This window comes from Burkholderia arboris (genome assembly GCF_038723655.1).
GTDB lineage: Bacteria > Pseudomonadota > Gammaproteobacteria > Burkholderiales > Burkholderiaceae > Burkholderia > Burkholderia arboris.
Genome location: NZ_CP109822.1, coordinates 2,562,787 through 2,675,201, shown reverse-complemented (window position 1 = coordinate 2,675,201; position 112,415 = coordinate 2,562,787). Strand labels below are relative to the sequence as shown.

Below are 112,415 nucleotides of genomic sequence, written 5' to 3'. Positions count from 1 at the left end.
ACGGATCCGTCGCATCCGCTGTATGACCGTCGCGTTCACCAGGCTCCGGACGAAAAAACGATTCGCAACTATCGAACACACGGGGTCTTCACTCCGGTCGTCTTCTTCAAAGACCCAGAAACCGGTCAGCTTCTGATCGTCGAAGGTCGCCGCCGGATCATCAACGCGCGCGAGCTCAATCGCCGCCTCAGGCACGAAGGCTACGAACCGATCACGATCCCCGCTATTCCGAAACGCGTTCTTGGCGACGGCATGAAACCATTCGTCGGCGTGATGATCAGCGCGAACGAGATTCGTCAAGGTGACTCGCTGGTGAACCGAGCCGAGAAAATGGCGCGCGCTCTCGACGTCGGCCATGCACTCGATTCGGTGGCAACCATGTTCGGGGTGAACGAGGCGACCGTGACCTCGGCCCTGAAGCTTCTCGAGTGCTGCATGGCCGTCCGTGATGCGGTTGAGGCCGGCACGATTACGCAGGTCGTGGCAATGAAGCTTTCGAAGCTGCCGCCGGACGAGCAGCGTGCAAAGCTGGCCGCCATCGAGGCCGCCATCGAAGGGAAGAAGGGCCACGAGCGGTCGCGCGCAATGCTCGCTGCGCTCGACGCTGTGCCCGTGAAGCGTGCGAAGCCGACGCGCAAAGACATTGCCGAGGCGCTCAAGACGGCCACGGGCGAGCGCGCCGATGCACTCCGCTGGGTTCTGGGCCTAGCAGACGGCGAGCAGGCGCCGGAGGTCGATTCGCGGCAGGCGACGATCGACGACGTTATCGCTGCCACGCAACCGGAACAGGCTGCATGAGCGTCAAGGTCATGACGGCAGTGTTCGAGCGCTATCCGGAGGGCGGTGGCGAGATGATTCTCGCGCTCGCTTTGGCGGATCACTCGCACGACGACGGAACGCACATCTATCCGAGCGTCGAGACGCTGGCCAGCAAGACGCGCCAATCGCCGCGTGCTGTTCAGTATCAGCTGCGCCGAATGCAGCAGTCAGGCTGGTTGATTCTGGTCAGCGAAGCCAAGGGCGGCCGTGGAAAGTGTCGCGAGTATCGCATCAACCCCGCATGGATAAACGGTGCAGAAATTGCGCCCAATTCCGCTGGCTCAAAGGGTGCAAAAAATGCACCTAATGAAAAGGGTGCAAACGGCGACGCAAAGGGTGCAACTGGCGACGTAAAGGGTGCAAAACAGAGCACTAAAGGGTGCAAAGCTTTTGCACCCGAATCATCAGGAACCACCAAAGAACCGTCAGAGAACCGTCAACCCGCGCGGCGAGCGCCGCGAGTTGCGTTGCATGGCGAACTGCGAGCGACTGAACTTCCCGACTGGCTGCTGCGTGATGCGTGGCTCGACTGGTGCGAACACCGTGAAGCGAAGGACGCCGACAAGCTCGCACCGTGGACGGCGGGTGCGGCGAAGGCTTCGATCAACTGCCTGACCCGTCTACGCGGCTTCGGCCACGAGCCCGCGATCGTCATCGAGGCATCGGTGCTGCGTGGCTGGACCGGTCTGTTCCCCGTGAAGTCCGAGGCCGCTGCGACAGCCGGCGGCGGCACGTCAATCTCGCCGGACTGGTGGAAATCGGCGCCTGGTATCCGGGAGCGTGGCAAACAGCTCAACGTCGCCGAGCGGCCCGATCAGGTGTTCGAGCAGTACAAGGCGCGCGTGTTCAAGGCAGCTGGCCCAGGTGAATGGATGGAGGACATGCTGAGCACCGTCAATCGTGAGAGCCCGGAACGGTATGCCGCGCTCTTCGCCTACTTCAACGACATTCCGCGCGAGCAAGTCGCGCAGGCGGAAGCGGCGTGACGAAGCGCACCACATGGCCCATGCGCGTCGATGTCGCCGCGACGCATGTCGGAACGGCGCGCATACGGGACGACGCTCGCCCGAAGATGACCGCCGCACAGAAAGCGATCTACGAGAAGACCGGAAGCCGTCCGCAGGTCGATGCAGGTTTCGACGAGATCGCTGACGGTGTCGATGTCGGCCGCCCGGCACCACTTACGGCTCAATCCACGGTGAAGCCGTCGAAGTACCGAAATCAGCGCTGTATGCACGACGGCATCACCTTCGACAGCCGGCGCGAGCGTGACCGCTGGATCACGCTCGCGCGCCAGCTGGCCGCCGGCGAGATTTCCGAACTCGAACGCCAAGTCGCTTATGTGCTCGCGGAACCCGTCGTGATCAATGGCCGCAAGAAGCCCGCGCTTCGCTACGTTGCCGACTTCGTCTACGAGCGCGACGGCAAGACGGTGATTGAGGACGTGAAGGGCGTCATCACCCCTGAATACCGCATCAAGCGTCATCTGATGGCCGTGCGCGGCCTGCAGATCGTCGAAATCAAGTGAGGTTCGAATGGCACACGGGAAGGTTGGTCCGGTCTCGATGAAGATCATCGAGTTTGTGAAGGCAAACCCGGGGATACACGCGGGCGAGATCGCACGCCGGCTCGGCAAGGGTCGCGGAGGTAGCACGCGCGAAACGATCCGGCATCTGATCGCTGACGGCTACCTCGTCAAAGGGGAAACGATTCTTGCGCCCAGCGCGAAGGGGCACGCCGTTCATCCTTTGAAGTACACCGGGAAGGAATACGAAAGCGGCTATGACACCGTCGGTTCGAAGCGGATGGCGCGAATTCAACAGCGCATCGTCGAGGAGCACGAGCAAGAGATGCTCTTGAACGAATCGATCTTGTGGGCGGGGAACGCGATCCGCGCGATGGTCGCCGCAGCCCAGGTAGCTGCATGAAGCGTTCTGGTTTCGGCCCGCGGAAAACGCCGATGGCGCGCGGATCGTGGTCCCGCAAAAGCTCACCATTACCGGAGCAGGCGCCGCGAAAGACCGCGATGAAGCGAGGCCAAAAGCGGCCGACAGTTGCCGAAGGCTCGAAGTATTTGGCGGCATGTCGCGGTGAGTCCTGTTACCTGCGCGTGCCGGGCGTCTGCCGCCTCAATCCGATGGACGACACCGTCGTGCCGTGCCATTCGAACCAGGAGCGTCACGGGAAGGCAGGCAGCATGAAGGCCAAAAACGAATTCACGGTGCCGGGCTGCATGTGGTGCCACGCGTGGATCGATCAGAACCGTGTCGGCACGCCGAGGCAGGTCAAGTTCGATGCATGGGACCGAGGATACGCAGAGTGGGAGCCGATACGGGCTCGAAAGATGGGAATCGCTGGGATTATTACGGAGGACGCATGAAGGATCTGATCTTGACGCTTGTGGTGGATATGTTGGTTATTGCCAGCTATTTCGCATGGAAAGTTCTCGGCCTCGACGCGGCCGGCACTTTTTTCGTGGTGCTCATGTGGGTCTTCACCGTGATGATGGCGCTCGCAATCTTTGGGGCAGATCCGAAGCCGAAACGAAAAGGCTTCCTCTCATGGGTGCGCTGGCTTAAGGGCTGCATCGTCGCTGCGATCATCGTTTGCGCATGCATCTACGCCGGTCTCGTGTCGCTTGCGGTTTGCTACACGCTTGCATGGATGCTGCTTCAGGCGAAATACAGCACTCCGGGAGCGGCATGAGGCTCGTCGTCAAGATGGCTCTCCCTGCCGTTCGCCACTGGCGCTATCTGCGCGAGAACTACGCGACGTTCGAATGCCGTGCTGTCCGTCTGCGCGGCCCGATGCGCCGCGGCACGCCGTCGAAACCGGAAGCGGCGTGGATCTATGCGGACGTGATCGTGCCGGAGCAATACCGCGACAAGGCAGCGCCGCACGCATGGAACCCTGACGGAACATATCCCGTGGAAGTGCCGGTGAACTGGAACGCGAAGACGCTGGCGCCATTTCTGGCGAGTGGCGAACTCGAATGGAACGTCGGAGGTATCGAGTGAGCGAAGTCGCATGCATCGAATTGTCGTCAGTGCCCGAGCCGTTGCGAGCTATCGCGGCGAGCCGGGTAGACGGCGCATCGGGCGATCGTCTGGTCGCATTCACCGGCTGCCCGGTGGTCGGGCGTGAGGTCGATAACGGGGAAATCGAATTTTCGTTTCCGCGCGGCGTTGATCTTCGCGAATCGCTGATCGACTGGATGCTGTACTGGGGCATTCCCTTCCGGGTGATGGTCTGATGGATGCGACCCAACGACCAAAGGGCGGCCCGCTGGCGAAACTCGCAGGCCTATGGGCGAATGAGCCGGAATTCCTGAATTGGATGCATGCGATCGGCCAGCCAGCCGCAGCCGGCCGACGCAGCAGAGTTCATCCGCGCACGCTGCGGCATCGAGAGCCGCGCATTTCTCGATCACGACGCACGCGCGAAGGCCCGTTTCGATCAGTACGTTCGCGGCCCATACGCGAAGTTTCGCGCCGCGGCCGGGATGCAATAAAAATCAAATTCGCACACAGGACAACCATGACGCCCGATCAGAGCCAACAAATCGAAGAACTCTTGCTGACCTGGTACCGCTGGCAAATCCGCCAGTCGCACGCGGTGCAGCTGGCGCATTTCTACCGGCCCGAGGATCGAACCTGTCGCGGTTACGATACGCCGATGAATGACGAGGAACTCGACGAACGGGCCGACGAATGGATCGAGAACCAGATGTCCGAACAAGTTCAGCTCTGCGTCGACCGCCTCACGATCGAGCAGCGTGCCGCAGTCTCGGTCAGCATGCGTAACAAGGAATGCGGCGCGAACGTCTGGAGCAATGGCCGCGCCGGCGCCCAGCATGCGACATATCAGGCAGCGAAGGTGGCACTCCTGCCGATGTTCATCTCGAAATTTCTGATCAAGATCGGAGAGGTGGCATGAATTGCAAACGGGGTGATCTCGCGGTGACGACTGGAATGGTCGATCCGTCGAACAACGATGTAATCGTGGAGGTCGTGAGCTTCGCGTTTTCCGACAGCGATGGCGTTATCTGGTACGTGAAGCATCTGCAACCGATGTTCGACGAGTTTGGCGAAGCATATTGCGAGGGGATCATTTACGACTGCAACTTGCGGCCGATCAGCGGCGTGCCCCTGACTGACGACGTCGAGGACGAGGTGACGGCATGAAATACATGCTCCTCGCATGCGTTTCGTTGTTTCTGGCCGGTTGCGATCCGCTCGCCAACAATATCACCGGCAACGTGAAGGTAAGTTCGATCATCGCAGATGACGGCGTGCCATGTGTGCTCGCAGTCGGCGGTGGTCAGGGTGGCCTCGCGATTTCCTGCGACTGGTCCGCGCCACGTCCCGGGAGGGCCCCGACTGCCTTTGCAGGAAGGTAAGCAAAAATGTTTAAGAAAGTGCTTGCGAGAGTAAGCAAAAATGTTTAAAGTGTCTCCATGGTCACAACACGGAGGGACGGTGAAACAGAGTGAGTTCAAGAAGTGGTTGGCCGACCGAGGGGCGATCTTCAAAGAAGGAGCGAAGCACACGAAGGTCTACCTCAACGGCGAGCAAACCGCACTTCCCAGACACCCGGGGCACGAAATCGGGGAAGGTCTCAGGAAGAAGATTCTGAAGCAGCTCAAACTGAAATGAGAGGGAAGCCCCGAAAGGGGCTTTCCGCACACCGTCCGCCAAGCACAATGGAGAATCACTATGTTGCGTTATCCGGCTCTGATCGAGCCTGACGAAGACGGGTTTATGGTGTCGTTCCGCGACATCCCCGAGGCGCTCACGGGCGGCAAGACCGTCGAGGAGGCGCGCGAAATGGCTGCCGACGCGCTGTTGACGTCGATGGACTTCTATTTCGAGGACAAGCGCCCTGTGCCGTCGCCGTCGAAGGCGAAGAAGGGCGAGGAGTTGGTCGCACTGCCGGCGAGCGTCTCGGCTAAGGTGTTGCTGTTGAACGAGATGCTCGCGCAGGGCGTCACACCGTCCGAGCTCGCACGCCGCATGGGCACCAGGCCGCAGGACGTGAACCGAATCATGGATCTTGGGCACACGACGAAGATCGACACGATTGCGGATGCGTTCGAGGCGATCGGGCGCCATCTTGAGCTATCCGTAATCGCGTGAGGCGAGGATATGAGTCAGTCAAAACCGGTATCTAAATCATCCCCGGCCAAATTGGCTCGGCCGGTGCTCCTCCAAAACGGCCAGGTTGACTACGTCATGCTGCCAGTGTGCGAATGTCGAGAAGGGAATCGGCGTGGGCCGCCGGGTGGCGTCTGCGCATGTGGCGGGGCGATCTCCGATGATGTTCCTTCGGTCGACCGTGACACGAGATCCACATGAAGGTCGCTGATCTCGCGTGCGATGCGCTCGATTATTGGGTGGCGAAGGCCGACGGTCTTGTCGAACGAGGAACGCTTGTCACTGAACGATTCGGAAGGAGCGGCAACTGGATTTGCGGTTTTGTTCCGTATCGACCATCTTCCGACTGGCTGCAAGGTGGGCCCATCATTGACCGAGTGCCATTCGGAATTTTCGAGAGATTCGAGGGCAAGTGGGCGGCGGGCATTTATCGGCCGCAGGACGGACCGAGGGATCTTTGCATCGCATATCAAACCGGAGATACGCTGCTGATCGCGGCTATGCGCGCGTATGTTGCGAGCAAGTTTGGCGAGGAGGTTCCCGATGAAGGTTGCTGACTTGACCGGCGCCCAGCTCGACTACTGGGTCGCGCGCGGAAGGCTATCCGCTGTCGTGCGACTGGGACCAAGGTGATTACATCCTGATCGGCACAGGTGCCGGCGATCTAGAACACTTCGCGCCATCGACGGACTGGCTGCATGGCGGTCCGATAATCGCTCGTGAGCGGATTGCATACGCTCAAATCTCCCCTTACTTTCGCGCCTCGCTCGGCGCGTGGGAGGCATGGACTGACGGCATGGTCGCGCAAGGCGAGTTCAGCGGGGAAGCCGTTGGATACGGAGATACCCAGCTGATCGCCGCCATGCGTGCCTATGTCGCCTCGAAATTCGGTGAAGAAGTGCCGAGCGAAAATATCTGAATGGTGGGGTTGCAATTTCCAAATCCATCATACAGAATAGGTCCCGGGAAGATGCGTCCTGAGAAAGCCCGCTGATCGAGAGGTCAGCGGGCTTTTTGCATTGGCGTTTCATCCGCGTTGATTCTCCTCGTGTCGAGCGATCGACTTTCCGCCCGGTTCGCCGGGCGTTTTTATTTCCGGTGCTGAAATGGCGCGTTCCCCGAAGAAGGCAGAGATCGTCATCGACGAGCTGCTCGCGGAGGCTGCGCTTGTTCGGTCGCCGCTTTGGCTCAACGGCAAGCGTAAGGTGGCCGCAATCGTCACGGACGCGACGATCGACCCCGCTCTCCTGCCGGAGAATGCGCTCGCGCTCGTGAGTTTGACGGCTTTCGCGCCCGGCTCGCCGTCGCGGATGATGGTCGATGTCCCGCTGTATGCGACCGACCCCGGCGTTGACATGCTGCCGGCCGCCTGGCTGAAGAATCCGAAAACCTGATGCTCAAGCTCGACGTTCGTGCCGACGTAAAAGGCGTTACGGCGGCCCTGACGCGCTATGTCGGCGAGCAGCAGAAAGCTGTGGTGCGTGCGCTGAACAAGACCGCGACGCAGGCTCGAACGGCCGCTGCAGTTGAGGTTCGATCAGCTGGATACAACATCAAGTCGAGCGCGATCAAAAATTCATTCGTAATTCAGCGCGCGACGCGCGGCAATCTGGTCGTTGTGCTGAAGTCAACGGGCCGCCCCGTCGCGCTGATCAATTACGGAGCACGTCAGGGAAAGAACGGTGTGAGCGTCCAGGTGAAGACTGGGCGATCCGTATTGAGGCATGCGTTTATTGCGACCATGCCAAACGGTCACCGAGGCGTGTTCGAGCGTACGGGCAAGACACACAAGAAGGTGGTTCGAAACGGCAAGGTCCGGCGAACTGGCTTGCCGATCAAAGAGCTATTCGGGCCGTCGATTCCACAGTCGCTTGCGAATGAGAGTGTCCAGAAGGCGCTGATGAAGAAGATCCGCGACAAGTTCCCGCAGATCCTGCGCCACGAGCTCGCCTTCGTCGCGTCGAAGCGATAGCCAGCAGCGTGGCCGCGGCGAGAGGGCGCGAGGGCCGGACGCACCGAGGTGGTGCGGCGGGTCCTTCCCGGAGGTTCGTGTAGGGCGGGAGCGAAGACTCGCGGATTTCGACCAGCTACGAGTTTTGAAATTTGGGTAACAGGTAACAGATCGTGCGATGAATCAGAGCGAGTTCGCGGCACTCCACCGTGTCAGTCGGAAGACCGTCACAAAGTGGAAGGAGCGCGGCTGGCTTGTGTTTGACGGCGATGACGTCAATGTCGACGCATCCAACAAACTTCTCAAACGGTACCGCCGCGACGGCGTGCCGGATGTTACCCAAAGTGTTACCCAACCCCCGAAAGGTAACAAACGCAAATCTGTTACCCAGGCGGCGAAAGAGGTAACACTCGAGGCCGGCGAGAGCGCTGGCGACGCGGCAAATCGGATTCTGTCGAGCGGCGTCGAGCTGTTGGATTTCGACGAGGCTCGCTGCCTGAAAGAGAACTATCTCGGGCTGATGGCTCAGCTCGAATACGAACGTAAGTCCGGATCGCTCGTCGAGCTGGACACCGCAACATCAGTCCTCTTCGAGGAGTCACGAGCGCAGCGCGATGCCTGGCTTAACTGGCCTACGAGGATCGGGCCGCTTCTTGCTGCCGAACTTGGCGTCGAGGCCGACCGGGTAACAGAGGCCCTTACTGCGCATGTCCACAAGCAAATCGCCCAGCTTGGCGAGCCGGAAGCCAATTTCTCCGGTCGAGAAGGCTGAGTGGTTGCGTGCGTCGTGGCGTAAGGGATGGACGCCGCCGCCCCGCATCAGCGTGCCGGCATGGGCGGATGAATTCAGGAAGCTCGCAAAAGAATCGGGTAGTACGTCCGGAGATTGGGAGACGTCGACCGTTGAGATCGCTCGCGGTCCTATGCTTGCAGTCACCGAGCCAGGCGTGCATGTCATTACGACGATGGTGAGCACGCAGTTGCTCAAGACAGCTCTTCTCGAGAACGTCTTTGGATACTTCGCGCATCTTGACCCTTGCCCGATACTGCTTTTGCAGCCGAAAGAGGACGCAGCTGAGCAGTTTAGTAAAGAGCGAATCAGCCCGCTGATTCGCGTGACGCCTGTTCTGCGCGAACTCGTCGGCACAAGCAAGACGCGTAACGCGGATGAGACGCTGCTGTTCAAGGCGTTCCCGGGTGGCTTTCTGGCGCTGGCCGGCGCGGGCAGTCCTGACAACCTCGCGCGGCGACCTGTTCGGGTCATTCTTGCCGATGAGGTAGACAAATATCCAGTGACGCGCGAGGGCGAGCCTATAGCGCTTGCCGAAGAGCGGACGGCGACATTCGGCCTCAACTGGTTGTCGATCCGCGCTTGCTCGCCGACAGTCGAGGACGAGAGCCGCATCGAGGCAAGTTACAAGAAATCGGATCAGCGTCGCGCTTCGATCGAATGCCCGCATTGCGGACATCGGATGTTCCCGGACTTCTTCAAGCACGTTGAATGGGAGAAACGACGCGACATTCGCGGTGAGATTGTCGAGCACTTCCCGAAGACGGCCCGCATCTCATGCGAGTCATGTGGGCAGATCTGGTCTGAGGGTGACAGGCTTCGCGCGCTTCAAACAGCGAGGTGGCATCAGACGCGCCCGTTCGAATGTTGCGGTTCCAGACATGTTCCACTAGACGACTACGAACGCGCGTGGCGCGGGCCCGACGACTCGCGAGAGGCCACGGTTTCCACGGCGATCGATTCTGTGTGGGATTGGTGGGAGAGCGATCGTTATGCCGTCTATCGGGCGAAATGCCCGGAGTGCGGTGAATGGAAAGTCGACAACGAGCACGCTGGTTTCCAAGCGAGCAAGATGTATAGCCCGTGGCAGAAGGACAAGCCGTCCGACATCGCTGCCAAGTGGCTGGAGGCCGAAGGCGACGAAGAGAAAAAGCAGACCTGGTGGAACACGCAGGCCGGCATGCCCTATCGCCCGAACTCAGGCAAGGCGCTTCGGCTCGAGGCGCTCGTCGCGCGCGGTGAGCGCTGGGCGGCGGAAGTGCCTGACGGCGTTGCCGTCATTACGATCGGCGTCGATACGCAGGACTATCGCTTTGAGGTCGAGGTCGTTGGCTGGGGACGCAATGAAGAAAGCTGGTCGATCGCCTACGAGGTGATCGAGGGCGACATGGAAACGCCGGATCCGTGGGAACGGCTCGATGCGTTGCTGAACCGCATCTGGCATCGCGCGGACGGCCGGCCGTTCGAGGCGATGGCAGTTTGCATCGACTCCGGCGGCCACCACACGCAAAAGGTCTACGATTTCTCGAAAGCACGTCTCGGGCGCAAGGTCTGGGCGATCAAGGGCGAGTCAGCGGTCAGCGGAAAGAGAAATCCGATTTGGCCGGTGAAGCGGCCGACGCGCAAGACCAAAGCGTCGTTCCGCCCCGTGATCATCGGCGTGAATGCGGCGAAGGACACGATTCGGAACCGTCTGCACGTCGAGGAGGCGGGCGCGGGCTTTATGCACTTTCCGAACGATCGGGACATCGGCTACTTCGAGCAGCTCACGTCGGAGCGATCCGTCGTGAAGGTCTCGGGCGGCCAGAAATACCGCGTGTGGGAATTGCCGTCAGGCCGAGCGAATGAGGCACTCGACTGCCGCGTATATGCATACGCAGCCTTGTGCGGGCTGACCCATCTGGGGCTGAAGCTGAATCGGCGAGCCGATCAGGTTGCGCAGCCACTTGATTACGACGTGTCGCAGCAAGCATGGGCGTCGCAACCGGCGCCTCAAGAATCGGCCGTGTCGGTCGAAGTGCCGGCCGCCGGGCCGGTAGATGGGAAACTCGTCAGGAAACGGCTGACGAACCGCCTCGCATAGGAAAGCAATGGCAATCACGGATGGAATGAGCACTGCGGATATGCAATCGAGGTTGGCCGCGCTTCAGGCGGCCTATTTCGACCTTGCATCCGGGGCCAAGATCGTGACGGCCACATACAACCAGGGTGATGGAACGAAGTCTGTCACCTACAAGCCAAGTGATCTCGCTCAGATCATGAAAGCGATCGAGATGCTGCAAATGGCTCTCGGTCTCATTCCTCGCTACCACCGCGCACGCAGGGTGCTGTTTTAATGCCATCTCTCATCGTCGACAGTTCGGGCCGGCCCTTCGGGGATGTTCCGGCCGGCGGTCGCGCGCGCGCGGATTCTGGCGGGTGGGGTGGTCCAGGCATCACGCAACCGCCGTATTCGAGCCTCTTCCCCTACGAGGCGTCGAACGTCCAGACGGCCGAGATGGGCCAGTGGTTTCCGTATATCCGTTCGCCGGATTCGGAAATCAACCAATTTCGAGATCGCATGGTCGCGCGTCAGCGCGATCTTGTGCGGAACGATGGTTGGGCGAGTGGCGGCATTACGCGAATCCTCGACAACACGGTCGGGGCGCATCTTCGATTGTCGGCGAATCCCGACTGGCGCGCGCTTTCGCGATTCAGCAAGAAGTTCGATGCATTGTGGGCGGACGAAATTCGGCAGGCTATCGAATCGCTATGGCGCGGATTCTCCGAGGATCTAGGGCGCTATAACGACGTCTCGCGACAACTGACGGTCTCGCAACAGATGCGCCTCTCGTTGCGGCACAAGCTAGTCGATGGCGATTCGCTGTTTGTGAATTACTGGAAGCCCGAGCGCGTCAGCCGCGGCGCTGCACAATATGCGACAGCGTTCATGGTGGTAGATCCGGATCGTCTGTCGAATCCATACCAGATGGTCGACCAGAAGCATTTGCGCGGAGGCGTCGAAATCGATGACGACGGCGTGCCGATGGCCTATCACATTCGAAAGGCTCACCAGAACGATTGGTACAACGCAGTCGAGTCGATGGAGTGGGAGCGCGTCGAGCGCGAGGATGAAGACGGCTGGCGCCGCGTGATTCACGATTTCGAGCGCGACCGTGCCGGCCAGAACAGAGGCATCGGCGTATTCACGCCGGTACTCGCGCACGCGAAAATGCTGGCGCGCTATTACGGTGTCGAACTCCAGGCTGCAACGGTCGCAACGATCTTCGGTACGTATGTCACGAGCCCATATGATCCGGCGATGATCGAATCTGCAATGGACAGCGACGGTGGGGATCTGGGCTTTTACCAGGACCTCCGGGCCGATTGGTCGAAAGAGCGTCCCGCGATGCTCAATAACGTCCGCGTCCCGACGCTGGCACCCGGCGAAGAGATCAAGCAGGTAGCCGCCGCCCATCCGCACAGCGGATTCGAAGACTTCGCGCACGAGATGCTTCGATCGATCGCCGCAGCGCTTGGCGTATCAGCGGAGCAGATCACGCAGGACTGGAGCAAGACCAACTACTCGAGCGCACGGGCCGCACTGCTCGAAAGCTGGAAGACGCTTAGCCGACGCAATGCCGAGTACAAGATCGGCACCGCGACGCCGCTGTATGCGACATGGCTGCAGGAAGTCATCGAGCGCGGTGACCTTGATGACGTGCTCCCGAGTGATGCGCCCGAATTTATCGAGGCGGCGACTGCGTACTCGCGGTGCGATTGGCTTGGTGTGGCGCGCGGCTGGGTGGATCCAGTGAAGGAAAAGCAGGGCGCGGTGCTTGGCATGGACGCTGGGCTTTCCACGCTCAAGCGGGAATGTGCCGAACAAGGTCTGGATTGGGAGGAAGTTCTCGCTCAACGGGCCGTTGAGGTCGCCACATTCAAGAGGCTCGGGCTGAATCTGCCTGATTGGGCTGGCGACGTTGCTGCGGCCGAGGCGTCGAAACCTGAAGAAGAACCGCAACCCCAATGAAAAATTATCCCTTCGCAGCAGCGCGCGTGTTCGACGTGCCATTGGCTATCCATCCCAGCAAGGGGCAAGTGATTGCCAAGGCACTCGCGAGCAGATTCGGAATTTCCGATGTCGAGTTCGCTGGCGCCGCACCGCTCATCGTCAAGCCGATGGCTTATGACGATTGGGACGATGGGCCGAGCGGGCAGCGTGCTGAAACGCCCTATGACCTGGAGCAAGGGGTCGCGGTTATCGACGTCTCTGGTACGTTGGTCCAGCGAAGCAGCAATCTAAGACCGTATTCGGGAATGCTCGGATACAACGCGATCCGCCACAATTTCATCGAGGCGCTCAATGACAAAGACGTCAAGGCGATCGCGCTGTCGATCGATTCGCCTGGCGGAGAAGTCGCTGGCTGCTTCGACCTGGCGGATCTGATTTACGAGTCGCGGAGCATTAAGCCGACGCTGGCAATCCTGAATGAATGTGCATACAGCGCCGCCTATGCGCTCGCGAGTGCATGCGAGCAAATCACGGTGCCCCGTACCGGTGGAACCGGCAGCGTCGGCGTGATTTGCATGCATCTGGACCAGAGCAAGGCGATCGACAAAGCGGGGCTCACTGTCACGATCATCAAGTATGGCGATCGCAAGGCGGACGGCAACCAGTTCAGCCCGCTGTCGAAGGAAGCTCTCGAACGCTTCCAAGCTGACGTCGACGAAATGGGCGAGCTGTTCGTCACAACGGTCGCACGAAATCGCAATCTCTCTGCCGATGTCGTCCGAAAGACGCAGGCAACAACGTTTCTCGGCGCCGCCGGCGTCGAGATCGGCTTCGCCGATGCCGTAATGGCGCCGGATGAAGCGTTTCGATCCCTGCTCGCCGAGCTGGGCTGACATTTCCCAAACCCCAAGAGGTTTCAAATATGGGTATTCGCACCCTCATGGCGAGCGGGCTCTCGTTCGCTCATCTCTCGCCGAAAGGCAAGCGCGCTTCGGCCGCGGAAGACGACCGGGAGGACGACGAACGCGACGACGAGCGCGCGGAAGGCGACGAGCCGGAAGATCGCGATCGCGACGACGGCGACAGCCGTGGCTCGAAAGGCAAGAAGGGCAAGCGCGCCGAAGACGACCGGAAGGACGACGAACGCGACGACGAGAACGCCGAAGACGACGAACTCGAGGAAGACGATTCGGGCAAGGGCAAGAAGGGCAAGCGCGCTGCTGACGACGAAGACGACGAGCGTGCCGAGGACGATGACGACGAAGAAGAAATGCGCGGCAAGAGCGCTGTTGCTCGCGCACGTCGTCGCGAGCGCGCGCGTTGCGCAGCGATCATGAGCTCGAAATCTGCCGGCCGCAACATCGAACTGGCGGCCAATCTCGCGTTCAACACGAGCATGACGCGTCAAGAAGCGCTCGCGATCCTTCGCGCGTCGCCGGCGGCAGACTCGAGCGGGCATTCCGCGCGATCGGCAGCTCGCACGTCTCGAAACCCTCAACTCGGTGCGGGCGGCGAAGTGCATCGCAACCCGCAGCGCGAATCGGCATCCGGCTGGGAGCGGGCGTTTTCCAAGGTCACCGGAAAGCGCGCGTAAGCGTAGTCGCCTCAACCCTTTCAAGGAATTCTCATGACATACGTTTCTCGCGCTCCGCTTTACGAAGCCTGGCATCCGGGCGGCTTTCTGGTATCGCAACCTCACGGCCATCGCCATATCGATCGTGGCCTCATTTCCGGCGGTGTGAAGGTGCTTCCCGGCACGGTGATGGGGCAGCAGACGACTGGTGCAAGTGCAATTGCCGCCGCGCTCGGCAGCAATACCGGCAACGGCACGGTCGGCGCCATCACGACGACGGCAGTTCCGACGCAGATCGGCGTGTACTCGCTGGCTTTCACGTCGGCTACTGCTTTCACGGTCACCGCGCCGAGCGGCGCGACCGCGCAAGGCGTTGTCGGAACTGCGTTCTCGGCGCTCGGAATCGGGTTCACGATCACGGCCGGCAGCACGGCATTCGTCGCAGGCGACACGTTCTCGATCGCTACCACCGCGGCAGTCGGCAAGCCGACGGCGACGGCCACGGCTGGCGGGTCGAACACCGGCAACGGCACGAGTAGCGCTGTCACGACGACGGGCTATGCGCCGACGGTCGGCGTCTACACCGTCGAGTTCGACGATGCGACGCACTTCGTCGTATCGGCGCCGAACGGCCAGGAGATCGGCCACGGTGTCGCTGGGACGGCATTCTCGGCTGGCGGCCTCAACTTCACGATCACTGCAGGCGGCACAGCGTTCGTGCCGGGAGACAGCTTCGCGATCACGGTCGCGGCCGGCGCAAACAAGTGGGTGCCGTGCACCGCAACGGCTGTCGATGGTTCGCAGAATGCGGCAGGTATCTGCTTCGGCCTGTCGGATGCGTCGCTGAACGACGTAAACGGCGCGATCGTCACGCGGTCGTGCGAGGTGAACAAGTCCGAACTCGTGTGGGACCCGTCGATGAATGCGACTGCGCAGGCTGCCGCTCTGGTACTGCTGCAGGCGCTGGGGATCATCCCCCGCTAAGCCGTCCCGATCACCGATTTCAAGCCGCCTACGGGCGGCTTTTTCATTTCTGAAGGAGCCGTTCAATGGCATCTCTCGATATTTTCAATCAGGACCCGTTCTCGACCGTTTCGCTGACCGCGGCGGTGGACAAGTATCCGTACCAGCCGCAGGCATTGGGCGAGCTGAACATCTTCGAAGACGACCCGATCCGCACCACGGCTCTCGTCGTCGAACAGCGCCAGGGGCAACTTGTCGTTATCCCGCTGAGCGAGCGCGGCGAGGAAGGCACACAGCGTACGACCGAGAAGCGCCAGGCACGGTACTTCGACGTTCCGCGGCTGCGGCACGCGGACACGATCTACGCGAACGAGCTGCAGAACATCCGCGCGTTCGGCACCGAATCCGAGCTGATGCAGGTGCAGGACGAAGTCGCACGCCGGCTGGCGGGCCCGACGGGCCTGCTGAAGAACATCGAGTACACCTGGGAGTTCCAGCGTCTCGCGGCCGTGCAGGGCCTGTTCACGGATTCCGACGGAACCGTTCGCTATGACTGGTTTCAGGAATTCGGCATCACGAAACCGACGGAAGTCGGCTTCAATCTGGCGGCGGCCACGGCCAACTCGCTGCGCCCGATCTGCAATCAGATCACGCGTTCGATGGCACGCAAGGCGCAGGGATCGTTCACACCGTCGACGAAGGTTTTCGCTCTGGCTGGCGACGCGTTCTATGACGCGTTCGTCAACCATCCGGACGTCATCCGGACGTTCGTGAACTGGAGCGATGCGCGAGACATTCGTGGCGGGGGCGCCGGCGGGGCGTTCAAGGCATTCGAGTTCGGCGACATCACGTGGCTGAACTACCGCGGTTCGGACGACAACACGACCATCAAGATCCCGGACGACAAGGTGAAGTTCTTCCCGGTCGGCGCGCCGGGCATCTTCCGCCGCGCTCTGGCGCCGGGCGAATCGTTCCAATGGGTCAACACGCCGGGCAAGCCGGTCTACGTCGTCCCGATCATGGATCGCGATCGCAACGAGTGGTGGAAGATGGAAGTGTCGAGCTATCCGCTCCACATCTGCACGCGTCCGGAAGTGCTGTTCAGCGGCCGATCGGAGGCGTAAATGTCCGTCGACTGGAACAGCGTAGTCATCGGGCCGCTGCACGGTGTCTTCGCTGAGCCGGTTACATACAAGCCCTTCGCGGGCGGGTCGTTTGCGATTACCGGTGTGTTCGACAACGCGTATCTCAAGGAAGTGATGTTCGAGGACGCGTCGTCGGGCGTGACGGAGGTTTCCGCTGTGCTGGGAGTGCAGCTCTCGCAGTTTCCTGCGCCTCCGGTGCAGAACGACCAGCTTTCCATTCCCAGCGTCAATACCACCTACGTGGTCCGGCAGGTTCGCCCTGATTCGCGTGGTGCCGCAAAGCTTCTGCTTAACAAGGTGAGCTCGCCGTGACGACGTCCGCAGATATTCGCGCGCTGTTCGTATCGGCGCTCAAGGGCGCGACGGATGCCGGGCAAGCTGTTTTCTCGCCATTCGACTGGCCGATCGCGCCCGATGCGTATCCGTCGATCCTCGTGCATGCACGAAAGGAGCGTAAGGAATCGCTCGGCCGCAACGTTCCGCAGTTCAACGTCACGGCGACGCTCGAGGTCATCGCGCGCACGAAGTCGGCGGCGTTGGTCGGTGATGCGGGCTCTGCGGCCGCTCTCGCGGAAGCGGAAAAGCTCAAGGCGCAGATCGAATCGGCGCTGATCAACAACCCCGCGATCTGGGCGGATCCGTCCGGCGGCCAGCGCATACAGCAATTCTCATCAGTCGATTCGGAGCTCACGACGAGCTCGGAAGGGGAAATGCCGATCGCGGAGTTGCTGATGACGATCGACGTCGAGTTCTTCCAAACGGCGGATGACTTTTTCCCGATTCCGCTCACGCCGCTGCAGGGCGTCGACCTGACGATTCAGGAGCCTGACGGCACGACGCAGCCTGGTTTGACCATCAACTTCTGAAGGAGCGACGCATGGTCGTTCAACCTGTTCCGGGTGGGCCGAACGTGCTCGATCCGGTTACGAAGCAGTTCATCCCGCCCGAGGGCATTGCGGTGGACGACTTCGATCTGTACTGGCATCGGCGTATCGCCGACGGCGATGCGCGAATTGTCGAGCCCCAAGCGCCCGCGACGGCGAAGGTGGCGAAAATCGAAAAGGGTGATCAATGACCATCTCGTTCCCGAACATCCCGCAGAATCTGCGGGTTCCGCTGTTCTACGCGGACATCGATCCCCGCAATGCGAATACCGGTCAGCCGACGCTGCGTGCACTGATCATCGGCCAGGTGACAAGCTCGGGGTCGGCAACGCCGAATGTCCCGCAAATCTGCCAAGGCGTGGCCGATGCGAAGACTGTCGGCGGCCAGGGTTCCATGCTGGCACTGATGACTGCAACGTATCGAGCGCGAGACCAGTTCAGCGAAATCTGGTATCTGCCGCTCGCGGATGACCCGGCTGCCATGGCGGCTACTGGGTCGCTCAACTTCACCGCTGCGGCGACGGCAGCTGGCGTTCTCTCCCTGTACATCGCGGGCACGCGCGTCTCGCTGAACGTGTCGTCGTCTCAAACGCCGGCGCAGCTTGCGACGGCGTTGGCAGCCGCCATCAATGCGGTGGGCGACCTGCCGGTGACGGCCGCCGTCGACGGTACGACGACGAGCAAGGTGAACATCACCGCCAAGAACAGGGGCGCAGGCGGCAACGACATCGATCTCCGGCTGAATTATCTCGGCACGGCCGGTGGTGAGGCCACGCCGACGGGAATGACGGTCGCAATCGTCGCGATGGCCAGTGGCGCGACGAATCCGTCGCTTACGGCCGCGCTCGCCAACCTCGGCGACAAGACGTTCGACTTCATCGCACTTCCGTACAACGACACCACGTCGCTGAACTCGGTCAAGTCGTTCCTGAGCACGCAGACGGGGCGATGGAGCTGGGCACAACAGCTGTATGGCGGCGCGTATGGCGCGTACCGCGGCACGCTTGCCGCGTGTCAGACCTTCGGCGCTACGCGGAACGATGAGCATGTGTCGATCATGGGTTTCAACGACTCGCCGTCACCGAACTGGATCTGGGCGGCCGACATCACGGCTGCTGTCGCAGTATCGGCCCAAGCGGATCCGGCGCAGCCGCTGCAAACGGTCACGCTCGGCACTGTGCTTGCGCCTCCGGTGCAGTCTCGCTTCCAGCTGACGGACCGCAATACGCTGCTTTACACCGGGATCAGCACGTTCACGGTGGCCGACGATGGCACCGTCGCAATCGAAAACCTGATCACGACGTACCAGCTCAACAGCTTCGGGCAGCCCGACAACAGCTATCTCGAAGTCGAAACGATGAACACGCTGGCGTATGTCCTGCGTCGGCTGAAGTCGGTCGTCACGACGAAGTACGCGCGGGTGAAGCTGGCGGCGAACGGAACGCGCCTCACGGCGGGGAACAACGTCGTCACGCCGAACATGATCCGCGCCGATCTGATCGCCGACTATCAGGCGATGGAGGAAAGCGGGTACGTGCAGGGCAGTGCGCAGTTCGCGCAGGGGCTCGTCGTGCAGCAGAACACCAGCAACCCGAACCGCGTCGACGTGCTCTATCCGGCGGTGCTGATCGACCAGCTCCGGATCTTCGCCCTGCTGATGCAGTTCAGCAACCAGGTCGCTGCGGCGGCCTAACCACGGCAACGATGTCCATGAAGGCGCCTCCGGGCGCCTTTTTTCATTTCAGGAGGGCATTCGATGCCTAGCAACCTGCTCGCCGGCACGGCGTCCGTGTCCGTCGACGGCCAGACCTACATGGTGTCGGCGAACTTCAAATACAGCCCCGGCAAAAAGACGCGCGAGTCGCTCACCGGCATGGACGGTGTCCACGGCTACAAGGAAAAGTGGCGCGCGCCGTCGATCGCCATGCAACTGCGCGACTGGGGCGGCTTGACGGTCGAGAACGTGAACGGCATGACGAACGTCACGGTCGTCGCCGAGCTCGCGAACGGCAAGACGATCATCGGCCGAAACATGTGGTCGGTCGAGGATCAAGAGGTGGACTCCGAAGACGCCGTGTTCGACGTCAAATTCGAGGGTCCGGAAGTCACCGAAACGACGACGAACTGAACATGAACGAACAAGCAAAGGAAAAGGTGGGCGGGGAAGATGCTCCTGCTCCGCATCCCGAAACCCTGACGATCACGCTGCGGAAGCCGATCCAGATTAAGGGCGACACGGTTTCGTACACCTCGCTCGAGCTTCGTGAGCCGATCGTCGATGAGCTCGATCGCTCGCTGCAGGCGGGCAGCTCGAACTATGCGTCGAACTGCGCGCTGATCGCATTTATCACTGGGATTCCCGTGCAAGCGGTCCGGATGATCGGCAAGCGTGACTATTCGGAGGCGGTCGCGTATCTCCAGGGTTTTTGACGGCGTGGCCCGTCGACTGGAGGGGCTTGGTCGCCGAGGTCACGAAGTATTACCACTGGGGTCCGGAAGATGCATGGCGCCTGAAGTTGAGCCGCTTTCTCTACTGGTATGAACAGGCGAAGCGGTTGAAAGAGATGGGAGTTCAGTGATGGCGGCGCCGGTCTTTCAGATCACCATCAACGCAGTGGACAAGGCGACAGCTGTTGCCAGGCGTGTCAACGATTCCATCGCAAAGATCACGAAGCCGATCGCCGACGTTAAATCGTCGGTGGCCTCCTTCAACAAGGAAACAGGACTCGACCAGCTCGGAAAGAAATTTGAATCGGTCGGGAAATCAGCGCAGACCGTCGCACGTAGCGTCGCATCGATTGCGCCGCCTCTCGCGGCGATCGTCGGTGTCGGAAGTGTGGCGGGGATCGCGGCGTTTGCGACGAGCTGGGGTCGTGCTGCTGCGGAGATCGCCAATACGTCGAGCGTGATCGGCGTCACTACGACGGACCTGCAGCGCTACCGCGGCGCCGCCCGCGTTGCCGGGCTATCTGCCGACGCGATGACGGGCAGCATGCAGTCGCTCGGCGATGCGTTCGAGGATGCATCGGCGGGTCGCAACAACTTCGTCGCTGGCGTCCTATCCGACAAGGGGATCGGTATTCACCGTCTGAAGGACGGCACGATCGACGTCGTGCGTGGGCTTCATGATGTGGCGTCCGCGGCGTCGAAGATCACGAATGCCCAGGCGCAACGAAAGTTCCTCGACATTTTCGGGCTCGGCGGCATCCAGGCCATGATTCGCCGGGGCACGATCGACCAATTTGTTTCGAAGTTCGACGAGCTGAACGCGACGATGTCGCCGGAGCAAATCGCGCAGGGCGAGAAATTCAATCAGTCCATGATCGCGCTCGATGCGTCGGTCGACAAACTGAAGAACTCGGTCGGTTCCGCGCTCGCGCCGGCTCTCGGCCGGGCAGTCGACGAGTTCGCGCGCCTTGCTGATGACTACGGGCCGAAGATCGCGCACTGGATCGACAACGTCGATTGGGACAAGACTGCGAAGTCCATCGCGAGTGTTGGCGAGGCCCTGGGCGGCGTCAAGGGCATTGCACTCGCTGTCGCCGCGGTCACGTTTGCTGGGCCGATCGCTGGACTGGCGTCGATGCTCGTGAAGGCGACGGCACTCTCCGGTGTCTTGATGCCGTTGGCTGCGAATCCCATCGTCGCCGGCGCGCTTGGGCTGCTTTACAGCCAGGGTTTGAACAAGGGTGAAGGGGATACGCGCCTGACGCAGCCCGGCGATGTATGGGATGGTGACCCGATCGGCACCAGACGCCGCGGGGGTGCCGCTGCGGACTCACAGACGGCAAACGTCGTCAACTCCCTGATGTTGAAGGGATGGACGAGGCAGCAGGCATCCGGCATCGCCGCGAATCTTTGGTCCGAGAGCATGTACAACCCGAGCGCCGTCGGCGACAACGGGCATGCATATGGGATCGCGCAATGGCACGAGGACCGCCAAGCAGCGTTCAAGAAGCTGTTCGGCATCGACATCCGGAAATCAACGCTGGATCAGCAGCTTCAATTCGTTGACTACGAGCTCCGGAACGGAAGCGATAAGGGCGCGCGACAGGCGGGTAATGCGCTGATGGGCTCAGACAACGCGGCTCAGGCCGGCGCGATCGTCTCGCGACTGTATGAGCGGCCGGCAGATGCTGATGGCGAGGCGGCCAAGCGTGCACAGGCTGCTGATTCGATCGATTCAGCATCACGGAAGAATTACGGAACGCAGAGGCTCGAGGTCACGATCCATATGCCGGGTGCGCCGCATGGCACACGCGCGAGCGTGCATTCGAACGGCGAAGTCATGGCGACCGGCCAGATCGGTCATTCTTTATTGATGGGGCCGTAACGTATGAGCGTGACGACAGGAGTGGTTATTGCCGGCAGCATCGGCGGCGTTGCCTCGTCAGCCTCTGATCTAGTGAGCGGGGTTTCGAGCGTCGTCAACGGCGTCTCGAATCTGCTGTCGGGGAACTGGCAAAACCTGATGCGTGGCGCCTCGTATGGGGGCGTTCCGTTCGCGGTGGAGGCCGCGCGGACGGCCGGGGGCCGGCGCAATGCGGTTCACGAATATCCGTATCGCGACGAGGTTTGGGCCGAGGATCTCGGCAAACTGCCGAGGCAGTTCAATCTGGTTGGATTCCTCGTCGAAGACAGCCTCATCTACGGCGGTGGTTCGGTCATCGGTCAGCGGGATCGCATGTTCAACGTGTGCGAGTCCGCCGGCCCGCAAACGCTGGTCCATCCGACGTTCGGCACCGTCGAGAACGTGAATTGCCTGAATGTCGAGTTTATGGAGCGGAAGGACCTCGGCCGTGTCGTGGAGGTGATGTTCACCTTCATTCGGAGCGGCCTGAGAATCTATCCGAAGGTGGTGGACTCGACGCAGGACGTCGTATCGACTGCCGCTGACGCGCTGAATGCGTCATCGCTGCTCGATTTCGTCAGAAACACGGCATCGGCGATCCAGGCTGGAGCGGCCGTCGTGCAGACGGCGGTTTCTGCGGCGGTCGGCATCTACCAGCTCGGCATTACCGCTGTGAACGATGTGAAACGGTTCCTGGGCGCCGTTTCGACGCTGTCGGGCAACTTCGGACGCTTGTTCGGTGGTGGCAATTCGGGCTATCTCGGATCGAATCAGAAGGCGCCGGTCGGCACGACGGTTTCGATGCTGATTCAGAACGATACGGTATTGCGCGCGGCAGTCAATTCGAGCGGCGTTGCTTTGCAGGCCGCCGCTGCGGCTGTCGGCGACACGGCATCGTTCTCTGCGGCTGCTGTGACCTTCGTGCGGTCCGTCGCGGCATCGGCCGCCGATCCTGCCGACGCCATTCGCATGCTCTCGAGCATGGCGACCTACGCGCCGGCAGGCATCACGTCGTCTTCGGCGATCGGAAGTGCGATGGCGGCGATGCAAACGGCGTGCGGTGCGCTTTTCCGTCGCGCAGTCTTGGCGCAGCTTGCGACCACGGTATCGGCATACCAGCCCGCATCGCAGCAGGATTCCCAGGCGCTCATGGCGAGCGTTACGGCGATGGTGGATGCCGAGATCGAGATTGCTGGCGATGCTGGCGACGATTCGAGCTATACGGCTCTGCGAGCGCTTCGGCAGGCGGTCGTGGCCGACCTCCAGGCTCGAAGTGCAGGCATTGCGCCGGCCGCCGCGTTCAATTTCAGCGCGCCGCTGCCGGCCTTGGTGCTCGCGAATCGGATTTACAGAGACCCGACGCGTTCCGACGGTCTCGTGCAGCAATCGGATGCAGTACACCCCGCGTTTTTACCGACTTCGTTTCAAGCTCTCGCGACGTAATCCATGGATGACGAACTCTCCCTGAGCATCGGCGGCCAGTCGATCTCGGGATGGACAGACGTCCGCGTCACTCGTGGGATCGAGCGCTTGCCGAGCGATTTCGAACTTGGGCTGACCGAGCTCTATCCCGGCCAGCTCGATCGGGTCGTGGTGCAGCCGGGCGACGAATGCATCGTGAAGATCGGAGCGGACGTCGTGCTGACGGGGTATGTCGATCGATACGTGCCCTCCATGGATGCGCACAGCCATACGATCCGCGTCGCGGGTCGAGGGAAGTGTCAGGACCTGGTCGATTGTGCGGCTTTCTGGCCGAACGGCCAGATAAGCGGCACGTCGGCGCTCGACGTTGCGTCGAAAATCGCGGCGCACTATGGAATCACGGTCTCGTGCGATGTGCAGAATCTGCGTGCAATTCCGCAGTTCAACCTGTTTCTCGGGGAGTCGTGCTACGAAATCATCGAGCGCATCAGCCGATACAGCTCGCTCCTCGTGTATGACGCACCCGACGGGAACCTGGTGCTCGCGCAAGCCGGCACGGACCATGCCGCAAGCGGGTTTCAGCAGGGCATCAACGTGCAAGCCGCGACAGTGCAGTATTCGGCTGACCAGCGATTCCAGACATACACCGCGTTCACGCAATCCGTGCAGATGTATTCGGACATCGGCGTCGCAGGGAACGTCATCGCTACGGCTACGGACGCCGGAGTCAAGCGTCCGCGTGAGCGCGTGATTATTGCGGAGGCGGTTCAGGGGTTTCAGGATCTTGCGAAGCAGCGCGCGATCTGGGAAATGAATCGCCGTATTGGCCGCGCCGCAGTCGTGACGCTCACGACCGATACGTGGCGCGATTCCGCCGGCGCCCTGTGGACGCCGAACACGCTCGTGCCGATTCTGCTGCCGCAGTTGAAGCTGGCGGATCAGTATGGGACCGGCCCGGTGACTTGGCTGATCGGCGAAGTGACGTATCAACGGAGTATCCAGACCGGTACCACGGCGACAATCACTGCGATGCGCCCCGAGGCGTACCTACCAGAGCCGACGGCTCTGCAACCGATGTTTGTCGACGGCAGCAACCTACCCCAATGAACGAGCATTTGAATGGTGTGACGGCGCGTCTGGCGCGCTTCGTCACGGTCGTTACGGGGTGGGCGCGCGTGACGCAGCAGAACGATGCCGGCGGCGCTCAGCTGCTGCAGGTTCAAGTGAATGCCCGTGAGGCGATCGACGGGTTACCGCGGATCGCCGAGTTCGGTTTGACGAGCGTCCCGCCGGACGGATCGGACGTCGTGATGCTGAACCTCGGTGGCGGACGCAACAACGGAGTAATCGTCGGGACGAACCATCAGCAGTCGCGCCCACGGAACCTGAAGCCCGGCGAAACGATGCTCTACAGCCAGGACGGGAAGTACGTCTATCTGACAGCGTCGGGTGGGATCTCTGTTTTCGCGAACGGTCAGCCGGTGAGCATCACAGGCGCGACAACGGTCACGATCAATGCAGCTACGAAGGTGCGCATGGAGACGCCGCGTCTCGAATGCACTGGCGACATCGTTGATAACTGCGACACGACCGGCAGAAGCATGGCCGCTGATCGAGTGATCTTCGATGGACACGATCACAACGTGCGGAACGTCCAGGGCGGCACAAGCACAGTCGTTTCCGATCCTCCGAACCAGACCGAATGAACCCGACAGATATTCAGATTTTCTGGGACGCGGCGAACAATCGCGGCGACTGGGCGACGCTCGGGCCGGTTCTCATAACCGGAAACGACCTCGAGACTGCGATCCTCGTGAGCCTCTTTACCGATCGCATGGCTGCGCCGGACGACGTGATTCCTGACGGATCTGGCGACCCACGGGGCTGGTGGGGCGACGATGCAGCGAGCCCGATCGGATCTCGGCTTTGGCTGCTTCGAAGAGCGAAGCAGACGACGGAGACATTGCAGCGTGCGTACGACTACATAGCCGAGTCCCTACAGTGGCTTATCGATGACGGCGTCGTGGCGAAGTTCGACATCACCGTCGAATGGACGCGAACCAGTTTTCTCGGCGCGAAGGTCGTCGCCTATCAGAAGGACGGGACGAAAGTCTCGCTCGCCTACTCGTGGGCTTGGAACGGAAATTCATAAATGCCATTCTCGCGACCGACACTCTCGGATCTGAAAGCGCAGGTTGCAGCGGACGTGCAGGCAAACCTGCAAGGCGTCAGCGCGCTGCTTCGAAACAGCGTCCTCCGCGTCATCACGGTAGTGCAGGCCGGTTTGGCGTACCTGCATTACGGTTATCTCGATTGGATTGCCAAGCAGGCAGTCCCGTGGACGGCTACAGATGAATACATCGTTGGCTGGGGCGCGCTCAAGAACGTCTACCAGAAGAGTGCGACGGCAGCATCTGGGACCGCGACGTTCCAGGGTACTGCCGGCAAGATCGTTCCATCCGGGACGACGATCGTTCGTGGTGATGGTCGAACATACGTTACCCAGGCATCTGCGACCGTGAGTAGCGGCGGGACCGTGACGGTTTCTGTGACGGATTCTCAGCCGGGGGCATCGGGTAATTGCGATGCAGGTACCGTGCTATCTCTCGGGACGGCGATTCCGGGTATCCAGTCGTCAGGCGTGGCTGCAGTTGCCTTCACCGGTGGTGCAGACGTAGAAGATGCCGATGCGTTCCGTGCGCGCGTTATTTCTGCATTCCAAGCAATTCCGCAAGGCGGCGATCAGAACGACTACGTTCTGTGGGCGACGGCGGTTCCCGGGGTCTCACGCGCTTGGTGCTTGCCAAATGGGTTCGGCGCTGGAACCGTCGTTCTGTATTTCATGATGGATCAGGCCGAGTCGGCGCATTCCGGCTTCCCGCAAGGCACAAACGGCGTCGCGACGAGCGAGACGCGCACGGCCGGAAAGGCTACCGGAGATCAGTTGACCGTGGCGAATGCCATCTATGAGGTTCAGCCTGTGACGGCCCTCGTATATGCCTGCGCGCCGAACAACAACCCCGTGAATTTTTCGATTTCGGGACTTTCGACTGCATCGAGCGGCACCCGCGCTGCGGTTTCTGCGGCGATCTCCGATGTGTTTCTTCGAAAAGGGGCACCTGGTGGGACTGTCGATATTTCCGACATCAACTCGGGAATCGCGGCGGTGCCGGGCACTTCCGGATTTGTAATCACGTCGCCGGTTGGGAACATCGTAAGCGTTACCGGCTATCTGCCGACGCTCGGCACCGTAACTTTTAGCTAAGGGGAGGGCTGAATGGGCGCCCCTTCTCTGCTTGCGTCGAATTTTCTCAGCGCAATTCAATCATTGCTTCCGCGCGGTCAGGTCTGGCCGCGTGATCAGGATGCAGTGCAAACCAAGGCGTTAGCAGGGCTCGCGCCGTCGTATGAGAGGAGCACCACTCGAGCAAATTACCTGCTGATCGACGCGTTTCCAGGGTCGAGTTACGAGCTTCTCCCGGAATGGGAGGAGACCGTTGGTCTCCCTGATCCTTGTGCCGGGCCGGCCCCTACGGTTGGCCAACGTCGCGCGCAGGTCGTAGCGCGTCTAACCGGAGTTGGCGGACCGTCGATTCGAAGTTTGACGGCTTTCGCAGCAAACCTCGGCTACAGCGTCACGATCACACAGTACTCGCAGGCGCGAGCGGGGATCCTGCGAGCTGGGCAGCCTGTTTGTGGGTACGCATGGAATTTCGCATGGAAGATCACTGCACCTCTCGCCTCGTTGAAGGTTGCAGTTGCCGGCGGCATGGCTGCCGGTGATCCGCTCGTTTCGTGGGGAAATGAAGTCCTCGAATGCGAATTCAGGTCCGTGATGCCCGCACATACCGTGCCGATATTTGCGTACGGACAGCCGGGCGAGCTCGATAGCACATTTATTGTTGGTGGGTCGCAGCTGTTGTAAGCGCCCCAGAGGCTTCGAATAAGCCGCCATTAGCGGACTATTTTTGAGAAAACACGATGACGGCGAACTTCGTCCCCGGTCGCATCCTTACCGCAGCGCAACTGAACGGCGCGTTCGACGCGAAGGCGAACACAACGGATCTTCCTATTGCGCCGGAGATATTCGGCGCGGCCGGAGATGGCAGCACCGACGATACTACCGCGATCTCAGAGGCGATCAGTGCGGCGGTCGGCGATCAAGGCGTGGTGAATACCCAGGGCAAATCGTACTTGGTCACCGCTGCAAGCAATGCGCTAGGTAAGCGGTTCACTGGTGGTGGGAAGCTGCTTGCGAACGACCCGCATGGCGGCCTCGTACAGCTCAACAGTTATGGCGATGATGGGAAGATTTTCTTCGGGAAAGAATATCTTTACCGGTTGTTCCTGCGGCTGAAGTCCGGCGGCAACCTTACGATGTTTCTGTATGGCGACTCGACGGTTGCGACTGCTGCGGAGGGAGGTGGTTACGCGGGGCCGAACTTCGAGCCTCAGGTGCTGCTGCCGGACTACCTGATTCGCGTTAAGGGCGTCCGCAACAACATCGCATGCATCAATCGCGGAGTCGCTGGCACGCGAGTTGTGCAGATGAATGCGATTCCCGACATCGATGTCATCGGTGGGACGACGGACGTTTTCATCATCAAATACGGCATCAACGACGCGCAGGATGGCGTGCAGGGGTTTGCGACGAATCTGCGTGCGCAGCTCGCGGCGATTCGTGCAAACTCGCATGGCACTGTTGATCAGCTCGCAATCGTCCTGGTCGGCCCGAGCGCGACCTACGACCCGCAGCATGGTCGCGCATCACCGTGGTACGAAAGCATTCGCGGGATCTACGTGCAGGCCGCACGCGACTTCCAGTGCGCGTATTTCGACACGTATGCATACCTGAGGGACATCAACTGGGCCGCGGGCAAGATGATGTCCGACGATTTCGGCAATGGCCAGGGGGTACATCCGACCGAGATCATGCAGACGATGATCTGGGGCGGCCTCACTGACTGTTTGCTGGGCGACTGCGATATGCATCCGTATGCGAGCGATGCATGGCAGGCGGTTCCCTTGACCGACGGGTGGGCAAACTACGGAAGCGGGTATTCGAATGCATACGCCAGCATGTCGCGCGATGGGTGGGTTTCGTTGCGCGGCATGATCATGAGCGGAACTATCGGCGCAAATCGCCAGATTGGTTCGCTCCCGCTTACCGTCATGATTCCAAGCGTCGCTGAGCATTTCCCATGCTCGACGGCTTCTGGCTTTTGCTCGATTCGAATCAATACCAACGGGCACATCGAGCAAGCAGACGGCAACGCCAGCGCTACCTACACGTCACTCAGCGGAATCCGTTTCAAGCCGCGTGGCTGACCACAGCTGCGCATCACACATTCGCAATATCTAGCCGCCTTCGGGCGGCTTTTTCATTTCTAGGCGTCGCTTCGACGCAAAAGAGGCCCCATGTATCGTATCGACGACGCGACCGCGGCGAGCTCGCTCCCCACGCCTGAAACGGCGGGTGCGGAAGGCTACTTTACCGAAGGGGATCCTGTTGCCGGGCTGCCTGCAACGAATGTGCGCGGGTCGTGGCTCAACATGATCCAAGAGGAACTGTGTTCGATCCTCGCTGCCGCTGGCATCGCTCGGTCGAAGACCTCCTACAGCCAGGTCAACGCGTCCCTGCAGAAGATGTATTCGCCCATCGTCGGTGCGGCGCGCAATTTGGCGATGAGCGTGTCGGCTGCGGCAGCAACGGCGACCTTGATGGCGGATCAGATCATCGTCGCGTCGGCCTTGGGGGGGCAAACTTTCGTCCTTTCGAACTTCAATAAGACGATCAATCTCGGGACGACTGGTGCCGGCGGCATCGATGCCGGGGTTGTTCCCGCTTCGGGATACGTGGCGCTTTACGCGATCTACAACCCGACCACGAACACATCAGCCCTTCTCGCGACGAACGCGACCGGGGCGGTTCAGCCGAATGTATATGGTGGCGCGTACATGCCGGCTGGCTACACTGCGAGCGCGCTCGTCAGCGTCTGGCCGACGAATGGAAGCAGTCAGCTTGTGGCCGGCTTCCAAACGGATCGCAAGATCTGCATCGCCAACATCAACGTCCTGAGCACGACGACCGTTCAGGCTTCAGTCGTGCCGTTGTCGATCGCGAGTGCTGTTCCGCCGAACGCGAGAACTGCACGTGGTTTTTCGAGCATCGGAACTTCCGCGAGCAACGCATATGCAACATTCAATGCGGCAAGCTCTGCGGCGCCTCTCGGGATGCAGCAATTCCAAGGGCAACTGACGAACAGCTTTACCATGAACGTCACGTTTGATGATGTTCAACTGATCACTCAACAAACCATGTATTACGCCGCAATCGTGAACACCGGGACGATGTCGGCAAATATCTATATTTCCGGATACACCATCTAGCAGGAGGCGGTCGTGAGCAATATCTTCGTGCAGTTCTCCGACGCGTCGGAGGCGACGGTCACTTCCGTGTTTGGCTGTCAGCAGGAAGCGGGCGCGTATCCGCATCAGGGAGAGGTAGCCGCGTCGGATGCCCGATATTTGGCGTATCTCGATTCGCTTCCGGAAGCTCAAAGACAGGGGCTGCCCACGCAGTAATCGGCTCAGTGAAAGCGATGGTTACCAGAGCGTGGCTTCGCAATGCTCAGCATCTCGATAGCCGAGCAGCCAGTGCGTCGATGATTCCGTCCCGTCTTTATATGGATTGTGGCTGTCCCCATTTTCCCATGCTTTGAAGCCAGCTTGATAGGCATACGTCGACGCAATCTCGGGCGTTGAAATCGGGCGATTCAGAAAATTTCGGATCCAGCGAAAAATCATCGCTATTTACTCCAGTAGCAGATTCTTTTTGATGATCTGCGAATGATACGTGAACCGCGTATCGGGCTCGACAAGTCTCATCAGAATCAAATTCTGGAGCCAATCGAGCTTCATGGCCGCCTTCGGGCGGCTTTTTCATTTCCGGGGGATGAATGACCGACAACGAATCGGCGCCGGTGCGGGTTGAGGAACGTCTGCGCGCGGGAGAACGACGCTTTTCGAAGCTTGAGTGGCGCTTGGACGCGTCAGCCGCGGACACGAAGCAGCACCTGCAACGCCAGGACGAAAAGATCGATGCGATCGTGGCCTCCGTCTCCTTGATCCAGACGAACACACAGTCGATGGTCGACACGTGGGAGGGCGGCGCACGCGCAGTGCGCGCGTTGTGCCGTCTCGCAGATGCGTGGCGGTTTCTCATCCGGCACGTTGCCGGCCCAACGATCGCATTCGGCGCCGTCGGCGTGATCGTCTTTCGTTACATGCGGCATGAGCCCATTCCCGATTGGGCGAGCGCGGTCGTGAAGCTGCTTTTGGGATGACCATGACACCACAAACCCTTTCCGCCGCGTTGCGGATCCCGCTCGCGCGCGCGACGGCATGGGCCGACCCGCTGTCGGCCGCAATGGCGCTGTATGCGATCGATTCACCGGCGCGTCAGGCTGCATTTCTCGCTCAATGCGGGCATGAGACGGGTGGTTTCCAATGGCTCCGCGAAATCTGGGGGCCAACGCCAGCGCAGCGCGCGTATGAGCCGCCGGTGTCGAAGGCAGTCGAGCTGGGCAACACGCAGCCCGGTGATGGCTTCCGGTACCGCGGCGGTGGTCTGTTGCAGATCACCGGCCGCTATAACTTCCGTGTGATGGGGCAGAAGATCGGCATCGATCTTGAGGGGAACCCCGACCAGATCGCGCAACCGGCCGTCGCGGCTGAAGCGTCCGCGCAGTTCTGGGTGGATCACACATTGAGTGCGTTCGCCGACGTCGGCGATTTCCTGTCGATCAGCCGTGCGATCAACCTCGGCAATCCTCGATCGACTGCCACGCCGAACGGTATGCCCGATCGCCTCGCGCTCTGGGGTTCCTGTAAGAAGGCGCTCGGCGTCGTCTGACGCACCAGTTTTCGATTTTCGAAATTTCGCAATCCAGCCCGGCCGCGCGCCGGGCTTTTTTTCGGACCAGACATGACCCGATGCAGCCATGACGTCGCGCTCGAGCAGCGCTGCGAGAAGTGCACGGCCGAGGGCCTCGCGAAAGTCACGCGCGCCCACACCGAGAAGGAAACGCTCTCGGTGGCCGTGAACATTCCGGAGCATGCCGAGCGCAAGACGACGGCCCTGTTCGAGCGCACGCGGAAGGATCTGATCGAGCGCGAGGGCGGCCACTGCTTCATCTGCAACGCGACGGCCGAGGAATCCGGCCATCCGCTCGAGGCCCATCACCATCCAATCGAGCGCTCGCTCGCCGAGCTGATCGACTGGGAGCGCTTCAAATTCGACGCGCAGGCCGGATTCTGGGGCGAGCACATCAAGGCATTCGACTGGGCCGGCTTCAGCGATTGGACCCAGTTCGTCGACGACATGACCGTGAACGGCATGTTGCTCTGCAAGGCGCACCACATCGGGAAGGACGAAGGGCTGCATGCGATGCCGTTCCCGCTCTGGATCGCCCAGAAGTACGCGAAGGAGGGCTACCAGTTCTCCGACGTCGAGGTCATCCACCACAACCAGGAGTAAGCCGTGCCGAAATCCATCCTTCAAACCGGCGCTGTCACGTTCACAGCGTCGTCGTTCGTCCCGCTCATCGATTGGGCTGCATCGGCGATGGGCGTGAAAATTCCACTTGACGCACAGCTGCAACTCGCGGCTGGGCTGATCACGCTCGGTCATGCCCTCGTCAATCGCTTCTTCCCGCAAGCGACCACCCAGCAGTAACCGCCCGCCGCGCGCCGCGGCACCACCCCCGAAGGAACCCCATGAAGAAGCTCATGCTGCTCGCGGCAGGCATTGTCGCGTCCGTCGCATTCGTCGCCGGCTGCAAATCGTTGCCGACTCTGCAGGAACAGTTCACGCAGGCCTGTCCGATCGTCAATGCCGATCTGAAGATCATCGCCGCATCGCCGCTGCTCACGCCGGCGCAGCAGCAACTGCTGAGCGGCGTCCCGGGCGATGCCACGAAGCCGGGCATCATCGCCTCAAACGAAGCCATCTGCGCAGCCGGCGCGCAGCTCAACGTCACGGACCTACGCACGATCCATGACAGCCTGCTGCCGATGGCGACCACGATCGTGCAGGCCGTCCCGGCGCTCCCGCAGCAGCAGGTCGTGCTGCTCGCTCTCCAGACGTTCGGGCCGCTCGTGCAGGGGATGATCGATCAGCTCATCACGGCCACAACCGCGCCGGCTGCCGCCTCGACGCCGCTCGCGGGCGCGCCGCTGAAATGACCCCGCGCGATTACGCGCTGCTTGCGCAGGAGGCGTATTCCGCGAAGCCGGACATCGGCAAAGCGGACAGCGCCTCGCGCGCGATCGTGCGGCAGACGGCCGGCGGCCTGGTCGTCGCCTTCCCAGGCACCGACAACCTGGATTGCGTGGCGGCTGATCTGGACGCGCATCCGATCGACGTGATCGGCGTCGGCCAGGTGCACCACGGGTTCTGGAAGGCGTGGGGAGCGATCGCCGTCGATGTACTCGCGGCGATCGACGGACGGCCCGTGACGCTCGTCGGGCATTCGCTCGGCGCGGCGATCGCGATCATGGCCGCGTCGGCGATGGTGGTTGCCGGCAGCGCGCCGGCGGCCGTCTACGGCTTCGAGCCGCCGCGCGTGAGCACGAACGGGAGTGTTGCCGCGCTGCTCGCGAATGTCCCGCTCAGCCTGTACAAGAACGGTAACGACATCGTTCCCGAGTTGCCGCTCGATTGGCGTCACGCCGGCCAGATTCAGCAGATAGGGCGGCCAATGTTTCCCTTTCCGAACGTGACGGATCACGCGATCGCACGGGTGGTCGCGGCGCTCACAGTGCCTGCGAGCACATCAGCTCATAAATAGCGCAGCGCCAGCGCGTCGCAGGTCTCGTCGTCCAGCTCGTCGAGGCCTGTCGCGCGCACCCAGCAACTGCACCCGTGGTAGGGCTGAACGCGCATCGGCGAGCACCTCGGATTTGTACAATGGGCGATGCCCGCGCCCGGTTCAGCCGTGCCAGCCCAATGCTCGCAAGTCCAGCATGTGCGCGTCACCGTACGAACGTGCAGCCCGATATACGAGGGGAGCTTAGGGAGCATGATGCACAATAACACTGTATAAATATACAGTGTATCGCGGAGTAAGATGGTCCCGTCAGAATGAAAATAGGGGACGGTCGATGTGCACGAACTACCGCGCGCCACACGAGGACTACGAGCTCCGCGAACTGCGGATCGAGCCGTTCAGCGACCTGTACCGACGCTTCCCGTGGAAGCCAGAGATTTACCCGGACTACCTGGCACCCATTGTGCGGGCGTCCGGAGACGGCGCCGAGGCGGTGATCGCGAACTTTGGAGTGATGCCGAAGGCGTTCCAGCCGGCCGGAAAGCACTTCATGACCGTCAACGCGCGATCCGAAACCGTCGCCGAGAAGCCGGCCTATCGGGCGGCGTGGCGAGCAGGGCAGCGCTGCCTGATCCCTGCCGCGTGGATCTACGAACCGAACTGGGAGACCGGTAAGCACGTGCGCTACCGGATCGGCGTCGGCGATTGGCAGCCGTACTGCGTGGCCGGGATCTGGCGCGCATGGCGGGGCCAGGACGGAGTGGAAACGCTCGCGATGGCGATGCTGACCGTGAACGCCGCTGAGCATCCGGTCATGAAGCACATGCACAAGCCGGGCGACGAAAAGCGCTCAGTCGTGATCCTGCGACCGGCCGACTATGACGAATGGCTGCACACGACGAACGTAGACGCGGCGCGCGCGATGCTGCAACTCTATCCTGCATCGGATATGTGTTTCGAGGCTGTGCAGACCGATCGATCTGCACAGTGATGGCGAAACACTAGTCAAGTGTCACTGCACTTTGACGGAGATGTGGCTCTCGAGGACCTTATAGATGGCCAGGCCGCCACTGAACAGAGCCGCTATGACGACAACAACGGCGGTTGCCATGCGCACGGTAGACTCGAGCTTCGACACTTTGCCTTCCAGCTTTTCCGTGGCTGCTTTGGTCGCGTCGATTCTCAATCCAATAGCTCGTTCTGCGCCGTCAAGCTTCAAATCGATGGCTCGTTCGAGAGCATCAAGTCTGGCGAGAAGCGCTTGCTGAGAGGTGTCTACGCGAGCGTCGATTCGCCCATGCTTCTCAGACAAATCGGCCAAGCGACCGTCGACGGCGTTCAGCTTGTCCCATACAAAATGGGCGAAATCTGATTCGGTGGCGCCGCCGGAATCTGCGGTCGATACGGATCCTGCGGCAGACACCGCATCGGAGGATCCACTTTCGAAACGCCGTTGTTGTCTTGGCGACATAATTATTCTGTGCGAGCTTTGATCCATTCCCACAGCGCACTAGGTGCTCGACCAGCGTAGCTTCCCAATGCGAGAACTAATCCGTTCCCAACGAACGGATCTCCCCGAATACCAAATTGATCTGCAAGCTTGCCTGCTGGGCCCTCGGCGTAGACCATCCATCTATCAGGGGTAAGCTGGAAACGCAGTTCCGCCTCTGGGATGGCCGCTTCGAGCTTCGCCTTCACGTCCTCAGCCTTTGTGAGTGCCGTTACGAAAAAGATCTGCTTTGCCATGTCATTGAAGAGGAAACCAAATGTGGCCGAGACTATAACAGACTGCCCGTGGCCAAGATGAAATTGCTCAAAGTATCCCACAGTCGAGAGACTTTCATGTCTTACCGAATTATGGGGCCTGTGGCTCGAATTTCAACCGTTCGAAATTCTCGTTCCCTTGATGCTACGATGCGTGTTGGTGTCCGACGGCGTGCGGTCATCGAGATCATCCCCTCGTAGCGAAGCGTGACTTTTGGCGTAGCTTTGAGGTTTGCACCTTGTCAAGAAAGGGCTGTTCATTACTTCGAGGAAAACGAGTAACGGGAGCGGGCGCACTCGCGCCCATTTCCCATCCTCTGTTCGTCCGATCGTCGCGGGTAGAAGCGACGATCGCGATTTCCCCTTCGCTCGTACCAGTTCCGGGTTCGTGACGTCATCTGCGATTCATTCGCCGCGAGTCCGTTCCACATTCCCATGACGACCACGCCATCGAAGATCGAAACCGAGCGCCTGACGCTGCGTCGCTGGCGACCGGCGGACGCGCAAGCGCTGTCGGCAATGCATGCGGATCCGGACGTGACTGCGTGGCTTGCGCGCGGCCCGATGCCGGCCGACGAGGCGCGTGACGTGCTCGCGCGCTTCGACGCGCATTTCGACGCACACGGTTTCGGTGTTTGGGCGGTCGAGCGCCGCGCCGACGCAACGCTGATCGGCCTGTGCGGCCTGTCGCGCGAAGCACGCGCAACGCATCCGATGGCGCCGTGCGTCGAAATCATGTGGCGGCAGGCACGCCACGCGTGGGGGCATGGCTACGTTGCCGAGGCGGCGGCCGCCGCAATGGCCGACGGGTTCGGCCGGATCGGGCTCGGCGAGATCTTCGCGTGGACGGCCGACACCAACCTGCGATCGCAACGAGTGATGCAGCGGCTCGGCATGCTGCGCCAGCCGGCACGCGATTTCGACCATCCCGCGTTACCGGACGGGCATGCGCTGCGACGGCACGTCGTCTATGTCGCACGCCCCGGCGGGAACGCCGGCGCGTAGCGGTTCACGCGCATCCGCCCGTCAACGCCACGTACCGTTCTGCAACACGATCCGGTAGCCGTCGGCATCCTCGAAGGTCTGGCCGGAGATTTCCCAAAACGGATTGAACGACGTCACGGGCATGAAGCCGTGCGCGGTGGCGCGCTCGCATGCGGCTTCCCATTCCGGGCGATCGGGCAGATAGAAGACGATCAGGTCCTCGGGCGTCGGCGACGGCGCGATCGGATGGTCGGGGCAGTGCGTGAACTCGAAGTGATAGTCGAGGCCTTCGCGTCCGAGCATCACGCCGGAAAAGCCGTCGTGGTCTTCGAAGCGCGCCAGGACCGACAGGTCGAGGGCGTCGCGATACATGCGTTCGGTGCGGGCGAGGTTGCCGACCGGGCGGGCAATGCGCAGATGGGCGTGCAAGATGGCCTCGGGGGAGCGTGGCAGACCCGCCGATGATATCCGGTCGGTCCGGATGATGGCGTGTCGGAATGCAAGCTCGCCGGGTAGCGAAGGCGAAGAGTGATGTGTCCCCGCAATCCGCGCAGGCAATAAAAAAGCCCGCTGCTTGAGCGGGCTGAATCCATGTTTGGAGACATGGAGGAGACAGACGTAAATTTAAGGGAAAACCCGGACGTTTGCAAGCCCTCGTTGTATTCATGCAACTGGCGGTCGTTGCCTCATTCACATACCGCCGGGCCGCGCGTGCGCGGCAAACGCGCCGAACCGTTCCTGCGCGACGGGCAGCGCGTACTTGCTGCGCATCTCCGTCTCGATCCATGCACAGGCCTCGCGCGCGCAGTCGGTCAGCGCGTGGCGCGTCGCGTGTCCGTCGATGTCGTAGACGAAGCGCACACCGACCTCGTCGTCGTCAACCTGTCGTTCGAGCTGATTGAGCTGCAGTTGCGGCCCGTGCTGTTGCGACAGCGCGCGCAGCTCGTCGAAGTGATATTCGAGCCAGTCCGCGAAGAACAGCGCGTCGCTATGGCAGGGCAGGCGGAAAGCCGCGCTGCGCGACGGGCGCGATCCGGCGTCGCCAACCGCCGCATGCGGTTCGCCGTCGGCGGCGGCGGGCAGGTCGACCGGGGCGAGCGGATGCTGAATGTGCCGGTACGGCTCGCGATCGCGCAATGCATGCCACAGCAATTCGTCGCCGGCGGCGCCGGACGGCTGCATCGTCAGGTCGTGCCGGCCGTCGCCGGCCGGGGCGACGCCGCGGATCACGAGGCGCAGCGAGCAGAGCGGCTCGTCCGCGACCAGCAGCGTTGCCGGGCGCGGCAGCCCGCAGACGAGCGGCGCGGCGCCGGCGGCACGAAACACGAGCCCGCGGCGGTCGAGCCGGACGAGCGGCAGCGGCCTGGGAAACGACGGATAGGCGACCGCGATGCGGGCGCCGCTGGCGCTCGTCAACCCGGGCATCATCGCGCGAAAGACCTGAGACTGGTCCACGTTGGTTCTCCTTCGTTACGATGCCGCCCGGACCGAAACGCGCGTTCCGGCTCAGGCGGCGATAGCTTGCCGGGCGGCCTGCCCCGGCTCGATTCCTAGCGCAGCAAACGTTTGCGGATCGATGTCGATCCAACACGCGACCACCAGACGACCGTCCACCTGTTTCGGCGGGCCTGCGCGGTGCGCGTGAATACCGATCCGGCGGAACAGCCGCTCCATGCTCGCGAACGTCACGCCGATCAGCTGCCGCGCGCCGAGCTGCGCCGCGCATTCGACGACGGCCGCGAGCATCGGGCGCACGGCCCACTCGGCGTTGCCCGGCCCGCCTTCGTCGTCGGTCGCCGCGAACCGGGACAACTCCCAGACGGCGGCCGATTGCGGCAGCGGCATGTCTGCGGCGATCAGGTCGGCGAACAGCGACTTCAGCAGATACGGGCGCGTCGTCGGCAGCAGGCGCGCACATCCGCACATGTCGCCGACCGCGTTCCTCGCGAACACGTAGACGGTATCGTCGCGATCGAACTGGTCGCGCTCGAAACTTTCGTTCGCCGACGGGAGCGCCCAGCCGAGCTGTTCGATGAACACACGGCGCCGATAGCGCCCTAGATCCGCAGCAAGTTCGTGTGGCAACCGCCCTTCCTCGTGAACGAAGGTCCGCATGGTGTCCTCGGATCTGTACTTTTGTATGCGTGCATTACATCGCGCAGGACGAGGGGGCTGTAACTAGTAACTCTTACAGGTTCGGGCGGACAAACACGCCATTTGCGGCGTGGTAACGGTTTCTTGACCGGCGGGATTGAAAACCAGGCTGCTTTTGCTTATAAAGAGCGCCAGTCTTGCGAAATGATCGGAAGATTGCGCGGCCGGTTGTCACTGGAGCGTCGGACCGGCATGATAGGTGTCGTTGCGACCGAGCAGGGCAGACGCGACCGCGGCGGGCCAGTCGATGCCGGTTAGCCGTGCCGCGAGCGCGGCGGCCGTGCGGAACATGCCGATGTCGGCACCCTTGGCGTCGACGGCCATCACGTTGCTGCGGACGTCGCCGCCTGCAATCACGAACGTGCCCGTCGCGCGTTCGAGGTACCAGTCCCAGCCGACCGTCACGTAAGCGACGCCGGCACTGGCCGTGCGATGCCATTCGGTATAGCCGGCGAGGCGTGCGTCGATCGCGTTGTCGCGCAGTTCGGCAAGCAGCGATGCATCGAGGCCGCTTGCGACATGGTCAAGCACAAGCACGGCCAGTGCGCCTTCTGACAAGCGCACGTAGCCGTCCGGAGACGGGCCGGGGACTGGGTGCAGCAAAGGTGAAGTCATGCGCGGAATGTATCAGCCTCGATAGGGTGCTGGAACCTGACAAGTATGACAGCGTGACGTTGTCGGAGAACGAATGGAACTGCGCTGGCAGGATGCCTACCAACAATTCAGCGCCGCTGAAGACGAGCAGCAACTCTTCCAGCGGATCGCCGCCTATTCCAAGCGGCTGGGATTCGAATACTGCTGTTACGGCATTCGCGTACCGCTGCCCGTTTCGAAGCCGGCGGTCGCCATCTTCAATACCTATCCGGATGGCTGGATGGCGCACTACCAGGCGCAGAACTACATCGAGATCGATTCGACGGTTCGCGACGGCGCACTCAGCACCAACATGATCGTCTGGCCGGACGTCGACCGGATCGACCCGTGCCCGCTGTGGCAGGACGCGCGCGATTTCGGACTGTCGGTGGGCGTCGCGCAGTCGAGCTGGGCGGCCCGCGGGGCGTTCGGTCTGCTGAGCATCGCACGCCATGCCGACCGGCTGACGCCGGCCGAGATCAACATGCTGACGCTGCAGACGAACTGGCTCGCGAACCTGTCGCATTCGCTGATGAGCCGCTTCATGGTGCCGAAGCTGTCGCCCGCGGCGGGCGTCACGCTGACCGCGCGCGAGCGCGAGGTGCTGTGCTGGACGGCCGAAGGCAAGACCGCGTGCGAAATCGGCCAGATCCTCAGCATCTCGGAACGGACGGTCAACTTCCACGTGAACAACATCCTCGAGAAGCTCGGCGCGACCAACAAGGTCCAGGCGGTCGTCAAGTCGATCTCTGCGGGGCTCATCGAAGCACCCTGACGCACGCGACGGCGGTGCCGGATGCGGTAGCCGCCCCGCCAGCTCATTCCATCATCGGCTCCGCTTCCTTCGCGGTCCAGCTCACGCTGGAAATGCTTTTCTCCATGCTCATCCGGCTCGCGATCTGCTCGAGCTTCTGCTGATCCTTCGGATGCAGTTTCAGCGTCGCGGTCACCTTCAGCCGGTCCGGCTGGTCGGGCACGTCCTCGCTCGTCAGGCTCTGGAACGACAGCGGCTTCGCATACATCGAGTTCGACAGCAGCGTGCGGATATGCACTTCGTCGGCGGCGAGGCAGATCACCGTGATCTGGTATTCGCGCACGAGATCGGCGTTCGATACGGGCGTCGCGTTGATCGTCTGGCTGACGCCGCGCAGCACGGTATTGGTGAGCAGCACGACGCCCGTGCCGGCGAGCGCAGGCACGTAATGGCCGGAGCCGGCCAGCACGCCGACGGCGGCCGAGCACCACAGCGTCGCGGCCGTGTTGATGCCCTGGATCGAGCCCTTGTCGCGCATGATCACGCCGCCGCCGAGAAAACCGACGCCCGACACGACGTACGCGGCGATCTGCGTGACACCCGCGACGCCGTTGCCGGTCAGCACGCCGAGCGTGACGAACAGGCATGCGCCGCTCGCCACGAGCGTGATGGTGCGCAGGCCGGCCGTGCGCTGGCGCATCTGGCGCTCGAGGCCGATGGCGACGCCGCAGGCGAACGCGGTGAAAAGACGAAGTGCGAAATCGAAAGTCATGGTTGTCCTGCCGTGCAAGAAGCGCATGCCGGCCTGCGTCGCCGCGGCGCAAGGCCGGGGGCGACGCGGCGATAGCCGTCATCGCGCGGTACTTTACCGCGCGAATGCGTCATTCAGTGTGAAACGGGTAGGCGTGCGGCTCGCGGAACGCGAGCCGGGGCAGGAGAACTGCGTCGGACAGGCGTTCAGGCGGCAAGCGGCGCACGCAACGGAGTGCTGCAACTGTCCACGATGGTTCCTGAAGGAAGAATGGGCGGCATTCTAGTGGGCGGCGCGCGCCTGCGTCAACCGCCTTGCGGCGGCTGCGCTATTGCGCCGGGCCGATCGTCCCCGTCGCAAGCGCGAGCGCGGCGGCGGCCGACAGCGCGCCGGCATAGCTGTCGACCTCCGCGTTCCGGGCGGCGAGCAACTGACTCTGCGCGATCGTCGCATCGGTGACCGAGCCCACGCCGTTCCGGTACGCGGTGAGCGCCGCGTCGTAGCTCGTCTGCGCGGCATCGACGAGGGCCCTCGCGGCATCGTGCGACGCGAGGCTCGTCTGTACCGCGTTCTGCGCGGCGACGACCTGGCGCACGGCTTCCTCCTTGGTTCGCGTGAGGCGCGCGGACGCGCTTTGCGCATCGTTGCGCGCCTGCATCAGCACGGCCGAGCGCAGACCGCCGTCGTACAGCGGAATCGTCACGCCGAGGAACACGCCACCGCCGTAGCGGCTGCCGTTCAGGTTGACGGTCGGCGCCTGGTCGCCGATCGCGGGCAGCGCGGAGATGGCCGTGCCGCCGCTTGCGTAGGAGGTCGACGCGGACAGGAAGATCTTCGGCATGAACGCGGCTTCCGCCGCCTTGATCTTCGCGCGATTGGCCTTCTCGAGCGCGAACGCGCCCTGCAGGTCGGGGCGGCGCGCGATCGCGTCCGACACGATCGCATCGACCGACGAACCGAGCGCGGGCGGCAGCGGCCGCTTCGGCAGCGCGGCGATCGTCGGCTTCGACAGCGGCGAGATGCCGAGCGCGGAGACGAGCGCGAGGTAGCTGTCGCTTTCCGCGCCGTTCGCCTGCACGAGCGCGAGGTTTGCCTGCGCGCGGTTCTGCGTCGCCTGCGCGAGCTCGACGACCGTGCCGACGCCGTGCTTGAGCCGCGCGCGGGAAGCCGCGAGGATCGCATCCGCGTTCGCGAGACCCTGCTGCGCGCTGACAGCGCGCGAGCGGGCGGCTTCGTAGCGGTAGTACGAAACCGTCACGTCGTGGATCACCTGCTGGTGCACCGCCGTGAATGCGACGTTCGATGCGATCGACGCCTGTTCGGCCGCTTCGACACGCGCCGCGCGGCCGCCGAAATCGAACAGCAGCCATTGCAGCGACAGCGCCGAGATCGTGCCGTGCACGGTGGTGTTGCTCGACGAATCGCCGAGGATCGTCGACGTCGAGCCGTGGCTCGTCTGGTACGCGCCCATCGCCGTTGCCGACAGGCGCGGCAGGTAGGCGGACTTGGCCAGGCCGACCGCGAGCGCCGCGTTGCGTGCATCGTTCCACGCGATGCGGGTCAGCGGGTTCGACGATTCGGCGAGGTCGATCAGCTCGGCCAGCGTGTACGGATGCGCGGCATCGAGCTCGGCCGGCGGCGCGACCGATGCGAGCGCCGGCGACGCGGGCAGCGTGTAGTCGTGCGCGCGTTGCGCGGACGCCCGCGGCGGGCCCGGCACGATGTCGCCCGCGGCCGACGTTTGCGGCTGCCACGGGCGATCGGATGCCTCCGGCGCCAGATCGATCGACGACGTCGCGCAACCGGCCAGCGCGACGGCGGTCGCGAGGGCGGCTACGGCGATCGAGGCGGCCGGCGGTTCAGGTCGACGCATGGGGGGCAGGCTCCTTCGGTGTGGCTTGACGGGCGGCGTCGGCGATATGCGCGAGCCGCGTGTCGATCAGGTTCAGCAGCGCGTCGCGTGCGGGGTCGGTGGGGGCGGCGGCCGGCGGCGGGGACGAGGGCGGCGGGGACGAGGGTGCCGGGTTCGGCGAGCGCGCGGCTTCGTCGTCGCGCGGCTCGGTCACGCGCGCGAGTTGCGCGCCGATCGCTGCGTCGCCGGGTTGGCGTTCGGCGAGCAGGAACAGCGGGCCTTCGATCGCGCCGAGTTCGGCGAGCGCGCGCCGCCGGGTGGCGAGCCACGTCGCGGCCGGCCGCACCCACGACGGTTCGTAGTGGACCAGGCCGAGTTCCTGCGCGATTGCGCCGTGGCGTGCGAACGCTTCGGCCGCGAGCGTGCGTCGCTCGGCCGGCTGCGCGATCTGCGCGATGCGCCGCCATTGATCGAGCAGCGCGGCAAACGCCACGTCGATCTGCTTGCCGATGCTGACGGGCCAGATGCGCGTGAACACGAGATACACGACGACGTTGCCGAGCAGGATGCCGATCGTGCGGTCGCGCGCGATCGTCAGGTCGAAGCCGGGGCCGGCGCCCTGGATCACGCACAGGAAAAACGCGAACGCGATCTGGAAGCCCGCATACGCGATGCGCGGCGAGCCGAATGCGATCCACGCGGACAGCCACGCGCCGACGAACACCAGCGCCATCAGGTGGCCGACCGACGACAGCGCCGGCACGACGAATACGAGCGCGGCGGTGCCGAGCAGCGCGCCGGCCATGCAGCCGAAGATCCGCAGCGTGAGCTTCTCGACCGTCTCGGCCGTCGAGCCGAGCGACACGATGTAGCAGGTGACGACGCAGGTATGGATGCCCGACCAGTCGAGCTGCGAGTACAGCAGGTAGCAGAAGATCGCTGCGGCGGTCGTTTTCAGCGCATAGCGGATATGGTCGGGATTGGTGCGCGCGTCCGGCAGGAAGAAGCCGCCTCGCGGTGCCGGTGCCGGCGGCGCGGCGGGTGCGGCGGGCGCGGCGGGCGCGGCCACAGGCGCGCCAGGCGCTGCATCGGCCGTCGCGTCCGGTTCCGCGAAACGGGTGATCGCGGCCTGGAGATCGGTTGCGGCGATGCGTGCGAGCGGCGGCAGCGCGTCGGCGGGCGGTAGCGCGAGCGTCACGTCGACTGGATAGCCGCCGCGTTCGAGAATGGCGGCCATGTCGTCGAGCGTCGCGGCGATCGGCGTGGCGAACGCATCGGGCAGCCGTGCGTCCGGTTCGCGATCGGCCAGCGCGACGCCGACCATCAGCGCGGTGCTCGAGGCGATGGCCTGCCGCAGCGCCACGACGTCGGCGGCGGCCGACGAGCCTTCGAGCTTCGACAGCTTGAGCCAGGTGAGCAACTGCTTGTCGCCCTCGCGCAGGCTCGCGTCGAACGCGGCACGCGCGTCGTCGTCGCCGCGCAGTCGTCGCGCGGCGAGCCGCAGCCGTTTCGCGAGCTGCGCGTGCGCGAGCTTGCGCGGCGACGGCGCGATCAGCAGGTTGACGACGATCGCCACGCCGACGGGGATCGCGATCGTCAGCCAGATATAGAGCAGCGCGCGGGTCGCGGCTTCGCCGAACGGTGCGAGGCCGAGCTGGTCGAGCCCGAAGCCGACGATCATCGCGAGGATCGCGCCCACGGGGCGCAGCTTGCTGGCGGACGTCAGGTACAGCAGGGCGACCGACAGCACCGCCATGCACGCGACCCGCAGGATCGAATAGTCGATGCTGAAGATCGCGATGCCGAGCACGAGCCCGATCACGATCGTGACGATCAGCAGCAGCGCGGCCGCGAGCACGACGCTCGTCACGCGGTCGGCACGGATCATGAAGAACACGACGTACGCGGACAGCGCGGCTTCGGGCGTGCCGTACGCGGCCGTCACGAGCGCGGTCAGCGCGCAGATCAGCGCGACGCGCACGGCGATCGCCATGCGCCCCGGAAACGGCGCGAGCAGCCGCAGGACTTCGCGCGGGCCCGGTGCGCGAACGTCAGCGGCAGGCAGTGCCATGCCGGACCTCGACGATCGCGCTGGCGCCGACACGCACGAGCTTCGCGTCGGGTTCGTCGAGCTTCACGCGCACCGGGAAGCGCTGCGCGACGTGCACCCAGTTCACCGAGTTCTGCACGATCGGCAGCGTGCGCGGCAGGTTGATGCGCGCGCTGTCCGCGATGCCCGCGCCGATGCCGACCACCTTGCCCGTCAGCGGGCGGCTGCGGTCGATCATCGAATAGACGGTCGCGCAATCGCCGACCGCGATGCGGCTCAGCGACGTCTCGCGGAAATTGCCGACGGCGAACCATTCGCGCGCGTCGATCAGCGTGAAGATCGACTGGTTCGGCGCAAGGGTTTCGCCGGGGAGCACGCTCAGCCCCGTCACGAGCCCGTCGTGCGGCGCGCGCACGACCGTGTCGTCGAGCGCATGCTGTGCGCGGGCGAGCGCGGCTTCGCGCGCATGCAGTGTCGCGATCGCATCGGCTTCGTCACCGATCGTCTGCGCGGACGCGCGCTGCTGCTCCTGCGCTTGCGCGAGCGAGACGGACGCGTCGCGCTGGCGGACCTTCGCCTGGTCGAACTGCTGCGCGCTGACGTAACCCTGCGCGGCGAGCGGCGCGAGCCGGTTCACGTCGCGTGTCGCGAGATCGGCGTTCTGCGTCGCGCGCTTGACCTGCTCGGCGGCGACCGCCGCGTTCGAACGTTCGCCGATCAGCGACCGGCGGCGCGTGTCGAGCGACGCGCGCGCGAGTTCGACGTCGGCCTGTGCCTGCGCGACCGTCAGCCGGTACGGCACGGGATCGATTTCGTACAGCAGGTCGCCTTTCGCGACGCGCTGGTTCTCGTGCACCGCGAGCTGCACGATGCGGCCTCCGACCGGCGAGGCGACATGCACGACGTCCGCGTCGATCGACGCGTCGTCGGTGGACGGATAGGCGGTCGTGCGGCAGTACGCGTACACGAGCGCGGCGATGCCGAGCGCGACGATTGCGAGCGCGATCGCGCGGCCTTTCGCGGAGGGGCGGGGGAGTCCGGCGGCCTTCATGCGAACGGCCCCGTGCCGGTGAGCCAGACGATCACGGCGACCACGAGCCCGATCGCGGTGCAGACGGCGAGCTGGTAAGGCACGGTGGAAGCCCAGCCGGTCGCGACGAACACGCGGTGCGCGACGATCGCGCCGATGACGCCGACGATCGCGCTGACGAGCCAGAGCGGGAAGTACGCGCCGAACAGCACGTACGACGGTGCGCCGCGCGATGCGCAGCCTGCGAGCGGCAGGGCGGGCGCCAGGACGGCGGCGACGCGCAGGGGCGCGCGCGGCGTTGTTTTTCTCATGGTGTGACGAGCTCGACGTTGGGGGTGGATGCCGGGCGCGGCGCAATGCGGATCGTCGCCGCGACGACGATTCCGGGATACGGAGCCGATAATAAATCAGCGCGATGCGGATCGCCAGCCATCCGGTGCGCAGGGGCGGCGCGGGCTGCGGCCGCCCGTGCGGCGCCGGCGATCATGCCGCTTCGTCCGTCCGCGAGTTCGGCAGATGCCGCCTGATCGCCGCGATTCTGCCAGCGCCCGCTCGCGTAGGGTTGCTAACGGACTGTAAAGGATCGTCAGATGAAAGAAGGGGGGCGGAATTTGCCGTTCCGGTGCGATGGAATCGGCGCGGAAGCCGCCGATTGCGCGTCGAACCTGGATGAATCCGTCAGTTCGACTGACCGTGCGCGTCCGCGACCAGCAGGTCGACCAGATCGCGTGCGAAGCGCGGCAGCGCATCGAGATCCGCGACGCAGATCTGCAGCTGGCGCTCGGCCCAGCCGTCCTCGAGCGCGACGACGCACAGCGCCATCGTCTTCGCATGGCGGCGCGCGGTGCCTTCGGGCAGCACGCCGACGCCGACGTTCGCCTCGATCATCCGGCAGGCCGTTTCGAAGTTGCTGACCTGGATGCGCCAGCGCAGCGTGCGCTGCACGTCGGCGGCCGCGCGCTTCAGGAAGGTGTGGAGCGCGCTGGCCTCGGGCAGGCCGATGAAGTCGTGGTCGAGCGCCGCGACGAACGGCGTCGACGCCAGACCGGCGAGCGGGTGCCCGGGCGCGGTCGCGAGCACGAGGCGGTCGCGCCGGTACGGCATCGCCTGCAGGCCGTCGGTGCGCACGTCGCCGGCGACGATGCCGATGTCGACCGCGCCTTCCTGCACCGCGCGCACGATGTCCGGGCTCAGCCGCTCCTGCATGTCGATCGTCACGTCGGGATGATCGACGAGATAGCGGCGCAGCACGCCCGGCAGGAACTCGCTCATCGCCGTGGTGTTCGCGTAGACGCGGACGTGACCTTTCACGCCCGACGCGTATTCCTGCAGGTCGCCGGTCAACTGTTCGAGCTGACGCAGCACGCGGCGTGCATGCGCGAGCAGCGTTTCGCCCGGCGCGGTCAGCGTGACGCCCTGGCTCGTGCGGCTCAACAGTTTCACGCCGACCTGTTCCTCGAGGTTCTTGATGCGCATGCTGGCGGCCGGCACCGACAGGTGCGCGCGTTCGGCGCCGCGCGTGAGGCTGCGCGCCTCCGCGATGTGCGTGAACAGTTTGAGGTCGACGAGATCGAAGCGCATGGGCGTGGCGGCGGGAGGATGGCGGATTATCGCGCGAAGCCGCGCGACGCTCCACCGGCGGGCGCGACCGGTCGTCGCGGCCGGGATCTGTGTACCATCGTGCGTATGGCGCGACGCGCGGCACGGGGCATCACGGCCCCGCGCGACGCGTGTCGCGGAAGCGGTATCGCAACGAAGGTGAGCGTTCCATGCGAAGTTTCTTTGTCCGGTTCATTGCAATCGGCGTGCTGTTCCATCTGTATGTCGGGATGCGGATCATTCCCGACGCGTTCGCGTCGCCGGTCGCGCGCACGATCGCGGCGCTCGTGCTGGCGAGTTTCGTCGTGCTGATTCCGGTCGGCATGTTTTCACGGCGCTTCGACGAAGGCTGGGCCGCGACGCTGGTCGGCTGGGCCGGGGCGCTCGTGATGGGGTTCTTTTCGTCGCTGCTGGTGCTGACGTTCCTGCGCGAATTCGTGCTGCTCGGCGTGGTCGCGTGGCGGCATCTCGGGCACGACGGCGCTTGGAGCGGCGCGGCGCCCGACACGGCGCTCGGCGTGCTGGCGGCCGCGGTGCTCGTCACCGCGATCGGGTTCGCCGGCGCGCGCCGCACGGCGGCGGTCAAGCGCGTGTCGATTCCGGTGGCGGGGCTGCCGGCCGCGCTCGACGGGCTGACGATCGTGCAACTGTCCGACATCCACGTCGGGCCGACGATCAAGCGGCCGTATATCGAACGGATCGTGCGCGCGGTCAATGCGCTCGACGCCGACCTGGTGGTCGTGACGGGCGACGTGGTGGACGGTTCGGTCAAGCGCCTGCGCGACCACACGGCGCCGCTTGGCCGGATGCGGTCGCGGCACGGCAGTTTCCTCGTGACGGGCAACCACGAGTACTACGCGGGCGCACATGCGTGGATCGACGAATTCCGCCGCATCGGGCTGACGGTGCTGCTGAACGAGCACGTGCTGATCGAGCATGACGGCGCCCGCGCGGTGCTCGCGGGCGTGACCGATTTCACGGCCGGCGGGTTCGATCCCGCGCATCGCAGCGACCCCGCGCAGGCGCTGGCGGGCGCGCCGCGCGACGTCGGCACGAAGATCCTGCTCGCGCACCAGCCGCGCAGCGCCGAGGCGGCGAACCGCGCGGGCTTTACCGTGCAGTTGTCGGGGCATACGCACGGCGGCCAGTTCCTGCCCTGGCCGCCGTTCGTGCGCTTGCAGCAGCCGGTGATCGGCGGGCTGAACCGCTTCGGCGACATGTGGCTCTATACGAGCCGCGGCACCGGCTACTGGGGGCCGCCGAACCGCTTTGGCGTGCCGTCCGAGATCACGCTGATCCGGCTGACGCGCGGCTAGCCCGCGGCCCGGAGGCCGCCGTTACTCGATGCGCGCGATATCGTCGAAATCGAAGCGCGGGCTGCGCGGGAACAGGCCGGCCGGATCGCCATAGCCGAGATTCACGAGGAAGTTGCTCTTGATCGCGGTGCCCGCGAAGAATTCGGCATCGACCTTCGCGCCGTCGAAGCCCGACATCGGGCCCGCGTCGAGGCCGAGCGCGCGCGCGGCCAGGATCAGGTACGCGCCTTGCAGCGACGCGTTGCGGAACGTGGTGGCCTGGATCAGCGCTTCGTTGCCGGCGAACCAGCTGCGTGCGTCAGCGTGCGGGAACAGGCGCGGCAGGTGTTCGTAGAACGCGTAATCCATCCCGACGATCACGGTGACGGGCGCGGCCATCGTCTTCGCGAGGTTGCCTTCGGACAGCGCGGGCTTCAGGCGCGCCTTCGCTTCGGGCGACTTGACGAACACGAAGCGCGCGGGGCTCGAGTTGGCCGACGTCGGGCCGAATTTCGTCAGGTCGATCAGCCGGTGCAGCAGCGCGTCGTCGACGGGCTTGTCCTGCCATGCGTTGTGCGTGCGCGCGGTGAGGAACAGTTGATCGAGGGCGGAATCGGAGAGCGTCGTCATGATGGGATCCGGGAAGAAAGCGGCCGGGTTGCGCCGGCCCGCGTGGCGGAAGAATGCGGCGCCCCTCGGCGGGGCATGCCGCGACACGCCGCGATGATAGCGTGATGCGCGCCTGCGCATCGCGGTGCGCGGCGGTTTCCTTTCATCGGCGAATGACAGCGCATGGCGGCGCGCGGCGCCGTTGGCTAGTATGCAGACATGCATCGTTCGCTCCGTTCATCGCCCGCTCCTTCCGACATGTCGACGCCCGATCTCTTCGCCGATACGCCTGCGCCCGACGTGGACTGGTACCCGGACTGGCTCGCGCCGCCCGACGCCGATCGCGCGCTCGCCGCGCTGATCGGCGAAGTCGCCTGGCGGCAGGACACGATCCGCACGCCGCGCGGGCGCATTCCGTTGCCGAGACTCACTGCGTGGCAGGGCGAGCCGGACGCGGTGTACGTGTATTCGGGGATCCGCAACGTGCCCGCGCCGTGGACGCCGGCCGTGCTCGACCTGAAGCGCGCGGTCGAGGCGACGTGCGGCGCGCGCTTCAACAGCGTGCTGCTCAATCGCTACCGCAACGGGCTGGACAGTCTGGGCTGGCACGCGGACAACGAGCCGGAACTCGGCGAGGCGCCGGTGATCGCGTCGGTGAGCCTCGGCGCGATGCGCGTGTTCGATCTGCGCCATCGCGCGACCGGCGTCACGCACGCGTACCGCCTCGTGCATGGCAGCCTGCTCGTGATGCGCGGCCGCACGCAGGCGGAATGGCAGCACCGCGTGCCGAAGGCGCCGGGCGTGCAGGGCGAGCGGGTCAACCTGACCTTCCGGCGCGTGATGGCGGCGGCCGGATAGATCGCTCCCTGTTTTCGTGATCCACGAAAGGTCGATGCAAGCAATCGCCCGTGTGTGCGGCACGTTGCCGCACGAATGCGATTCCGTGCCGCCCGGCATGGCCCGGAGGCCCGTCCCGTATGGGTTTCAGGTAAATTTCATCGACCGCCCGGTTCCGATAGATGAGTGAAACCTCTGATGGTGCGTCGCAACAATAATTGACTAGACTGTCGAATGGCAGAAACGCGTCGGCACACCGGCGCGATCCTTTCGACATGCCCTGAGCGTTGCCGATGCGGCACGCAAGGGGGCAGGAGCAAAACGCGTGACCGTACTCGACCCTTCCTTCGAACCCTCGCTGCACGTCTTCGAGCAAGACGGCGGATGGCAATGGGCGCTGACGGTGAAGCGGGCGACCGGCGTCGGCGTGAAAGTCGTGGCGTTCAGCCGCGAAGGCTTTCGCGGCGAAGCCGAGGCATACGCCGCCGGGCAGCTCGCCCGCGCCGAATATGACGCCGCCGTGACGGCCTGACGCCGTCGCGGCGATCCCGCCCGAGGATCGTCTTCACCCCTGCCGTCCGGTGCCGGACGGTGCCTTCCCGATCGTTTTCCGTTTTCGTGTCATCCGCCCGTCGCGATGCGCGCCGCCGCGTGCGGTGCGCCGGCGCGCCCGTGCGCCGGCGCGCCCGTGCGCCGGCGCTTGCCGTGCCAAATGGTCCGTACCATTCGACACGTGCGTGCCATACGTCGCGCTTAACGTCCGTGCACGGCGTCCGTCGCGCCGGCGACGTGGCCTGCGCCGCGGTTCGAGCGCCGGACGCCGACCCATCGACAAGAATGATGCAGGTCATGTGCGACGACAGAACCGACTACCGCCGCCATGCGCGCGGCGGATTGCGACCGGTGCGGGTGCCGGAACGGGGATTCACGCTGATCGAGGTGCTGATCGCGCTGGCCATCGTGGCCGTCGCGCTGGGCGCCGTGATGCGTGCGATCGGCGCGCTCGCGTCGGATACCGACATGGCGCGCATGCGCCTGCTCGCGTTATGGAGTGCCGACAACGCGCTCGGCGAGATCCGCATCGCATCGACCTGGCCGTCCGTCGGCACGAACACGTTCGCGTGCCCGCAGGGGCGCTACCGGTTCGTGTGCCGCCAGTCGGTGGCCGCGCTGCCGAGCCCGCTCGTGCGGCGCGTGACGGTGAGCGTCTATCCGTCCGCGTCGAGCCGCAACGTGCTCGCCGAAGTCGTCACGGTGATCCAGAATGAAGCGCGCCGCTGAACCGCGTGCGGCCGCGCGTGCGCGCGGCTTCACGCTGATCGAGATGCTGGTCGCGATCGCGCTGCTCGCCGTGATCGCGCTGCTGTCGTGGCGCGGCCTCGACGCGACGATCCGCGGCCGCGACGATATCGCGTCGAATCTGGCGCAAACGCGTCTGCTCGGCCGCTACTTCTCCCAGTTGCAATTCGACCTGACGAACCTCGTGACGCCCGACGAAGTGTTCGGGCCGCCGCTGCGCATCCGGCCGAACGAACTCGTGATGGTGCGCCATCTCGGGGTCGGCGGCGGACCGGCACAGATGCAGGTCGTGCGCTATCAGCTGAAGGGGCGCGCGCTCGTGCGCAGCGCGTCGCAGCCGCTCGCGTCGCTGGCCGACGTCGAGGACGCGCTGCAGCACATGGATGCGTTTGCGCGTGTGGTGGTCAGCAACGATGCGCGGACGATGCAGCTTTCCGTGTGGATTCCGCCCGGCGGCTGGACGACGAGCCAGACCGTCGTCGAACAGGCCTATGCGCAGTTTCTCGCGCAGCACGGCATCAGCAATTCGACGTCGATCGGGGTGCCGGTGCCGCGCGGCATCCGCTTCGCGGTCACGATGGGTGCGCCGGCGGTCGAGTACGTCCGGACGATCCCGATCGGCCAATGAATGCGCGATGCCGCCCGGCGTACGCGGCCCCGCGGGGAAAGCCGTTCCGTCCCCCGGGCAAAATGGTCCGTAACTTTCGTCATACGTCTGTTATTGGCCGTCCGTTAGTCTCGTCACGAGCATGACCGCCGCGACCGGTTCCATCGACCGGGTCAGCGGCGGCATCGGCAAACGGGAAGGGGGCGAACGTGACGGTCGAGCACCGGCATGATGCACAGGCGGGCGCGTCGGGTCACGACGCGCCCGGGCAATGGCAAGCGGCGGCGATCCTGAGCCGCGCACAACACCGGCACAGCGCCGGACAGTTCGACGACGCGGCGCGCGACTATCTCGCGGTGCTCGCGAAGGCGCCCGATCATCCGCAGGCGCTGCACCTGTACGGCGTGCTGCAGTTCCAGTGCGGCGCGGCCGACCATGCCGAAGCGCTGCTGCGCCAGTCGATCGCGGTCGCGCCGGACGTGCGCGCGCTGTCGGACCTCGGCGCGATCGTCGGCGAGCGCGGCCGCATCGACGAGGCGCTCGGGCATTTCGCGACCGCGCTGCAAGCGGCGCCCGACGACGTGCAGACGCTCGTGCGCCGCGGCAACACGCTGATCGGCCTGCGCCGTTACGATGATGCGCTCGTATCCTTCGACCGCGCGCTGGCGGTGTCGCCGCTCGTGCTCGACGCGTTGTGCAATCGCGGCGGGGCGCTGCGCGCGCTCGGCCGCCTCGACGACGCGCTCGACACCTACGACCGCGCGTTGATGGTCGATCCGCACTCGTTCGAAGCGTGGTTCAACCGCGGCCTCGTGCTGCGCGAGATGCGGCGCACGGCCGATGCGCTGCACTGTTTCGATCGCGCGCAGGCGATCCGGCCGGGCATCGCCGCGATCATGGCCGAGCGCGGCCGTACCCTTGCCGAACTCGATCGCCTCAACGAAGCGCTTGCCGCGTTCAACGAGGCGATCGCAGCCGATCCCGCGCGACTCGACGCGCTTTGCGACAGTGCGGCCGTGCTTGAACGGCTCGGCCGCGCGGACGAGGCGCTCGAGCGTTGCGAACGCGTGCTGGCGCGCGATCCGGATCACGTGCGCGCACTCGCGGGCCGCGGCAACGCGTTGCTGCAGCTCGAGCGTCACGACGACGCGCTCGCCAGCTATGAGCGGGCGCTGGCGCTCGAGGCGCGTTCGGCCGACACGCTATGCAATCGCGGCACGGCGCTGCGCGACCTGCAGCGCTTCGACGCGGCGCTCGCCAGCTACGATGCGGCGCTCGCGCTCGACGCGGATTTCGCCGAAGCGTGGACGCACCGCGGCAACGTGCTGCGCGATCTGCACCGCTACGACGACGCGCTCGCGTCGCTCGATCGCGCGCTGGCGCTGCGCGCCGACGTGGCGACGCACTGGCTGGCCCGCGGCAACCTGCTGGCCGACCTGGGGCAGGTGGACGACGCGCTCGCCGCGTACGATCGCGCCATTGCGCTGCAACCCGATTTCGCCGGCGCACATTGCGCGCGCGCATCGCTGCTCCTGATGGAAGGCGACTTCGCGCACGGCTGGCGCGCGTACGAATGGCGGCTGCGCGATGCGCCGTTCGCACGGCATGCACGGCCGTTCACGCAACCGGTGTGGCGCGGCGACGAGCCGCTCGACGGCAAGACGATCCTGATCCATGCGGAGCCGGGTGTCGACGACACGCTGCAGTTCTGCCGCTACGTGCCGCTCGTCGCGGCACGCGGCGCACGCGTGGTGCTCGAGGTGCCGCCGTCGTTGCGCACGCTGATGGCGTCGCTCGACGGCGCGGCCCACGTGATCGCGCGCGGCGAGCCGCTGCCCGCGTTCGACTGCCAGGTGCCGCTGCCGAGCCTGCCGCATGCATTCCACTCCGAAGCCGGCGCCATTCCGGGCACCGCCGCCTGTCTGCATGCGGACCCGCAGCGCACGCGCCAGTGGGACACGCTGCTCGGCGCACGACGCAGGTTGCGCGTCGGGCTCGCGTGGGCGGGCGAGCCGGCACGCCGGCACGACGCCGGCCGGTCGATCGATTTCGCGCGGCTCGCGCCGCTGTTCGATCTCGACGTCGACTGGATCAGCCTGCAAACGTCCATGAACGAACGCGACGCAGCGCTGCTGGCCGACGCGCCGGTATGCCGCGTCGACGACGAACTCGGCGACTTCGCGGATCTGGGTGCGCTGATCGGTGCGCTGGATCTCGTGATCGCGGCCGATTCCGCGGTCGCGCATCTGGCCGGCGCGCTGGGCGCGCGCGTCTGGGTGCTGCTGCCGGACCCGCCGGCCTGGCGCTGGATGCGGACGCGCGGCGACAGCCCGTGGTATCCGTCCGCGCGGCTGTTTCGCCAGTCCGCGCCCGGCAACTGGGCGGATGCGATCGACGCGGTGCGTGCCGCGCTCGAATCGATGACACGTTAGACACGACACGCAATACGAACAGCGATCAGTGGGGGCCACACGATGACACCGAACGGGGAAGGGACGACCTTGGCGGGCGCGCCGGTCGCGCCGGAGCGCCGTCTACCCGATACCGCGCAGCTCGAACGGCTGCTCGTGCGAGCGCGCAAGGCGCATCACGAGGGCGCGCTGCAGCATGCGGAGAACGCCTACGCCGAACTGCTGGCGCTCGATCCCGAGCATCCGGAGGCGCTGCACCTGCTCGGCGCGGTGCGCTTCCAGCAGGGGCGGCTCGACGATGCCGAGCCGCTGATGCGGCGCTCGGTGGAACGCCAGCCGGTGCCGCTCGCGCTCGCGAACTACTCGGCGGTGCTGGCCGGGCTCGGGCGCGAGCACGATGCGCTTGCGCGGCTCGACGAGGCACTCGCGATCAATCCCGTGCATCAGCGCGTGCTGTTCCAGCGGGCCGGGCTGCTCGCGCAGCTCGCGCGTTATGACGAAGCGCGTGCGGTCTACGATCGGCTGCTCGAACTGACGCCCGGTTTCGCCGACGGCCATGTGAAGCGCAGCGACATGCTGCGCGCGCTCGGCCGCTTCGACGATGCGCTCGCCGACTGCGACCGTGCGATCGCGCTCGCGGGCCGCACGTTCGACGCGATGCGCGGGCGCGGGCTGGCATTACGCGAACTCGGCCGCTTTCGCGACGCGGCGGACAGCTACGGTCACGCGCTCGCGCTGCGGCCGGGCAGCGCCGAAGCGCTGTTCCTGCGCGGCGTCGCGTATCTCGATCTGCACGACCCCGACCACGCGCTGGCGGATTTCAATGCGGCGATCGCGGCGAGCCCCGCGTTCGTCGACGCGATCTTCAACAGCTCGATCGCGCTCGAACAGCTCGGCCGGCACGACGAGGCGCTGATGCGCTGCGACCGTGCGATCGCGATCGATCCGCGCCATGCGCGCGCGCTCGCCAATCGCGGCAATGCGGCGAGCCATCTGGGCCGTTATGCGGACGCGGTCGACAGCTATGCACGCGCGCTCGACGTGGAGCCGCGCAGCACGGGCGTGCTGTGCAACTACGCGAGCGCGCTGATGCGGGTCGACCGTCACGACGACGCGCACGACCTGTGCGATCGCGCGCTGGCGATCGATCCGCACTATGCGCCCGCGTCGTTCACACGGGCGCGGGTCCGGCTCGAAACGCATCGCTACGACGACGCGCTCGACGATTTCACGCGCGTGATTACGGCGACGCCGGGCGACAAGCTCGCGCATTTCCACCGCGGCAACGCGTTGCGCGCATTGCGGCGGCACGAGGACGCGCTGCGCGCGTATGCGGACGCGATCGACATCGATCCGGATTTTGCGCACGCACACTGCATGCGTGCGTTCCTGTGCCTGTCGATCGGCGATTTCGACGCCGGCTGGGCCGAGTACGAATGGCGCTGGCGCGACAGCCAGCTCGACGGCAGCCGGCGCGATTTCGCGCAGCCGCGCTGGACGCACGGGATGCCGCTCGACGGCCGGACGATCCTGCTGTATCCGGAGCAGGGGCTCGGCGACACGCTGCAGTTCTGCCGCTATGTGCCGCTCGTGAAGGCGCTCGGTGCGCGCGTCGTGGTCGAGGCGCCGGTCGAGCTGAAGGCGCTGTTCGCGACGCTCGACGGCGTCGACGTGCTCGTCGCGCGCGGCGATCCGCTGCCGCCGTTCGACCTGCATTGCCCGCTGCTGAGCCTGCCGCTCGAATTCCGCACCGGTCTGGCGTCGATTCCGGCGGGGTCGCCGTACCTGCGGGCCGACCCCGCGCGTGTCGCGCACTGGCGTGAGCGTCTGGGCGTCGCCGGCCGGCCGCGGATCGGACTCGTGTGGTCCGGCAACCCGCTGCACGTGAACGACCGCAACCGCTCGATCACGCTCGCGGACCTGGCGCCGCTGCTCGACGATCGCTACGAATGGATCAGCCTGCAGAAGGTGATCCGCGACGAGGATCGGGCGGCGCTCGACGCGAGCGCGATCCGCTTCGTCGGCGACGAACTGACGGACTTCGCGGAAACGGCCGCGCTGGTCGAGGCGCTGGACGCGGTGATCAGCGTCGATACGTCGGTCGCGCACCTGGCCGGCGCGCTCGGCCGGCCGCTCGCGGTGATGCTGCCGCACACGCCCGATTTCCGCTGGCTGCTCGATCGCGACGACAGCCCGTGGTATCCGGGCGCGCGACTGTTTCGCCAGCCGGAGGGCGGCCAATGGGCGCCAGTCGTCGAGCGGATGCGCGATGCGCTGCCGGCGCTGGTGGCGGGGGCGTCGCGATGAGCACGGCGCAGGCACCGGCGTTCGGCGCGGGTGCCGCGCCGCTGCGGGCCGCGATCGACGATGCGCTGCGCCATGCGCGCGCGCGGCTCGAACAGCGCGATTTCGCCGGAGCGGGAAAACTCTACGCCGGGGTGCTGGCGATGATGCCGGATCACGTCGAGGCGCTGCACCTGCTCGGGTTCGTGCATCTTCAGCTCGGGGAACCCGCGCGCGCGGAGCCGCTGATCGCGCGATCGATGCGGTTCGGGCTGAATCAGCCGTGGAATTTCGTGAATCATGCGGCGGCGCTGACCGGTGCGGGCAGGCATCGCGAGGCGCTCAACGCCGCGGCACAGGCACTCGCGCGCGATCCCGGCCATGCGCCGGCGCACGCGGCGCGCGGTGATGCCCTGCATGCGCTCGGCCGGCACGGCGAAGCCGTGGGCGCCTACGATCTCGCGCTGACGCGCGAGCCGGGCCGCGCGGTGTCGTGGGTACGGCGCGGCGAAGCCTTGCGCGCGCTCGGCCGGCCCGCCGATGCGTTGATCAGCATCGAGCGCGCATTGCGGATCGATCCGGACGATCCGGCTGCGCTCGCCGAGCGCGGCCATGCGCTGCGCGCGCTCGGTCGAGGCGACGAGGCGCTGCATTGCTTTCAGCTCGCGATGGTGGTGCGCGGCAAGACCCCCGATCTCGTCTATGCGTGCGGCTATACGCTGATCGAACTGGGGCGGCCGGCCGAAGCGCTCGCGTGCCTCGACGAAGCGCTGGCGCGATTGCGGGACGACGTGCAGTTGCTGTTCGTGAGTTGCGTGGCGCTCGACCTGCTGCATTTGCGCGACGAGTTGTTGAAGCGCTGCGACCGGCTGCTGGCGCGCGACCGCGACAACGTGGGCGCGTGGATCGGCCGCGGCAATGCATTGCTCGGGCTGCGGCGGCATGAGGAAGCCGCGCACGCATATGGCGAAGCCCTTTCGCGCGTACCGGCGGATTTCGACGCGCTGCGCAATCGGGCGGGCGCGCTGCGCGCATTGGGCGCGTGCGACGAAGCGCTCGCGCATTACGATCGTGCGCTCGACGCGCACGGCCCGCACGCGGAAGTGCTGTGCAATCGCGCGATCGCGTTGCAGCTGCTCGGCCGGTACGACGATGCGCTGGCGAGTTACGCCGCCGCGGCCGGTGCGCCGGGACGGACTGCGCAGGAGATCTATACGCGCGCAGTCGCACGCCAGCAGCTCGGCGACTACGCCGCCGCGCTCGCCGATTTCGCGCTGGCCACGGTGCGTGACCCGAATCACGGTATCGCCCGCCGGTCCGAAGCGTTCTGCCGCCTGGCGATGGGCGACTACGCCGCGGGCTGGCGGCAGCACGAATCGCGCTGGGATGCCGCCGACGTGATGCTGCACCGGCGCCATGCCGACCGTCCGCAATGGACCGGCGACGAACCGCTCGCGGGGCGTACGCTGCTGCTGCACGCGGAGCAGGGTTTCGGCGACACGCTGCAGTTCTGCCGCTACGCGAGTCTGGCGCACGATCGCGGTGCGACCGTGCTGATCGACGCACCGGCCGCGCTGGCCGGCCTGCTCGGCGCCTTGCGTGGCGTGAGCCGTGTCGTCGCCGACGGCCAGCCTGCGCCGGCGTTCGATCTCCATTGCCCGATGATGAGCCTGCCGTTCGCATTCCGGACGACGCTCGATACGGTGCCGGCCGACGTGCCGTACCTGCATGCCGACCCGCTGCGGCGTGCCGCGTGGACCGACCGGCTCGATGCGCGCGCGCCGTCGCGACGGCTGCGCGTGGGGCTCGCATGGTCGGGCAACCCGAATCATGCCAACGACGAAAACCGGTCGATGACGTTCGCCGCGCTCGCGCCGCTGGTCGAACTCGACGCGACGTTCGTGAGCCTGCAGGTGGGCGTCCGCGCGCGCGATGCCGATGCATTCGCGGCAAGCGGCGTGCTGTCGTTCGAGGCGGAGCTGACGGATTTCGCGGAAACGGCCTCACTCGTCGACGCGCTGGATCTCGTGATCGCCGTCGATACGTCGGTCGTGCATCTGGCCGGCGCGCTCGGGCGCCCGGTGTGGGTGCTGTTGCCGCGCGTGCCGGACTGGCGCTGGCTGCTCGCGCGCGACGACAGCCCGTGGTATCCGGCCGCGACGCTGTTCCGGCAGGGGCGGCCCGGCGACTGGCCGGCGCTGGTCGAACGCGTGGCGGACGCGCTTGCGGCCCGCATCCGCGCGCATGGCGACACCGCGTGACCGGCCGACTGTGACAAAAGCTACGGACCTTTCATGCGCGGCCGGAATGGTCCGTAGCACCCGCCACGCCGCTGCCATCGCGGCTTCGTATGTTCTTGTGATTCAGTGCCCGGGTTCAGGCCCGGGCGCAACGACCAGACATGGCAACGGATCGACGCCGCTTTCGGCGCGATCGTCGTCCAGCGCAATTTCATAGGATTCGGGGTGAAGAATGGCAGCACGCGCACGCACGGCACGACAACCTGACGCGACGGGTTCGCGCTCGATCCTGAAATCGGAACTGCGGCCGCTGGTGCAGGCCGTGGCGCTGATGCTGCTGGCGGGCGCGTCCGCGCACGTGCAGGCGGCGGGGATCATGAACCTCGGCGCGGCGACGCCGCGCGCATCGGGGGGCGGGGCGGGCGGCGCCGGCGGTGCGCCGGGCATGCCGAATCTCGGCGTGTCGCCGCAGCAGGCGCTGCAGGCGAGCCAGCCGTCGATCCGCAACCTCGGCTACGCCGCGCATGCGATCGCCGCACAGATCGCCGCGCAGCAGAACGCGGCCGCGGCGGCGGCGAAGCTGCCGTCGACCGTGCCGAACGGGCTGGCGCCGGGCGGGCTGCAGGTGGCGGCCGGCGCGACGGCCGATACGAACAATCCCGTGCTGTGGTTCAACGCGAACGCGCCGACGCAGAACGTCGACGCGAACGGGCACGTAAACGTCGACGTCAAGCAGACCGGGCAGAACGCGGTGCTGACGTGGGAGACGATGAACGTCGGCCGGCAGACGACGCTGAACTTCGACCAGTCGGCCGGCACGCAGACGAACGGCACGAACAACTGGGCCGTGCTGAACCGGATCAACGATCCGAGCGGGCGGCCGAGCCAGATTCTCGGCAACATCACCGCGCAGGGCGCGGTGTACGTGATCAACCGCAACGGCGTGCTGTTCGGTGCCGGGTCGCAGGTCAACGTGCATTCGCTGGTCGCGTCGTCGCTGAACCTGCTCGACATGAAGAACCAGCTGGTGCCGACGCCCGCGGGCATCGTCGCGAGCAACCAGCAGTTCCTGAGCCTGCCGGCGGGGACGACGGGCGGGCTGGCTTATCCGCAGTCGGGGAGTTCGAGCGGGGTGGCGGGGGCGACGGGCAAGCCGAACGAGGTGCTCGGGCTCGGCAATCAGGTGCTGCAGACCGGCGCGTACCAGCCGCCGGGCGATGTGACCATCGAGCAAGGGGCGTCGATCACGACGCACACCAACGGCACGGCGAGCGACGGCGGCTTTGTGCTGGTCGCCGCACCGAACGTGACGAACGCGGGCAGCATTGCGGCGACGTCGGGGCAGGTCGTGCTGGCGGCGGGCGCAGGGGTGAGCCTGCTGCCGAACTCGGGCAAAACGATCAATCCGCAGGTGTTGCTGCCGGAGCTGAGCGGGCAGATCGTGACCGTCGATCCGGCTACCGGTGCGTCGGTCGACGTCACACCGGCCGGCACGCTGACGAACACCGGTATCGTGCAGGCCGCGCGCGGCAACGTGAACCTGCTCGGCAGCCGTGTTGCGCAGAACGGCGTGGTGGGCGTGACGACGAGCGTGAACACGCCGGGCACGATCACGATTTCGACGGCGGACGAGTATGCGTCGAACAATCCGCTGGGCAATCCGTATCCGGGGCAGGTGCTGAACGGCGTCTTCGACGTGCGCCGCGCCGGCCTGCTGAGCTTCGGCCCGGGATCGGTGACGACCGTGCTGCCCGACAACAATGGCCAGACCGCGACCTCCACGCCGGGCACGACGTTCACGCCGGGCGGCATCGCGATGACGGCCGGCTCCGTGTGGTTCCAGGGCGGCTCGCTGATCGAGGCGCTCGGCTCGAACGTGTCGGTGACGGCCTATGCGCCGTCGGTCGTGACGAACAAGGTGCCGGGCCAGACGGCGGTGCCGGGCCGGATCTACGTGGACGATGGCGCGACGATCGACGTATCGGGGCTGGCGAACGTGCTGGCGCCGATTTCGCAGACGCTCGTGACGGTCGACCGGATCGGCCAGAACGAACTGGCCGATTCGCCGCTGCTGCGCAACAGTTTCCTGTTCGGGCTGAAGGGCGTGGTCGTCGACAGCACGCTGACGGGCACGCGCAGCGACGGCGTGCAGTGGGTCGGCAGCCCGATCCTGAACCTGTCGGGTTACGTGAACCTGATTCCGCGGACCGTCGACCAGCTGCTGACCAACGGCGGCACGATCACGCTGTCCGGCAACGAGGTGATGACCGCGACCGGTTCGTCGATGAACCTGAACGGCGGGTACGTGCATTACAACGGCGGGATGGTCAACACGACGCGGCTCGTCGACGCCAACGGCGCGATCGTGCCGATCGGGCAGGCGAACCCGTACGACCGCTATGTCGGCATCGCCGGGCAGTTCGTCGAGAGCCATCCGCGCTGGGGCGTGACGAAGTCGTGGTTCAACCCGCTGCAGACGGGCGGCACCTACCAGTCCGACTACATCGTCGGCGGCAACGCGGGCACGCTCGACCTGTTCGCATCGCAGGCGCTGGTGCTCGATGGCGACATCAGCGCGCAGGCATTCGGCGGCGCGAAGCAGATGCAGGGCAACAGCCTGCCGTCCGGCGGCACGTTCAACCTGGGAGCCGATCCGAAGCTGGCCGGCAATGCGCTGGCCGGGATGACGTGGAACAGTGCTGCCAACACCGCATCGCTGCCGCTCAATGCGCTCTCGGGGTTGACGATCCTGCAGGACAACGCGCCGCAACTGGGCGCGCTGATGCCGGGTTTCTCGATCGATACGCCGCTCGACAAGAACGCCTCGCAGGCCCTGTCCGGCAACGATCCGAACAATCTGCAGGCAACGCGCGTGGTCCCGGTCGCGGTGCTGAACAACGGCGGGTTCGCGAACCTGAACGTGACCGAGGACAAGAACGCGGGCAAGGGGATCGTGGTGGCGCAGGGCACGCAGTTGAACCTGCAGCCGGGCGGATCGATTTCGCTCAACAGCCCGGCGGCCGGCGCGAACGTGAATGTCGCGGGGCGGCTGTCCGTGCCGTCCGGCTCGATTTCGATCACGAGCGGCGGCAATGTCGTCGTCGGTCCGCAAGGGGTGATCAGCGCGGCCGGCCAATGGGTGAACAACGACGTGCAGGCCGCGCCGGGCACGACGCCCGGCAACAGCCAGTTCATCAACGGCGGCAGCATTTCGCTGTCGGCGATGCAGGGGACGACTTTCGCGAACGGCAATGCCGTGGATGCGACGGGCTCGATCCTGCTGCAACCGGGCAGCGTGCTCGATGTATCGGGCGGCGGCGAAATGCTCGCGAACGGCCAGTTGCTGATGCAGAACGGCGTAGCGGCCGGGCGCGGCGGCAACGTTGCGTTGCAGACCTATGCGATACCTGCAGGCGGCGCCCAATTCGGTCATACGAACGACGGCGGCGCGAACCTGCCGGGCACCCGGCCGACTGCCGGCACGATCGCAATGGGCGGCACGATCCTGAGCGATGGTTTCTCGGGCGGCGGGACGATGACGCTGGGCGCGCTCGGCTTCCGGATCGGCGGCGACCGGGCGGCTGCGGCGCCGTGGGACGTGTATCTGCCCGAGAACTTCTTTGCGCAACAGGGCTTCGGCAAGTATGTGCTGAACGCGTACTACGACGCGACCGTCGCGCCGGGCGCAACGGTCGCGCTCACGCAAAAGAACCTGCTTCCCGACGCACTGGCGCTCCAGCAGGCGGGTACGGGCGCGAACCTGTCCACGGGCGGTCTGACGGCCGTCGGCCAGCTCGATGCATATCACCGGCAACCGGCGGGCCTCGTGCTGACCGGCGGTAGCGCCGTGTCGTGGCTGACGGCGGCCAACGACGGTACGGTGCCGTCGTATCCGGGCGTGACCGGTGCGGTGACGCTGTCGTCCGGCGCATCGATCAACGCGGATGCCGGTGCGGCCATCGTGCTGGCGTCGCCAAAGCAGGTGACCGTGCTCGGCTCGGTGGTCGCGCCGGGCGGGTCGATCGTGTTGAGCGCCGACACCGGCACCACGACCGCTCAGCCGGGCCAATTCAATGTCTTCACGCCGAGCAGCAGCCGGTCCGTCTGGCTCGGTGCCGATGCGACGCTCGACGTATCCGGTGTCGCGCTCGCCAATCCGCTCGCCGCCCCGGTCAAGATCGGCGGAACGGCCGTCGTGCCGAATACCGGCAAGGTTCTGTCGGGCGGGGCGGTGACGCTGTCGAGCGATGCGGGCTATGTGGTGACGCAAGCCGGGTCGAAGATCGACGTGTCGGGCACGTCGGCGAACTTCGATCGTTTGCAGGCGAATGGCACCTATGCGTCGCAGCCCGTGTGGAGCGATGCCGGCTCGATCACGCTGTCGCCTGCGTACGGCCTCTTCGCGGACGGGGCGTTGTTCGGCCATGGCGGCGCGTCGCAAGCCCGTGGCGGCACGCTGGCGATCCTGCCGCGCGCGAACAACGGCGCACCCGGTGCGACGGCGCTTGTTGTGCAGCAAAGCGGGATGCTCTTGCCCGCGGGGCTTGCCCCGGGCAAGGACTTTTCGACGCCGGTCGACCCGACCACCGGGTTGCCGACCGGCCAACCGACCGGCGTGATCCAGTTTGCCGCCGATCGCCTGAACGATTCGGGAATCGCGAATCTCGTGCTGGGCGATGGCACACCATCCCCGTTCACGGTGCCGCCGATCGCGTTTGCCGGTAACGTGAACCTGACGTTGCCCGAATCCGTGACGCTGAATACCGGCCGGATCGCGGCGATCGGGATGGACCAGCTGTCGACGCTGCTGTCGACACCTGCGAAGCCGGCGGGCGGCAGCTCGGCGCTTGCAGATCTGCTCGCACAGCCGCCGGCGCATGCGTTGGGCACGTCGGTGACGATTGGCGCACCCTATGTCGCACTGGTCGGCCCGATGGCGCCCTCGGCCACGCCCGCCTTCACGCCGGTCGCCACGCGTTCCGATGCGACGCTGAACGTGAATGCGTCGTTCGTCGACCTGCGCAACCAGTTCCAGCTCAACAACGTCGGTCAGGCGAATTTCACCAGCAGCGGCGACATCCGCCTGAGCTCGTCCAATCCGTCGGGCGCCGTGCTGTCGCCGGGCATGCTGTACACGCCCGGCAACGTGACGTTCAACGCGGCGAGCCTGTACCCGGCCACCGGCAGCACGTTCATCGTCGATGCGGTGGGGCCCGTCGATCCGGTGACGGGCAAGCGCATGCCGACCACCGTCTCGTTCGGCACGACCGGCTCGTCCGGCACGCCGCTGTCGGCGGGGGGCACGCTGCTCGTCGATGCAACGAACATCGTCCAGGGCGGTACCGTGCGCGCACCGTCGGGCACGCTGGTATTCGGCGTCGGCGACCCGACGAACAGCGCGACGCAGAAGCAGTTCGGCAACCTGCCGCTCGTCGCGACCGATTCGGTGACGTTCGCGAACGGCAGCGTGACGTCGGTTTCGAACGGCGGGTCGATCATTCCCTACGGCGCGACGATCGACGGTGTTGAATGGCAGTTCAATCCGATCGCCGGCACGACGGCCGCCGATCTGAAGGCACCGCCCGCGAAGTACATCGGCGTGAACGGCACCAGCGTCGCGCTCAACAAGGGCGCGACGATCGACCTGTCGGGCGGCGGCGACCTGCAGGCGGCCGAATGGGTGCCGGGCACGGGCGGCACGCGCGATGTGCTGTCGCAATACAACCTGAGCTACGCGAGCGGCAAAGGCACGACGGCGGTGCCGGTCAACGCCGGCGCAGGGAACGTCTATGCGATCGTGCCGGGCAAGCAGTCGCCGGTTGCCGCATACGATCCGCTGTTCGCGCAGACCGTGCAGCCGGACGTCGCGAGCAACGGGACGCCGACGGCCAGGACCGCGACGCTCGGCGTCGGCCAGGCCGGCTTGAACGACGCGATCGGCAAGGCCGTGTACCTGTCCGGCGTGCCGGGCCTCGCGCCCGGTTACTACACGCTGCTGCCGGGCAAGTACGCGACGCTGCCGGGCGCGTATCGCGTGACCGTGTCGGCGACGGCCGGCAACGTCGTGCCGGGCGCATCGCAGGTGCTGCCGGACGGCACCGTCATGACGGCCGGGTACTTTGCCGATGCCGTGACGGGCGGCCGCAATGCGACGCCGACACTCTTCAATGTGCAGTCGGGCGCGACGTGGCAGCAGTATTCGCAATACACGCTGAAGGGCGCGAACGACTTCTTCGCCGCGCAGGCCGCGAAGCAGGGCAACGTGACGCCGCCGCTGCCGGTGGACGGCGGCCAGCTCGTGCTGGCCGCGACGAAGGCGCTCACGCTCGGGGCGACGTTGAACGCGGCGGCAGGGGCCGGTGGCGCGCCGGCCCAGGTCGACATTGCGTCGCAGGACATCCAGATCACCGGCAACGGCAGCGCGGCATTGTCCGGCTATCTGCAGATCGGCGGCGATGCGCTCGATTCGCTGAATGCCGGCAGCCTGCTGATCGGCGGCACGCGTGCGGCGACGACCAAGGGCGTGACGATCACGCCGATCGCGAACAGCGTGGTGGTATCGAACGACGCAAGCTCGTCGCTGAAGGGGCCCGAGATCCTGCTCGTGACGAAGACCGATTCGAGCGGCACGGATCCGAATGCGGCGAACGGCTTGCGTGTCGATGCGGGCGCGTCGATCGCGGCGGCGGGCGACTACCCGGCGGCGAAGGACCAGCCGATCGCGATTGCCGGCGACGGCGCGCTGCTGCGCGTGTCGAACGGCGCGATGGCGCCGCTCACGCGCACGGGCGGCACCGGCAAGGGGCTGCTGACGGTCGGTGCCGGCGCGACGCTGTCGGGCGGCCAGGCGCTGATGCTCGATTCGTCGGGCAGCCTGAAGGTCGACCCGAGCGCGGTGCTGTCCGCGAAAGCGATCACGGTGGATGGTTCGGCGATCACGTTCACGAATGCGCGCGGCGCTGCCGCGGCAAGCCTGCCGGGCTTCGTGATCGATCAGGCCGGACTTGCGCAGCTCGCCAACGCGGATCTCGTGTCGCTGCGCAGCTATGGCGCGATGGGCTTCGTCGGCGACGTGAACGCGACGTTCGGCAAGAGCATCGACCTGAGCGCGGGCACGTTCACGAGCGACGGCGGGCGTGTGACGCTGAACGGGCAGCAGATCGCGTTCACGAACGAGACGGGCGCGCCCAACGGCACGGTCGTGCCGGGCAGCGGCATGCTGACGGTCAACGCGAAAGAGATCGACTTCGGCACCGGCACGAAGACGTTGAGCGGATTCTCGTCGGCAACCCTGACGGCGACGGGCGGCATCGTCGGGCAAGGCACGGGGATGTTCGATTTCGGTGTGTTGCCGGTGACGCTGAATGCACCCGTGTACCTGGCCGATACGAGTTCTGCGTCGACCGTGAAGACGACCGGTGCGCTGACGCTGAACGGCGCGGCGGGCACCGCGCTGACGAAGACGCCGGTCGGCGGCGCATGGAAATTCGTCGGCGGCACGCTTGCCGACAACGGCGCGACGATCGCGGCGCCGGCCGGCAACGTGAGCCTTGAGGCGACCACCGGTAACCTGACGATCGGCAACGGCTCGACGGTCAGCGCCGCGGGCGTGTCGAAGCAGTTCTTCGACGTGACGCAGTACGCACCGGCCGGTTCGATCGTCCTGACCGCCGATGCGGGGACGGTCGACCTGCAGCCGGGCGCGACGCTCGATTTCTCGGGCGCGAAAGGCGGCGGCGCGGCGGGCAGCCTGACGCTGTCGGCGCCGAAGCAGGTCGTGAACCTGAACGGCACGATCAAGGGCGGTGCGACGAACGGCTATGCGGGCGGCTCGCTGGCGCTCGACACGGCCGGTGCCGCGGATCTGGATTCACTGGCGAAGACCCTCGCATCGAGCGGCGTGAACCAGTCAATCGACATTCATACCAAGTCGGGCAACCTGACGCTGTCGGCCGGTAATGCGCTGGTCGCGCAGTCAGTATCGCTGACTGCCGACGGCGGCGCGGGCAATGCATCGGATACCGCGAACGGCAACGTGAACGTGCTGGGGAAGATCGATGCGTCGGGCAAGGCCGGCGGGCAGATCAGCCTGTTCGGCAAGAGCGGTGTCGATATCGAGGGTTCGCTGCTGGCGAAGGCAACCAACGCAAGCCAGCGTGGCGGCAAGGTCACGGTCGGCACGAGTGCGACGTTCGATCCGGCCGCGGCCAATCCGTACAACGCGACTTACGGTTACGAGAACGTGTCCGCTGCGCAGTCCGGTTGGATACGGCTCGGCTCGAACGCGTCGATCGACGTGTCCGGCGGGACGCCGGGCGGCACGCTCGACGGCTCCGTCAGCTTCCGTGCGCCGTTGCTGCGGGACGGCACGGTCAACGTCGCCTTCGACGCGCCCGCGCAATCGGGAGCAGGCGTGCGCGGTTCCCGCAAGACCACGGTTGAGGCGTACGCCGTGTGGAGCGCAGCGGATGCGACGACCGGTTCGCAGCATTTCGACGGCCTCATCGATCCGGCCGGCTGGTACGACGGCAGTGGCCATTTGCTTGCGGGCACCTTCACGGTACCCGGCAGCAACCCCGTAACGTACAGCTACGCACCGAGTGGCACGGGGGGCGGAACGCTGACCAACAGCGCGACCGGACAGACGACGGCGGTGACCGAAGGCCAGCTGCGCAACGGAGTTTCCGGCAGCGGCTTTACCGGGCTGACAGGCGCGTATTTCGCGCCGGGGACCGCGAACGCCGATCATGTCGCGTTCTATGGCTATCGCGCCAACGGGACCGGAACGTCGCCGGGCACGTTGATGGCGTTTGTTCAGCATGGGCCGGATGGCGTTGCCGGTCAGTTTGCCGGCGCGCCGCTGCAAAAATTCAGCGTCGTGCCGGGTATCGAACTCGACAATCCGGGGAGCGCAGTCAACGGCGGCAATATTTCGGTGTTGTCGAACTGGAATCTTGGTGCGGGCGCGCCGAACAACAGCGGCAGCATCACGCCCGATTTCCGCTATCAGTCGACGATCGCGCCGACGCTGACGTTCCGTGCGGCGAACAACTTCGATGCGTACGCAAGCATTTCGGACGGGTTCTACCAGAGCCAGGTCGCGTCGATTCTGGGTGGGTCGGGGCCGGTTACCCCGACCGGGACCTACGCGGGAGCAAAGCAGACGTTCGACCAGCTTGTGGCAATCAATGACCCGACCCAAGTGACGGTGAATTTTAGGGGCGGCGCCACGGCGAGCCTGACTTCCCTTGATCCAAACGCGGCGCTGAGCGCACCGTTGATGGGGCAAACCGCTGGCTACTATTCCACCTATCTGTCGTATGCGGGCGCATGGCAGGCTGACCTGGCGCGCATCGGCCTCCCGCAGTACGTCGCACAGATTCTGCCGGTCACGCCGTCGGTGACTGCGCCGTTGGTGCCATCTGGTTTCTCGACATACACGAACTATCTGATTGCCTACTGGGGGCCCGATTTATCGGGCCCCAGAGCCGGCACCGCCTATCTGGGTAACGGATACAATCCCGCTACTGCCGCCCGATTCGGCACGCCTGCTGCGCCGACGCCGCCAACAAAGCCAGTGGCAAACGCGTCGGTTGCCGAGCAAGCTGCCTATTTGGCTGATTACGCCAACTACGTGCTTGTCTATTCTGGTTACCTTAATACTCTCACGAGTATCAAGAGCGTTATCGGAGCGACGAGAGGCGCCTACAACATGTTCTACGCGCCTGTTTCACCAGGCGCGGTGCCGGACACTGGCGTTGTGAACATCGGTCCACTACCAGGCAACACGGTCGCGAACGTGCCGAGTGCAAACAACCCGCTGCCGGTTGCCTTCGCGACGCTGCTCGGTGGTGAAAGCTCGACATACCGCATCGTGTCGGGTGCAGACACGCAGAGCGCGAACCCGCTCGCGTTGCAACCGGTTTCAACGTTCGTCAATGCTGGAGCGGGCTCCGACGGTACCGGCAACGTGATGTTGAGCGGGCATACCAGCTATGTCGGCAGCAACGGGTTGACACTCGTCGAACCGGTAACGATCCGTACCGGCACGGGATCGATCGACGTGGCGGCCGGCAACGATGTGTCCTTGTTCGATACGAGCAAGACGGCTGATGCGTCAACCTTGATCATTCCCGGCGTGATCTATGCGGCCGGCGCGCCTGCCGCAGGGGCGCCATCGGTGGGTACGTCGACTGCGATTGCCCATGCCAGTGTCGGCGGCTTGCAGGACATCCTGGTGACACCGGCAGTGAATCCCGATTCGGCCGGTGATATCACGATTCATGCCCAAGGGAACATCGAGGGCATGCAGAACGTGATCGACACGACCGGAGCGGTAACTGGCGGGGCTGGCAACAGCATCAGCCAGTACTGGTGGCAGTGGATGCAGATCACCGGAGCGAAAACCGCGGATAGCAATTTCGTCCTTGCTCCGTTGCGCCGAACCTCGATCGATTTCGGTGCATTTGACCAAGGCGTCATGAGCGTTGGCGGTAACGTATCGATCAGCGCGGGTGGCAATATTTCGGATCTGGCCGTGTCGCTGCCGACCACGTGGTACCTGAACGGAAGCGGCAAGCCCGTCACCGTAGGCGGCGGAAATCTGACGGTACACGCTGGCGGCGACATTCTGAGCGGCGATTACTTCGTCGCGAAGGGAACAGGGACGATCTCGGCTGGCGGAAGCATCGGGTCAGACATTTCCGGAACGTCATGGACGGTCGGGCGATCACCCATCGCGGTGTCGACCGTGCTTGCGACTCAGGACGGGACATTCGATGTTGCCGCGCGCCAGGGTGTGAATGTCGGGGCGGTACTGAATCCGTCTTATTCGAGCAGCTTCACGTCGAGCGCGGGGCAGCCGACTGGCGTCGTCAATCTTTCCAGCTACGGTCAATATCCTGACAACCAGGGCTTTTCATCTGCTTCGGCAGTCAATGTGCTTTCGACGACCGGCGACGTTCGCCTGGGTACGCTTGGCGGCATGTTGACCGGCGCGAATGGCGTACTGCCGGCCAGTGTGAATCTGACTGCATTCGACGGATCGATCGTGATTCAATCGGGCGGCGCGCTTTTTCCGTCGGCGGTGGGTCAACTGAATCTGGTTGCGAACCAGTCGGTATATCTGTCCAACGTATCGGCCGGGCTCGCCAACGTCGCATTGCCCAATACATTCGGTCTGTCAGACGCCGATCCGTCGCAGACGCCTTCGCCGACGAATCCGTCAGTGAAGCCAAATATCCCGTTGTTGACGAATACGACACTTGCCGCACATGCACCGAACGCGCTTCACGATGCCGACGTGCAACCTGTGCGCTTTTACAGTCTGAACGGCAGCATCGTCAACGGCACGGTCGATTCTCCTGGCTATAGTGACGACTTCTACAGGAATCTTGTCACGTTATCGGTGGACAAGCCGGCACTCGTGCAGGCTGGACAGGACATCGTGAACCTCGCGTTCTGGGGGCAAAACCTGCGCAGCTCGGATGCGACGCGCATCGTGGCCGGCCGTGACATCTACGACACACCGATTCCTCCCAACGGCGGCGCTGTTCCGGTGCTGGCGATCGGCGGACCAGGCTGGTTCGATGTTCAGGCGGGACGCAACATCGGCCCGTTGACGAGTCAAGCCGAGTTGTATAACCAGAAAGCCGACACGGGTGGAATCGCGCACGTTTTCACGGGTATCGATGCAGTCGGAAACGCGAACAATCCGAACCTGCCGCACGAGAGCGCGAACGTCAACGTGCTGTTCGGCGTGGGCGCCGGCGTCGATCTTCCCGGCTTCGTCTCGACCTATATCGCGCCGGGCAGCTCGGTTGCTGGGGTGCCGAGTGCAACGCCAGCGCTGATTGCATTCATGGAGCAGTACGACGCGGGGCTTGGCGTCGATACGGGCCTGCAGGCAGACAAGGATGCGGCGCTGGCGAAGGTTGGCAGGTTGACCGCCGACGAAGCGTGGAAGCAATTCCAGGCGTTGCCGTCGTACGTGCAGCAACGCTTCGCGGAGCAGGTGTTGTTTGGCGTGCTCGCGCAAGTCGGTGCGGACTTCAACGATCCATCGAGTCCGTATAGCGGGCAGTACGCGAGAGGCTATCAAGCGATCAACAAGCTGTTCCCGGCCTCGTTCGGCTATACGGCCAACAATCTGGGCGGCGGGTCGAACGGTGCAAACAAGCAGGTCGGCACCGGCAATCTGGACATCCGGAGCACGACGATCCAGACGCAGCAAGGCGGCGATGTGACCATCCTCGGGCCGGGCGGACAGGCGCTCGTCGGCAGCACGACGGCGCCGCCGCAGATCGTCGACAGCACCGGGAACGTGGTTGCGGGCCCCGGCACGATGGGGATCCTGACGCTCGAGAAGGGGAACGTCGACATCTTCACGGACCAGAGTGTGCTGCTCGCGCAGAGCCGGATCTTCACCGAGCAGGGCGGCAACATGACGATCTGGAGTTCGAACGGGGACATCAACGCGGGCAAGGGCGCGAAGACGTCGGCGGACACGCCGGCGCCGCAGTATGTCTGTGACGCGAACCATTACTGCACGGTTGATGCGCGCGGGCAGGTGACGGGTGCGGGTATCGCGACGCTGCAGAGCATACCGGGTGCGCCGAAAGGCACGGTGAACCTGATCGCGCCGCGAGGGACCGTCGATGCGGGCGACGCCGGCATTCGTGCGGGCAACCTGAACGTTGCGGCGTTGCGTGTAGTGAACGCGGACAACATCCAGGTGACGGGCAAGGCAACCGGGATTCCGCTCGTGCAGGCCGTGAACACGGGGGCGCTGACGGCGGCGAGTTCGGCGGCATCGGCGGCGAGCCAGGTCGCGCAGGACATCGCGAAGAACAACGCATCGGGCGTCGCGCCGCGTCGCTGGACGATCAGCGTGCAGGTCGAGGGTTTCGGGGACAACGGCACGGATGGCGGATCGAAGCGGCGCAAATCGGAACAGGTCGGCTACGACTCGTCGAATTCGGTTTCGCTGCTGGGATTCGGGGCGGCGGGGGCGACGCAGAAGACGTTGCTCAGCAAGGAGGAGTTAGGGAAATTGGGCCGGTTCTGAGATCAAGTGGTACGTAGGGCGAGCAGAAGATAGACCACCCTGATCGCTTGAGGTGGTCTATCCGACAACGCCTGGTTAGAGGGGGGTCTTTACCGGCCGGAATACAGGCCCCCCGACGAGCCACAGACTTCCGGGTTGCCAATATCCATGTAGTTTCCGCTTGTGTTGCTCAGGATGCTTGCAACGATGGCACTCCGGAAGCTTGATGGTACGGTATCGAAGCCGTTGCCATGAATGACCGACGCGTAGCTGGCGTTCGTGTAGTGGTTGTTCAGGAAATCGTGAACAGCCGTCGTTGTCGCTGCGCTGGTGTAGCACTGGCTCAGGAGGATCTGGCTCGTACCGGATATCGGATAGCCGGAAAGCGGGTTGGCAAGGGCTTTGTAGGCGGTGCCGGAAACAGGGGCCCACAACGTGGGATCCTGGCCAGTGGCTCCTTGCGGTGGGGAGAACGTGCCGAGCGCTTTCGTCGCGTTTGCATACGTCGGTGCGTAGTAGACTTTGTCCGCCGAGTTGTACAGGCTGGCGACCGGAAGCTGCAGCGCACCCGACGGCGTTACGACCGAACTGGATGGTGCCAAATACGTGTTCGCATAGGCCGGGCTCAAATAAGCGACGGCCGCCGTGCCCATCGACCACAGCGATGCAAGTGACGCACGAATACCACCATCGCCTGACGCTGCGATGAAGTTGGATGGCATGCCTGTGGGGAAGGCCGTCACATTTGCGAACGTCAGGGAATCGACAAACGTGACGCCGATGTTGTTCGTGTTTGCCCTCGTGCAAACGGCAGCCAGGTGGCGAGTCAGCAGTTCGGTCGTGCCGCTGCCGTCCTGGCGATAGACGACCTTGATCGGCGTGGGGGTCGTCGTGTAGGGCACGCCGGTTTCCGGGTTGATCACTTGTCTCCAGTCGGTGATCCAGCCCGAGAAGATGCCGCACAGGTCGTTGTCGTTCAGTGCAATGCTGTGCGCTTGCCCCGGCGTTGTTTGCGGCGTGATCGAGCTCGTCACGGCGGGGCCGCGGACGACCGGCACCGCGATAGCCGTCACGACGTACGGGATCTGGATCAGCGGGCCGTCGGTGGTGCCGCGACCCGTGTCGTTGTATGCCGTGACCTGAGCAGTCGTGAGTGCGGCGTCGCTATTCGCGAAATGAACTGCGCCCGTAACACCCGTGCCGAAGAATGTCGGCTGGTTGTTCAGGAATGCGTTCTGGCCAGCACCCGAGCCGACCGAATAGTACGTGAACGTGCCTTCGGACGTGCCGAACAAGCCGGTTTCAGTCGCTGCGTTCGCGGTGCTGCCGAGCAACGGCGCGACGAGCGACGAACCACCGCCCTGAATGACCGGGCCCGCAGCGAATGCGTGTTCTGCGCTCATGCCCGAAATGACGAGAGCCAGCGCCTGACAGATTTTTCGTCGGATGAAATTCATGGAGGGCTTTCACGATGCCGACGGATGTTCGCGCACCCTTCGGGGCATGACGTACGTCAGGTTCCAGCGTGACGGTGTCGCGCATGGTCGGCGTGTTGAATAAAAAAAACCGTCTCGATTACTCGAGACGGTTCATCGGGACGTTGATTCAGAAGCGATTCAGCTTACCGGCCGGCATAGCCGCCAGCACCACAGACGGCCGAATCGTTGATGTCGAGGTAGTTGTTGCTCGAGTTGCTCAGGAAGTTCGACGAAATCGCGGTCTGGAATCCCGACGGCACGGTGTCGAAGCCGTTGCCATGGACGACCGACGCGTAGCTGGCGTTCGTGAAGTGGTTGTTCAGGAAGTCATGAACAGCCGTACCCGCCGCAGCGTTGGAATAGCACTGGCTCAGGATGATCTGGCTCGTGCCCGAGACCGGATAGCCGGAAGCGGGGTTGGCCAGGGCAGCATACGCCGAACCGGAAACCGGAACCCACTGGGTCGGATCGCCGGCAGCATTGCCCGACGGAGCGGTAATCGTACCGATCGCCGTCGTCGCGTTCGCATACGTCGGTGCGTAGTAGGCTTTGGCCGTCGTGTTGTACAGGCTGGCGATCGGGAGTTGCAGCGCGCCCGACGACGTCACGACCGAGCTTTGCGACGCGAGGAACGTGTTCGTGTAGTCCGGGCTCAGGTACGCGACAGCGGCCGTACCCGCCGCCGACAGCGCTGCGAGCGAACCGCGCACGCCGCCGCTACCCGATGCGCCGACGAAGTTCGACGGCACGCCGGACGGGAAGGCGCTCGTGTTCGCGAACGTCAGCGAATCGATGAACGTCACGCCGGCCTTGGTGTTGGCCGTCGTACAGACAGCAGCCAGGTGGCGCGTCAGCAGTTCGGACGTGCCGCTGCTGTCCGAGCGGTAGACAACCTTGATCGGCGAGCTGGTCGTCGTGTAGGCCGAACCCGTTTCCGGATTGATCACCTGGTTCCAGTCGGTGAACTTGCCCGAGAAGATGCCGCACAGATCGTTGTCGTTCAGCGCGATGCTGTGTGCCTGACCCGGCGTCGTTTGCGGCGTGACCGAGCTCGACACGGCCGGCGCGTTGACGACCGGCACCGTGATGGCCGTCACGATGTACGGGATCTGGATCAGCGGACCGTTCGTGGTGCCGAGGCCCGTGTTGTTGTACGCCGTGACTTGAGCGGTCGTCAGCGCGGCATCGCTGTTGGCGAAGTGAACCGTGCCCGAGACACCCGAGCCGAAGAACGTCGGCTGGTTGTTCAGGAATGCGTTCTGACCGGCGCCCGAGCCGACCGAGAAGTACGTGAACGTGCCTTCGGACGTGCCGAACAGGCCGATTTCGCTGGCGGGGTTGCTGACCGAGCCGATCGTCGGAGCGACGAGCGACGAACCGCCACCTTGAATCACCGGGCCTGCGGCCATCGCGAGGGATGCGCCCATGCCCGAAACGACGAGAGCGAGGACTTGACAGATCTTGCGCTTGCTGGATTTCATGAGAAATTTCCTTGGACGAAGATAAACGGGAAGCCTGCTGCTGCGGTTTGAATACCGTGTTGACCGCCGGGTAAATGTAGGGGGAAATCCGTATGACGCGTGTGAATTTTTAATAACGAAAGGTACGGAACATTTTTGGCGATATTGCCGGTGCGTTATCGGGGTGGGCGGAGCAACGATTTGCGGTCGATTGGCGCGATGGACGGTTCCCGGATGTCGGGAAGACGAGGGTGTGCCTCGGCAGGGCCTTGCTTTACGGATCTGAAGTTGCGCGGATTGTCGCTATCGCAACTCCAAGTCAGTTTCGTGGCGAATGCTACGGAACATTTCCTCCGCGTGTGAATGAGGTATCCGGTCAGGATGTTTATGGAATTGAGCGCTTCGAGTCATTAAATGCCATTCGATTCGTGGCGGCTGAATGAATGGTGATTAATTTTAGGCATTGATAAAAATGAAATCGTTTTTCCCCTATAAAAAAACGACCAAAGGTAATAAGGCCCGCCAGAGTCCTAAAAGGTAGCCCAACATCCGTCACAAATTTGCGCCGGTTCGCTCCGTAGTCTTCCCCGGCGATTCCGTCGGCCACATTGCACGATGTCGCCGAAAAAAACCGCACGCGTGACACGAGGGTACTGACATGTCGGCATTCCGCTACGAAGCGATCGATCCCACCGGCCGCACGCTGAAAGGCGTGCTCGAAGCCGACAGCGCACGCGCAGGCCGCAGCCATCTGCGTACGCAGGGCCTTACGCCGCTCGTCGTCGAACTGGCCGCACAACGCCTGCACGGCCAACGTCATCAACGGCTGTCGCTCGGTCGCAAGCTGTCGCAACGCGAGCAGGCGATCATCACGCGCCAGCTCGCGAGCCTGCTGGTCGCGGGGCTGCCGCTCGACGAAGCGCTGTCGGTGCTGAGCGAGCAGGCCGAGCGCGAATACGTGCGCGAGTTGATGGCGTCGATCCGTGCGGAAGTCGTGGGCGGCCATTCGTTCGCGAATGCGCTCGGCCAGCATCCGCGCGATTTTCCGGAGATCTACCGCGCGCTCGTCGCGGCCGGCGAGCACACGGGCAAGCTCGGCATCGTGCTGTCGCGTCTCGCGGACTACATCGAGCAGAGCAACGCACTGAAACAGAAGATCCTGCTTGCATTCACCTACCCGGGCATCGTCACGCTGATCGCGTTCGGCATCGTCACGTTCCTGTTGAGCTACGTGGTGCCGCAGGTGGCCAACGTGTTCACCAGCACGAAGCAGCAGTTGCCGACGCTGACGGTCGTCATGCTGGCGTTGTCCGATTTCGTGCGGCACTGGTGGTGGGCGTCGCTCGCGGCGACAGTCGCGATCGTCTTCGCCATCCGCAAGGTGCTGGCGCAGGACGGGCCGCGGCTCAGGTTTGACCGCTGGCTGCTGACCGCGCCGCTCGCCGGCAAGCTTGTGCGGGGCTACAACACGGTGCGCTTCGCGAGCACGCTCGGCATTCTCACTGCGGCGGGCGTACCGATCCTGCGTGCGTTGCAGGCGGCCGGCGAAACCCTGTCGAACCGTGCGATGAGCGCGAACGTCGACGATGCGATCGTGCGTGTGCGCGAAGGCTCGGCATTGTCACGCGCGCTGGCCCATACGAAGACGTTCCCGCCCGTGCTCGTGCACCTGATCCGTTCGGGCGAGGCGACGGGTGACGTGACGACGATGCTCGATCGCGCATCCGAAGGCGAATCGCGCGAGCTGGAGCGCCGCACGATGTTCATGACGAGCCTGCTCGAACCGTTGCTGATCCTCGCGATGGGCGGCGTGGTGCTCGTGATCGTGCTCGCGGTGATGATGCCGATCATCGAGTTGAACAACATGGTGCAGTGAGGCGCGTTTCAGCGCACGAACGCGTTTGCCTTTTGCACGGCGGGCAGCGCGATCTCGCGTTGCAGGCCGTTGCGGTCGACGACGATCGAGCGCGCGCGGATTTCCGCGAGCTTCGCGGCTTCGCCGATCGCCGAGCCGAGCCGTACGACGCGCGCCGCTTCGCCGCCGACACTGACGATCGCGGCCGCGCGGCGTGCATCGAACGCGAGCACCCCGAGCAGCTGGATCGTGTCGCGGCCGTCGTCGGGTTTGGCGCCGAACAGCTGCGCGCCGGCCGTCACGTCGAAAGGTGCGGGCGGCGCGGCGCGGGCGGGCGGCGGTGCATCGGGCGCGTTCAGCACGCGCGCGGCCCACATCGAGACGGCGACGAGCGCCGCGGCGGCGGCGACGGTCGCGGCGAGCGGCATCGGATCGATGCGGGACGGAACGGTGCGGAGCAGGGCGAGCGGTTTCATGGCGACGGGTCGGTTCGATGAACGGGGAACAGCTTCCATTCTTTGACGCAAGGGTGAATGCATGATGACGCACCACGAAGCAGTCCGAATGCTGCATGCGCGCCGTCGCAAGCAACGCGGTTTCACGCTGATCGAGATCATGGTGGTCGTCGCGATCCTCGGGATTCTCGCGGCGCTGATCGTGCCGAAGATCATGAGCCGTCCCGACGAGGCGCGCCGCATTGCCGCGAAGCAGGACATCGGCACGATGATGCAGTCGTTGAACCTGTACCGCCTCGACAACGGCCGCTATCCTTCGCAGGAGCAGGGGCTTGCCGCACTGATCCAGAAGCCGGCGACCGATCCGGTGCCGAACAACTGGAAGGACGGCGGTTATCTGGAGCGCTTGCCGAAGGATCCGTGGGGCAACGCGTATCAATACCTGAACCCGGGCGCGCACGGTGCGATCGACGTGTTCAGCTACGGTGCTGACGGCAAGCCGGGCGGCGAGGGGAATGATGCGGACATCGGTTCGTGGCAGTAACGGCATGACGATCGCGCATGCCAGGAGACGGCGCCCGTTCACGCGTGGTCGCGCGGCGGGTTTCACGCTGCTGGAGATGCTCGTCGTGCTGTTGATCGTCGGGCTGCTGGTCGCGGTCGTCACGCTCGCGCCGACGCGCAATCGCCGCACCGATCTGGCCGAGGAAGCGCAGCGGCTCGCGAACCTGCTCGAATCGGCCGGCGACGAAGCGCAGGTGCGCTCGATGCCGATCGCGTGGCAGCCGGTGGGCGGCGGGTACCGGTTCGTGCAGCGCACGGAAAGTGGCGCGTGGGCGCCGATGACGGACGATCTGTATCGCGCGCGCCGCTGGGGCGCCGAGGTGACGGGCGTGTCGGTGCGTTATACCGGCGGCGGCGAAACGCCGTCGCGGATCGTGCTCGGCAGCGAAAGCATCGACGTGCCGGTGACGATCACGCTGTGGTCCGGCGACGTGCGGATGGCCGTCGTCGGCACCGGCATCGGCAACTTCGTCGTGAGGCGGCCATGAGCGGCGTGCGAAGCGCCCGGGAGGCGCGATGACGAGCCTGGTCGTGCTGTTGCCGTCGATCGGCACGTTCGATGCGTCGGGGTGGGAAGCAACCGAGATGCCGTACGCGTTGTTCGACCGGCGCGGGCAACGCGTGCGCGGAGGGCGGGCAAAGCGCGACGCGTGGCCGAAGGCCGCGTCGACCGTGCTCGTGCTCGCCGCACGCGATACGCTGCTGGTCGACGTGAACCTGCCGCCCGTGACGGGCACGAAGCTGCGGCGCGTGCTGCCGCATGCGATCGAGGAGTATCTGATCGGCGATGCGCAGCGGAGTCACGTCGCCGTCGGCCCGGCGGCAAGCGGCGATACGGCGCGGCCCGTGGCGGTCGTCGATCGCGAGCGGTTCCGCGACGTGGTCGGTTGGTTCGACGCTGCCGGCCATCGGCGCGTGCGTGCGGTGCCGTTGATTCACTGCTTGATGACGGCGGACCGTGAGCATGCGGATGGCGGCGAGCAGGGCACCGTGTTGCCCGAGCCCGCAACGTCGCCCCCATCGCGAGCATTGTCATTACCGAACGGCGACGAAGACGGCGAAGCGACGGTGCTCATGCGCAGTGAAGCCGATGCGCGGCTCGTCAGTCCACCGGCGTTGAGCGAAGTGGATGCCGGCCGCAGTGAAGCGGACGTACTGATCGTCTGTCCGCCCACATCGAGCGAAGCCGATACCGATGCGGCCGGCCACCCGCTCCGGCTCGAACTGGCCGTCAGGCGGGGAGCGTCGGGGTTCGGCCTTGAAACGCGTGCGTCCGCACTGGATGCGACGATTGTCGAGTTGTCGAAACAGGATTCCGTGCGAGTGCACGCGCTGGTTGTCGACGTTCACGACGAGGTCGAAGGTGCTTCCGCCGCCGCATCGGACCTGCGTGCTCGCATGTCCGGACATTCCGCATTTCCGCTCGCCGCACGCACGCTGCGGTGGGACACACTTGCACGCGGCGCGTACGACTGCAGGTTCGACCTGTGCCAGTTCGAATTCGCCCGCACCGCACGCGCTGACACGGGCGGATGGCGCCGCTGGCGCGTGCCTGCCGGCCTGGCGATCGCATCGGCCGCCGTCGCGATCGCGACGATCAACGTGCAATGGTTTCAGCTCCGTCATCGTCAGGATGCGTTGAATGCGGAACTGACGGCCCGCGTGAAAGCCGCCTTTCCCGAAACCACCGTGATGCTCGACCCGCCGATGCAGATGCGCACCGGGCTCGAACGCCTGCGTGCGGCGGCGGGCGAACTGCGCGCAAACGATTACCTGGTGCTGTCGGCGGCGCTGTCGCGCGCGCTCGGTCCGATTCCGTCCGATGCGATCGCGACGCTCGACTATCGCGACGGCACGCTGGCGGTCGCCTTCCGTCCCGGTACCGCCGTCGACGGCGACGGATTCCGCCGGCGCCTGCAGGCCCAGGGCGTGACGGTCAACGAGGAGGAGGCGAAGTGGATGCTCGGTTCCACGCGGCCCGCGCCGCGCTGACGCAGTGGTTCGACGGACGTGCGCCGCGCGAGCGTGCGCTGCTGGCGTCGGGTGGTGCCGTGTTGCTCGCGGCACTGGTCTACAACGTGATGTGGGAGCCCGCATACACGGGCCGCGCGCGCATTGCGGCAAACCTGCCTGCGTTGCAGAGCCAGGTTGCGGAAGCCGGCGGGCAACTCGCGGAGGCACGACGGCTGCGCGCGGCCGCCGCGATCCGGCCGCCGGCCGGTGCTGCATTGCGGGAAGCGCTGGCCGCGTCGCTCGCGCAGTCGGGGATCGCGAAGGCGCAGGTGGCGGTGCTCGGCGAAGGCATCCAGGTGGACGCGAAGGGCGTCTCGTTCGCTGCGTGGATGGACTGGCTCGACCGCATGCGCCGCACGCATCACGTGCGCGTCGTGAGTGGTCACGCGAGCGCGGACGGCAAGCCCGGCGTGACGACGGTTTCGGTGCTGCTGCAGCCGCAAACAGTGCGTTGAATGCGTACCGCACGACACTCGGGAAAGTATTGAATCGCTTCGCGGCACGGTTCACCTGACTGTCATAGTGCCCGCTCACAATCTGACGTTCGTTTGCCGCGGAACCGCTCACGGGGGTGCGCGTTCCGCACGGCAACGTGCAACTCCACTTCCGTCCAGGCATTCATGACTCGTTCACGGGCGCCGACCGGTGTCCTGGCGCTCGTCGCGTGGCTCGCGTTCGTCGTGCTGTGCATGCGCGGCGTGCACGCGCAGGAGCCCGGGTCCATCGGCCGTCAGCCGGGTAGCGCGGTGCATTTCGATCTGCCCGCGCAGCCGCTCGCGAAGACCTTGCAGGACTTCGCGCGGCTCACCGAGCTGATCGTGCTGGCGCCGGCGCCGCTGCTCGACGGGCGCACGAGTGCGCCGGTCCAGGGTGAATTCGCGCCGCGCGACGCGCTCGAGCGGATGCTGGCCGGAACGGGGTTGCGTGCGGAATTCTCGCGTCCGGACGAAGCGATCATCGTCGCGCAGCCGGCCGCCGAGATGGCGCCCGCGACGGCCGACAGGCCGCCGGATGCGGCCTTGCCGATCGACGGGATCGGCGATTCCGGCGATCGGCGCGCGTTCGCGGGCCTGCTGCAGGCGCATCTGATCGATGCGCTCTGCGCGCAGCCTGCGGCCGTGCCGGGCAGCTATCGACTCGTCGCGCAGGTGCGCATCGACAACAGGGGGGCGGTGGTGGCGGTCAACATGGTGGCATCGAGCGGTTCGGCCGCCCGCGACGCGGCGGTAATGCGCGCGCTGCGTGCATTGAAGCTGGACGACGCGCCGCCTGCGGACCTGCCGCAGCCGGTCACGATCCTGCTGCGGCCGGCCGGCAACGGCGTGCATTTCCGCTGTCCGGCGCCGCAGCCGGCGGTTCGGGGCTAGGCCGCCATGTCCGACAGCAACCGCAGCGGGCTCCGGAATCTGCTGGCGACGCGCTACGCGTATCTCGTCAGGCGCCTCGAGCGCGTGACGGGGTCGAAGGACGGCGCCGCCGACGCGCTGCACGAAACCTGGCTGCGTCTCGAGAATGCGAACGTCTCCACGCAGGTGACGAACGCGGACGCCTATATACTCGGGATGGCGAACAATGTTGCAATCGACCAGCATCGCCGCGAACGGCGTCATCTGCACGACGACGATGTCGAGACGCTGCTGGAAATGCCCGACGAGCTGGCGGACCCCGAGCGCATCGTCGCGGCGCGCCGCAAGGTCGAGACGCTGAAGGACGTGTTGCGCGGCCTGCCGCCGCGGCGCCGCGCGATCCTGCTGGCCGCCCGCGTGGACGGCCTGCTGAACCGCGAGATCGCCGAGCATTTCGGCATTTCGCTGCGGCTCGTGGAAAGCGAACTGAGCGCGGCGATGAAGTACTGCCTGCAACGCATGCAGGAAGACGGTGATCCGTACTCGGGCACGCGAGGCGGCCCGCGTAAATTTTGAGCATCCGGACGATGACGAAAGCCCAGGCCCAACCTGCCCACGACGAACTCGACGAAGCGAGTGCGTGGCTGCTGCGTCTGCGCTCGGGGGACGCGAGCCAGGCCGAAGCCGACGCGTTCGAGCGCTGGTGCGCAGATCGTCCGCAAGCCGCCGATCTGCTGCGCGACACCTGGAGTTCGCTGCGCACGGCCGCGACCGAACTCGCGCACGAGGAGCGCACGGCCGCTGCCTGGGCAAACGTTGCAAAGCGCGAGCGCACGATGCGCACCGGGCGCCGCGCGTTCATCGGCTTCGCGGTCGCGGCGGGCGCGTCGTGGCTCGCGCTGCGCCCGCCGATGCAGCTGTGGCCTTCGCTGGGCGACATGGCGGCCGATTACCATACCGGCACCGGCGAGCAGCGCAGCGTTGCGCTGTCGTCGCGCGTCACGGTCGAACTGAATACGCAGACGCGTCTCGACGTGTTGCCGGCGAGCGATGCGCCGCACGGCGTCGAAGTCGTCGCGGGTGAGGCGGAGATCGACGCGGTCGCGCCGCCGGCCGGCCGCGCGACGCCGATCCAGCCCGTCACGGTGGTCGCGGGCGGCGGCCGCATGCAGGCGACGGTCGCGCGTTTCAACGTGCGGCGCACCGGCACGCAGGTCTGCGTGACCTGCCTGTCCGGTACGGTCGCGCTCAACCATCCGCGCGGTGCGCGTACGCTGAACGCCGACGATCAGGTGGTCTACGACGATCGCGGCGTGCAGCCCGTGTCGCGGATCGATCCGGGCGCCGTCAGCGCGTGGCGGCGCGGCATGCTGGTGTTCAACGGCGTGCCGCTGTCGGACGTCGTCGACGAGATCAACCGCTACCGGCACGGCAAGGTCATCCTGCGCAGCGCGTCGCTCGGCGCGAACCGGATGCAGGCGCAGTTCCCGATCACGCGGCTCGACGACGTGATCGACATGGTCGGCCGCCTGTACGGCGCGCACATCACGCGCCTGCCCGGCAACATCGTGCTGCTGAGCTGACGCGGCTTCCTGCGGCTTCCCGCGTCTTCCGTTTCCTTCCGTTCTCCCTTTCTCCGTCAGGCGGCTGCGTCGCCGGTGCCGGGGCTGCCCGCGCTGCGGGTTACGGCCCTTCGATACGACTTTATCCATGAGGGCCGGCAAACGCCGGGCCGTCTTTCGTGACGGCCCGGCGGGGCGTCGTCGGACCCGAGGCGTGGGTGGCAAGCGCCCCGGCCGCGCAGCGATGCGCGGTGCGGGGAAGGTGTGTCGAATGAGCTTCGGGCGGTGGCGTGATCATGAACGAATCGCAACGGGATACGGATTCCGGCGACGCGAACACGCGCGCCGACGCAATCCGCGAGGGCGCGGTGCGCTGGCTGCTGTGGTTGCGCGCCGGCGACACGACGGAACAGGAGCGCGACGCCTTCGGGCGCTGGCGCGCGCAGAGCGACGAGCATGCGCGCACGGTCCGCGAACTGATCTGGATGTGGGCCGTGCTGGAACTGGTCGGCCGCCAGGAACCTGGCGAGCCGGGCGGGTCGACGCGCACGCATTGACGGGATGGGCGGGCGTTTCAATAAAGTCTGCGGGTTAGGCGCACCCGCTTCGACCTTGTATATGAGAGAGCGAGGGGGCCGTGAAGAGGGGCCATGAAGCGCGGCCGCAAAGCGGGGCCGCGGCAGGGAGACCGGGGAACGGGAGCCGGAATGGGCTTCCGGATCGCCGTGCACGCACGGCGGCCGGCGCGCGGCGAGATTGCGCCGGCCGGGCCACGAAAGCCCGGCTGCACGATTCAGGATGGCGACCCGTGCTGCAGGCCGGCGCGTGCGCCGCTCCATGCGGCGTCGAGCGGATCGCCGGCGTCGCGCAGCGGCTCGCGCAAAAAGGGAAAACGTTCGACGAACGGTGCGGATTCTTGCAGGGCCACAATATGGTTGACCATCCAATGCAGCAGTTCGCCACCGTGCCGGACCTGTTCCGGCCGCCAGTCCGGCATCGTCGAGAAGAGGGCGGAGAAGCCGCTCCAGCGCGACGGACGATCGTTGTCGCCGGGGCGGAAATAGGTATTCATCGCGACGTCGTGCGCGTCGGTCAGCGTACCGACGAACAGCCCGTGCGGCGTCGGCACGCCGATCTGCTGCCAGCCTTCCGCGAGGGCCAGCGAGCGCATCACGCGCGCCGCGACGAACGCGATGCGCGTCTCATGCTCGATTTCCGCGAGCGACATCACCCCGTTGCGCTGCATGCAGCGCGCGACCGCGTGCGGCCGGATGGCGTTCGACGCGAAGCTGCGCAGCACGAGATCGGGCACCGTCAATTGAAGCTGGAATTCGCGCAGGCCGTGCTCGGCGCTCATCGTCGAGAAATTGACGAACAGCCCTTCCACGTGACCCAGTGCGCCCACGTACGGCTCGAGCCCGAGGCGCGCGAGCTTCGGCGCGATCTGGCGCTCGAGCAGCCGCAGCAGGTTGCGGCGGTTGCGCACGCCGGTGAAATCGTCGATGCCGCGCGTGACGACGTCGCTGATTTCCCAGCGGCGCTCGTCGGCGACGAGCCGCGGGGAGCCGCTCAGGTCGAACCGGGCGCGGCCGTGCGCCACGCGTGGATCTACGTACATGCCGGTGCCTCGTGCATCGATTGCGGGCGGACCGCCGCGACGGCGCATCGTCGCGCGGATCGGGTCGCCCACGATGCTGCGGTGTCGCGCACGGCCCGTCAAGTGCGAATGCGCCGCGACGCCGGCCAGCCGGCTGGCCTGGCCGAACAGTGGGGAGTGACCGCATGATGCGCACGATCGTGGAACGCTTCGTCGAACAGAGCCCGATGACGATCATGACGCGGCTCGTGCTGCAGTGCGCGCTGCATGACGACTGGATCGACACGGCGGCCGACGCGGACGAAGCGCTCGACGACGAGTCGATTCGCGAGACGCTGTTCGCGCTCGCGGTCGACGCGATCGCGGCACTGGCCGCGCAGACGCAGACGCAGATGCAGATGCCTCAGGTACAGCAGCCAGCGGCGGGAAATGCGTCGTCCGCATCCGCCGCCGCCGTGGCCGCGCTGCACGACGACATGAGCCGATGGCGGGCCGGCTGGGGGCGTGCGCTCGTCCGGGACAGCGCCGATCTGCTGCTGCCTGTCGCGGCGGCGCGGGCCGACGAACGGGCGGGCGGGTCCGGCGGCATGCGGCTGCGCGTGCTGGACGGCGCCGGTTGCGCGCCCGCCGCAGCCGGTTGCGGCTGCGGCCGCGCGTGCGACGATCCGGTGCGCGACGCAGCGATCGGCGTGACGGGCGCACGCGTGCTGCCGGTCTACGATCCGGATCTCGCGATGATCGTCGACCTGCTGCCGGTCGAGCGCGGCCGTGCGCACGAACGTGCGTTCGTCGGCGCACTGCTGGAAACGGTGCGGCCCGGCGAGCTGTGGATCGTCGACGGCCGTTTCGATACCGATGCGATCGTGTCGGGCTGGCCGCGCCGCGGCGGCGCGTTCGTGCTGCGCGATGACGGCGCCGCGGTTGCGTGCCGGCCGCCCGGCGGCTGGCGCGATGCCGGTCCGCTGGACGGCGGCGACGTGCGCGAGCAGGCGGTCGGCACGGCGGGCGACGGCGATACGGCCGGTACGCTCAGGCGGATCGAATGGCGCCGCCACGCGCCCGATGACGGCGCGACGGTCGCGGTGCTGACCAACCTGCCGGCCGAACAGTTCGACGCGTGCCAGGTGATGCAGATGGCGCGCCGCCGCTGGCGCGACGCGTTGCCGTTGCCGCTCGATGCCGTATTCGACGGCATGCCGTTCGGCGGCGTGCCCGCGCGCGCGTCGCTGCTCGCGAGCGGGATCGCGGCACTCGCATACAACGCGTTCAGCGTGATGGCGCGTGTCGTCGCCGGCTCACTCGGCCTCGACGAACGCGACGCGGAACGCGTGCCGGCGCATATCGCCGACGGCGTCGCGGCCACCTACGCAGGGATGATGATCGCGCTGCCGCCCGACTGGTGGCGGCGCTACGACCAGTTGCCGGCGGCGACGCTCGGCCAGATCGTGCGGATGCTGGCCGTGCACGTCGATCCGCGCAGCGAGCGGCGCAGGCGCCGCGACAACCGGTTGTCCGCGAAATCGCAGGCGCTGCTGCGCGCGGCGACGCTCGAAAGCCTGCTGCACGACGACGGCGGCGATCCGGCCGCGAACGTGTTCAGCCTGCGCACGATCGCAATGGCGACGCGCGATTTCAGCAGCAATCCGTCGAAGGCGCTGCGGCACGCGGGCGAAGCACTCGTGATGGTGACCAAGTACAACCGGCCGATCGCGCTGCTCGTGTCGATCGACGACTGGAACCGGCTGCTCGGCGAGGTGCGCGAGACGAGCCTCACGCGGCTGTCGTTCGACGGCGCGGCGACGCAGGGCATGCGTGCGGTTGCGTTGAGCGAATCGTCGCTGAACTAGCCGGCGGCGCGGCGCGCGGGCGTCGCGCTCAGCTCGTCAGGCGGTGAACCCAGATCACCGAGGTCCACGTGAAATTGCCGCTGCCGTAGCGCGCGATCAGCGTGTCGACGCGCGCGTTGATGCGCGGCGAATGCACGCGGCAATGGACGATGAAGTAGGTGCTGTTGACGCCGACGACCGAACCGTCCGGCAGCGTCGGATTGCCGCCGCGCGCGGGCAGCAGGTACTCGGCGACGTCGCCGGTGCTGACGAAATACGCGGTGCCGCGCCGGTCGACGAGCCGTTTGGCCTGGCTGGGCGACAGCGTCGGGATCGCGGCGACGAGCACGGGCTCGGCCGCGGTATTGGCGTTGACGGTGGTGAGATCCGGCAGGACCGTCGCGTATGGCGCGAGCGTCTCGATCGCATGCGTATCGTAGCCGGGCACGCGCGCGAGATCGTCGATGGAAACGAGCTGCAGCGGCCAGCCGCCGGGGCCGTTCGTGTCGCGCAGCGAGCGCAGCATGTAGTCGGCCGTCTGCTGCGCGAGCCCGGGATCGAGCGACAGCTGGCCGAGCAGCCGCCGGTAGGCGAGCACGCCTTCGCCGTTGGCCTGCCACGGCTTGCCGGGCGCGATGCGCATCACGAGGTTCGTCAGGTTGAAGCGCGCCTGCGCATCCTCGACATGACCCGAAACCCACGCGCGCGACAGTTCCGCGTTGACCGCCGCGGCATCGGGCGGCAGCAGGTCGGCGAGCTGCACGTCGGCGGCCGGCGACGACCACGGCTGGCCGACGAACGTGACGTTCGACGTCGCGCTCTGCGCGCGCAGCGTGGCGCGCGCCCATTCGACCGCCGCGCGTTCGACCCACATCGTCTGCGTGGCCAGCCGCTGGTTCTCGACGTCGCGCGTCGCGACCTGCTGGCGCCACAGCACGCTGGCCGCGAGCGTCGCCGCCAGTGCGACGACGAGCAGCACCGTCACGATCGCGATGCCGCGTTCGCGCGGCCGCCGCGCCTTTCCGGATCTTCCATGTCGATGCATGCGCATGCTCCTGCTATCGCGGCGCGATGGCGCTCAGGGCTCGAACGCCAGCCACGCGTGTGCGATGCTCGCATGCGCAGATGACGTGACGCCGAACATCGCGGTGAGCCCGGCCACCCAGAACGCGAGCGTGGCGGGATGCGTGCCGTCGGCTGTCAGGGCAAGCGGGCCGACCAGCGAAGCGATCGTATGCGAGCGCCACAGCAGCAGGACGAACAGCGCGCAGCCGACCGCCATCGCGACGAAGAACAGGTACAGCGCAACCGTCGTGCGCCGCGTGAACGGGGTGCGGTGATGCCGCTGGTTCGTCGCGACGATCGCGGCGCCGTTGGCGACCGGCACGATTGCCATCGCGAGCATCCAGAACAGCGGCTGGTCGCTCGACGCATTGATCAGCAGCAGCGTGCCGATCGTCCAGATCGGCGGTGCGAGTACCGTGAGCACGCACCACGACGCCAGTTGCCAGGCCAGCCAGGGCGCGCGCCAGCGCAATGGACGCCGCGCCCCGGCGAACAGGTCAGGCTGCCGGCCGGCGGTCGCGGTATGGCCGGACAGCCGAGCGGCGAGCCACCGCGCGAACATCGTGGCGAATGACATGGATCGATCCCGTCGTTGATGTTTTTACCCAATAGCTAGGACGAAGCGGGCCGCCGCAAACCGCAGGATTTCGCATGACCTGGATACGTTGCACGGCGCCGCATCGCAAACCCGGCGTGCGGAAACGGTCTCGCGGGCGTTTCGTGAATATCTTCGGCGGAATGTCACAAAAACTTCCCGGTTGAAACCCGAGGATTGTCGTGCCGCCACAGGGGGCGCGCCTGGCGCGACGCCTTCGGAGCGGCAATTCGTTTGCCGGCGATCGCGCATGCGCGCGACGTGCGGGCGCCTTGACGGCCACGGCGGACGATACGCACACGAAACGGGGGCCACGCACATTCCTGCACAACGTCCCGCGCGATGCGCGCGGATGCTCGTTGCGCGCGCATTGCAGGCCGCCCGCTGGCGGCCTTGTCCCGTTTCCGGCGTCGAGCCGGACGGCCTGCGAAAAAAAAGTTTGCGGCAATGCGCGCCCGGTTCCGTCTAGGTAGGTGAGAGCGGCGACTCGTACGCCGCGCACGACGGCGGTCGCCGATCGACGCAACAGTGCCGATGCGTCGTCGGGCGGCCGGTCGTGACGATGCGCATCGCAAGTTGCGGGTTTTCCGGATTCGCTTCGTCCTTTCCGGTAGATGCGGTCGAACGCACCGGGTACGGGATTCGGGAAAAGCATTGCGCAGATCATGATAAGGATGGCGAATCAATCGTCATCAAAGTGAAACAGGCAACTGATAGCGAAGCGAGCGGCGGGTGCAGGCCGCTTCGCCGCGATCCGGAACAACAAAAGGGGAATGGCGCATGCCGCCGAGAGTAGACCGCAAGTCACGCGAACGATGGCGGCTGAATTGCCGATGCCTGGCCGGTGCGGTGCTGGCCGGCGGGTTGAGCGTCGCGCCGGGCATTCATGCGCAGGAAGCCGCGCCGGCCGTGAAGGCGGCGCCGGCCGCTCCGCAGTCGTTCGACGTGAACGCCTTCGTGGTGCGCGGCAACACGATGTTGCCGACGCTCGAGATCGAGAAGGCCGTGTATCCGTTCGAAGGGCCGGGCCGCACGCTCGCCGACGTGAACGCGGCGCGCGATGCGCTGCAGAAGGCGTACCAGGACCGTGGCTACCAGTCGGTCGTCGTCGAGTTGCCGCAGCAGCAGGTCAAGAACGGCGTGATCCTGCTGAAGGTGACCGAGGCAAAGGTCGGGCGCCTGCGCGTGGACGGCGCGAAGTACAACTCGCCGCAGAACATTCGCGACGCGGTGCCCGCGCTCGCTGAAGGCCAGGTGCCCGATTTCAACCAGGCGCAGCAGCAGCTCACCGACCTGAACCGCTCGGCGGACCGCCAGGTGATCCCGGTGCTGAAACCGGGCGCGCTGCCGCAGACGGTCGACGTCGACCTGAAGGTCGATGATCGCAGCCCGCTGCACGGCTCGCTCGAACTGAACAACGACAACAGCCCGGGCACGTCGACGCTGCGCACGACCGCGAGCCTCAGCTATTCGAATCTCTGGCAGCTCGGCCACGTGATTTCCGGCACCTATGTGATCGCGCCGCAGCATCCGAACGATGCGCGTGTCTACGCGTTCTCGTATCTCGCGCCGATCAAGGATTCGCGCTGGAGCTTCCTCGCGACGGTCGTGCATTCGGACAGCAACGTGGCGTCGGTCGGCAACACCAACGTGCTCGGCAAGGGCACCACGTACGGCTTCACCGCGATCTATTCACTGCCGGCGTCGGAGACCTACGCGCATTCGGTCAGCATCGAGATCGACCGCAAGCATTACGACGAAGACGTGTCGCTGCCGGGCCAGGGCGGTTCGAAGGCGCCGCTCACGTACGTGCCGGTGACGTTGTCGTACAACGGCCAGCTGAGCCTGAAGAACTCGCAGACGTCGTTCTCCGCGTCGCTGACGACCAACATCCGCGGCCTCGGCAGCGACTGGGGCGCCTGGGACAACAAGCGCTACAACGCGACGCCCGATTTCGTGTACGGCAAGTTCGACGTGAACCACACGCAGCGCTTCGCGAACGACATGCAGGCCAATGCGCACGTGAACGCACAGATCTCGAACTCGCCGCTCGTGTCGAGCGAGCAGTTCGCCGCGGGCGGGATGAACAGCGTGCGCGGCTACATGCAGGCCGAGAACACGGCCGACAGCGGCGTGATCGCGTCGGTCGAGCTGCGCAGCCCGTCGGTCGCGAAGTGGCTCGGCGGCGCGGTCGGCAGCCGCCTGAACGAGTGGCGCTTCCACGCATTTTTCGACGCGGCGCACCTGTGGCTGCTGAGCCCGCTGCCGGAGCAGACGGCGCGTTTCAACCTGATGAGCGTCGGCGTCGGCACGCGGCTGCAGCTCATGAAGTACGCGAGCGCGGATTTCGAGGCGGGCTGGCCGTTGAAGGCGGGCGTCTATACGCGGCAGTACAGCCCGCGGTTCGATTTCTACGTAAGGCTGGGGTTCTGACGGTTTTTTTTGATCGTGGCGGGGCGATGCGACGAGCGCGGCGCCCGCCCATTCGGGGAGTGGATCGTGAAGCGAGTCTTGTTTTTCCTGTTGGCGGTGATGCTCGGCGTATTGCCCGGCATCGCGAACGCATGGTGGCAGAACGACTGGTCGTACCGGAAGGCGATCACGATCGACGCGAGCGCGAAAGGCGCGAACCTCGCGGAATCGGCCGGCCGCGTGCCGCTGCTGATCCGCCTGCATGCCGGCAACTTCCAGTTCGACGGGCTGGCCGACAACGGCGCGGATATCCGCTTCGTCGCCGCCGACGACAAGACGCCGCTGAATTTCCATGTCGAGCAATACGATCCGGTGCTCGGCGTCGCCCTCATCTGGGTCGACGTGCCGAAGATGCCGGCCGGTGCCGCCGAGTCGATCTGGATGTACTACGGCAACAAGAAGGCGCCGGACGGCGGCAAGCCGGCCGAGACGTTCGATGCGGACTACACGCTCGTCTACCACTTCAACGGCGCGGCGGGCGCTCCGCCGAAGGATGCGACTGCGTACGGCAACAACGCGCCGAACGCGTCGTTCCGCACGGTCGAGGACGGCATCGTCGGCAAGGGCGCGCGGTTCGACGGCACGGGGTCGCTGACGCTGCCGGCGAGCGCGTCGTTGAATGTGCCGGCCGGTGGCAGCTTCACGTTCAGCGTGTGGGTGAAGCCGTCGGCGCTGGCGGCGAACACGCTGCTGTACAGCCACCGCGACGGCGCGAACGCGCTGCTGATCGGTCTCGACAACGGTGTGCCGTTCGCGGAAGCCGACGGCGCGGCCAACAATCCGGCGCCGGTGCGCACGCCGGCCGTCCCGCCGGTCGCGGCGAACCAGTGGACCCATCTCGCCGTCACGGCCGACGGCAAGAACCTGACCGTCTACGTGAACGGCAAGCAGGCCGCGCAGGTCGCGGCGACGCTGCCGGCGCTGAACGGCGCGGCGACGGTCGGTGCGGACGCCGCCGGCGCACCGGCCGGGTTTGCCGCGTATGCGGGTGCGCTCGACGAACTGCGTCTGTCGAAGATCGCGCGTTCGCCGGCGGCGATCGCCGTCGACGCGCTCGCGCAGGGCTCGGAATCGAAGCTCGTCGCGTACGGCGCCGATGAAAAGCAGTCGGGCTTCGGGTTCGGCTACTTCGGCGTGATCGTGCAGTCGGTGACCGTCGATGCGTGGGTCGTGATCGCGATCCTGCTCGGCATGGCGCTCGTGTCGTGGGTCGTGATGTGGACGAAGGCGCGCTACGTCGGCACGGTGGACAAGGCGAACCTGTATTTCGTGCAGCGCTTCCGCGAAGTGGCCGGGCGTCACCTGGTCGGTCTCGCGCATGTCGACGAAGCGAGCGTCGACGGCCGCCGGCTGTACCAGTCGTCGCTGTACCGGCTGTACCAGGCCGGCGTGCATGAGATCCACAGCCGCGTGGACGGCAACGGCCGCACGGTGATCACGTCCGAATCGATCGAGGCGATCCGCGCGTCGATGGACGCGACGCTCGTGCGCGAGAACCAGAAGCTGTCGAAATCGATGGTGCTGCTGACGATCGCGATCTCGGGCGGCCCGTTCCTCGGCCTGCTCGGCACGGTGGTCGGCGTGATGATCACGTTCGCTGCGATCGCGGCGGCCGGCGACGTGAACGTGAACGCGATCGCACCGGGTATCGCGGCCGCGCTGCTCGCGACGGTGACGGGCCTGTTCGTCGCGATTCCGGCGCTGTTCGGCTACAACTACCTGCTGATCCGCAACAAGAACGTGACCGCGAACATGCAGGTGTTCGTCGACGAATTCGTCACGCGCCTCGCCGAAGCCCACCGCGCGCCCGATCACGCGGTGCTGGCCGACTGACCGCACGCAGGAGACCACCATGCAGGTTCAGGACGACGACAAGCCGTACGACGACATCAACATCACGCCGATGCTCGACCTCGCGTACGTGCTGCTGATCATCTTCATCATCATGACGACCGCGTCGGTGCAGGGCATCAAGGTCGACCTGCCGAAGGCGAGCTCGTCCGCGAGTCTCGCGAAGCCGAAGACGAAGGCGATCACGGTCGCCGATTCGGGGCAGGTGTTCCTCGACGCGTATCCGGTGACGATGGACGAACTCGAAAGCCGGCTGCGCACCGAGAAGGCGACCAATCCGGAATTCCCGATCGTGCTGAAGGGCGACGCGGCCGTGCAGTACCAGAAGGTCATGGACGTGCTCGACCTGTTGCGCCGCCTCGACCTGTCGCAGGTCGGGCTCGTGACCGGCAAGGCGAAGCAGGGCGGCTAGCGCGATGGAAATGACCTACAACGGCGGCCCGCCGCAGAAAGGCCCCGGCCGCTTCGTGAAGCCGGTTGCGATCGCGCTCGTGCTCGCGGGGCTGGCCGTGCTGATCTGGCGTTTCGCGGGCGATACCGCGGGCGTGAAGCGCGTGAGCGCGCCGCAGGTGACGACGGTGATCCCGTTGCCGCCGCCCCCTCCGCCGCCGAAGCAGAAGCCGCCGCCCGAGAAGGTGAAGGAAGAGGTCAAGACGCCGGTCGACCGGCCGACGATCGCGCCGAAGCCGTCCGAGGCGCCGAAGCCGTCGGACAACCAGCCGAAGCAGATGACGATGAATGCCGATGCGCAGGCCGGCAGCGACAACTTCGGCATCGGCGCGGGCGACGGCTCGGGGATGGTCGGCAGTGGTGGGGGCGGCGGGACGTTTGGCAGTGACGGTTACTCGCAGTATCTCAGCAGCGTCTTTCAACACGCGGTTCAGCAGGACAAGCACGTGCAGGAGGCAGGCGGCAATCGGTACACGGTCCGCCTGAATCTGTGGCTGGACCCAGCCGGGCACATCACGAAGGTCGAGATTACGCAATCGACCGGCGATCCGAGGCTGGATGCGGCGATCGTCGCGTCGATCGAGTCGATCGGCAAGATCGACGAACCACCGCCTCCCGGCGTGCGTTATCCGAAGTGGGTGACTTTGACCGGACGGAGCTAGACGGGGGCGGTACGGGAATCACGGGGCGGGTCCGGCGAGAGGGCTGTGCCAGGAAAAATACAGTAGATACGCGGAGAGCTGGAATGATTCGGAAGAAGAGAAATTGCGGCGAGCATGACGGCAATGAAGGAGTGCAGATGAGGCGCTCGCGTGTCAGTGCCGCCGTGGTCATGCTCGGGTTGACCTGCGCATCCGTCGCGCACGGGCAGTCGCTCGAGACGCAGGCGGCATCGGGGAAGGTCGCGCCGACGGAAAGCGTGGTGATCAACCTGATCAACCTGCTCGTCAAGCGCGGCGTGCTCACGCAGCAGAATGCGAACCAGCTGATCAGCGAGGCGCGTACCGAAGCCACGCAGGCCAGGGCGGCCCGCGCGTCGGGCGCACCGGTCGTGGCGGGCGGCGTGGTCAACCCGCCGACGCAGCCGGGCGACGTCGCGGTGCCGTATGTGCCGCAGCTCGTGCGCGACCAGATCCGCGACCAGGTGAAGCAGGAAGTGATCGCGCAGGCGAAGTCCGAGAACTGGGCGCAGCCGAACACGTTCCCCGACTGGGTGTCGCGCATCAAGCTCGACGGCGACCTGCGCGTGCGCGACGAGTATCACTTCTACGGCAGCCGCAACGCGAACAACGTCACGAACTTCGCGGCGATCAACCAGGGCGGCGGGTTCGACATCAACCCGAACACCAACACGACGCAGCTGCCGACGCAGAACACCACGCAGAACCGCAACAACCTGCTGCGCTACCGTGCGCGGCTCGGCGTGACCGCGACGCTGTCCGACGACATGACGGCCGGCCTCCAGCTCGCGAGCGGCAACGACAACGGGCCCGTATCGACGACGTCGACTGCCGGCGGCGGCTGGGGGAAGAAGAACATCTGGCTGAACAAGGCGTTCTTCGCGTACAAGCCGACCTCGTGGCTGAACCTGACGGCCGGCCGTTTCGACAATCCGTTCTTCAAGTCGGATCTCGTGTTCTCCGACGACCTGATGATGGACGGGCTGGCCGCGAACCTGCGCCATGCGCTGCCGTGGAATCCGGACGTCACGCTGTTCGGCACGCTCGGCGTGTTCCCGATCCAGTACACGAGCGAGAACTTCCCGTCGAACAGCACCGACAAGGCCGGCAGCGACACGAAATGGATGTTCGGCGCGCAGTTCGGCGCGGACTGGAAGATCGACGCGAAGAACCGGCTGCGCGGTGCGGTCGCGTACTACGACTTCCAGAACATGCGCGGCACGCTGTCGTCGCCGTGCGCGCTGTATCTCGGCGCGACGAACTGCAGCACCGACAACCAGGCGCCGGCGTTCATGCAGGGCGGCAACACGCTGATCGCGCTGCGCAACATCGTGCAGAACCCGAACCTCGCGCCGGGGATGACGCCGCAGCCGCAACTCTTCGGGCTCGCGTACAACTACCGGCTGCTCGACCTGAAGGCGCAGTGGGACACGGTGGTGGCCGACCGCTTCAAGCTGCGCCTGGACGGCGAATACGTGCGCAACCTCGCGTACAACGACAACAAGGCGTTTGCGGCGGCGTCGCTGCCGGTCAACAACTACGAATCGACGACGGTGAACGCGACACGTGCCGACTATCGCAGCGGCCCGAACGGCTTCCTCGCGAAGGCGACGGTCGGCGAGCCGGAGCCGCGCGAGAAGGGCCAGTGGAATTTCTCGATCGCGTACAAGTACCTGCAGCCGGACGCCGTGCTCGACGCGTTCAACGATCCCGACTTCCATCTCGGCGGCACCAACGCGCGCGGCTACGTGATCGGCGCCGCGTATGCGGTCGCGCGCGATACATGGGTGTCGGCCCGCTACCTGAGCTCGAAGGAAGTGTACGGGCCGCCGGTATCGGTCGACGTGCTGCAGATCGAGCTCAACGCTCGCTTCTGACCGGAGCCGCGAATGAACACGATCACTCGCACGATGCTGGCGGCCGGCGTGGCCGGCGCGCTGCTGTTCGCGGCCGGCGGCGCGCACGCGCAGGGCATCGAGGACAAGCTGCGCAGCCAGTTGCGCACCACCGTGCAGGAGCTGCGCCAGTTGCAGGACAACCAGGCGCAGTTGCAAAGCGACAAGGCGGCGGCCGAGAAGCAGCGCGACGACGCGCTCGCGCAACTGAAGGCGATGCAGGGGCAACTGGCGGCGGCGCGCGGCGATTCGGGCGCCGAGGCGGCCGCGAAGCGTGCGCTCGCGCAGGAGCGGGCCGGCCGGGAGCAGGACGCGAAGTCGCTGGCGAAATACAAGTCGTCCTATGAGGACCTGCTCGCCGTATCGCGCGCCCGCGATACGCAGCACACGCAACTGCAGAAGGACGCCGCTGCGCGCGACACGCAACTGAAAACCTGCCAGGCCCACAATGCCGAGCTGTATCGCGTGGGGCACGAGATTCTCGATGCGTACGAGCACGTCGGGATCGGCACGTTCTTCTCGTCGCGGCAGCCGTTCGCGCAGTCGGCGCGCGTGAAGTACGACGATCTCGCGCAACGCTACGGCGATGCGCTGTATGCGGGCAAGTACGATCCGGCCGCGCGTCCGGCCGCTGCTGCTGCGCCGGCTTCGGCGGCGAGCGCACCGTGAGCGTGCGGCCCGGCATCTCGCTTGATTTCATCGATTCGCCGATTACGAGGAAGACAGACATGCAAGACACACAACCGAACGCCGGCGACGAACGCGCGGCACACGATGCGCCGATCGAAGCGATCAGCGCCGACCGTCTGGCCGACGTGCTGCGCCGCGCGGGTTACCGCGTGACGGCGGCCGAACAGAACGGCGCGGTGCAGCTCATGAGCGCGAGCCAGGGCATCGGTTTCGCGGTGCGCTTCGGCAACCCGGCCGCGGCGCTCGCGCCGCAGGGCAGCGACGCGGCGCCCGCCGCGCTGCCGTACATCGACTACACGTTGTCGTGCGTGCTGCAGGTGCAGGGCGAATTGCCGATCGAACTCGTTGCGGACTGGAACCGCACCAAGCGCTTCGCACGTCTCGCGAGCCACGGGCCGTTTCTCGCGCTGGAGATGGACGTGGTCGTCGCGGGCGGCGTGTCCGAGCGCTACCTGCGCTCGACGATCGAGCTGTGGGATCGCCTGATCCAGGAATTCCTGCTGCACTTGCGCAACCGTCCGGCGATGGCGGAGCAGGAGGCGGCCGCACGTACGGCGGCGGGCAGTCAGGATCGCGAATCGGCCGCCGTCGCAACGGCCGGACTCGAGGCCGCCGCGCAATCGTGATCGCCGCCGGCCGGATCGCCGCCGCTCTGTGCGCGTGGCTGCCGGGTCGCAAGCGATCCGGCGCGATGCCCGCCGGCGATGCGCCCGCAGTGTGGGGCGCGTATGCGCAACGCGTCGCGCCGTGGCTGCACGCGGTACTCGATGGCGACGACGCACCCGCACGCGATCTGCGTGCCGGCGTCGAGCGCTGGGCCGACGCGCAGGCCGGGACCGGCGGCGACGGGGCCGTGCTGCCGGTGCGCGCGTGGTTCGACCGGCGCGGGCGCGTGACGCGCGTCGATAGCGGGGCGGGCGGGCAGCCGGCGCTCGATGCCGCGCTGCATGCGGCGCTCGTCGGCCGGACGGTCGGCATTGCGCCGCCGCGCGGGATGGCGCAACCGCTGGTGCTGCGCGTGACGCTGACAGGTTCGCGCTGACGCGGCATCCGCGTATCCAGAACAATCCAGAGGGCAATCGAACGATGATGACGAAGATGAAGATGCGGGCGATGGTGGCAGGCAGTCTCGTGCTGGGTGCGCCGCTGGTTGCGCACGCACAGGACGACGTGATCGCGAATGCCGCACAGGCGTCGGTGACGCAGGCCGACATCGCGGGGCTGTTGAAGTCGGTGAGCCCCGAAGGGCGCGAGCGCCTTGCGGCCGATCCCGCGGCGCTGGACCAGGTCGTGCGTTCGACGCTCGCGCAGAAAGCCGTGCTGGCCGAGGCGAAATCGAAGGGCTGGGACAAACAGGCGCAGGTGCAGGCGGCCGTCGAGCAGGCGCAGCGCGATATCGTCGTGCGCAGCTATCTGGCGTCGGTGAATGCGCCGCCGGCCGACTACCCGTCGGACGCGGAGCTCCAGTCCGCCTACGACACGAACCGCGCCGCGTTCACCGCGCCGCGCGCGCTGCACGTCGCGCAGATCTATATCGCGGTACCGCCGAACGCGGATGGCGCGACGCTCGAGAAGGCGCGCAAGCAGGCGGCCGATCTCGCGAACCGCGCGCGCAGCGGCGACTTCGCGGCGCTGGCGAAGGCGAATTCGCAGGACAAGGCGAGCGCCGCCAATGGCGGCGACCTCGGGTTCGTGCCCGACCAGCTGATGGTGCCGGCGGTCCGCCAGGCGGCCGATGCGCTGAAGCCGGGCCAGGTGTCCGCGCCGGTCCGCACGCCGGCCGGCTTTCACGTGGTGAAGCTGATCGACAGTCGCGCGGCCGCGCCGCGCCCGCTGGCCGACGTGAAGGAGCAACTGCGCGCGATGCTGCGCGCGCAGCGCACGCAGCAGAATGCGCAAACCTATCTCGCGAAGCTCGCCGCGAACGCGCCGATCAACGAAGACGCGCTGAAGAAAGCGCTCGCGTCGGCCCGGTAGGCACGCTCATGGCAACTGTCCGTTCGACGCCGCGCATCGCGGCGCCCGACGCGCGCACGCCCGGGCGGCGGCGCCCGGCCGCGGCCGCCGATCGTCCGCGCATGCCGAAGGCGAACCCGTGGCCGGGCCGGCCCGGCGAGTGGCCGACGCATTGTCCGCTGTGTTTCGGTGCGCTGGAGCCGCTGCCCGGTGCGGGCGGGTATGCGCGGCACCGGAGCGCGCGATGTTCCGCGCAGTGCGTGCTCACGACGCGCCAGTACCAGCCGGAGGAGCTGACGATTCGCGGCTCGCGCGACGTGCAGGTCGCGGCCCGTCATCGCGAGCGTTTCATCGCGCAGTGGTCGCGCCATTACGCGCTGATGCGCCGCGTGTGGCCCGCGCTGACGATCGGGCGCTTCATCGCGGTGATCTCGTGCGCGGATGTCGCGGATCTCTGGTCGTACCGGATGTTGCGCGACGACGATCTCGCGGCCTTGCTGCTCGTGCTGGCCGGTTTCCTGCGCGTGCCGGATACGTCGGGCGCCGCTGCGTCGGGCGCTGCAGCGCCCGGTGCCGATACATCGGGCTCCGAGGCGCGCCCGCCCGCGGTGCGCTGGGTGCGTTTCTGGTTCGACGCGAGCGTGCGCGACGCCGGCGAGCTGTGGACGGCCGGCAACGACGCGCCGCCGCTGTTCCGCGTCGACTACCGGGAACCGCTCGTCACGCCGTATCCAACCGGCGCGCAGGTGCACGCGTGGCAGCCGGTCGACGGGATGCGCGAGGCGTGGGCACGGCATGCCGATGCGGATGAGCCGGCCGTCAGCTCTGCCGACCGCGCGGCGTTCGCGCGCTTCCTGGCTCGCGCGCCGGTGTCGGGTGCGGGCGGTTGACGGCATGCCCGCGATGGAGTCGTCACGGATGGAGGGGCGGATGAAGATGCAACGGAGCGGAATCGCGGCGATCGTCTGCGTGCTGCTGGCGGCCGGCGCGCATGCGCAGGGCAGCCGCGCGGGCCCGGGTGGGTCCGCACCGGCCGGTCCGGGTTCGGCGGCGAAGCCGGTGTGCGTCGATGCGGAAGTCGACGGCCGGCGCGCGCTGTCGTACGACTGCCTGAGCGAGCAACTGAAGCCGAAAGCCGACGCGCAGGCGGGCGCCTCGCAAACGGATTCGGAGCGGCTGTCGAAACAGCCGTCGAACCGTCTCGGCACGTTCAACCTGTCGACCGAGAGGAACCGCTTCGGCTCGAACTGGGGCCGGTCGGTGACGCCGCAACGGCCCGATGCGCCGGTTGCGGTGCCGCCGAGGTAACGGAGGCGGCCGCCAGTGCGGCAAAGGCATCGATGAGCCGGCGGCGTGCCGGCGCGAACCAACGAGGAGCGGCACCATGACAGCGGGCGGGCACACGGGGCGGGCAGCGGTGCTGCGGGCGATCGCGGGGGCGCTCGCGATCGCGTACGCAGGCGCAAGCGCCTGCGCGGCGGCACAGTCCGTCGAACGGTCCGCGCAGGCGGTGGCCGTTCCGCCGACCGTCGCGCTGCCGAACTTCGCCGCGCTGGTCCGGCGTGTCGGGCCGGCCGTCGTCAACATCAGCGTCACGCGCGAGGTCACGCAGATGGGTATCCAGCTGCCGCCGGGCATCGCGCCCGACCATCCGCTCGCACCGTTTCTCGCGCGGCGCGTGATCGGCAACCGGGAGGAAGTGAGTCTCGGCTCGGGTTTCATCGTCAGTGCGGACGGCGTGATCCTGACCAATCGTCACGTGGTCGGCGACGCTGTGAGCATCGACGTGAAGCTGACCGACAAGCGCCAGTTCAAGGGACGCGTGATCGGCAGCGATCCGGTGTCCGATGTCGCGGTGATCCGCATCGACGCGCACAACCTGCCGGTCGTCGCGACCGGCGATCCGGCGCGCACCGAAGTCGGCGACTGGGTGATGGCGATCGGGTCGCCGTACGGGTTCGCGAACACCGTCACGCAGGGCATCGTCAGTGCGAAGTCGCGCTCGTTGCCCGGCGAGCAGGCGATTCCGTTCATCCAGACCGACGTGCCGATCAACCCCGGCAATTCGGGCGGCCCGCTGTTCGATCTCGGCGGCCGCGTGATTGCGATCAACTCGATGATCTTCTCGAAGACGGGCGGCTATCAGGGGCTCGCGTTCGCGATTCCGATCGATATCGCGCTCGACGTGAAGGACCAGTTGCTGCGTACCGGCAAGGTCACGCGCGGCCGGCTCGGCGTGGCCGTGCAGGAAGTGAGCCAGGCGCTCGCGCGTTCGTTCGGCCTCGCGAGCCCGGATGGCGCGCTGATCACGATGGTCGAGCCGGACGGCCCGGCCGCGCACGCGGGCCTGCAGGCAGGTGACGTCGTGCTCGCGGTCGACGGCAGGCCGGTCGCCGAATCGGCGGATCTGCTCGGCACGGTGGCGGGCATGCGGGCGGGGCGGCAGGCCGACCTGCTCGTGTGGCGCGCGGGCCGGGCGATGCATGTGATCGCGACGGTCGCCGCGGTCGACAGCGGCACGGCGCCGGCCGGTGCCGAGCAGGGCCCGGCGCGGTTCGGACTCGCGCTGCGTGCGGCGACGGAGCCGGAGCGCCTGCGGCTCGGCGTCGGTCAGGCACTCGTCGTCGAGCAGGCGAGCGGCCAGGCCGCTCGCGCGGGTTTGCAGCCCGGCGATATCGTGCTGTCGGTCAACGGCACGCCGGTCGCGAGCATCGGTGCGCTGATGGCCGGAATCGACGCCGCGCACGGCAACGTCGCGCTGCTGGTTCAGCGGGGCGGCACGCGGCTGTATTTGCCGATCGAGATCGGACGGGCGGACCCAACGTCGAAACGGGAGGCGGGATGAAGCAAATGCAAAGGCGTGGCGCATCCGGATGGCTGCGCGCGATCGTGGCTGCCGCCGTACTGGCGTTGGGCGTTGCGCCGGCGTTCGCGCAGACGGCCGACGTGCCGCCAACGTGGCTCCGCTACGGCCAGCTCGCCGGGCAGCAGTTCCAGGCGTGGCTCGAAGCGGACGGCGAGGCGGCCGACCGGCTCCACCGTTATCTCGAGACACGCGTGCTGAACGCGCGCGCCGATGCGCCGCCGCCCGCGATCGTCGTGCGTGCGTGGATCGGCGCGAACGGCGTCGTCACGCGCGTCGAGTTCGCGTCGCTCGGCGATTCCGATGCGGACGCGGCACTGCGGCAGCTCCTGACCGCCGGCCCGCTCGCCGAGCCGCCGCCGCGCGACATGCTGCAACCGTTGCGCGTGCGCCTGCGGCTCGCGCCGAATCCCGATGCGGACGCCGCCGCGCCGGCGTCGGCGTCCGCGGCGCGCGCGATGACGTTCTGAGCCGGATCGCCGTCGGCCGATATCGTAATAAGATATGAGGTTATCGCATTGGCGGGACGATGACGTTCTGCTTCCCCTAAAAGGAGCTTCCATGCAACTGACCCAGCTAGGCGGGCATGTCGCCCAATCCGGTACCGCCGAACGGCAAAAACACGCGCAGGCGCTGATGTTCGGGATGGCGAACATCGACGAGTACGTGTCCCGCGGCGTCTGCTACGACGCCGCGGCCTACGTCCGGTATCTGCTGCGCGCCGACGCGATGATCGCGCCCGGTGCGCTGCTCGATACGATCGGTCAGCTGTGGAGGACGCGGTTCAACTTCGAGACCGGCGATCAGTGGGACGGGCGCGCGAGCATTCCGGCGGGCACCGCGGTCGGCTTCGCGCGCGGCACGAATGTCTTTCACGCGGCGATCGCCGTCGGCGGCACTCGGATCCGCGGGATAAACGGCGGCCTGCTGGGCGCGGGATGGCTGCATACGGTCGACCTGGCTCGGGTGCTGCAGCCGGATCCGGCCGGCGGCTTCACGTACGACCGCACGAACATTCGCGTCTATCTGTCGCGCCTGTAGCCGCTCCGGCGTCGGGTTCCACGCCGGGCATCGTTGCCCGGCCGTGTGCCGCGCCGCGCCGCCGCCGGCCTGACGTTCGGCGATTTCCGCATGGCGTCGCGCTCCAACGCTGCTATCCTCTCGACCTTGAATGACGCCTCATGGAGGCGTGGATGCCCATGCTGCATCGCGGCGACGCGCACCGGTGCGAGCCCGGGCGCGCGCTGAGGTAGCATGACTGAATATCCACGATGATCCATGACCCGTTTCGTGACTGATTTCCTTCCGTCCATGTCCACATGGTCAAGACAACGATGAGCGACGCACCCGATCCGGCGACGCCCGGCGACGACGAGTCGTCCGGCGGCGCTTCGTCCTATCTGGTGCCGGGGCTCGAACGCGGGCTGCGGATCCTCGCCGAATTCTCCGCGCGCGAGCCCGTCCTCGGCGCGCCCGAACTGTCGAAGCGCATCGGCATTCCGCGCACGACCACGTTCCGCCTGCTGCAGACGCTCGAGGCGCTCGGTTTCCTCGAGCGCGTGAACGGCGACCGCTATTTCCGGCTCGGCGTCGGCGTGCTGCGGCTCGGCTTCGAATACCTGAACTCGCTCGAACTGACCGATCTCGGTACGCCCGTGCTCGAACGGTTGCGCGATTCGACCGGCCTGTCGACGCATCTGCTGATTCGCGACCAGCGCGATGTCGTGTTCGTCGCGAAGGCACAGAGCAATGCGTCGATGTTCGGTTCGGTGAAGGTGCACGTCGGCACGCGCTTGCCCGCGCATGCGACGGTGCATGGCCACGTGCTGATGGGCGACCTCACGCGCGACGCGCTGCGCCAGCTCTATCCGGAGAAAAAGCTCGAACAGTTCACCGAGCGCACGCCGGGCAGCGTCGACGAGCTGTACGAACGCGTGCGGCATTACGCGCGGCTCGGCTACGCGGTCAGCGAGGCGGCGTTCGAGAGCGGCATTTCGGCCGTGACCGCACCCGTGCGCGATCATTCAGGCTCGATCGTCGCGGCGATCACCGCGACGGTGCCGCGCTCGGAGATCGGCGAGGCCCGCGAGAAGGAGCGGCTCGTCGAGGCCGTGTGCGGGGCGGCGGTCGATCTGTCGCAGCGACTGAACTACCGTCCGCTCGAAAGCGACCCGACGTTCGCGCATGCGCGCCACAAGGTCGCGATGTTCTGACGCCGGCGCGTCGGACGGGCCGCGGCACGCGGCATCGCAAACGAAAAAGAGCGGCCCGCGGGCCGCTCTTTTCATGTCGGGCACCGAATGCCCTGCATCGCTCAGAACGAGTGGTGGATCCCGGTCAGCACGATCACCTGGTTCGCGGTGCTCGACACGCCGGCCGTGAAGAACGCGGCCTGGGCGCCGCCCGAGCCGTGTTCGTAGAGCACGTTCGCATACAGCTGCGTGCGCTTCGACAACGCGTAGATGTCGCCGAGCTCGACCTGCGTCCAGCGGCGGCCGGCCAGCGTCGTGGTCGCCGCGCCGCCCGCGATCGTATTGAACGCGCTGCTGCGGTAGTTCACGCCCGCGTCGTAGCTCTGGAACGTATCCGAATAGCCGTTCGACTGCATCTTCGTGCGCGTGTAGAGGCCATGCACGAGGAAGTCGCCGAACTGGTAGGACGCGCCCGCGCCGATGTTCTCGACCTTGTTCGCGAGGTAGCCGTTCGCGGTGTTCTGCCCCTGGAACGACGTAATGCCCGTCTGGCTGATCAGGATCGAGCGGTCGTGCTCGTTCGAGTACACGGCCGACGCCTTGAACGGCCCGTTCGCATAGTTCAGCGCGACACCGACCGACTTGCCGGTCGAGAAGTTGGTCGTGTTGCCGAAGGCCAGCGTGGCCGCGGCCGAGAAGCCCGCGAAGGTCGGCGAACGGTACTTGACCGCGTTGTTGTACGGCACGTTGCCGGTCGCGGCGAGCCCGTCGATGTTGCCGGGGTGGAACGCGTACCAGCTCATCGCGAGGTAGGCCGTGCTGAGCGGATCGAGATAGTCGAACGTCAGTGGCGTCTGGCGGCCGAGCGTCAGCGTGCCGTAGCGCTCCGAGCTGAGGCCGACGTACGCCGCGCGGTTCCAGATCGTGTTCGCGGTCGCGAACTGGCCGTTGTTCGTATAGAAGCCGTTTTCGAGCTGGAAGATCGCCGACAGGCCGCTGCCGAGGTCTTCCTTGCCTTTCAGGCCCCACCGGTCGGGCTGCGTGTTGCCCTGGATCATCGCCCATTTCGCGTGGCCGCCGACGTTGTTCACGTAAGCGACACCCGCATCCAGGCTGCCGTACAGCGTCACGCTGCTCTGCGCCCACGCGCCCGACGCGGCGCCCAATCCGATCACTGCTGCTGCTACCGCATGCTTGACCATTTGATCTCCTGAATCTCCAACCTGATGAAAACGTGCCGTGGCGGCATGCACGCGGACGGTCGTCCGTCGCGCGGTTGTCCGCTATCCGGCGGGCATTTTTATGTTCCATATAAGGAACAGTGTGCCTCTGATGGAATGGAGTATAGAGGCGTCAAGCGCCGGATCAAAAATAAATTTTTCGGGACGGATGGGTGCCGGATCGATGCCCGGCAGTGGTGCGCGGCGCCTCGACAAACCCGGTAAATCCCCGCCATACAAAGAAAAATTACATTTGATAAGGCGGTCGGGCGCGATCCCCGACCCACCGGTCAGTATTTTCCCTAGGACATGCAGCTTTTTGTTTTACTCGTGGAAAGTCACTCCTATAATCACCATCCATAAACTGCTGTTCCTGGTATGGAACAAACCGAGAGTCGATCAGAAGGAAGGGTGTGAGATGTCTGAACAATGGATTTGCGCCGGTCATGCCGGCGCGCTGTCGGAAGACACGCCGATCGAGTTCAAGCGGACCGACGGCGTGGAAATCGGGATCTACCGCGTCGGCGACGACGTGTATGCGCTCGAAAACGTGTGCCCGCATGCGTACGCGCTGCTGACGCAGGGGTTCGTCGATGAAGGCACCGTCGAATGCCCGCTGCACGAGGCCGTGTTCGACATCAAGACGGGCGAATGCCTGAAGGGTCCGGGCGGACGCGCGCTGAAGCAGTACGCGGTGCGCCTCGCCGGCGAGGAAATCCAGATCAAGGTGGAATGACATGAAAGAAGCGACCGTCAACTTCAATCCCTTCCTGAAGCCGTGGGTGGCGCCGCAGCCGAACAACGTCGCGGGCAAGGGGCAGATCGAGATCCCCGGCCAGGTCGAGAACCAGGTCTGGCAGAACCGCAAGGCCGCGCCGACCCAGTACGAGAACGACCTCGGCGATGCGCTCGAACGCGTGTTCGAAGCCGGCGCAACCGAGCTGGACGACGTCGTCGCGGGCCTGAATCGCATCGGCTTCCGCGCGCCGGACGGCACGGCGTGGAGCGCCGAACGTTTCCGCGCCGAAATGGCCGCGCTCGCGGAATGAGCGCGCCGCGCGCGTGACCGCCGACCCGACGACAACCGCATCCGGAGCACACTGATGACGTCCCCCGTACAACACGCAGTCCAACACGACCCGGTCCGTGACTATCTCGACCGCGGCATCAAGAACTACTGGTATCCCGTTGCACCGAGCTGGCAGGTGTCGAATGCGCCCGTCGGCCTCACGCGCCTGTCCGAGCAGATCGTGCTGTGGCGCGATCACGACGGCAAGGTCCACGCACTGGAAGACCGCTGCCCGCACCGCGGCGCGCGCCTGTCGCTCGGCTGGAACCTCGGCGGCAACATCGCGTGCTGGTATCACGGCGTCGAAATCGACGGCGGCGGCACGGTCAACCGCGTGCCGGCCGTCTCGAACTGTCCGCTCGAAGGCACGAAGTGCGTGAAGTCGTATCCGGTCGAAGAGAAGGCCGGCGCGATCTTCCTGTGGTTCGGCGACGAAGCGCACGGCGAGCCGGCGCCGCTGAACCTGCCCGAGGAACTGGTTGCCGACGAGTACGGGCACTTCCTGTGCGTGTCGAACTGGAAGTGCAATTACCAGTACGCGATCGACAACGTGATGGATCCGATGCACGGCGCGTACCTGCACGCGACGTCGCACTCGATGGCCGAAGGCGACAAGCAGGCCGACATGCGCGTGCGCAAGACGGAAACGGGCCTGATGTTCGAGAAGATCGGCCAGCGCGACGTGAACTTCGACTGGGTCGAACTCGGCGAAACGGGCTGCCTGTGGATGCGCCTCGCGATTCCGTACAAGCAGAAGTTCGGCCCGGGCGGCAACTTCGGGATCATCGGCTTCGCGACGCCGGTCGACGGCGACAACTGCCAGGTCTACTTCTGGCGTACGCGCAAGGTCAGCGGCTGGCAGCGCGACGTATGGCGCTTCATGTACCGCAACCGCCTCGAAGGCCTGCACTGGGACGTGCTCGAGCAGGACCGCTACGTCCTCGAAAGCCTCGCGCCGCACGCGCGCGATCACGAATACCTGTACCAGCACGACGTCGGCATCACGCGCGTGCGCCGGATGTTGCGTCAGCGTGCGCAGGAACACCTGTCGGCACTCGACGCGCACCGCGCGGCTCACGCCGCTTCGGAGCCCGCGAATGGCTGACCTCGCTCCGGTCGTGTCGCTGCCGGGGCGCCGCGTGCTCGTCACGGGCGGCGCGCGCGGGCTCGGCGCGGCGTTCGTGAAGGCGCTGGTCGCGGCCGGCGCGCAGGTCGCGTTCGGCGACGTACTCGTCGAAGAGGGCCGCGCGCTGGCCGCAGCGCTCACGCAAGCCGGCCACGCCGCGCACTTCTTCGCGCTCGACCTGGCCGATCCGGCCAGCATCGACGCCTTCGTCGCGCAGGGCGCGGCGGCGCTCGGCGGCATCGACGCACTGATCAACAACGCGGCGATCACGAACTCGGGCGGCAGGCTGTCGACGGAGCTCGACGTGCCGACATGGGACGCCGTGATGAACGTGAACGTGCGCGGCGTGTGGCTCGTCAGCAATGCAGCGCTGCCGCACCTCGCACGGTCGGGCCGCGGCGCGATCGTGAACCTCGCGTCGGACACTGCGTTGTGGGGCGCGCCGAAGCTGCTCGCGTACGTCGCGAGCAAGGGCGCGGTGATCGCGATGACGCATGCGCAGGCACGCGAGTTCGGCGCGCACGGCGTGACGGTCAACGCGATCGCGCCGGGGCTCACCGAAGTCGAGGCGACCGCCTACGTACCGGCCGAGCGCCACGCGTTCTACATGCAGGGCCGCGCGCTGACACGTGCGCAGGTGCCCGAAGACGTGACGGGCCCCGTGCTGTTCCTGCTGTCGGACGGCGCGCGCTTCGTGACGGGTCAATTGCTGCCGGTGAACGGCGGCTTCGTAATGAATTGATGTTTTCACACTGAATGAAGGAGAGGACGATGGCGGACGCCGATCTCGAACGCAAGTCGTGGGACCAGCCGGAAGGCGCAAGCTTCAACGACTGGATGGAAGGGCGCGTGGCGCGCTACGCGACACGCCGTTACGACTGGGACGCGCTGAAGTTCCAGGCCGACTACGACCCGAAGTACCGCCGTGCGCAGATGCGCTACGTCGGCACGGGCGGCACGGGCGTCGCGAAGGACATCAACACGGTGCCGGCCGGCGGCTTCACGTTCTCGACGATGGTCATCCCGGCCGGCAACATCGGCCCGAGCCACATCCACATGGACGTCGAGGAAATCTTCTTCGTGTTGCGCGGCAAGATGAAAGTCATCTGCGAGCGCGACGGCGAGACGTGGGAAGCGATCCTCGGCGAGCGCGACCTGATCTCGGTGCCGCCGGGCGTGTATCGCACGGAAATCAACATCGGCGAGGAAGATGCGCTGATGTGCGTGATGCTCGGTTCGCCGAAGCCGATCACGCCGACGTATCCGCCCGATTCGCCGCTCGCGAAGATCAAGCGTTGAAACGGAGCGGGTGAAGCAATGAGTGTCATCGACAAACGTGAACGCGACCGCACCGCGGCGTTCGCCGCGCTGCTCGGGCAGTTTCCCGAGCAGCGTTGCGCGGCCGGCGCGGCGGGCACGATCGGCTACCGTGAAGCCGGCGCAGGCGAGGCCGGCGCGCAGCATGCGGGCCGCACGCTGCCCGTCGTGCTGCTGCACGGGATCGGCTCGGGCGCCGCATCGTGGGTCCGCCAGCTCGACACGCTCGGCGCATCGCGGCGCGTGCTCGCATGGGATGCGCCCGGTTACGGCGTGTCGACGCCCGTGCACGGCGCGTCGCCGGCTGCCGCCGATTACGCGGCATCGCTGAACGCGTGGCTCGAGGCACTCGGCATCGAACGCTGCGTGCTGGTCGGTCATTCGCTCGGCGCGATCGTTGCGGGCGGTCTCGCCCGCGTGATGCCCGCGCGGATCGCCGGCCTGCTGCTGGTGTCGCCTGCTGGCGGTTATGGCAGCGCACCGGCCGAAACGCGCGAATCGCGCCGCGACGCGCGGCTCGCGATGCTCGCGGAACTCGGCCCGGCCGGGCTCGCCGAGCAGCGCAGCGGCAACATGCTGTCCGGTTTCGCGAACGAGGAGGCGAAGGCGTGGGTGCGCTGGAACATGGCGCGCATCGTGCCGGCCGGCTACGCGCAGGCCACGCATCTGCTCGCGAACGCGGACCTCGCGACCGATCTCGCCGGCTTCCGCGGCCGCACGGCCGTGGCCGTCGGTGCGAACGACGCGATCACGCCGCCCGCCGCGTGCGAGCGGATCGCCGCGGCCGCGCACGTCGCGCTGCAGGTGATTCCGCAAGCCGGTCATGCCGGCTACGTGGAAGCGCCGGCCGTTTATTCCGCACTGATCGACGGCTTCTGCCGCCAGTGCGACCAACAGCGGGGGCTGGGATGAAAAACCCCCACGCTCACATTCGTTCGCTGCCCCCCAAGGGGGCGGATGTCTCCCTTGGGGCGGCCCGGCGGGAGGCATCATGAGCGAACCGCTGCAACAAAACGAATCCGAAAACGCGAAGGCCGAAGCCAACTATGTGGTGCCGGGCCTCGAACGCGGGCTGCGGATTCTCGCCGAATTCTCGCCGCGCGAGCCCGTGCTCGGCGCGCCCGAACTGTCGAAACGGCTGGGCATTCCGCGCACGACGGTGTTCCGTCTGCTGCAGACGCTCGAATCGCTCGGCTTTCTCGAGCGCGCGGACAAGGATCGCAACTACAAGCTCGGCATCGCCGTGCTGCGGCTCGGCTTCGAATACCTGAGCTCGCTGGAGCTGACCGATCTCGGCTTGCCGGTGATCGAAAGCCTGCGCGATGCGACCGGCTTCACGACGCACATCGTGATCCGCGACGGCCGCGACGTGGTGTTCGTCGCGAAGGCGCAGAGCCAGTCGCCGGTGTTCAGCTCGATTCGCGTGAACGTCGGCACGCGCCTGCCCGCGCATGCGACGACCCACGGCCACGTGCTGATGGGCGACCTGTCGCTGAAGGAACTGCACGCACTGTATCCGGAAGGCGCGCTGAACCGGATGACGAGCGCGACGCCGGAAACGGTCGACGCGTTGTACGACATGATCCGCGAGGATGCGCTGCGCGGCTACGGCGTCAGCAATTCGTCGTTCGAGCGCGGGATCTCGGTGGTGACGGCGCCGGTGCGCAACGAGACGCAGAGGATCGTCGCGTGCATCACGGTGACGGTGCCGCGTCCGGAGATCGACGCGGCGTTGATCGCGGACGGGCTGATCGACAAGGTGCAGCGCGCGGCGGCGGAACTGTCGCGGCGGCTCAATTACCGCTCGGATGACGAGCACACGTTTCTGAAGGCTTTAGGACTCCGATGATTCAGATCGATCTGACCGGGCAGGTTGCGGTGGTGACGGGCGGTTCGTCCGGCATCGGCCTCGCGACGGCCGAACGGTTCCTGCAGGCGGGTGCGTCGGTTGCAATCTGCGGCCGCGACAGCGACCGCCTCGAGCGCGCCGAAGCGATGCTGCGTGACAGGTACGACGGTGCGCACTTGCTGGCTACGCGCTGCAACGTACTCGACGAAGCCGACGTGGCCGCGTTCGCGCAAGCGGTCACAGCACGCTTCGGCCGTGCCGACATGCTGGTCAACAACGCCGGCCAGGGCCGCGTGTCGACCTTCGCCGACACGACCGACGACGCGTGGCGCGAAGAACTCGAGCTGAAGTATTTCAGCATCATCCGCCCGACGCGTGCGTTCCTGCCGCTGCTGCGCGACGCGCAGGCGCCGACGATCACGTGCGTGAACTCGCTGCTCGCACTGCAGCCCGAGCCGCACATGGTCGCGACGTCGTCGGCGCGCGCGGGCGTGCTGAGCCTCGTGAAGTCGCTCGCGACCGAGCTGGCGCCGCAGCGCATCCGCGTGAACTCGATCCTGATCGGCATCGTCGAGTCGGGCCAGTGGCGTCGCCGCTACGAAACGCAGGCGCAGCCCGGCGAAAGCTGGGAAGACTGGACGGGCGCGCTCGCCCGCAAGAAGAACATTCCGCTGAACCGCTTCGGCAAGCCTGACGAGGCCGCCTGGGCGCTCTTTTATCTCGCAACGCATCTGTCGTCGTACACGACGGGCAGCCATATCGACGTTTCTGGAGGCTTTGCACGCCATGTCTAAAAAAACCACGGTTGGCGAGCTGATTGCCGCCTTTCTCGAGCAGTGCGGCGTGAAAACCGCATTCGGTGTCATCTCGATCCACAACATGCCGATCCTCGACGCGATCAACTCGCGCGGCAACATCCGGTATGTCGGCGCGCGCGGTGAAGCCGGTGCGTTGAACATGGCCGACGGCCTGGCCCGCGTGTCGGGCGGCCTCGGTGTCGCGTTCACGAGCACGGGCACGGCGGCGGGCAACGCGGCCGGCGCGATGGTCGAGGCACTGACGGCCGGCACCGCGCTGCTGCACGTGACGGGGCAGATCGAAACGCCTTACCTCGACCAGGATCTGGCGTACATCCATGAAGCCCCCGACCAGCTGTCGATGCTCGACTCGATCTCGAAGGCCGCATTCCGCGTGCGCACCGTCGAAACCGTGCTGCCGACGATCCGCGAAGCCGTGCGCATCGCGCAGACGGCGCCGACGGGCCCGGTGTCGGTCGAGATTCCGATCGACATCCAGGCCGCCGAAATCGAATGGCCGGAAGATCTCGCGCCGGCCCATGTCACGGTGCGCGAGCACGACACCGCGCGCGTCGCGAAACTCGCCGACGCGCTGGCGGCGAAACGTCGTCCGCTGCTGTGGCTCGGCGGCGGTGCGCGCCACGCTCGCGAGGAAGTCGAACGCCTCGTGAAGCTCGGCTTCGGCGTCGTGACGAGCGTGCAGGGCCGTGGCGTGCTGCCCGAAGATCATCCGGCGACCCTCGGCGCGTTCAACGTGCACGCGTCCGTCGAAGCGTTCTACAAGACCTGCGATGCGCTCGTCGTCGTCGGCTCGCGCCTGCGCGGCAACGAGACGCTGAAGTACAAGCTCGCGCTGCCGCAGCCGCTGTTCCGCGTCGATGCCGAGGCGCTCGCTGACAACCGCGGCTATCGCAACGAGCTGTTCGTGCACGGCGATTCGAAGCGCGTGCTGGCCGAGCTGGCCGACCGCCTCGAAGGCCGCCTGTCGGTCGATCCGCAATTCGCGGCCGATCTCGCGGCCGCGCGCGAGCAGGCCGTCGCCAGCGTGGCGGAGGGCCTCGGGCCCTACAAGAAGCTGGTCGACACGCTGCAGGGCGCCGTCGGCCGCGACTACAACTGGGTGCGCGACGTGACGATCTCGAACAGCACGTGGGGCAACCGCCTGCTGAAGATCTTCGAGCCGCGCTCGGGCGTGCATGCGCTCGGCGGCGGCATCGGCCAGGGCATCCAGATGGGCATCGGCGCGGCGCTCGCAGGCGCGGCGGCGAAGACGGTCTGCCTGGTCGGCGACGGCGGCCTGATGGTCAACGTCGGCGAACTCGTCACGGCCGTGCAGGAAAACGCGAACGTGATGATCGTGCTGATGAACGACCAGTGCTACGGCGTGATCCGCAACATCCAGGACGCGCACTACGGCGGCCGCCGCTGCTTCGTGCAGCTGCACCAGCCCGATTTCGCGCAGTTCTGCGCGAGCTTCGGCCTCACGCACTACCGGATCACGTCGCTCGACGACGCCGAAGCGATCGTGCGCGAAGGGATGGCGAAGGAAGGGCCGGTGATGGTCGAGGTCGACATGCTGTCGGTCGGCTCGTTCGCGTCGAACTTCGCCGGCCCGCCGGTGAAGAAGGAAGCGCCGACGGAGCGCCAGTATGCGTAACGCCCACGCACCCGTCGACGTCGCGATGATCGGCTTCGGTGCGATCGGCGCGGCCGTGTACCGCGCAGTCGAGCACGATGCGTCGCTGCGTGTCGCGCACGTGATCGTGCCGGAACACCAGCGCGCGGCGGTGCAGGGCGTGCTCGGCGGCGCGGTGGAGGTCGTGTCGTCGGTCGACGCACTGGCCCGCCGCCCCGAGTTCGCGCTCGAATGCGCGGGCCACAGCGCGCTCGTCGATCACGTCGTGCCGCTGCTGAAGGCCGGCACCGACTGCGCAGTCGCATCGATCGGCGCACTGTCCGATCTCGCGCTGCTCGACGTGCTGTCGCAGGCGGCCGACGAAGGCGGCGCGACGGTCACGCTGCTGTCCGGCGCGATCGGCGGCATCGATGCGCTGGCGTCCGCGAAGCAGGGCGGCCTCGACGAAGTGCTGTACGTCGGCCGCAAGCCGCCGCTCGGCTGGCTCGGTACGCCCGCCGAGGCATTGTGCGACCTGCGCGCGATGACCGAGGAAATGGTGATCTTCGAGGGCACCGCGCGCGATGCCGCGCGGCTGTATCCGAAGAACGCGAACGTCGCGGCCACCGTCGCGCTCGCGGGCCTCGGCCTCGACGCGACCCACGTGCGCCTGATCGCCGATCCGGCGGTCGAGCGCAACGTGCACCGCATCACCGCGCGCGGCGCATTCGGCGAGATGTCGCTGGAAATGAGCGGCAAGCCGCTGCCCGACAACCCGAAGACGTCCGCGCTGACGGCGTACTGCGCGATCCGCGCGCTGCGCAACCGCGCGGCCCGCTGCGTGATCTGACCGGGCCTTGGACCGTCCGCCCGCGCCACGGCGAGGGCGGATGTGCAGAGACAGATTTGTGGGACTTGTGACATGACTCCTTTCGATACGAGCCTCGTACCCGACGGCACCATCCTGATCGGCGGCGAGTGGCGGCGCGGCCGTGGCGCGCCCTACGCGAGCATTTATCCGGCCGACCAGTCGCTGAACATGGAAGTGTCGACCGCGAATGCGGAAGACGCGGCCGAAGCCGTCGAGGCCGCCGACGCCGCGTGGCGCCGCGCCGACTGGGCCGGGCTGAAGCCGCACCAGCGCGCGCAGGTGCTGTACCGCATCGCCGACCTGATCATGCAGCGCCACGAGGCGCTCGCGAACCTGCAGCGTCGCGACAACGGCAAGCCGATCGGCGAGACCCGCGTGCTGGTGGCCAGCGCCGCGAACACGTTCCGCTATTTCGCGGCGTGCCTCGAAACGCTCGACGAAGAACTGACGCCGTCGCGTGGCGATTACCTGACGATGAGCGTGTACGAGCCGATCGGCGTGATCGCGGCGATCACGCCGTGGAATTCGCCGATCGCGTCCGATGCGCAGAAGCTTGCGCCGGCGCTCGCGGGCGGCAATGCGGTGGTGCTCAAGCCGGCCGAAGTCACGCCGCT

At 65.9% G+C, this 112,415-nt stretch carries 116 protein-coding genes (2 of these 116 only partly in view); 95 read left to right on the top strand and 21 right to left on the bottom strand.

The features are described from left to right. From OHZ10_RS29365 to OHZ10_RS29165, 41 genes are all read left to right on the top strand, one after another. Positions 1-798: the 3' portion of a hypothetical protein gene (locus OHZ10_RS29365; protein ID WP_425394798.1), read on the top strand. The gene continues 27 nt to the left of window position 1, outside the view; 798 of the gene's 825 nt are visible here — the last part of the coding sequence; the start codon falls outside the window, past its left edge; its stop codon occupies positions 796-798. Then, a complete protein-coding gene (locus tag OHZ10_RS29360) occupies positions 795-1,805 on the top strand; it encodes a helix-turn-helix domain-containing protein (RefSeq protein ID WP_342705182.1) in 1,011 nt (336 codons plus the stop codon). Before OHZ10_RS29365 ends, OHZ10_RS29360 begins: the two co-directional genes overlap by 4 nt. Next, entirely contained in the window at positions 1,802-2,347 is a 546-nt protein-coding gene (locus OHZ10_RS29355) for a DUF1064 domain-containing protein (RefSeq protein WP_342705180.1), read from the top strand. The genes OHZ10_RS29360 and OHZ10_RS29355 overlap by 4 nt, the downstream gene beginning before the upstream one ends. 37 nt (positions 2,348-2,384) lie before the next feature. Continuing rightward, on the top strand, positions 2,385-2,747 hold the full coding sequence (locus tag OHZ10_RS29350) for a helix-turn-helix domain-containing protein (RefSeq protein ID WP_342705179.1): 363 nt from the start codon (positions 2,385-2,387) through the stop codon (positions 2,745-2,747). Further along, positions 2,744-3,199, top strand: coding sequence for a nuclease domain-containing protein (locus OHZ10_RS29345; RefSeq protein ID WP_342705177.1), 456 nt, complete (start codon positions 2,744-2,746; stop codon positions 3,197-3,199). Before OHZ10_RS29350 ends, OHZ10_RS29345 begins: the two co-directional genes overlap by 4 nt. Beyond that, a complete protein-coding gene (locus tag OHZ10_RS29340) occupies positions 3,196-3,525 on the top strand; it encodes a hypothetical protein (protein WP_342705176.1) in 330 nt (109 codons plus the stop codon). Before OHZ10_RS29345 ends, OHZ10_RS29340 begins: the two co-directional genes overlap by 4 nt. Before the next feature lie 14 nt (positions 3,526-3,539). Next, positions 3,540-3,836 carry a hypothetical protein gene (locus OHZ10_RS29335; protein WP_342705174.1) on the top strand — a complete coding sequence of 99 codons (297 nt, stop codon included), beginning with the start codon at positions 3,540-3,542 and terminating at the stop codon, positions 3,834-3,836. Then, positions 3,833-4,072, top strand: coding sequence for a hypothetical protein (locus tag OHZ10_RS29330; RefSeq protein WP_342705172.1), 240 nt, complete (start codon positions 3,833-3,835; stop codon positions 4,070-4,072). Before OHZ10_RS29335 ends, OHZ10_RS29330 begins: the two co-directional genes overlap by 4 nt. Then, positions 4,072-4,755: a hypothetical protein gene (locus OHZ10_RS29325; protein ID WP_342705170.1), complete on the top strand. Its 684-nt coding sequence runs from the start codon at positions 4,072-4,074 to the stop codon at positions 4,753-4,755. Before OHZ10_RS29330 ends, OHZ10_RS29325 begins: the two co-directional genes overlap by 1 nt. Beyond that, positions 4,752-5,003, top strand: coding sequence for a hypothetical protein (locus tag OHZ10_RS29320; protein WP_342705169.1), 252 nt, complete (start codon positions 4,752-4,754; stop codon positions 5,001-5,003). Before OHZ10_RS29325 ends, OHZ10_RS29320 begins: the two co-directional genes overlap by 4 nt. Further along, positions 5,000-5,218, top strand: coding sequence for a hypothetical protein (locus tag OHZ10_RS29315; RefSeq protein WP_342705167.1), 219 nt, complete (start codon positions 5,000-5,002; stop codon positions 5,216-5,218). Before OHZ10_RS29320 ends, OHZ10_RS29315 begins: the two co-directional genes overlap by 4 nt. 79 nt (positions 5,219-5,297) lie before the next feature. After that, a complete protein-coding gene (locus tag OHZ10_RS29310) occupies positions 5,298-5,474 on the top strand; it encodes a type II toxin-antitoxin system HicA family toxin (RefSeq protein WP_226265009.1) in 177 nt (58 codons plus the stop codon). Between the two features lie 60 nt (positions 5,475-5,534). Next, positions 5,535-5,954 carry a type II toxin-antitoxin system HicB family antitoxin gene (locus OHZ10_RS29305; RefSeq protein ID WP_342705163.1) on the top strand — a complete coding sequence of 140 codons (420 nt, stop codon included), beginning with the start codon at positions 5,535-5,537 and terminating at the stop codon, positions 5,952-5,954. A 215-nt stretch (positions 5,955-6,169) separates the two neighbouring features. Further along, positions 6,170-6,529: a phage protein NinX family protein gene (locus tag OHZ10_RS29300; protein ID WP_342705162.1), complete on the top strand. Its 360-nt coding sequence runs from the start codon at positions 6,170-6,172 to the stop codon at positions 6,527-6,529. Positions 6,530-6,579: 50 nt separating this feature from the next. After that, positions 6,580-6,891: a phage protein NinX family protein gene (locus OHZ10_RS29295; protein WP_342705999.1), complete on the top strand. Its 312-nt coding sequence runs from the start codon at positions 6,580-6,582 to the stop codon at positions 6,889-6,891. A gap of 187 nt (positions 6,892-7,078) precedes the next feature. Next, on the top strand, positions 7,079-7,366 hold the full coding sequence (locus OHZ10_RS29290) for a hypothetical protein (protein ID WP_342705161.1): 288 nt from the start codon (positions 7,079-7,081) through the stop codon (positions 7,364-7,366). Then, entirely contained in the window at positions 7,366-7,944 is a 579-nt protein-coding gene (locus OHZ10_RS29285; RefSeq protein ID WP_342705159.1) for a phage tail protein, read from the top strand. Before OHZ10_RS29290 ends, OHZ10_RS29285 begins: the two co-directional genes overlap by 1 nt. Positions 7,945-8,101: 157 nt before the next feature. After that, positions 8,102-8,695 (top strand): hypothetical protein, encoded by a 594-nt coding sequence (locus OHZ10_RS29280; RefSeq protein WP_342705158.1) that lies wholly within the window; start codon positions 8,102-8,104, stop codon positions 8,693-8,695. Continuing rightward, positions 8,631-10,796, top strand: a complete 2,166-nt coding sequence (locus OHZ10_RS29275; RefSeq protein ID WP_342705157.1) for a phage terminase large subunit family protein — start codon at positions 8,631-8,633, stop codon at positions 10,794-10,796. The genes OHZ10_RS29280 and OHZ10_RS29275 overlap by 65 nt, the downstream gene beginning before the upstream one ends. Before the next feature lie 7 nt (positions 10,797-10,803). Next, positions 10,804-11,049 carry a gpW family head-tail joining protein gene (gene gpW / locus OHZ10_RS29270; protein WP_342705155.1) on the top strand — a complete coding sequence of 82 codons (246 nt, stop codon included), beginning with the start codon at positions 10,804-10,806 and terminating at the stop codon, positions 11,047-11,049. Continuing rightward, a complete protein-coding gene (locus tag OHZ10_RS29265; RefSeq protein ID WP_342705153.1) occupies positions 11,049-12,725 on the top strand; it encodes a phage portal protein in 1,677 nt (558 codons plus the stop codon). The genes gpW and OHZ10_RS29265 overlap by 1 nt, the downstream gene beginning before the upstream one ends. Continuing rightward, positions 12,722-13,600, top strand: coding sequence for a S49 family peptidase (locus tag OHZ10_RS29260; RefSeq protein WP_342705151.1), 879 nt, complete (start codon positions 12,722-12,724; stop codon positions 13,598-13,600). Before OHZ10_RS29265 ends, OHZ10_RS29260 begins: the two co-directional genes overlap by 4 nt. A gap of 29 nt (positions 13,601-13,629) precedes the next feature. Then, positions 13,630-14,301 carry a hypothetical protein gene (locus tag OHZ10_RS29255; protein WP_342705150.1) on the top strand — a complete coding sequence of 224 codons (672 nt, stop codon included), beginning with the start codon at positions 13,630-13,632 and terminating at the stop codon, positions 14,299-14,301. 33 nt (positions 14,302-14,334) lie between these two features. Beyond that, positions 14,335-15,264: a head decoration protein gene (locus tag OHZ10_RS29250; protein WP_342705149.1), complete on the top strand. Its 930-nt coding sequence runs from the start codon at positions 14,335-14,337 to the stop codon at positions 15,262-15,264. A gap of 65 nt (positions 15,265-15,329) precedes the next feature. Beyond that, positions 15,330-16,367, top strand: coding sequence for a major capsid protein (locus OHZ10_RS29245; protein WP_342705147.1), 1,038 nt, complete (start codon positions 15,330-15,332; stop codon positions 16,365-16,367). Continuing rightward, positions 16,368-16,700, top strand: coding sequence for a head-tail joining protein (locus OHZ10_RS29240; RefSeq protein ID WP_342705145.1), 333 nt, complete (start codon positions 16,368-16,370; stop codon positions 16,698-16,700). Continuing rightward, positions 16,697-17,254, top strand: coding sequence for an ABC transporter permease (locus tag OHZ10_RS29235; protein ID WP_342705144.1), 558 nt, complete (start codon positions 16,697-16,699; stop codon positions 17,252-17,254). Before OHZ10_RS29240 ends, OHZ10_RS29235 begins: the two co-directional genes overlap by 4 nt. Positions 17,255-17,265: 11 nt before the next feature. Beyond that, complete coding sequence (locus tag OHZ10_RS29230; RefSeq protein ID WP_342705143.1) at positions 17,266-17,463, top strand: DUF2635 domain-containing protein; 198 nt, start codon at positions 17,266-17,268, stop codon at positions 17,461-17,463. Continuing rightward, positions 17,460-18,965, top strand: coding sequence for a phage tail sheath subtilisin-like domain-containing protein (locus OHZ10_RS29225; RefSeq protein WP_342705142.1), 1,506 nt, complete (start codon positions 17,460-17,462; stop codon positions 18,963-18,965). Before OHZ10_RS29230 ends, OHZ10_RS29225 begins: the two co-directional genes overlap by 4 nt. A 63-nt stretch (positions 18,966-19,028) precedes the next feature. Beyond that, positions 19,029-19,400 (top strand): phage tail tube protein, encoded by a 372-nt coding sequence (locus OHZ10_RS29220; RefSeq protein WP_227893685.1) that lies wholly within the window; start codon positions 19,029-19,031, stop codon positions 19,398-19,400. Between the two features lie 2 nt (positions 19,401-19,402). After that, positions 19,403-19,702 carry a phage tail assembly protein gene (locus tag OHZ10_RS29215; protein ID WP_342705141.1) on the top strand — a complete coding sequence of 100 codons (300 nt, stop codon included), beginning with the start codon at positions 19,403-19,405 and terminating at the stop codon, positions 19,700-19,702. A 148-nt stretch (positions 19,703-19,850) separates the two neighbouring features. Then, positions 19,851-21,605 carry a phage tail tip lysozyme gene (locus OHZ10_RS29210; RefSeq protein WP_342705140.1) on the top strand — a complete coding sequence of 585 codons (1,755 nt, stop codon included), beginning with the start codon at positions 19,851-19,853 and terminating at the stop codon, positions 21,603-21,605. A gap of 3 nt (positions 21,606-21,608) precedes the next feature. After that, positions 21,609-23,066 (top strand): DNA circularization protein, encoded by a 1,458-nt coding sequence (locus OHZ10_RS29205; RefSeq protein WP_342705139.1) that lies wholly within the window; start codon positions 21,609-21,611, stop codon positions 23,064-23,066. Between the two features lie 3 nt (positions 23,067-23,069). Then, complete coding sequence (locus OHZ10_RS29200) at positions 23,070-24,152, top strand: phage baseplate assembly protein (protein WP_342705138.1); 1,083 nt, start codon at positions 23,070-23,072, stop codon at positions 24,150-24,152. Next, the gene (locus tag OHZ10_RS29195; RefSeq protein WP_342705137.1) at positions 24,149-24,751 is read left to right on the top strand and encodes a phage baseplate assembly protein V; all 603 of its coding nucleotides are present in this window, start codon (positions 24,149-24,151) and stop codon (positions 24,749-24,751) included. The genes OHZ10_RS29200 and OHZ10_RS29195 overlap by 4 nt, the downstream gene beginning before the upstream one ends. Then, entirely contained in the window at positions 24,748-25,197 is a 450-nt protein-coding gene (locus tag OHZ10_RS29190; protein ID WP_342705136.1) for a phage GP46 family protein, read from the top strand. The genes OHZ10_RS29195 and OHZ10_RS29190 overlap by 4 nt, the downstream gene beginning before the upstream one ends. After that, positions 25,198-26,310 carry a baseplate J/gp47 family protein gene (locus tag OHZ10_RS29185; RefSeq protein ID WP_342705135.1) on the top strand — a complete coding sequence of 371 codons (1,113 nt, stop codon included), beginning with the start codon at positions 25,198-25,200 and terminating at the stop codon, positions 26,308-26,310. It abuts the gene before it with no gap. Positions 26,311-26,322: 12 nt separating this feature from the next. Beyond that, positions 26,323-26,970 (top strand): YmfQ family protein, encoded by a 648-nt coding sequence (locus tag OHZ10_RS29180; protein WP_342705134.1) that lies wholly within the window; start codon positions 26,323-26,325, stop codon positions 26,968-26,970. A 56-nt stretch (positions 26,971-27,026) separates the two neighbouring features. Beyond that, complete coding sequence (locus OHZ10_RS29175) at positions 27,027-28,373, top strand: GDSL-type esterase/lipase family protein (protein WP_342705133.1); 1,347 nt, start codon at positions 27,027-27,029, stop codon at positions 28,371-28,373. Between the two features lie 90 nt (positions 28,374-28,463). Beyond that, positions 28,464-29,435: a hypothetical protein gene (locus OHZ10_RS29170; protein WP_342705132.1), complete on the top strand. Its 972-nt coding sequence runs from the start codon at positions 28,464-28,466 to the stop codon at positions 29,433-29,435. Positions 29,436-29,447: 12 nt separating this feature from the next. Then, complete coding sequence (locus tag OHZ10_RS29165; RefSeq protein WP_342705131.1) at positions 29,448-29,630, top strand: hypothetical protein; 183 nt, start codon at positions 29,448-29,450, stop codon at positions 29,628-29,630. Positions 29,631-29,651: 21 nt separating this feature from the next. Here OHZ10_RS29165 and OHZ10_RS29160 read toward each other — a convergent pair whose 3' ends face one another. After that, positions 29,652-29,852: a ribosome modulation factor gene (locus OHZ10_RS29160; protein WP_342705130.1), complete on the bottom strand. Its 201-nt coding sequence runs from the start codon at positions 29,850-29,852 to the stop codon at positions 29,652-29,654. A 152-nt stretch (positions 29,853-30,004) separates the two neighbouring features. Here OHZ10_RS29160 and OHZ10_RS29155 point away from each other — a divergent pair, with 152 nt between their 5' ends. The 7 genes from OHZ10_RS29155 to OHZ10_RS29125 all read left to right on the top strand — a co-directional run bounded on the left by OHZ10_RS29155 (position 30,005) and on the right by OHZ10_RS29125 (position 33,866). Continuing rightward, positions 30,005-30,391, top strand: a complete 387-nt coding sequence (locus OHZ10_RS29155) for a hypothetical protein (RefSeq protein WP_342705129.1) — start codon at positions 30,005-30,007, stop codon at positions 30,389-30,391. Further along, positions 30,355-30,960, top strand: a complete 606-nt coding sequence (locus tag OHZ10_RS29150; protein ID WP_342705128.1) for a glycoside hydrolase family 19 protein — start codon at positions 30,355-30,357, stop codon at positions 30,958-30,960. The genes OHZ10_RS29155 and OHZ10_RS29150 overlap by 37 nt, the downstream gene beginning before the upstream one ends. A 72-nt stretch (positions 30,961-31,032) precedes the next feature. Further along, complete coding sequence (locus tag OHZ10_RS29145; protein ID WP_342705127.1) at positions 31,033-31,584, top strand: hypothetical protein; 552 nt, start codon at positions 31,033-31,035, stop codon at positions 31,582-31,584. 3 nt (positions 31,585-31,587) lie between these two features. After that, positions 31,588-31,782 (top strand): hypothetical protein, encoded by a 195-nt coding sequence (locus OHZ10_RS29140; protein WP_342705126.1) that lies wholly within the window; start codon positions 31,588-31,590, stop codon positions 31,780-31,782. Positions 31,783-31,823: 41 nt separating this feature from the next. Further along, on the top strand, positions 31,824-32,291 hold the full coding sequence (locus OHZ10_RS29135) for a hypothetical protein (RefSeq protein ID WP_342705125.1): 468 nt from the start codon (positions 31,824-31,826) through the stop codon (positions 32,289-32,291). Then, a complete protein-coding gene (locus OHZ10_RS29130) occupies positions 32,288-32,896 on the top strand; it encodes an alpha/beta fold hydrolase (RefSeq protein WP_342705124.1) in 609 nt (202 codons plus the stop codon). The genes OHZ10_RS29135 and OHZ10_RS29130 overlap by 4 nt, the downstream gene beginning before the upstream one ends. 313 nt (positions 32,897-33,209) lie before the next feature. Then, positions 33,210-33,866, top strand: a complete 657-nt coding sequence (locus OHZ10_RS29125) for an SOS response-associated peptidase (protein ID WP_342705123.1) — start codon at positions 33,210-33,212, stop codon at positions 33,864-33,866. Between the two features lie 21 nt (positions 33,867-33,887). Here the strand turns inward: OHZ10_RS29125 and OHZ10_RS29120 are convergent, their stop codons facing one another. Further along, the gene (locus OHZ10_RS29120) at positions 33,888-34,373 is read right to left on the bottom strand and encodes a hypothetical protein (RefSeq protein ID WP_342705122.1); all 486 of its coding nucleotides are present in this window, start codon (positions 34,371-34,373) and stop codon (positions 33,888-33,890) included. Between the two features lie 701 nt (positions 34,374-35,074). On the opposite strand from OHZ10_RS29120, the gene OHZ10_RS29115 reads away from it, so the two are divergent. Then, positions 35,075-35,644 carry a GNAT family N-acetyltransferase gene (locus tag OHZ10_RS29115; RefSeq protein WP_342705121.1) on the top strand — a complete coding sequence of 190 codons (570 nt, stop codon included), beginning with the start codon at positions 35,075-35,077 and terminating at the stop codon, positions 35,642-35,644. A gap of 21 nt (positions 35,645-35,665) precedes the next feature. Here OHZ10_RS29115 and OHZ10_RS29110 read toward each other — a convergent pair whose 3' ends face one another. The 4 genes from OHZ10_RS29110 to OHZ10_RS29095 form a co-directional block, all read right to left on the bottom strand. Continuing rightward, a complete protein-coding gene (locus OHZ10_RS29110) occupies positions 35,666-36,052 on the bottom strand; it encodes a VOC family protein (protein ID WP_059240007.1) in 387 nt (128 codons plus the stop codon). A gap of 261 nt (positions 36,053-36,313) precedes the next feature. After that, the gene (locus tag OHZ10_RS29105) at positions 36,314-37,078 is read right to left on the bottom strand and encodes a hypothetical protein (protein ID WP_174991312.1); all 765 of its coding nucleotides are present in this window, start codon (positions 37,076-37,078) and stop codon (positions 36,314-36,316) included. Between the two features lie 51 nt (positions 37,079-37,129). Next, entirely contained in the window at positions 37,130-37,738 is a 609-nt protein-coding gene (locus OHZ10_RS29100; protein ID WP_059240012.1) for an acyl-homoserine-lactone synthase, read from the bottom strand. 210 nt (positions 37,739-37,948) lie between these two features. Beyond that, complete coding sequence (locus tag OHZ10_RS29095; RefSeq protein ID WP_059240014.1) at positions 37,949-38,392, bottom strand: DUF4902 domain-containing protein; 444 nt, start codon at positions 38,390-38,392, stop codon at positions 37,949-37,951. Between the two features lie 73 nt (positions 38,393-38,465). Between OHZ10_RS29095 and OHZ10_RS29090 the strand changes: the two genes are divergently transcribed. Continuing rightward, complete coding sequence (locus OHZ10_RS29090; protein ID WP_059240016.1) at positions 38,466-39,185, top strand: autoinducer binding domain-containing protein; 720 nt, start codon at positions 38,466-38,468, stop codon at positions 39,183-39,185. 43 nt (positions 39,186-39,228) lie between these two features. Here the strand turns inward: OHZ10_RS29090 and OHZ10_RS29085 are convergent, their stop codons facing one another. From OHZ10_RS29085 to OHZ10_RS29055, 7 genes are all read right to left on the bottom strand, one after another. Continuing rightward, positions 39,229-39,936, bottom strand: coding sequence for an MgtC/SapB family protein (locus OHZ10_RS29085; protein ID WP_059240019.1), 708 nt, complete (start codon positions 39,934-39,936; stop codon positions 39,229-39,231). Positions 39,937-40,243: 307 nt separating this feature from the next. Further along, positions 40,244-41,788 carry a TolC family protein gene (locus OHZ10_RS29080; RefSeq protein ID WP_342705120.1) on the bottom strand — a complete coding sequence of 515 codons (1,545 nt, stop codon included), beginning with the start codon at positions 41,786-41,788 and terminating at the stop codon, positions 40,244-40,246. Further along, positions 41,775-43,838 (bottom strand): FUSC family protein, encoded by a 2,064-nt coding sequence (locus OHZ10_RS29075; RefSeq protein ID WP_342705119.1) that lies wholly within the window; start codon positions 43,836-43,838, stop codon positions 41,775-41,777. Before OHZ10_RS29075 ends, OHZ10_RS29080 begins: the two co-directional genes overlap by 14 nt. Next, positions 43,819-44,868, bottom strand: coding sequence for a multidrug transporter subunit MdtN (gene mdtN / locus OHZ10_RS29070; protein WP_340624790.1), 1,050 nt, complete (start codon positions 44,866-44,868; stop codon positions 43,819-43,821). Before mdtN ends, OHZ10_RS29075 begins: the two co-directional genes overlap by 20 nt. After that, positions 44,865-45,158 carry a hypothetical protein gene (locus OHZ10_RS29065; RefSeq protein WP_059240026.1) on the bottom strand — a complete coding sequence of 98 codons (294 nt, stop codon included), beginning with the start codon at positions 45,156-45,158 and terminating at the stop codon, positions 44,865-44,867. The genes mdtN and OHZ10_RS29065 overlap by 4 nt, the downstream gene beginning before the upstream one ends. Then, the gene (locus OHZ10_RS29060) at positions 45,155-45,334 is read right to left on the bottom strand and encodes a hypothetical protein (RefSeq protein WP_155627276.1); all 180 of its coding nucleotides are present in this window, start codon (positions 45,332-45,334) and stop codon (positions 45,155-45,157) included. The genes OHZ10_RS29065 and OHZ10_RS29060 overlap by 4 nt, the downstream gene beginning before the upstream one ends. A gap of 191 nt (positions 45,335-45,525) precedes the next feature. Continuing rightward, complete coding sequence (locus OHZ10_RS29055) at positions 45,526-46,428, bottom strand: LysR substrate-binding domain-containing protein (RefSeq protein WP_256086176.1); 903 nt, start codon at positions 46,426-46,428, stop codon at positions 45,526-45,528. A 188-nt stretch (positions 46,429-46,616) separates the two neighbouring features. On the opposite strand from OHZ10_RS29055, the gene OHZ10_RS29050 reads away from it, so the two are divergent. Continuing rightward, positions 46,617-47,762 carry a metallophosphoesterase gene (locus tag OHZ10_RS29050; RefSeq protein WP_342705118.1) on the top strand — a complete coding sequence of 382 codons (1,146 nt, stop codon included), beginning with the start codon at positions 46,617-46,619 and terminating at the stop codon, positions 47,760-47,762. A gap of 21 nt (positions 47,763-47,783) precedes the next feature. On the opposite strand, the gene OHZ10_RS29045 is transcribed toward OHZ10_RS29050, so the two are convergent. Beyond that, positions 47,784-48,371, bottom strand: coding sequence for a malonic semialdehyde reductase (locus OHZ10_RS29045; RefSeq protein ID WP_059240957.1), 588 nt, complete (start codon positions 48,369-48,371; stop codon positions 47,784-47,786). A 237-nt stretch (positions 48,372-48,608) separates the two neighbouring features. Here OHZ10_RS29045 and OHZ10_RS29040 point away from each other — a divergent pair, with 237 nt between their 5' ends. The 8 genes from OHZ10_RS29040 (at position 48,609) to OHZ10_RS29005 (ending at position 71,093) form a co-directional block, all read left to right on the top strand. Then, positions 48,609-49,208 carry an alpha-ketoglutarate-dependent dioxygenase AlkB family protein gene (locus OHZ10_RS29040; RefSeq protein WP_174991306.1) on the top strand — a complete coding sequence of 200 codons (600 nt, stop codon included), beginning with the start codon at positions 48,609-48,611 and terminating at the stop codon, positions 49,206-49,208. A gap of 304 nt (positions 49,209-49,512) precedes the next feature. Then, on the top strand, positions 49,513-49,719 hold the full coding sequence (locus tag OHZ10_RS29035) for a hypothetical protein (RefSeq protein WP_034180396.1): 207 nt from the start codon (positions 49,513-49,515) through the stop codon (positions 49,717-49,719). 317 nt (positions 49,720-50,036) lie between these two features. Beyond that, a complete protein-coding gene (gspI, locus tag OHZ10_RS29030; protein ID WP_174991305.1) occupies positions 50,037-50,468 on the top strand; it encodes a type II secretion system minor pseudopilin GspI in 432 nt (143 codons plus the stop codon). Then, positions 50,452-51,114, top strand: a complete 663-nt coding sequence (locus OHZ10_RS29025) for a PulJ/GspJ family protein (RefSeq protein ID WP_340624794.1) — start codon at positions 50,452-50,454, stop codon at positions 51,112-51,114. The genes gspI and OHZ10_RS29025 overlap by 17 nt, the downstream gene beginning before the upstream one ends. Positions 51,115-51,302: 188 nt before the next feature. Continuing rightward, complete coding sequence (locus tag OHZ10_RS29020) at positions 51,303-53,525, top strand: tetratricopeptide repeat protein (protein ID WP_342705117.1); 2,223 nt, start codon at positions 51,303-51,305, stop codon at positions 53,523-53,525. A 42-nt stretch (positions 53,526-53,567) separates the two neighbouring features. Beyond that, positions 53,568-55,811: a tetratricopeptide repeat protein gene (locus OHZ10_RS29015; RefSeq protein WP_174991302.1), complete on the top strand. Its 2,244-nt coding sequence runs from the start codon at positions 53,568-53,570 to the stop codon at positions 55,809-55,811. Next, on the top strand, positions 55,808-58,048 hold the full coding sequence (locus OHZ10_RS29010; protein ID WP_342705116.1) for a tetratricopeptide repeat protein: 2,241 nt from the start codon (positions 55,808-55,810) through the stop codon (positions 58,046-58,048). Before OHZ10_RS29015 ends, OHZ10_RS29010 begins: the two co-directional genes overlap by 4 nt. A 310-nt stretch (positions 58,049-58,358) precedes the next feature. Further along, complete coding sequence (locus OHZ10_RS29005) at positions 58,359-71,093, top strand: filamentous haemagglutinin family protein (protein WP_342705998.1); 12,735 nt, start codon at positions 58,359-58,361, stop codon at positions 71,091-71,093. Positions 71,094-71,182: 89 nt separating this feature from the next. Here OHZ10_RS29005 and OHZ10_RS29000 read toward each other — a convergent pair whose 3' ends face one another. Both OHZ10_RS29000 and OHZ10_RS28995 read right to left on the bottom strand, forming a co-directional pair. After that, a complete protein-coding gene (locus OHZ10_RS29000; RefSeq protein ID WP_340624797.1) occupies positions 71,183-72,529 on the bottom strand; it encodes a substrate-binding domain-containing protein in 1,347 nt (448 codons plus the stop codon). Between the two features lie 164 nt (positions 72,530-72,693). Further along, on the bottom strand, positions 72,694-74,031 hold the full coding sequence (locus tag OHZ10_RS28995) for a substrate-binding domain-containing protein (RefSeq protein ID WP_059240046.1): 1,338 nt from the start codon (positions 74,029-74,031) through the stop codon (positions 72,694-72,696). A gap of 637 nt (positions 74,032-74,668) precedes the next feature. Here OHZ10_RS28995 and gspF point away from each other — a divergent pair. Beyond that, positions 74,669-75,886 carry a type II secretion system inner membrane protein GspF gene (gene gspF, locus OHZ10_RS28990; RefSeq protein WP_059240048.1) on the top strand — a complete coding sequence of 406 codons (1,218 nt, stop codon included), beginning with the start codon at positions 74,669-74,671 and terminating at the stop codon, positions 75,884-75,886. Between the two features lie 8 nt (positions 75,887-75,894). Here gspF and OHZ10_RS28985 read toward each other — a convergent pair whose 3' ends face one another. Beyond that, a complete protein-coding gene (locus OHZ10_RS28985) occupies positions 75,895-76,341 on the bottom strand; it encodes a type II secretion system protein N (protein ID WP_059240049.1) in 447 nt (148 codons plus the stop codon). Between the two features lie 64 nt (positions 76,342-76,405). On the opposite strand from OHZ10_RS28985, the gene gspG reads away from it, so the two are divergent. The 8 genes from gspG to OHZ10_RS28945 all read left to right on the top strand — a co-directional run bounded on the left by gspG (position 76,406) and on the right by OHZ10_RS28945 (position 82,362). Beyond that, on the top strand, positions 76,406-76,864 hold the full coding sequence (gene gspG, locus OHZ10_RS28980; protein WP_404823568.1) for a type II secretion system major pseudopilin GspG: 459 nt from the start codon (positions 76,406-76,408) through the stop codon (positions 76,862-76,864). Between the two features lie 4 nt (positions 76,865-76,868). Continuing rightward, positions 76,869-77,372: a GspH/FimT family pseudopilin gene (locus tag OHZ10_RS28975; RefSeq protein WP_226196351.1), complete on the top strand. Its 504-nt coding sequence runs from the start codon at positions 76,869-76,871 to the stop codon at positions 77,370-77,372. Positions 77,373-77,400: 28 nt separating this feature from the next. Next, the gene (gspL, locus tag OHZ10_RS28970) at positions 77,401-78,876 is read left to right on the top strand and encodes a type II secretion system protein GspL (protein ID WP_342705115.1); all 1,476 of its coding nucleotides are present in this window, start codon (positions 77,401-77,403) and stop codon (positions 78,874-78,876) included. Further along, positions 78,840-79,352, top strand: a complete 513-nt coding sequence (locus OHZ10_RS28965) for a type II secretion system protein M (protein ID WP_342705114.1) — start codon at positions 78,840-78,842, stop codon at positions 79,350-79,352. The genes gspL and OHZ10_RS28965 overlap by 37 nt, the downstream gene beginning before the upstream one ends. A gap of 165 nt (positions 79,353-79,517) precedes the next feature. Then, complete coding sequence (locus OHZ10_RS28960) at positions 79,518-80,264, top strand: secretin and TonB N-terminal domain-containing protein (RefSeq protein WP_174991294.1); 747 nt, start codon at positions 79,518-79,520, stop codon at positions 80,262-80,264. 6 nt (positions 80,265-80,270) lie between these two features. Continuing rightward, positions 80,271-80,819 (top strand): RNA polymerase sigma factor, encoded by a 549-nt coding sequence (locus OHZ10_RS28955; protein WP_059240062.1) that lies wholly within the window; start codon positions 80,271-80,273, stop codon positions 80,817-80,819. Between the two features lie 11 nt (positions 80,820-80,830). Further along, positions 80,831-81,826 carry a FecR family protein gene (locus tag OHZ10_RS28950; RefSeq protein ID WP_059240064.1) on the top strand — a complete coding sequence of 332 codons (996 nt, stop codon included), beginning with the start codon at positions 80,831-80,833 and terminating at the stop codon, positions 81,824-81,826. 275 nt (positions 81,827-82,101) lie between these two features. Further along, on the top strand, positions 82,102-82,362 hold the full coding sequence (locus OHZ10_RS28945) for a FecR/PupR family sigma factor regulator (RefSeq protein WP_081052017.1): 261 nt from the start codon (positions 82,102-82,104) through the stop codon (positions 82,360-82,362). Between the two features lie 236 nt (positions 82,363-82,598). Here the strand turns inward: OHZ10_RS28945 and OHZ10_RS28940 are convergent, their stop codons facing one another. Next, positions 82,599-83,423: a hypothetical protein gene (locus OHZ10_RS28940; RefSeq protein WP_059240960.1), complete on the bottom strand. Its 825-nt coding sequence runs from the start codon at positions 83,421-83,423 to the stop codon at positions 82,599-82,601. Positions 83,424-83,587: 164 nt separating this feature from the next. Here OHZ10_RS28940 and OHZ10_RS28935 point away from each other — a divergent pair, with 164 nt between their 5' ends. Next, entirely contained in the window at positions 83,588-85,249 is a 1,662-nt protein-coding gene (locus OHZ10_RS28935) for a type II toxin-antitoxin system Phd/YefM family antitoxin (RefSeq protein WP_342705113.1), read from the top strand. A gap of 28 nt (positions 85,250-85,277) precedes the next feature. On the opposite strand, the gene gspK is transcribed toward OHZ10_RS28935, so the two are convergent. Next, positions 85,278-86,273: a type II secretion system minor pseudopilin GspK gene (gspK, locus tag OHZ10_RS28930; protein ID WP_342705112.1), complete on the bottom strand. Its 996-nt coding sequence runs from the start codon at positions 86,271-86,273 to the stop codon at positions 85,278-85,280. A 33-nt stretch (positions 86,274-86,306) separates the two neighbouring features. Beyond that, positions 86,307-86,870, bottom strand: a complete 564-nt coding sequence (locus OHZ10_RS28925) for a hypothetical protein (RefSeq protein WP_340624803.1) — start codon at positions 86,868-86,870, stop codon at positions 86,307-86,309. Between the two features lie 798 nt (positions 86,871-87,668). Between OHZ10_RS28925 and OHZ10_RS28920 the strand changes: the two genes are divergently transcribed. The 15 genes from OHZ10_RS28920 (at position 87,669) to OHZ10_RS28850 (ending at position 101,958) form a co-directional block, all read left to right on the top strand. Then, positions 87,669-89,321 (top strand): ShlB/FhaC/HecB family hemolysin secretion/activation protein, encoded by a 1,653-nt coding sequence (locus tag OHZ10_RS28920; RefSeq protein ID WP_226196354.1) that lies wholly within the window; start codon positions 87,669-87,671, stop codon positions 89,319-89,321. Between the two features lie 66 nt (positions 89,322-89,387). After that, positions 89,388-91,193 carry a DUF2341 domain-containing protein gene (locus OHZ10_RS28915; RefSeq protein ID WP_059240963.1) on the top strand — a complete coding sequence of 602 codons (1,806 nt, stop codon included), beginning with the start codon at positions 89,388-89,390 and terminating at the stop codon, positions 91,191-91,193. Positions 91,194-91,212: 19 nt separating this feature from the next. Further along, entirely contained in the window at positions 91,213-91,623 is a 411-nt protein-coding gene (locus tag OHZ10_RS28910) for an ExbD/TolR family protein (RefSeq protein WP_027780971.1), read from the top strand. A gap of 4 nt (positions 91,624-91,627) precedes the next feature. Next, positions 91,628-92,323 carry a TonB family protein gene (locus OHZ10_RS28905; protein ID WP_342705111.1) on the top strand — a complete coding sequence of 232 codons (696 nt, stop codon included), beginning with the start codon at positions 91,628-91,630 and terminating at the stop codon, positions 92,321-92,323. Between the two features lie 137 nt (positions 92,324-92,460). Then, positions 92,461-94,218, top strand: a complete 1,758-nt coding sequence (locus OHZ10_RS28900; RefSeq protein ID WP_342705110.1) for a putative porin — start codon at positions 92,461-92,463, stop codon at positions 94,216-94,218. A gap of 12 nt (positions 94,219-94,230) precedes the next feature. Beyond that, positions 94,231-94,905 carry a hypothetical protein gene (locus OHZ10_RS28895; protein WP_342705109.1) on the top strand — a complete coding sequence of 225 codons (675 nt, stop codon included), beginning with the start codon at positions 94,231-94,233 and terminating at the stop codon, positions 94,903-94,905. A 59-nt stretch (positions 94,906-94,964) separates the two neighbouring features. Continuing rightward, the gene (locus OHZ10_RS28890) at positions 94,965-95,552 is read left to right on the top strand and encodes a YbjN domain-containing protein (protein ID WP_256086187.1); all 588 of its coding nucleotides are present in this window, start codon (positions 94,965-94,967) and stop codon (positions 95,550-95,552) included. Next, a complete protein-coding gene (locus OHZ10_RS28885; RefSeq protein ID WP_342705108.1) occupies positions 95,549-95,968 on the top strand; it encodes a hypothetical protein in 420 nt (139 codons plus the stop codon). The genes OHZ10_RS28890 and OHZ10_RS28885 overlap by 4 nt, the downstream gene beginning before the upstream one ends. A gap of 44 nt (positions 95,969-96,012) precedes the next feature. After that, complete coding sequence (locus tag OHZ10_RS28880; RefSeq protein WP_174991288.1) at positions 96,013-96,903, top strand: peptidylprolyl isomerase; 891 nt, start codon at positions 96,013-96,015, stop codon at positions 96,901-96,903. Positions 96,904-96,911: 8 nt separating this feature from the next. Further along, complete coding sequence (locus OHZ10_RS28875; RefSeq protein ID WP_342705107.1) at positions 96,912-97,772, top strand: hypothetical protein; 861 nt, start codon at positions 96,912-96,914, stop codon at positions 97,770-97,772. A 40-nt stretch (positions 97,773-97,812) separates the two neighbouring features. Then, positions 97,813-98,190 (top strand): hypothetical protein, encoded by a 378-nt coding sequence (locus tag OHZ10_RS28870; protein WP_059240086.1) that lies wholly within the window; start codon positions 97,813-97,815, stop codon positions 98,188-98,190. A gap of 76 nt (positions 98,191-98,266) precedes the next feature. Beyond that, a complete protein-coding gene (locus OHZ10_RS28865) occupies positions 98,267-99,727 on the top strand; it encodes a Do family serine endopeptidase (protein ID WP_256086189.1) in 1,461 nt (486 codons plus the stop codon). Continuing rightward, a complete protein-coding gene (locus OHZ10_RS28860) occupies positions 99,724-100,215 on the top strand; it encodes a YbaB/EbfC family DNA-binding protein (RefSeq protein ID WP_342705106.1) in 492 nt (163 codons plus the stop codon). Before OHZ10_RS28865 ends, OHZ10_RS28860 begins: the two co-directional genes overlap by 4 nt. A gap of 91 nt (positions 100,216-100,306) precedes the next feature. Beyond that, positions 100,307-100,786, top strand: coding sequence for a type 6 secretion system effector deamidase TecA (tecA, locus tag OHZ10_RS28855; protein ID WP_059240090.1), 480 nt, complete (start codon positions 100,307-100,309; stop codon positions 100,784-100,786). A gap of 278 nt (positions 100,787-101,064) precedes the next feature. Continuing rightward, entirely contained in the window at positions 101,065-101,958 is an 894-nt protein-coding gene (locus OHZ10_RS28850) for an IclR family transcriptional regulator (protein ID WP_059240092.1), read from the top strand. A 101-nt stretch (positions 101,959-102,059) separates the two neighbouring features. On the opposite strand, the gene OHZ10_RS28845 is transcribed toward OHZ10_RS28850, so the two are convergent. Further along, the gene (locus tag OHZ10_RS28845; RefSeq protein WP_059240094.1) at positions 102,060-103,139 is read right to left on the bottom strand and encodes a porin; all 1,080 of its coding nucleotides are present in this window, start codon (positions 103,137-103,139) and stop codon (positions 102,060-102,062) included. A gap of 436 nt (positions 103,140-103,575) precedes the next feature. Between OHZ10_RS28845 and OHZ10_RS28840 the strand changes: the two genes are divergently transcribed. The 11 genes from OHZ10_RS28840 to OHZ10_RS28790 all read left to right on the top strand — a co-directional run. Beyond that, complete coding sequence (locus OHZ10_RS28840; protein ID WP_006489883.1) at positions 103,576-103,893, top strand: non-heme iron oxygenase ferredoxin subunit; 318 nt, start codon at positions 103,576-103,578, stop codon at positions 103,891-103,893. Position 103,894: 1 nt separating this feature from the next. Next, the gene (locus tag OHZ10_RS28835; RefSeq protein WP_059240097.1) at positions 103,895-104,206 is read left to right on the top strand and encodes a recombinase-like helix-turn-helix domain-containing protein; all 312 of its coding nucleotides are present in this window, start codon (positions 103,895-103,897) and stop codon (positions 104,204-104,206) included. A 54-nt stretch (positions 104,207-104,260) separates the two neighbouring features. Beyond that, positions 104,261-105,331: an aromatic ring-hydroxylating oxygenase subunit alpha gene (locus OHZ10_RS28830; RefSeq protein WP_059240099.1), complete on the top strand. Its 1,071-nt coding sequence runs from the start codon at positions 104,261-104,263 to the stop codon at positions 105,329-105,331. Further along, complete coding sequence (locus OHZ10_RS28825; RefSeq protein WP_342705105.1) at positions 105,324-106,094, top strand: SDR family oxidoreductase; 771 nt, start codon at positions 105,324-105,326, stop codon at positions 106,092-106,094. The genes OHZ10_RS28830 and OHZ10_RS28825 overlap by 8 nt, the downstream gene beginning before the upstream one ends. Positions 106,095-106,123: 29 nt before the next feature. Continuing rightward, a complete protein-coding gene (locus OHZ10_RS28820; RefSeq protein ID WP_059240103.1) occupies positions 106,124-106,651 on the top strand; it encodes a cupin domain-containing protein in 528 nt (175 codons plus the stop codon). 18 nt (positions 106,652-106,669) lie between these two features. Then, on the top strand, positions 106,670-107,581 hold the full coding sequence (locus OHZ10_RS28815; RefSeq protein ID WP_059240104.1) for an alpha/beta fold hydrolase: 912 nt from the start codon (positions 106,670-106,672) through the stop codon (positions 107,579-107,581). A 79-nt stretch (positions 107,582-107,660) separates the two neighbouring features. Continuing rightward, positions 107,661-108,518, top strand: a complete 858-nt coding sequence (locus OHZ10_RS28810) for an IclR family transcriptional regulator (RefSeq protein WP_059240106.1) — start codon at positions 107,661-107,663, stop codon at positions 108,516-108,518. Then, positions 108,515-109,312: an SDR family oxidoreductase gene (locus tag OHZ10_RS28805; RefSeq protein ID WP_059240109.1), complete on the top strand. Its 798-nt coding sequence runs from the start codon at positions 108,515-108,517 to the stop codon at positions 109,310-109,312. Before OHZ10_RS28810 ends, OHZ10_RS28805 begins: the two co-directional genes overlap by 4 nt. Further along, positions 109,305-110,972 (top strand): thiamine pyrophosphate-binding protein, encoded by a 1,668-nt coding sequence (locus tag OHZ10_RS28800; protein WP_059240111.1) that lies wholly within the window; start codon positions 109,305-109,307, stop codon positions 110,970-110,972. The genes OHZ10_RS28805 and OHZ10_RS28800 overlap by 8 nt, the downstream gene beginning before the upstream one ends. Beyond that, complete coding sequence (locus OHZ10_RS28795) at positions 110,965-111,780, top strand: aspartate dehydrogenase (RefSeq protein WP_059240112.1); 816 nt, start codon at positions 110,965-110,967, stop codon at positions 111,778-111,780. The genes OHZ10_RS28800 and OHZ10_RS28795 overlap by 8 nt, the downstream gene beginning before the upstream one ends. Before the next feature lie 72 nt (positions 111,781-111,852). Next, positions 111,853-112,415: the 5' end (the start) of an aldehyde dehydrogenase gene (locus OHZ10_RS28790; protein ID WP_059240114.1), read on the top strand. The gene runs 928 nt beyond the window's last position; only the first 563 of its 1,491 coding nucleotides appear in the window; it begins with the start codon at positions 111,853-111,855; its stop codon lies off the right edge, out of view.

Bases quoted from the DNA above. Each gene is read 5' to 3' on its own strand.
- OHZ10_RS28870 (WP_059240086.1), top strand. From the start codon at position 97,813: ATGAAGATGCAACGGAGCGGAATCGCGGCGATCGTCTGCGTGCTGCTG.
- OHZ10_RS29260 (WP_342705151.1), top strand. From the start codon at position 12,722: ATGAAAAATTATCCCTTCGCAGCAGCGCGCGTGTTCGACGTGCCATTG.
- OHZ10_RS28955 (WP_059240062.1), top strand. From the start codon at position 80,271: ATGTCCGACAGCAACCGCAGCGGGCTCCGGAATCTGCTGGCGACGCGC.
- OHZ10_RS29265 (WP_342705153.1), top strand. From the start codon at position 11,049: ATGCCATCTCTCATCGTCGACAGTTCGGGCCGGCCCTTCGGGGATGTT.
- OHZ10_RS28800 (WP_059240111.1), top strand. From the start codon at position 109,305: ATGTCTAAAAAAACCACGGTTGGCGAGCTGATTGCCGCCTTTCTCGAG.
- OHZ10_RS29100 (WP_059240012.1), bottom strand. From the start codon at position 37,738: ATGCGGACCTTCGTTCACGAGGAAGGGCGGTTGCCACACGAACTTGCT.
- OHZ10_RS28860 (WP_342705106.1), top strand. From the start codon at position 99,724: ATGAAGCAAATGCAAAGGCGTGGCGCATCCGGATGGCTGCGCGCGATC.
- OHZ10_RS29090 (WP_059240016.1), top strand. From the start codon at position 38,466: ATGGAACTGCGCTGGCAGGATGCCTACCAACAATTCAGCGCCGCTGAA.
- OHZ10_RS29290 (WP_342705161.1), top strand. From the start codon at position 7,079: ATGGCGCGTTCCCCGAAGAAGGCAGAGATCGTCATCGACGAGCTGCTC.
- OHZ10_RS29245 (WP_342705147.1), top strand. From the start codon at position 15,330: ATGGCATCTCTCGATATTTTCAATCAGGACCCGTTCTCGACCGTTTCG.
- OHZ10_RS29115 (WP_342705121.1), top strand. From the start codon at position 35,075: ATGACGACCACGCCATCGAAGATCGAAACCGAGCGCCTGACGCTGCGT.
- OHZ10_RS28815 (WP_059240104.1), top strand. From the start codon at position 106,670: ATGAGTGTCATCGACAAACGTGAACGCGACCGCACCGCGGCGTTCGCC.
- gspL (WP_342705115.1), top strand. From the start codon at position 77,401: ATGACGAGCCTGGTCGTGCTGTTGCCGTCGATCGGCACGTTCGATGCG.
- OHZ10_RS29345 (WP_342705177.1), top strand. From the start codon at position 2,744: ATGAAGCGTTCTGGTTTCGGCCCGCGGAAAACGCCGATGGCGCGCGGA.
- OHZ10_RS28835 (WP_059240097.1), top strand. From the start codon at position 103,895: ATGAAAGAAGCGACCGTCAACTTCAATCCCTTCCTGAAGCCGTGGGTG.
- OHZ10_RS29210 (WP_342705140.1), top strand. From the start codon at position 19,851: ATGGCGGCGCCGGTCTTTCAGATCACCATCAACGCAGTGGACAAGGCG.
- OHZ10_RS29130 (WP_342705124.1), top strand. From the start codon at position 32,288: ATGACCCCGCGCGATTACGCGCTGCTTGCGCAGGAGGCGTATTCCGCG.
- OHZ10_RS28795 (WP_059240112.1), top strand. From the start codon at position 110,965: ATGCGTAACGCCCACGCACCCGTCGACGTCGCGATGATCGGCTTCGGT.
- OHZ10_RS28975 (WP_226196351.1), top strand. From the start codon at position 76,869: ATGACGATCGCGCATGCCAGGAGACGGCGCCCGTTCACGCGTGGTCGC.
- OHZ10_RS29005 (WP_342705998.1), top strand. From the start codon at position 58,359: ATGCTGCTGGCGGGCGCGTCCGCGCACGTGCAGGCGGCGGGGATCATG.
- OHZ10_RS28935 (WP_342705113.1), top strand. From the start codon at position 83,588: ATGATGCGCACGATCGTGGAACGCTTCGTCGAACAGAGCCCGATGACG.
- OHZ10_RS29085 (WP_059240019.1), bottom strand. From the start codon at position 39,936: ATGACTTTCGATTTCGCACTTCGTCTTTTCACCGCGTTCGCCTGCGGC.
- OHZ10_RS29200 (WP_342705138.1), top strand. From the start codon at position 23,070: ATGGATGACGAACTCTCCCTGAGCATCGGCGGCCAGTCGATCTCGGGA.
- OHZ10_RS29360 (WP_342705182.1), top strand. From the start codon at position 795: ATGAGCGTCAAGGTCATGACGGCAGTGTTCGAGCGCTATCCGGAGGGC.
- OHZ10_RS29220 (WP_227893685.1), top strand. From the start codon at position 19,029: ATGCCTAGCAACCTGCTCGCCGGCACGGCGTCCGTGTCCGTCGACGGC.
- OHZ10_RS29280 (WP_342705158.1), top strand. From the start codon at position 8,102: ATGAATCAGAGCGAGTTCGCGGCACTCCACCGTGTCAGTCGGAAGACC.
- OHZ10_RS29080 (WP_342705120.1), bottom strand. From the start codon at position 41,788: ATGCGTCGACCTGAACCGCCGGCCGCCTCGATCGCCGTAGCCGCCCTC.
- OHZ10_RS29015 (WP_174991302.1), top strand. From the start codon at position 53,568: ATGACACCGAACGGGGAAGGGACGACCTTGGCGGGCGCGCCGGTCGCG.
- OHZ10_RS28895 (WP_342705109.1), top strand. From the start codon at position 94,231: ATGAACACGATCACTCGCACGATGCTGGCGGCCGGCGTGGCCGGCGCG.
- OHZ10_RS28880 (WP_174991288.1), top strand. From the start codon at position 96,013: ATGATGACGAAGATGAAGATGCGGGCGATGGTGGCAGGCAGTCTCGTG.
- OHZ10_RS28910 (WP_027780971.1), top strand. From the start codon at position 91,213: ATGCAGGTTCAGGACGACGACAAGCCGTACGACGACATCAACATCACG.
- OHZ10_RS28900 (WP_342705110.1), top strand. From the start codon at position 92,461: ATGAGGCGCTCGCGTGTCAGTGCCGCCGTGGTCATGCTCGGGTTGACC.
- OHZ10_RS29315 (WP_342705167.1), top strand. From the start codon at position 5,000: ATGAAATACATGCTCCTCGCATGCGTTTCGTTGTTTCTGGCCGGTTGC.
- OHZ10_RS29325 (WP_342705170.1), top strand. From the start codon at position 4,072: ATGGATGCGACCCAACGACCAAAGGGCGGCCCGCTGGCGAAACTCGCA.
- OHZ10_RS29040 (WP_174991306.1), top strand. From the start codon at position 48,609: ATGTCGACGCCCGATCTCTTCGCCGATACGCCTGCGCCCGACGTGGAC.
- gpW (WP_342705155.1), top strand. From the start codon at position 10,804: ATGGCAATCACGGATGGAATGAGCACTGCGGATATGCAATCGAGGTTG.
- OHZ10_RS28925 (WP_340624803.1), bottom strand. From the start codon at position 86,870: ATGTCATTCGCCACGATGTTCGCGCGGTGGCTCGCCGCTCGGCTGTCC.
- OHZ10_RS28850 (WP_059240092.1), top strand. From the start codon at position 101,065: ATGGTCAAGACAACGATGAGCGACGCACCCGATCCGGCGACGCCCGGC.
- OHZ10_RS29335 (WP_342705174.1), top strand. From the start codon at position 3,540: ATGGCTCTCCCTGCCGTTCGCCACTGGCGCTATCTGCGCGAGAACTAC.
- OHZ10_RS29075 (WP_342705119.1), bottom strand. From the start codon at position 43,838: ATGGCACTGCCTGCCGCTGACGTTCGCGCACCGGGCCCGCGCGAAGTC.
- OHZ10_RS29160 (WP_342705130.1), bottom strand. From the start codon at position 29,852: ATGATTTTTCGCTGGATCCGAAATTTTCTGAATCGCCCGATTTCAACG.
- OHZ10_RS28805 (WP_059240109.1), top strand. From the start codon at position 108,515: ATGATTCAGATCGATCTGACCGGGCAGGTTGCGGTGGTGACGGGCGGT.
- OHZ10_RS28810 (WP_059240106.1), top strand. From the start codon at position 107,661: ATGAGCGAACCGCTGCAACAAAACGAATCCGAAAACGCGAAGGCCGAA.
- OHZ10_RS29185 (WP_342705135.1), top strand. From the start codon at position 25,198: ATGCCATTCTCGCGACCGACACTCTCGGATCTGAAAGCGCAGGTTGCA.
- OHZ10_RS29190 (WP_342705136.1), top strand. From the start codon at position 24,748: ATGAACCCGACAGATATTCAGATTTTCTGGGACGCGGCGAACAATCGC.
- OHZ10_RS28960 (WP_174991294.1), top strand. From the start codon at position 79,518: ATGACTCGTTCACGGGCGCCGACCGGTGTCCTGGCGCTCGTCGCGTGG.
- OHZ10_RS29225 (WP_342705142.1), top strand. From the start codon at position 17,460: ATGACCATCTCGTTCCCGAACATCCCGCAGAATCTGCGGGTTCCGCTG.
- gspG (WP_404823568.1), top strand. From the start codon at position 76,406: ATGACGCACCACGAAGCAGTCCGAATGCTGCATGCGCGCCGTCGCAAG.
- gspI (WP_174991305.1), top strand. From the start codon at position 50,037: ATGTGCGACGACAGAACCGACTACCGCCGCCATGCGCGCGGCGGATTG.
- OHZ10_RS29285 (WP_342705159.1), top strand. From the start codon at position 7,366: ATGCTCAAGCTCGACGTTCGTGCCGACGTAAAAGGCGTTACGGCGGCC.
- OHZ10_RS29135 (WP_342705125.1), top strand. From the start codon at position 31,824: ATGAAGAAGCTCATGCTGCTCGCGGCAGGCATTGTCGCGTCCGTCGCA.
- OHZ10_RS28945 (WP_081052017.1), top strand. From the start codon at position 82,102: ATGAACGAATCGCAACGGGATACGGATTCCGGCGACGCGAACACGCGC.
- OHZ10_RS29145 (WP_342705127.1), top strand. From the start codon at position 31,033: ATGACCCGATGCAGCCATGACGTCGCGCTCGAGCAGCGCTGCGAGAAG.
- OHZ10_RS29250 (WP_342705149.1), top strand. From the start codon at position 14,335: ATGACATACGTTTCTCGCGCTCCGCTTTACGAAGCCTGGCATCCGGGC.
- OHZ10_RS28890 (WP_256086187.1), top strand. From the start codon at position 94,965: ATGCAAGACACACAACCGAACGCCGGCGACGAACGCGCGGCACACGAT.
- OHZ10_RS29010 (WP_342705116.1), top strand. From the start codon at position 55,808: ATGAGCACGGCGCAGGCACCGGCGTTCGGCGCGGGTGCCGCGCCGCTG.
- OHZ10_RS29320 (WP_342705169.1), top strand. From the start codon at position 4,752: ATGAATTGCAAACGGGGTGATCTCGCGGTGACGACTGGAATGGTCGAT.
- OHZ10_RS28825 (WP_342705105.1), top strand. From the start codon at position 105,324: ATGGCTGACCTCGCTCCGGTCGTGTCGCTGCCGGGGCGCCGCGTGCTC.
- OHZ10_RS29205 (WP_342705139.1), top strand. From the start codon at position 21,609: ATGAGCGTGACGACAGGAGTGGTTATTGCCGGCAGCATCGGCGGCGTT.
- mdtN (WP_340624790.1), bottom strand. From the start codon at position 44,868: ATGAAGGCCGCCGGACTCCCCCGCCCCTCCGCGAAAGGCCGCGCGATC.
- OHZ10_RS29230 (WP_342705143.1), top strand. From the start codon at position 17,266: ATGGTCGTTCAACCTGTTCCGGGTGGGCCGAACGTGCTCGATCCGGTT.
- OHZ10_RS29050 (WP_342705118.1), top strand. From the start codon at position 46,617: ATGCGAAGTTTCTTTGTCCGGTTCATTGCAATCGGCGTGCTGTTCCAT.
- OHZ10_RS29055 (WP_256086176.1), bottom strand. From the start codon at position 46,428: ATGCGCTTCGATCTCGTCGACCTCAAACTGTTCACGCACATCGCGGAG.
- OHZ10_RS29045 (WP_059240957.1), bottom strand. From the start codon at position 48,371: ATGACGACGCTCTCCGATTCCGCCCTCGATCAACTGTTCCTCACCGCG.
- OHZ10_RS28865 (WP_256086189.1), top strand. From the start codon at position 98,267: ATGACAGCGGGCGGGCACACGGGGCGGGCAGCGGTGCTGCGGGCGATC.
- OHZ10_RS28995 (WP_059240046.1), bottom strand. From the start codon at position 74,031: ATGAAATCCAGCAAGCGCAAGATCTGTCAAGTCCTCGCTCTCGTCGTT.
- OHZ10_RS28820 (WP_059240103.1), top strand. From the start codon at position 106,124: ATGGCGGACGCCGATCTCGAACGCAAGTCGTGGGACCAGCCGGAAGGC.
- OHZ10_RS29025 (WP_340624794.1), top strand. From the start codon at position 50,452: ATGAAGCGCGCCGCTGAACCGCGTGCGGCCGCGCGTGCGCGCGGCTTC.
- OHZ10_RS29125 (WP_342705123.1), top strand. From the start codon at position 33,210: ATGTGCACGAACTACCGCGCGCCACACGAGGACTACGAGCTCCGCGAA.
- OHZ10_RS29255 (WP_342705150.1), top strand. From the start codon at position 13,630: ATGGGTATTCGCACCCTCATGGCGAGCGGGCTCTCGTTCGCTCATCTC.
- OHZ10_RS29240 (WP_342705145.1), top strand. From the start codon at position 16,368: ATGTCCGTCGACTGGAACAGCGTAGTCATCGGGCCGCTGCACGGTGTC.
- OHZ10_RS29060 (WP_155627276.1), bottom strand. From the start codon at position 45,334: ATGATCGCCGGCGCCGCACGGGCGGCCGCAGCCCGCGCCGCCCCTGCG.
- OHZ10_RS28920 (WP_226196354.1), top strand. From the start codon at position 87,669: ATGCCGCCGAGAGTAGACCGCAAGTCACGCGAACGATGGCGGCTGAAT.
- OHZ10_RS28830 (WP_059240099.1), top strand. From the start codon at position 104,261: ATGACGTCCCCCGTACAACACGCAGTCCAACACGACCCGGTCCGTGAC.
- OHZ10_RS28845 (WP_059240094.1), bottom strand. From the start codon at position 103,139: ATGGTCAAGCATGCGGTAGCAGCAGCAGTGATCGGATTGGGCGCCGCG.
- OHZ10_RS28840 (WP_006489883.1), top strand. From the start codon at position 103,576: ATGTCTGAACAATGGATTTGCGCCGGTCATGCCGGCGCGCTGTCGGAA.
- OHZ10_RS28875 (WP_342705107.1), top strand. From the start codon at position 96,912: ATGGCAACTGTCCGTTCGACGCCGCGCATCGCGGCGCCCGACGCGCGC.
- OHZ10_RS29000 (WP_340624797.1), bottom strand. From the start codon at position 72,529: ATGAATTTCATCCGACGAAAAATCTGTCAGGCGCTGGCTCTCGTCATT.
- OHZ10_RS28950 (WP_059240064.1), top strand. From the start codon at position 80,831: ATGACGAAAGCCCAGGCCCAACCTGCCCACGACGAACTCGACGAAGCG.
- gspK (WP_342705112.1), bottom strand. From the start codon at position 86,273: ATGCATCGACATGGAAGATCCGGAAAGGCGCGGCGGCCGCGCGAACGC.
- OHZ10_RS29155 (WP_342705129.1), top strand. From the start codon at position 30,005: ATGACCGACAACGAATCGGCGCCGGTGCGGGTTGAGGAACGTCTGCGC.
- OHZ10_RS29195 (WP_342705137.1), top strand. From the start codon at position 24,149: ATGAACGAGCATTTGAATGGTGTGACGGCGCGTCTGGCGCGCTTCGTC.
- OHZ10_RS29095 (WP_059240014.1), bottom strand. From the start codon at position 38,392: ATGACTTCACCTTTGCTGCACCCAGTCCCCGGCCCGTCTCCGGACGGC.
- OHZ10_RS28940 (WP_059240960.1), bottom strand. From the start codon at position 83,423: ATGTACGTAGATCCACGCGTGGCGCACGGCCGCGCCCGGTTCGACCTG.
- OHZ10_RS29180 (WP_342705134.1), top strand. From the start codon at position 26,323: ATGGGCGCCCCTTCTCTGCTTGCGTCGAATTTTCTCAGCGCAATTCAA.
- OHZ10_RS29215 (WP_342705141.1), top strand. From the start codon at position 19,403: ATGAACGAACAAGCAAAGGAAAAGGTGGGCGGGGAAGATGCTCCTGCT.
- OHZ10_RS29170 (WP_342705132.1), top strand. From the start codon at position 28,464: ATGTATCGTATCGACGACGCGACCGCGGCGAGCTCGCTCCCCACGCCT.
- OHZ10_RS29120 (WP_342705122.1), bottom strand. From the start codon at position 34,373: ATGGATCAAAGCTCGCACAGAATAATTATGTCGCCAAGACAACAACGG.
- gspF (WP_059240048.1), top strand. From the start codon at position 74,669: ATGTCGGCATTCCGCTACGAAGCGATCGATCCCACCGGCCGCACGCTG.
- OHZ10_RS29175 (WP_342705133.1), top strand. From the start codon at position 27,027: ATGACGGCGAACTTCGTCCCCGGTCGCATCCTTACCGCAGCGCAACTG.
- OHZ10_RS28905 (WP_342705111.1), top strand. From the start codon at position 91,628: ATGGAAATGACCTACAACGGCGGCCCGCCGCAGAAAGGCCCCGGCCGC.
- OHZ10_RS29340 (WP_342705176.1), top strand. From the start codon at position 3,196: ATGAAGGATCTGATCTTGACGCTTGTGGTGGATATGTTGGTTATTGCC.
- OHZ10_RS28985 (WP_059240049.1), bottom strand. From the start codon at position 76,341: ATGAAACCGCTCGCCCTGCTCCGCACCGTTCCGTCCCGCATCGATCCG.
- OHZ10_RS29300 (WP_342705162.1), top strand. From the start codon at position 6,170: ATGAAGGTCGCTGATCTCGCGTGCGATGCGCTCGATTATTGGGTGGCG.
- OHZ10_RS29275 (WP_342705157.1), top strand. From the start codon at position 8,631: ATGTCCACAAGCAAATCGCCCAGCTTGGCGAGCCGGAAGCCAATTTCT.
- tecA (WP_059240090.1), top strand. From the start codon at position 100,307: ATGCAACTGACCCAGCTAGGCGGGCATGTCGCCCAATCCGGTACCGCC.
- OHZ10_RS29305 (WP_342705163.1), top strand. From the start codon at position 5,535: ATGTTGCGTTATCCGGCTCTGATCGAGCCTGACGAAGACGGGTTTATG.
- OHZ10_RS29065 (WP_059240026.1), bottom strand. From the start codon at position 45,158: ATGAGAAAAACAACGCCGCGCGCGCCCCTGCGCGTCGCCGCCGTCCTG.
- OHZ10_RS29350 (WP_342705179.1), top strand. From the start codon at position 2,385: ATGAAGATCATCGAGTTTGTGAAGGCAAACCCGGGGATACACGCGGGC.